Below are 115343 nucleotides of genomic sequence, written 5' to 3'. Positions count from 1 at the left end.
GCCTGGTACAGCGAAAGCGCTTCGACGCCGACCGGCAACGGCAGGCTTTGCCACAGCGGTATATAGGTGTACCCGGCTTCACCGAACGCAAAAAAATCTTCCAGACTCAACATCCCTGTGTCTCCTGAGCATCACCCGGCGCTTATTTGAGCGGGGTAGCAGCAAACGCCGGAAGTTTCTCGATCTGTTCGGAATACGCAGCGAGCGCGGCATATTTTTCGACATCGACCAGATGCGGCACACGAAACTGCGTGAAACGCCAGGCGGCGGCTACCGTCACGTCAGCTTGGGATATCTGTTCCGTTGCCAGCCAGAGAGCATCGCGTTTGTTCGCTGCTGCTTGGTCCAGAAGTTCCAGCGCGGCACTCAGTTGTTCGGTAATACGGGTTTGCCAGGGTTCATAGTGAAACGCCTTCGGCTTGTTGTATTCATATTCGAGCGTCACCGCTTTCTCACACACGGCCAGGCCTAGTCCGATGAGCGACAGCACCTTGCGATACTGTTTCGGGTCTTTTGGCAGCAAACTGAGTTCCGGGCCGACCAGCGACTCCAGATAATCAATCACCATCGAAGAGTCCGTGATCATTTCACCGTCATCGAGAATCAACGTCGGTGCCTTGATGACGGGATTGATGGCGCGAAACTCTTCAGTGTCGCGAAATACCGAGATCTGCTTGTGTTCATGGCTCAAGTCCATCAGGCGCATCGAAATGGCCACGCGCCGAACATAAGGTGATCCCATCATGCCAACCAGTTTCATATCTTTCTCCTGAGTTGTTAGAACTTACCTGTCAGATTTTCGAAAACTCGACCCTTGCTCCGTAGAACAAAGAGGCGCGCTCTGAAACTGTTTCAACATCGCCTGTAGTAAGGAACGAGTTGCTACCGGGTTTAGCGCTGGAAAAACGCGGATTGCTTTGCAGATACTCCGTCAGATTTTCAGCGCACGCACGGGACTGGGACAGAATCCGCACCGAGCCCGGCAACTCTGCCCGCCACAGTGGCTCAACGAGGGCGTAATGGGTGCAGCCCAATATGCAAATCTGTGGAACTTGCGGGGTACTCACCAAGAGCGCATCGACGTGTTTACGTATTTCGACCCGCAACCGCTCTGTCGGCGCGTCTTGCTCAATCAGCAAGGCGAGACCGTTACAGACTTGTTGATACACCGCTGTAGCTGGATTCCGTTTGTTAATTTCCGTGGCAAAAATATTGGAGTCCACCGTATGCTGAGTGGCAAAAACCGCCACACTCTCGACAGCGGCATCTGCCGCCTCTTCGGCTACCGGTGTGACGACTCCAATCACCTCTCGATCCGGATAAAACGCTGGCAGCCATGACTGCTTCAAATTGCGCAGACTGGTGGCCACGGCGGTATTACAGGCGATCACGACCAATGAACAACCGTATTCGAAAAGCCGGGCAACAGCGGCCAGGGTGAGATCGTAAATATCACCCGATGCGTTGTTGCCATAAGGCGGGTTGCCATGATCTCCCAGATAGACAAAGTGTTCGTGTGGCAATGCAAACTCAAGAGTACGCATCACCGTCAATCCACCACTGCCGAAATCAAATACGCCAATCACATCGAACCTCGCTTGAATGCTGGGTAATGCCGGGTACTCACATTTATTTAAATAGTCGTGGCAATTGCAGTGGCGACGCCGATGTACAAAACGCCCGTCACCACACTCATCTGGCGCTTTGTCTTGAATATCTTCGCTGCGTGCCGGGCCAGGAGCATGTACATGGCGTACACCGATGTGGAAATGACAATGGCGGTCGCAATCAAGGCGATGCACTGCGGGACATAAGGCAAGTCTTTATTGACGAAGGTCGGGAACAAGATGATGTTCGTCAGAATGCCCTTGGGATTGGTAAATGAAACGATCACAGCTCCGGTGAACATTTGTAGCGGCGTGCGCTTGCTGGAAGTGGCCACGGCAACCTGTGTATGCGAGCGCAACGACTTCAGCGCCAGATAGAGTAAATAGACCACACCGATCCATTTGAGCCAGAACAGGATTCCGGGGTTTTTGCTGACCAGCAAACCCAGCCCCGACAGCACGATAAGGGCATGTCCCCCGCTCGCCAGGCCGAAACCGATGGCCCCAGGAAATGACTCCTTGAAACCGTGATCCAACGCCTGCGCCATGGAGAACGCGACATTCGGCCCCGGGAGGATTGCCGCTGAAAGAAAGACCACGCAAAACAAAATCCAGAGCTGAAAATCCATGTTGCACTCTCTCCGTGAGATCACCCTGACTGAAGGCGTTCGTCGGGGTCTTGATGCCCGTTTATCGGTGGATCAGACGGGGGTCCCTATCCACTTCGGCAGAAACGCCTTGATCCACGCTTCAACCGCTGAGTCATGCCGATGCCAGCCCGCGGTATGTTCGTGGGCTGGCTTGGAACCCGGGGCCTTGAGCCGTTCGGTGCCAAGGGACGACCAGCGATCGATCGTTTCGTAAGTGACTTCCGGGTGAAATTGCAGCGCGTAGGCGTTGTCGGCATAGCGGTAGGCCTGAACCGGAAAAGTCGTCCCCGCCGCCAGTTGCACGGCGCCCGTCGGCAAGTCGAAGCCTTCGCTATGCCACTGATAGACATGATCCGGAAAAGGAGCGCTGGCATCGGCGGTGATTTCGTGCGCCGCGGCGAGCGGAGTGATCGGGTAATAACCGGCTTCGATGCCGCCGTTGTCCAGGCCGTAGACCCGCGACCCCAAGTGGCGGGTCAGCATCTGCGCCCCCAGACAAAGCCCAAGAAACGGTTTGTCTTCTTTCAGGGGATGGGCCAGCCAGTCGATCTCTTCGCGGATGTAGGCATCGCTGTCATTGGCACTCATGGGACCGCCGAAAACCACCGCCCCGGCGTGTTCGCGCATGTCCTGCGGAAGCGGCTCGCCGAATCGCGGCTTGCGGATGTCAAGCTCGAATCCCAGTTGCTCCAACAGCTGGCCGACGCGGCCCGCCGTAGAATGTTCCTGATGCAAGATGATCAGGATCTTCCTTGATTGATCCATTGCACAATTCCATGTTGCGAAGGGTAGCCTGGTGGCTGTCCGGTTCAGATCCCAATTCAGATCGACGCTTCGAAAGGAGGACTGCCGACCCACAGTTCTGCGAAACTCTGCGCCGCCGGACCAGGTCCGAGAATGCGATCGAGTTCGGCCGTCTGAAGTCGCCGATGAAAATCGGCGTTGTGGTCGAAACGATGAAACAACATGACCATCGCGTGGGAAAACTGCACATCCTTCCACACCTGCTTCAGGGCAATGTCGGAATAGGACAGCAGCAGGTCATCCTTGTCGTGTGCATAAAACCGCTCGAAAGCGCGAGCAAGAATGTTGGCATCGGACACCGCGAGATTAAGCCCCTTGGCGGCAGACGGCGGCACGATATGTGCGGCATCTCCGGCCAGAAACAGTCTGCCTTTCTGCATCTTTTCGGCAACGAAACTCCTCAGGTGGACAATGCTCTTCTCGATAACGGCGCCGCCGTTGACTTTCTCGGGTCGGCCTTCGATACGAGCTTGCAAGAGATCCCACATTTGCGCGCCAGACCAATTGTCGGCCTGTGCGTCAGGCGAACATTGCAGGTAGATTCTTGAAACGCTGGGCGAGCGCATGGTGAACAACGCGAGCCCGGACTCGTGGCTGGCGAAGATGACGTCTCTGGAAATGGGCGACATTTCAGCCAGCACCGCCAGCCAGGCGAACGGATAAGCGTGCGAGAAAAACTTGAGGGAATCAGCGATATGTGGGCGACAAATACCGTGGAAACCGTCACAACCGACGATGAAGTCGCAATCGAGCACCTGTTGTACGCCGTTGAGTTTGAACGTCACTGAAGGTGTATGGGCGTCGGCATCATGAATCTGCACATCGGCAGCGTCGAATAATAGTGGATAGTCTGTTTTCAACCGCGCAGCAATCAGATCCTTGATGATTTCCTGTTGGCCGTAGATGGTGACAGTACGACCGGTGAGTGCTTCAAAATTCAGTTCGCGTGTCGCGCCCTCATAATGAAACTGCAATGTAGAATGCACCATGCCTTCAGACGCAATTCTCGAACCGACACCACTCTCAGTCAGAATCCTCACCGTTGCTGGCGTGATCTGACCTGCGCGACTACGGCCTTCTACATACTCTTTGGGACGACTCTCGACGATGACATTGTCGATACTCATAAGAGAAAGAAGTTGCCCCAACATCAATCCGGCCGGGCCTGCTCCTACGATTGCAACCTTTGTCCGCATGGGTTTGTCCCTCTGTGTAATAAGGTTTAAGACGACTCGTTAGTTGTTAGTTGTTTTGATGACTGCCAGTTTGCGCGCAGGCTTTCTTTCTGCTCATCTTTTCCGGGTAATGAGTTCACTCATGTATTGATTCAAGTCACGCAGATCGTTGATGCTCCAGGCGTGCGGAGCAATTTTCACGTTGTTTTCTCGCAAGGTTTTTGGAATCAGACTTCCACTCGGGCGAAGAATGACCGATGAAACAATCACACCGGGATAATCATTGAGCCGCTTCTTGAAGGCGGACGTGGTCAGGTCAGGCGTCGGCGGATTGCTTTTTTTCGCCAACGGCCCTGTTCCTTTGATATCGGCGCCATGGCACACGGCGCATCGCTGTGTATAAAGATTCTTTCCATTGGCATTATCCGCATAGGATAACGACGACTGAAAAACAGATAAAAAACCAAGCAGAACAACAGGTAATATCTTCATTTGCATTTATTTTATTCAGACGAACAAACCTATCCGCTCTTTTCGAAAGTCATGAGCGGCGCACAGTTGCTCACGACAAAGACATGCCGTGGACAATTAATCAGTTCAGTTTGTTATCAGTTGGAAACGCGCAGGTCCACACTCGGAATGTGATTGCACCCGGACAGAGCAGAAATTGAAAGTGCGCGAGATTGCCCTGTAAAAAAGGCGCACGCAGGAGAGGATGAATGAAAGGCCGTGATATGAAACATGTCATTCCCTTGAATTGGTTTTCTTATTCCAATGAGTACTATCCTTAGTCACGGATGCTAATCTCCCATTTGTTACAAGACATGTCAAGATTCAAAAACCACAATTTCATGTTGGTACGCCCTTTTTCTCGCAACCTTATGCAACGACAAGGTTGGTCATTGAACCAGGCGAAAGCCTGGACGATACGTCGAGGTACAGCGGTTGGAAAGCTCGCCGCTAGTGAATGTACCTCTCCAGACCAACCCACTGTCTCATCACCCCCATCGCCACACAGGCTCGCTTAAATGCTCGGCAAAAAAGTCCGACAGCGCCTTGATTTTTACCGGCCGGGTGCGGGCCGAGGGGGTGACGAAATACAGGCTGCCACGCGCCATGCTCCATTCCGGCAGCACCACGACCAAGCGTCCATCGGCCAGGTATTCGCTGGCTATGAATTCCGGCAGTTCGGCAATGGCCAATCCTTCAAGCAACACTGGCAATAACGCATCGGAGTTGGTCACTCTTAACGGGCCGCTGGGCACCACGTCTTCTTCGGTGCCGTCTTTATGGGTGAACCGCCACACTTGGCTGCGGGCTCGATAGGCATAACTCAGGCATGTACGGGTCGCCAGTTCACGGGGGTGGCTGGGGTGGCCGTGGGCAGCTAGATACGCCGGTGAGGCAACCAGGTATTGGGTGACCGCGCACAGATGCCGCGCAACCAGGGACGAGTCGCCGTATCGAAGCCCTCGGCGATCAGCTCTACCGAAGCGTCTGAAAGGTGTAGGTCAATCGACAGCTCGGGATTCAGAGTGTTCTCACTGATGCGCTTGCTCATGTCGCTTCGATACGCAAATAAGTAGCGTTGCGCTGGGACAACCTGGTCGAGTAAGTGACGCACTATTTCCAGGGCTTGAACCGATAGCGGGACAATGTAAGGCGGTACATTTTGGTTCTGCTTACCTGGCTTTCGCATCGCTAACTGAAGTTGCTTTACGACCTCCGCTGGTATGACCCATAGCTACCTAGAGACATGCGCTTCTGCACGCCCACCCAGTAGTATCTGAAACGCCAGATTTTCCCGCCGCGGGCGGTCACGTTGAGCGCAAGCCCATCCGTGTCGCCTATTGTGTAGTCATTGCCAGTGATTCGGGCTTGCCGAACGCTCGTATCCGAGAGTGCCATAGCGAGCTCCTGAACAGAGTCAGGTCCGGATGCTCGTCTCGCTATCCAAGCTGCTCCAGCAAAAAACCGATTCAGTGTCCATCCAAATCCAAGATCCTCATTCGGGACTTAAATCGGGACTTAAAAGCACTGGATGGAGCTGGATTTCAGTGGTTTCCGCCAGAACGAAAAAAGGGCCTTTCGGCCCTTATTTCAATCACTTACAGAATTCAATGGAACTCTGTAGCGCTATATCTGGAGCGGGAAACGAGACTCGAACTCGCGACCCCGACCTTGGCAAGGTCGTGCTCTACCAACTGAGCTATTCCCGCGTCTTGGTGTGGCGCATTCTATAGATTCAGATTACGCCGTCAACCCTTTGATTCAAAAAAGTTTTATTTCGAGTCCACGTCGGTCCGCAGATGCGGCCAGGCGGCGCGCAGGTACTGGACCATCGACCACAGGGTCAAGCCCGCGGAAATCAGCAGCAGTGCATAGCCCAGCAACACCCAGAAACTGAAATCGGACGGGTTCGCCAGCAGGATCACCAGGGCCAGCATCTGGGCGGCGGTTTTCCATTTTCCGAGGTTCGATACCGCCACCTGGGCGCGGGCGCCCAGTTCGGCCATCCACTCCCGAAGTGCCGAAACGACGATCTCACGACCGATGATCACCGCCGCCGGCAAGGTCAGCCAGAGGTTGCCGTGTTCCTGCACCAGCAGCACCAGGGCCACCGCCACCATCAGCTTGTCGGCCACCGGGTCGAGGAAAGCACCGAACGGCGTGCTCTGCTGAAGCCGGCGTGCCAGGTAGCCATCCAGCCAGTCGGTGGCGGCGGCGATGGCGAATACCGAGGCGGACGCCACATAACTCCAGTGGTACGGCAAGTAGAACAGCAATATGAAGATCGGAATGAGCAGGACGCGTAGAACGGTAAGCAGGTTTGGGATATTCATCGGCACAACTGGCTGCGAGGTTGACGGGCATTCTACTCGCTATGCAGGTTTGCATAAATCGACTCAGCGAGCTTTTTACTGATACCGGGTGCTTTGGCTATCTCTTCGATGCTGGCACGAGACAGCTCCTGCAATCCACCGAAATGTTTCAACAGGTCGCGCCGCCGTGTCGGACCCACCCCTGCCACCCCCTCCAGGGTCGAGGTACGACGGGTCTTGCCACGCCGGGCACGATGACCGGTGATGGCGAAACGGTGGGCCTCGTCGCGAATCTGCTGGATCAGGTGCAGCGCCGGGGAATCCCCTTTCAGGGTGAACTCGTGGGCCGCATCGTTCAGGTACAGGGTCTCGAAACCGGCCTTGCGCGTAGCGCCCTTGGCCACGCCCAGCAGGATCAGGTCGGGCACCATGAGTTCATTGAGCACATCGCGGGCCATGGACAGCTGGCCCTTGCCACCATCCACCAGCAGGATGTCCGGAAGCTTGCCCTCCCCGTCCTTGAGCTTGCCGAAGCGGCGCATCAGCGCCTGGTGCATTGCCGCGTAGTCGTCGCCCGGTGTGACGCCCTCGATGTTGTAGCGCCGGTAATCGGACTTGATCGGGCCTTCCGGACCGAACACCACGCAAGACGCCACGGTGGCCTCGCCACTGGAATGGCTGATGTCATAGCACTCCAGCCGTTGCGGCGGCTCGTCTAGGTTGAGCACCTCGGCCAGGGCATCGAACCGCGCCGCAACGTGCTGGCGGTTGGCCAGGCGCGCCCCCAGGGCCTGCTCGGCGTTGGTCACGGCCAGTTGCTGCCAGCGCGCGCGAGTACCGCGCACGCGATGACTGATGGTCAGTTCGCGACCGCGCAGCGTATGGATGGCCTCGACCAGGGCCGGGAAATCCTCATGGACCACGTTGACGATCAATTCGCTGGGCAGGTCGCGTTCCGGACTGCTGACGTAATACTGGCCAAGAAAGGCCGACATGACCTCGGCCACGTCTTCCTCGATACCTACCTGGGGGAAGAAGTTCTTGCTGCCCAGTACCCGGCCGCCCCGCACGCTGATCAGATGGACGCACGCGCCGCCCGGGTTGATGAACGCAGCGATCACATCGACGTCGCCGCTGCCGCCCTCCATGCTCTGCTGGTCCTGTACACGGCGCAGCAGGCCGATCTGGTCCCGCAGTTCGGCGGCCTTTTCGAATTCCAGGTTGATCGCCGCCTCTTCCATCGCCGCCGACAACTCATCGGTCAGCGCATTGCTGCGCCCCTCCAGGAACATCACCGAGTGGCGCACGTCCTCGGCATAGACCTGGGGCTCCACGAGCCCGACACACGGTGCCTTGCAGCGCTTGATCTGGTATTGCAGGCAAGGCCGGGTACGGTTCTTGTAATAGCTGTCTTCACACTGGCGGACGAAAAACGTCTTCTGCAACAGGCTCAGGCTTTCACGGATCGCCCCGGCGCTGGGGTAAGGACCGAAATACCGGCCTTTGGCTTTCTTTGCGCCACGGTGAATGCTCAGCCGCGGAAACGCCCCATCGGACAGAAACACGTAGGGATAGGATTTATCGTCCCGCAGCAGAATATTGTAGGGCGGCCGCCATTCCTTGATCAGCGTCTGCTCGAGCAGCAACGCTTCGGTTTCGTTGGCAGTGATGGTGGTTTCGATTTGCGCGATGCGCCCCACCAGCGCGGAGGTCTTGGGGGCCAGGCCGGTCTTGCGGAAATAGCTGGCCAGGCGCTTCTTGAGATTCTTGGCCTTGCCGACATAAAGCAGGCGCGCATCGCTGTCGAACATGCGGTACACGCCTGGGCGGCCACTGCAGGTAGACAGGAAAGCGCTTGGATCAAACAGGTCGGTCATTATCAGGCGCTGGCATCGACCATGCCGTGGCGCACCGCCAGCAGCGTCAGCTCGACGTCGCTGCTGATCGAAAGCTTCTCGAAGATGCGGTAACGGTAAGTGTTGACGGTTTTAGGCGACAGACACAGTTTATCGGAGATGATCTGCACTTTCTGGCAGCCGACAATCATCAGGGCGATCTGGATCTCCCGCTCCGACAGTGCATCGAAGGGCGACTCATTGGTCGGTTGGAAAGACTTGATGGCCAATTGCTGAGCAATCTGCGGGCTGATGTAACGCTGACCGGCGAAGACCAGGCGGATGGCCTGGACCATCTCGTTCAGGCCGGCGCCCTTGGTGAGATAACCGGCCGCCCCTGCCTGCAGCAGGCGGGTCGGAAACGGATCCTCCTCGCACACGGTCACCGCGACGACCTTGATGTCCGGGTGGCTGCGCAGCAGTTTACGCGTGGCTTCGAGACCGCCGATGCCTGGCATCTTCACGTCCATCAGTACCACATCGGGCTTCAATTCACGTGCCTTGATCAGGGACTCTTCCCCGGATTCGGCCTGGCCGACCACCTGCAGACCGTCGATGTCAGCCAGCATTCGTGTAATGCCCGTACGAACGAGATCATGGTCATCGACCACTAACACCCTAATCAAGCAGACACCTCACGATTTGGTCTTATATGGGTTGCTTCACACCTTAGCAAAAAGCTTTCGGCAGACCTAGCGCAAATGGGGCATTTAAAAGTTACAACAGATCTTCAGGGACCCGGCGGCCGAAGCGTCAAGCATCGGCGTCTCGCTGCATCCTCAGGAAACATTCGTCTTCGCCCACGACGCTCAGACCCAGGCGCTCATAAAGCCGGCGGGCTGGATTGTCCTTGAAAACCGTCAGGCGCAACGCCGGCCGACGCTCCACCCCCACCATGTCCCAAACCTGTCCGATCGCCCAGGTACCGGCGCCCTGTCCCCGAAATGCCTTGTCTATCTGCAACTCCCGGATATACAGCGCCCGGGCGTCGCGGCTCAGGCTGACAAAACCCAGCGCCTGCTCATCGCGACAGATGATCCAGTTCTGACGAATGATCCAGGCCAGGTCGAACGCCTCATCCTGCCAAAGGAGGTCATGGCGCAGATAGTAAGGCAGCATGTTCACGCAGGTCAGCTGCCGGGCGAAGCCGATATCCCCGGCGCTAGCCGCACGCCACTGGAAACTCATGGGCACCTCATTCACAAAACCCTATTCAAGCACATCGACAGTAACGTGGAGCGGGTTAAAAAAGCTGTCTGACTCTACCCAACCCGAGCGATTCCATGCACCCGATAGAATTATCTTATTGAACGTGCGCACCACCCTCTAGTAAGCTCGGGACCATTCATCGGAGACAGACCATGCGCAACGCCCTCGTACCGCTTCAAACCGCCAGCGCCCCGCGCTCGGTTGCGGCTGCCCGGGTAGATGGCAGCCCTGCTCCGGTCAACTTCTATTTTGGGTATTGGTTTAGCCACTGGCGCGCCTGATACCCCTCCGGCGCCCACTTCAAACGGGTCGCCTTCCAGAGTTCATGAACCCCCGGTCGGCCTCCCGACCGGGGGTTTTGTTTTTCTGGGCCGAACATTTTTGCAACACCGACAACTTGAGGATTCAGCCATGAACTACGCCACTTATTACCGTTACGACACGTTTGCCGCCTGGCGATTTACCAGCCACCGCTCGGGACAGCCTGCCGCCTCCGATCGGTCACCTATCGGTGGCATGCCTGCATTGCCGGCCAATACGGCCAATTGTCGAACACCTCAATAGGACCGACGCGCGGGAACACGCCCGCTGCTGGTCCAGGAAGCCTTATCATGAATTCGTCCGTCTCCGCTCTGCCGCTGTCCACGCTCACCCCCGACAACGAAGCCCTGACCCTGCGGTTGCCAAGCTCGTTGCAGCTCAAGCACCAACTGCCCCTCAGCCACGCGTTGAGCCAACAGGTCAACGACCACCGCCAGGCCATCCGCGCGATCCTGAACGGTGAGGATGCCCGGCTGCTGGTCATTGTCGGCCCATGCTCCATCCACGATCCGAAATCCGCCCTCGAATACGCCGCGAACCTGGCCCACCTCGCCCAGGAGGTACGCGACAGCATGCTGCTGGTAATGCGCGCCTACGTGGAAAAGCCCCGCACGACGGTGGGATGGAAAGGCCTGGCGTACGACCCGCATCTGGACGGCAGCGATGACATGGCGGCGGGCCTGACCCTGTCCCGCCAATTGATGCGCGAAGTGCTGCGACTCGGCCTGCCCGTCGCCACGGAACTGTTGCAACCCATGGCCGCCAGCTACTTCGACGACTTGCTCAGCTGGGTCGCCATCGGCGCTCGCACCACCGAATCCCAGATCCATCGGGAAATGGCCAGCGGCCTCGGCATGCCAGTAGGCTTCAAGAACGGTACGGACGGCGGGGTTGGCATCGCCTGCGACGCCATGCGCTCCGCCGCCCATCCTCATCGGCACTTCGGCGTCGACAGCCAGGGGCACCCGGCGATCATCCAGACCCAGGGCAACCCCGACACCCACCTGGTGCTGCGCGGCGGCCACCGTGGCCCCAACTTCGATCGCCAGAGCGTCGCGCAGATCCACAATGACCTGGACCGCCTCCGGATACCGGCCCGGATCATGGTGGACTGCAGCCATGCCAACAGCGGCAAGGATCCGTTGCGCCAGCCACAGGTGTTCAACGATGTGCTGGAGCAGAGGCTGCAAGGCAACCGTGCCCTGATGGGCATGATGCTGGAGAGCCATCTGTTCGAAGGCTGCCAACCCATCGGCCCGTCGATGCGCTACGGCGTATCGGTGACCGACGGCTGCCTGGGCTGGGACGCTACCGCGCGACTGCTGCGCGAAGCCCATCGCCAGTTGATTTCAGCCCGCTGAATGCTCGAGGGCGCCCTCCTCCTGGAGGGCGCCGCTGGAACGGACATCCACCAGCACCCCGGGAAAATGTTGGCTCACGTCATCCAGCCGCTCGACCTGATAACGAATGCGCACGGACCGGCCGAGCTGGCCCTGCCAATAGGCGGCGGGTACGTGGAAGGCAACCGGTTGACCAACCATCGCCGCGACCACTTCGCGCTCCTCCACATGGCTGTAGTTCCCATCGCATTGCAGCCAGATCCATTCGCCCACCTCGAAGTCGACCGCCTCGATGACTACGGTGACCCCATCGTCCAATGTATCGACGTCCACATCACCCTCCTTCAAGCCCAGGATCCGCGGCGCCCTCAACGGTTGGCGAACCAGGGCGCCGATATGCAATGACAGGACCTCGGCGCGGCGCACCGAATGCCCACGCCTGACGACATAGGCCAGGTCCAGGTGATGCCCGGCATGGGGCGCGAACTGCGAGGCATCCAGCCAGAACGACACCTCTCGACCAACGGCATGGGCCTCGATATCCAGCACATCGCGCCAGAGTGCCGTGCCTCCCCGACGCCCCATCAGGATCAACCGGTCCCCGACCGCCATTCGCGGATAAGGCCGGATGACCACGCACGTACCCTCGGGCACACGGCCGGGGTCGAGACTGCCGCCCACCGCATCCACGGCGATGGGCGGCAAAAGCTGCAGGGGAGCGTCCCCGATCATCAGCTGCAAGGGTTCGGAATCCATGGGCGCGGGCAATCTCCTGCCGATGACCCGATAGGAAATCTCCAGGGAGCCGCTGTCCAGTTCAGCGATATGAGGGGCACGCACGACAAACGTGATGTCCCGATCGACCTGTCGCTCGGTGACGCAGCGGCGGACTTCGTGGCGATACGGCTCGCCATCGCAATCGAGACCGTGCCAGAGCAGCAGCACCTCGTCGCCGCACGTCATCATCGGATAGGGCTTGATGGTCACGACGGCCCTGCGCCAGGCAGGGTCGATCACTCCCGCCCTTGCAGCCGCCAGAATGGGGGCCCGCAATGTCCTGCGGGCACTGGGCCGGATTCGCCGGCCAGATAGATCAGTGGTCATGTGCAACTTCCAGTCCGTGGATAAAGGCGCTGCTCCTGCAAAGCGCCCGATGGGACCATTAAAGCGCGACCGCCCACGACGCACAGTCAGACGAGACGACAGGGAAAGTGGTCCCTTTGCACCCAAGACTGTAGCTGCTCGCGACCGAGCCTATCGGACGCATCCCGATACCAAACAGCCCGGCTCAACACGCTTCTGATCTTTCCCGCTTTATCTATTCCGTTTTCGACGGGCGATAACGGTTTCTTCCTACACCTCAGCGCAAGGGGCTGCATTAGAGTGGCGTCGTCAATTCAACATGAACCTCTTCGAAAAAGGTACGAACATGCAACGGAATGCAACCACACAATTTCCCATCCTGTTGGTCCATGGTTTGTTCGGGTTTGACAGGGTCGCAGGTGTTGAACTTTTCCATGGAGTCAAACAGACACTGCGCGCCGCCGGCGCACGGGTGTTCATTCCCTATCTATCGGCCACCCACGCCAACGAGGCACGCGGAGAAGAGCTGCTGGTCCAGATCGACCGCGTCCTGGCTGGCACCGGTGCCGCCAGAGTCAACCTGATCGGCCACGGCCAGGGTGCGCTGGCGGCCCGTTACGCCGCGGCTGTGGCCCCTGACAGGGTCGCTTCGGTGACATCGGTCAGTGGCCCCAATCATGGCTCCGAACTGGCCGATTTCCTGCGCAAGGCACTCACCCCTGGACGCTTGCCGGAACATGTGGCGAGCCGGGTCGCGACCCTGTTCGCCGATTTCATTTCGTTGCTCAGCGGCCAGGCGCAGCTTCCCCACGCCGCCATCGCGGCACTGGCGGCGCTCACCACCGAAGGCGTGGGCGCTTTCAACGACAAGTATCCCCAAGGTTTGCCAAAGAACTGGGGCAGCAAGGGACCGGACCTGGTCAATGGCGTGCGTTACTACTCCTGGAGCGGTACGTTGCAGGAGATTCCCAGCGACGGACACGACGCGACGGCCCCGCTCCAGGCGTTCTGCCGGGCCTTCTCCGAATACTTCATCACCGAAGCCGGGCAGAACGACGGCCTGGTCGGGCGTTTCAGCTCGCACCTGGGCAAGGTCATTCGCTCCGACTACCCCATGGACCATATGGAAGCCGTCCACCCCGGATCCGGGCGCGCGCGCAAGGGCGCGGACCCGACAGCTCTGTATGTGCAACATGCCGAACGCCTGCGCAAAGCCGGCCTTTGATCGTCAGGCCCAAGGTTTTGACGCAATTTTGACAACAACCCGCGAGTGAATCCGGTAGGCTCAACACCTTTGAAGACACCTGAAGGAATTTTCCAATGGCCAAAGCCACTGCCCGCCACATCCTGGTTTCCACCGAAGACAAGTGCAACGAACTGAAGGCCCAGATCGAAGCCGGCGCCGATTTCGCCGAAGTCGCCAAGGCCAACTCCTCCTGCCCTTCCAGCCGCCAGGGCGGCGACCTGGGTTCGTTCGGCCCGGGCCAGATGGTCAAGGAATTCGACACCGTGGTATTCAGTGCGCCGATCAACGTGGTGCAGGGTCCGGTCAAGACCCAGTTCGGCTACCACCTGCTGGAAGTCACCAGCCGCCAGGACTGATCCCGGTCCTTCGACGCAACGGCCCGCCCTATGTGGCAACGCCGCTCACTTGAAGAAGTGAGATGAGCCCTGTGGCGAGGGAGCATGCTCCCGCGCCACAGGACTGGCGATCAGTGCGCCGCTCGCGTACAAATCGTGCTCATCGATCACCCGGCTTTAAGGCTGACAATGCGACTGGCGTTCCCCTCACTGCTGTTGACTGCCGTATTCCTGCTCACAGGCGCCACCGGCGTGGATGCCGCACCACAACATGCCCTGACCGTCTATGGCGAGCCAGCCAGGTACCCCGAAGGCTTCAGTCACTTCGCCTACGTCAATCCCCAGGCTCCCAAGGGCGGTACCCTGCGCCGCTCGGCCATCGAGATCGGTCATTTCGACCACGTACTGCCGTATATCGACAAAGGCATCGGCGTCAGCCAGATTGACGGGATGCTGTATTCGCCGCTGGCCCAACGTTCGCTGGACGAGCCTTACACCGTCTATGGCCTGGTGGCGGAAAAAATGGAGCGCTCCGACGACGGGCTGTCACTGCGTTTCTATCTGAACCCCAAGGCCCGCTTCGCCGACGGCAAGCCCATCACCGCCCAGGACGTACGCTACAGCTTCGAACTGCTGACGACCCAGGGCAGCCTGCGCTACCGCACCCAGTTCGCGGCGGTCAAAGGCGTTGAGGTGGAAGCCGAACGTACCATTCGCTTCGACTTCAAGAACAACGAAAGCCGTACCCTGCCCCTGGACATCGCGACTCTGCCAGTCTTCCCGGAACATTGGTGGAAAACCCGCGATTTCGCGGGCGGTGGCGGCTACGAGGCACCGCTGGGCAGCGGCCCGTACCGGGTCGGCAAGATCGACTCGGGACGCAGCATCACCTTCGAGCGCAACGCCGACTGGTGGGGCAAGGACCTCCCGGTCAGCCGAGGCCTCTACAACTTCGATCATTTCAGCATCGAATATTTCGGCGACACCGATGTGGCCCGCCAGGTACTGCGCGGCGGCGCCTACGATTACAACCGGGAATTCTCCGCCACCGGTTTTTCCATCGGCTACGACAGCCCGGCGCTGCACGACGGACGCCTGCAGAAAGCCCACCTGGCCACCGAGGCTCCGCAGACGGCCCAGGGCTTCGTGTTCAACCTGCAAAAGCCGCAGTTCCAGGATCGCCGCGTGCGCCAGGCGCTGGCCATGCTCTGGGATTTCGAATGGAGCAACCGGCAGATGATGCGCAACCTGTACGTGCGCCAGCAGAGCTTCTTTTCCAATACCGATCTGGCCGCCCGGGAACTGCCCGACGCCGGCGAACGGGCGATCCTCGAGCCGTTGCGCGACAAAGTCCCCGACGAAGTCTTCACCCAGGTATTCCAGGCTCCCAGGACCGATGGCAGCGGCATCATCCGGGACAAGCAATTGCAAGCCCTGGCACTCCTGGAACAGGCCGGCTGGAAACCCGACGGCGACCGCCTTGTGAACGCCGAGGGCGAACCGCTGAGCTTCACCTTCCTGATCAGCCAGAACGGTATCGACCGCCTCCTGCTGCCCTATAAAAGAACCCTGGCGCAGATCGGCATCGACATGAACATCCGGCGCATCGACCCTTCCCAATACATCAATCGCCTGATGAGCCGCGACTACGACATGATCGTCACCGGCTATCCCGTCAGTGCCTCACCAGGCATGGAGCTCTACAACTATTTCGGCTCGGCGTCGGCCAACGACCCGGGCGCCAACAATTACATGGCCCTGCAGAATCCCGCTGTCGACAGGCTGATCGACGGCCTGGTCAAGGCCACCACCAAGGATGACATGCTCCGTCATGCCCACGCCCTGGACCGGGTGCTGCAATGGAATTACTACTGGATCCCCAACTACTACCCGCCGGGCAGTTCCACCGTGTGGTGGAATCGCTTCGGCATTCCGAAAGTCCAGGCCAGCAACGATGAAGCCATCGAAAGCTGGTGGGAAATCAGTACCACGCCGCTGACCAACGAACAGATGACCGCCGAACGCATCAAGCGCGGCTCCCCCGGAGGACGGCACTGATGTGGGCCTATGTCGCGCGGCGCCTGCTGCTGATCATTCCAACCCTGGTGATCATCCTGCTGGTGAATTTCGTCATCGTGCAGGCCGCACCGGGCGGGCCGGTGGAACAGGCCATCGCCCAGCTGCAAGGCATTGGCGGCAGCGGTGTCGGCAGCTCGGGCAACGCCATGACCGGCAGCTCCCGGGCCAGTCGCGGGCTCGATCCGCAATTGATCAAGGACATCGAGAAACAGTACGGTTTCGACAAACCGGCCCACGAGCGCCTGTGGCTGATGCTCGGCAGCTATGCCCGGCTGGACTTCGGCAAGAGTTTTTTCCGCGGTGCCACGGTCACCGACCTGATCCTGGAAAAGATGCCGGTGACCATTTCCCTCGGGCTCTGGGCCACGCTGATCACTTACCTGGTGTCGATTCCCCTGGGGATCCGCAAAGCCGTTCACCACGGGTCCGCGTTCGATGTGTGGAGCAGCACGGCGATCATCATCGGCTACGCCATGCCGGCCTTCCTGTTCGCCATGTTCCTGATCGTGGTGTTCGCCGGCGGCACGTCGCTGAACTGGTTTCCGGTGCGCGGACTGGTGTCGGACAACTTCGATTCGCTGTCGACCCTGGGCAAGATCGCCGATTACTTCTGGCACCTGGTGCTGCCGGTCACGTCCCTGGTGATCGGCGGCTTCGCCACCCTGACGATCCTGACCAAGAATTCGTTCCTCAATGAGATCACCCGTCAATACGTGGTCACTGCAAGGGCCAAGGGCATGAGCGAGCGCCGGGTGTTGTATGGCCATGTCTTTCGCAATGCGATGCTGCTGGTGGTGTCGGGGATCCCCCAGGCATTCATCAGCGTGTTCTTTGCCGGCTCGCTGTTGATCGAGGTGATCTTTTCCCTCGATGGCCTGGGACGCATGAGTTATGAGGCCGCCGTGTCCCGGGATTACCCGGTGGTGTTCGGCTCGCTGTTCATCTTCACGCTGTTCGGCCTGCTCATCAAACTCATCGGCGACCTATGCTACACCCTGGTGGACCCACGTATCGATTTCGCCGCGAGGAACGCCTGATGTTCAAGCTTTCCCCGTTGGGTCGTCGACGTTTCGAGCGCTTCAAGAAAAACCGACGCGGCTGGTGGTCGCTGTGGCTGTTCATCGGTCTGTTCATCCTGACCCTGGGCGGCGAACTCATCGCCAATGACAAGCCCCTGGTGGTGAGCTACCAGAACTCCCTGTATTTCCCGGTATTCAAGCGCTACACCGAGCGGGAATTCGGCGGGCAGCTGCCGTTCCAGGCCGATTATCGCAGCGGCTACGTGCAGGACCTGATCCGCAAGGACGGCGGCTGGCTGCTGTTCCCACCGATTCCGTTCAGCGACGACACGCCCAACTACGAACTCAACCAACCGTCTCCGAGCCCACCCTCCTTCGTCAACTGGCTGGGTACCGACGACCAGGCCCGGGACGTACTGGCCCGGGTGATCTTCGGCGCGCGGGTGTCGATCCTCTTCGCCCTGGCCCTGACGGCCATCAGCGCGCTGATCGGCATCACCGCCGGTGCGCTGCAGGGTTACTACGGCGGCTGGGTGGACCTGCTGGGCCAACGCCTGCTGGAAGTCTGGTCCGGGCTGCCGGTGCTCTACCTGCTGATCATCCTGTCCGGCTTCGTGGAACCCAATTTCTGGTGGCTGCTGGGGATCATGGCGTTGTTTTCCTGGCTGGCCCTGGTGGACGTGGTCCGCGCCGAATTCCTGCGCGGGCGCAACCTCGAATACGTGAAAGCCGCCAGGGCCCTGGGCCTGACCGACCGCAAGGTGATCGTGCGGCACATCCTGCCCAACGCGATGAACGCCACCCTGAGCTACCTGCCCTTTATCCTGACCGGGGCGATTTCCACCCTCACGGCCCTGGACTTCCTCGGTTTCGGCATGCCGGCCGGCAGTGCGTCCCTGGGGGAACTGATTGCCCAGGGCAAGCAGAACCTGCAGGCACCGTGGCTGGGGCTGACGGCCTTCTTCACCCTGGCGCTGATTCTTTCCCTGTTGGTATTCATCGGCGAGGCGTTGCGCGATGCATTCGATCCTCGATCCTGATCCGCGGTCATGAAGCGAAATTCCGAAATGAGCGACAACCTGATCGAAATCCGCGACCTGAGCGTGGCCTTCAATGACAACACCGTGGTGCGCAACCTGTGCCTGGATATCCGCCCGGGCGAGTGCCTGGCCCTGGTGGGCGAGTCAGGCTCCGGCAAATCGGTGACCGCTCATTCGATCCTGCAATTGCTGCCCCGGACCGGCACCCGCACCACCGGCAGCATCCGCTATCGCGGCCAGGAACTGGTGGGCGCCGAGGCCAGCACCCTGCGCGAGCTGCGCGGCAATCGGATCGCAATGATCTTCCAGGAACCGATGACCTCGTTGAACCCGTTGCACAGTGTCGAAAAGCAGATTGGCGAAACCCTGATGCTGCACAAGGGCCTGGGCGGCAAGGCGGCGCGACAGCGCATCCTTGAACTGCTGGCACTGGTGGGTATCCAGAACCCGCTCGAACGGCTCAAGGCCTACCCCCATCAACTGTCCGGCGGCCAGCGACAGCGGGTAATGATCGCCATGGCCCTGGCCTGCGAACCGGAGCTGTTGATCGCCGACGAACCGACCACCGCCCTGGACGTGACCGTACAGCGCAAGATCCTGCTGCTGCTCAAGTCCTTGCAGCAAAGGCTCGGCATGTCACTGCTGCTGATCAGCCACGACCTGAACCTGGTACGCAGCATTGCGCAACGTGTGTGTGTGATGAAGGCCGGGGAAATCGTCGAGCAGGCGCCCTGCGAAATCCTCTTTGACGCCCCGAAACATCCCTACAGTTGCGAGCTATTGCACGCCGAACCCGAAGGCGAGGCCCTGCCCCGCGACGAACGGGAAGATGTCTTGCAGGTCCGGGACCTGCGGGTGAGTTTCGCCCTGGGCGGTGGATTGTTCCGCCGCAGAGAATACTTGCGGGCCGTCGACGGCATCAGCCTGAATATCCAGCGGGGCAAGACCCTGGGCATCGTCGGGGAGTCCGGTTCCGGCAAGTCGACCCTCGGCCAGGCGATCCTGCGGCTGATCGAATCCAACGGCAGCATCCGCTTCCAGGGCCAGGCCCTCGACCAGCTGTCGCAGAAGGACCTGCGGCCATGGCGCAAACAGATGCAGGTGGTGTTCCAGGATCCGTTCGGCAGCCTCAGTCCGAGGATGTCGGTGCAACAGATCATCAGCGAAGGCCTGGAGGTCCACTGCCCCTCCAGTGCCCAGGAATGCGAAGCCCGGGTGATCCAGGCCCTTCAGGAAGTCGGCCTCGATCCCCAGAGCCGTCATCGTTACCCTCACGAGTTCTCCGGCGGCCAGCGCCAGCGTATCGCTATTGCCCGGGCATTGGTGCTCAAGCCCGCCTTGATCCTGCTGGACGAGCCCACCTCGGCCCTGGACCGCACGGTGCAGAAGCAGGTGGTCGCCCTGCTCCGTCAGCTCCAGGAACGGCACGGCCTGACCTACCTGTTCATCAGCCATGACCTGGCGGTGGTGCGGGCCCTGGCCCACGACATGATCGTGATCAAGGACGGAAAAGTGGTCGAGTGCGGCGCCAGCCATGAAGTGTTCGAGTCACCGCGCCACCCCTACACCCAGGAACTGCTGGCGGCCGCTCTTCCCAGGTAAGGGCGATGCGGCCGTAACACTCAGCTATCGCGGCGCTGATCCAGTGCCTGGGCAAATTCGCCAATCGCCTCCACCACCTGCTGCGCCCCTTGGTGGATGTCGAGAATGACGGTGCCTGCCTGGTTCGCCAGCTTCACGCCCTGCTCGGCCTTGAGGGTGCTGGACTGCATGCTGGTCACCGCTTGCCTGGCCAGATCGCGGTTCTTGCCGACGACCTCGGTGATGGCGACGGTGGCCTGGCTCGTGCGCCGTGCAAGGTTGCGCACCTCATCGGCAACCACCGCGAAGCCACGTCCCTGCTCCCCGGCGCGCGCGGCTTCGATGGCCGCGTTGAGCGCCAGCAGGTTGGTCTGCTCGGCAATGCCCCGGATGGCATCGACGATGTTGCCGATCTCCTCGGACTGAGCGCTCAATGCGCTGATGCCCGTGGCCACCCGCTGGAGTTCATCGGCGATGCTTTGCACCACGGTCACCGTCTCTTGTACGACCGCCGTGCCACGCTGGGTGTGCTCATCGGTCTGCCGGGACGTCTCGAAGGCCAGTCGCGCCGCGTTCGATTCGGTCTGGCGCTGCTCCACTTCACGGGTGTGATCGGTGGCGAACTTGACTACCCCATACAATCTTCCCTGGGCATCGTAGAGTGGGTTGTAAGTCGCCTGCAGCCAGACCGTGGCGCCTCGCTTGTCGATGCGCTGGAACAGGCCTGTCACGTATTCGCCGCGATTCAAACCCGCCCAGAACCCACGATACGCGTCACTCTGGACTTCCCCGGGCTGGCAGAACAGACGATGGTGCTGGCCGAGGACCTCTTCCAGTCGATAGCCCATCACCTTCAGGAAATTCCCATTGGCATTCACCACGTGGCCACCGAGGTCGAATTCGATAACCGCCATGGAACGGTCCATCGCCTGCCTGAAGCTGGACTCAGTCTGGCTTCGAAGGACACGCTCGTTGACGTCGCGCGTCACGCCAATGATGCGCTCCAGCGCGCCTTGCTGATCCAGCACCGGAATATAAGTGCCTTCCACCCACAGCCAATGCCCATCTCGGGCCAGATGCAAGGTTTGCACATCGACACGCTGGCCCTGCCCCAGTTGCCGCCACACGGCCGCGTATTCCTGGCTGCGCGCATAAGCGGGCTCGCAGAACATCCGGTGATGGCGGCCCTGGATATCCTCCAGGGCATAGCCCAGCATGCTCAGGAACAACGGGTTGGCGCCGAGCACCTGTCCCGCCGGGTCGAGCTCGATGATCGCCATGGCCTGGTGGAAAGCGGCCCGTTCGGCCTCGAGAGTGGCCTGCCTGGCCTGGATCGGACGCAAGGTTTCCTGATGCTTGCGAGTGCGAATGAACATGGCGGTACCACTCCGGAAACGTAAGTGCCTGGCCGTAGCCAATTGAGGCGCGATGCCTTCTTGCTGGGAGGCACTATTAAGCCACTATTTTCCGAAAACTTGTACAAGTTTATTTTCATGTACAAGATTTTATGAAACAGGAAAGCTTACTCCCGATTTCAATGCCAGCCGATCCGCCAGCGTTGCTCGTCGCGCAGTTCTATCCAGTCAAATACCTCGACGCGCCCACTGTGAACCGCCTGGATCTCGACCTGGAGGGGTACCCCCGCTTCATCGACGATCAGTTGGGTCACCAGAAAATGCTTCTCTCGATTGACGGGCTTGCAGGCCGTCCATTTGGAAAGCTTCAGCTTACGGGGATTGAATGTGTTCACGGACGCTCCAGAAAAATCAGGAAACCAGCACAAAAGCATGTACACAAATTTATATATGTACAAGTTATCCAAGAAAACACCGACGCAGCTTCGATCCTGGAATTTCCCCCGGCATAATGCGGCTCATGACGCCACCTCCGTGGACGCCGCCCATGCCTTCCCTCTGGAAATGCCCGATGAACCCCACCGAAAGCCTCAAGGATTACAAGCGCGTACGCACGCTGGCGATTCGTTCGCTATTCGAGATCATCGAGCAATCCAGCGAAGGCACGGTCATCGTCGACCGCGATGCGAACATCGTCTGGATGAACGAACGCTATGCCCGGCGCTTCGGCCTGAACTCGGCGCAGGAGGCCATCGGTCGGGCATGCGAGAGCGTGATCCCCGGCAGTCTGTTGCGGGAGGTGGTACGTACCGGGCGGCCGATCCTGCTGGACATGCAGGACACCCCCAAGGAACCCCTGGTGGTGATGCGCCTGCCAATCCACGACAGCGCGGGCGCGGTGATCGGGGCCATCGGCTTTGCCTTGTTCGACGAGCTGCGCAGCCTGTCGCCCATGCTCAAGCGCTACCTGAGCATGCAGCAAGAGCTGGCGTCCACCCGCTCACTCTTGCGGGCACGGCAGACCAAATACAACTTCGCCCATTTCATCGGCACCAGCAGCGCTGGCCTGGAGGTCAAGCGCCGCGCCCGACGCAGCGCCAGCACCGAATCGCCAGTGCTGTTGCTGGGTGAAACCGGCACCGGCAAGGAATTGTTGGCCCAGGCCATCCACAGCGCCTCGCCGCGGGCGCACAAGGCCTTCGTCAGCATCAACAGTGCAGCGATTCCCGAAGCGCTGCTGGAGGCGGAGTTCTTCGGCACCGCTCCTGGCGCCTTCACTGGCGCCGACCGCAAGGGTCGGGCCGGTAAACTGCAGATCGCCCAGGGCGGTACGTTGTTTCTGGATGAAATCGGCGACATGCCGTTGCCGCTGCAAAGCAAACTGCTGCGAGTGCTCCAGGAAAAGGAGTACGAGCCGGTGGGTTCCAACGAAGTACTGCAAAGCGATGTGCGGGTGATCGCCGCCACGTCCATGGACCTGGAAGCCGCCATCAAGCGCGGCGAATTCCGCGCCGACCTGTATTACCGTCTCAACGTGCTGCCGATCCAGGTCCCGCCACTGCGTGAACGCCTGGACGACCTGCCGGCCCTGAGCGAAGCGATCCTCGAAGAACTGCGCAGCCAGCACGAACTGGCCCCCGCCGCACTCGACCTGCTGGGGCAGCACGCCTGGCCGGGCAACATCCGGGAACTGCGTAACGTGCTGGAGCGGGCGGCGCTGCTCAGCGACAACCTGCTGCTCAGTGCCAGCGACATCCGCGCAGCCATCGGGACCTTCATCCCGGTAACGCGCCCAGCGGATATGGGCTTCGAACCCCTGCCCCAGGAAACCTTCAGCCAGGCCCGGGCACGCTTCGACCGGCATTTGATCGAAACCACCCTGGCGCAGTGCGGCGGCAAGGTGGCGGAAGCGGCCGAGCGGTTGGGCCTGGGGAGGTCGACGCTGTACAAGAAGATGGTGGCGTTGGGAATTGCAGAGTCTCAATAAAGAGACTCATATCTCTATAAATAGACAGCTCCTTGAGAAGCGCTTCGCGCGCATCGCGGGCAGGCTCGCCCCCACAGTGGACCGCACTTTTCCGACGAACACGGTCAACCTGTGGGAGCGAGCCTGCTCGCGATGAGGCCAACCCGGTTCACAAAAATCTCAAAATAGAGACAGAATTTGAAATCCGCTCAGCGCAATCTCATAATTTCCTTATATTTCAGTCAGTTACGCACCTGGCACAAAACTCGCTAAAGCCTCTCCCACAGTTTCATCACAACAATAACAATCCAGGAGACACACCATGAGTGTGATCATTGCCTTGGCAGCCCTCGCGCTGCTGATGGTTGCCGCCTACCGTGGCTACAGCGTTATCCTCTTTGCTCCCATCGCCGCCCTCGGTGCCGTCCTGCTCACCGATCCATCCGCCGTCGCCCCTGCGTTTACCGGGGTGTTCATGGAGAAAATGGTCGGCTTCATCAAACTGTATTTCCCCGTGTTCCTGCTCGGCGCCGTTTTCGGCAAGCTCATCGAGCTGTCGGGTTTCTCCCGTTCCATCGTGGCGGCGGCGATTCGATTGCTGGGCACGCGACAGGCAATGCTGGTGATCGTGCTGGTCTGCGCGCTGCTGACCTACGGTGGCGTGTCGCTGTTCGTGGTGGTTTTCGCGGTGTACCCGTTCGCCGCCGAGATGTTCCGCCAGAGCAATATTCCCAAGCGGCTGATCCCGGCCACCATCGCCTTGGGCGCGTTCTCCTTCACCATGGACGCACTGCCCGGCACGCCGCAGATCCAGAACATCATCCCCAGCACCTTCTTCAACACCACCGCCTGGGCCGCGCCATGGCTGGGGGTGATCGGTACGATCTTCGTGTTCAGCCTCGGCATGCTGTTCCTGCAGCGCCAGCGCAACAAGGCCCAGCGTGTGGGCGAAGGCTACGGGACCGAGCTGCGCAACGAGCCGGAAACCGCCGAGGACATCAAGCTGCCCAACCCGTGGATCGCCGTCTCGCCATTGCTGATGGTGGGCATCATGAACCTGCTGTTCACCCAGTGGATTCCCCAGTGGTACGGCAAGACCCACAGCCTGGCGCTGCCGGGCATGGCGGCACCGGTGACCAGCGACATCGCCAAGGTCACCGCGATCTGGGCGGTGCAGGCCGCGTTGCTGGTGGGCATCATCATGGTCTTGCTGTTCGGCTTCCACGCCATTCGCAGCAAGCTGGCCGAAGGCAGCAAGAGTGCCGTTGGCGGCGCATTGCTCGCGGCCATGAACACCGCCTCGGAATACGGTTTCGGCGCCGTCATCGCCTCGCTGCCCGGCTTCCTGGTGCTGGCCGACTGGCTCAAGAACATCCCCAACCCGCTGGTCAACGAAGCCGTGACCGTGACGCTGCTGGCGGGTATCACCGGTTCCGCGTCGGGTGGCATGAGCATCGCCCTGGCGGCCATGTCCGAGACCTTCATCAGCGCCGCCAATGCCGCCAACATTCCCCTGGAAGTGCTGCACCGGGTGGCATCCATGGCCAGCGGCGGCATGGACACCCTGCCCCACAATGGCGCGGTGATCACCCTGCTGGCGGTGACCGGCCTGACGCACCGTGAGGCCTACAAGGATATTTTCTGCATTACGCTGATCAAGACCCTCGCGGTGTTCTTCGTGATCGGCGTGTTCTACGCCACTGGTATTGTGTGAGGTCAACCATGACAACCCCTCTTTCGGGCAAGACCGCCCTGGTCACCGGCTCCACCAGCGGCATCGGCCTGGGCATTGCCTTGAGCCTGGCCAAGGCCGGCGCCAACCTCATCCTCAACGGTTTCGGCGATGCCTCGGCGGTGGTCGCTGAAGTCCGCAAGGCCGGCGTCAAGGTCGGCCATCATCCGGCGGATGTCAGCGACCCGGCCCAGATCGCCGACATGCTCGCCTACGCCGAGCGCGAGTTCGGCGGCGTGGACATCCTGGTGAACAACGCCGGTATCCAGCACGTGGCCGCCGTCGAAGATTTTCCCGTGGAACGCTGGGACTCGATCATCGCCATCAACCTCTCGTCGGTGTTCCATGCCACTCGCCTGAGCCTGCCCGGCATGCGCGCCAAGGGCTGGGGGCGGATCGTCAACATCGCCTCGGTCCATGGCCAGGTCGGCTCGGTGGGCAAGGCGGCGTATGTCGCGGCCAAGCATGGAGTGATCGGCCTGACCAAGGTGGTCGGCCTGGAAACCGCCACCAGCAACGTGACCTGCAACGCTATCTGCCCAGGCTGGGTGCTGACGCCCCTGGTGCAGAAGCAGATCGACGATCGCATTGCCTCGGGTATCGACCCGCAACAGGCCCAGCATGACTTGCTGGCCGAAAAGCAGCCGTCCCTGGAGTTCGTCACGCCGCCGCAACTGGGAGAACTGGTGCTGTTCCTCTGCAGCGAGGCCGGTAGCCAGGTGCGGGGGGCGGCGTGGAATATCGACGGTGGATGGTTGGCTCAGTAAGGTTATTTGCCCTTGTGTGGCGAGGCGATTATCCCCTCGCCGCAGAGCCGCCCTCTCACCACAGGATCGGTCGCTCTATAGTTTGTGTATGCATAAGAAAACAAGAGGCTCTCCCATGTCCGACATCCTCTGGCAACCCAGCCCCGAACGCATCGCCCAGTCGCGCATGAACGCCTTTCGTCTGTTCGTCAACGGACGGCATCACCTGCAACTCGACGATTATCCAGCCCTGCACGCCTGGAGCATCGATCAGCGCGAGGCCTTCTGGCAGGCCATCGTCGATTTCTTCGAGATCCACTTTCACCACCCGCCCACCGCCGTGCTGGTGGAAGGCCCGAAAATGCCCAGCGCCCGGTGGTTTCCTGGCGCGACGCTGAACTTCGCCGAACACCTGCTGCGCCGTCGGGACCCGAGCGTGGCCGTGGTGGCCATCGATGAGCGCGGCGACCAGGAGCGACTGACCTGGGCCGAACTCGCCGCTCACGTCGCCGGCCTGCAAAGAAGCCTGCAGGCTGCCGGTGTCTGCCAGGGAGACCGGGTCGCCGCCTGCATGCCCAACACCTGGCAGACCCTGGTGGGCATGCTCGCCACCACCAGCTTGGGGGCGATCTGGTCCTGCTCGTCACCGGACTTCGGTACCCAGGGCGTCATCGACCGCTTCGGCCAGATCGAGCCCAAGGTGCTCATCACCTGCGCCGGTTATCGCTACGCCGCAAAGACCATCGACCAGCGGCCCAAGGTCAACGAAATCCTCGAACGGCTGCCCTCGTTGCGGCAATTGATCGTGCTGCCCTATGCTACGCCGGACACCCGCGTCGCCGACTTCAGGACCCAGGCCAGCGTCGCGCTGTGGGACGATTTCTACCGGCCCGGCGGCGACCCGGTGTTCGTCAGCGTGCCGTTCGACCATCCGCTGTACATCCTCTACTCCAGCGGCACCACCGGCGTCCCCAAGTGCATCGTCCACGGCACCGGCGGCGTACTGTTGCAACACATGAAGGAGCATGGCCTGCATGTCGACCTCGGTCCCGAGGATCGCCTGTTCTACTACACCACCTGCGGCTGGATGATGTGGAACTGGCTGGTGTCCGCCCTCGCCGTCGGCAGCACGGTGGTGCTCTACGACGGCTCGCCGTTTCACCCCGGCCCCGAACGATTGCCGGACCTCATCGACCAGCAACGCATCAGCGTGTTCGGCACCAGCCCCAAGTTCCTGGCCGCGCTGGAGAACCAGGGCCTGGCCCCCCGGCGCAGCCACGACCTGGGCAGCCTGAAAACCATTCTCTCCACGGGCTCGGCACTGGCGCCTCACAGCTACGACTATGTGTACCGCGACTTCAAGACCGATGTCTGCCTGGCCTCGATGTCCGGCGGCACCGACATCGTGTCGTGCTTCGTCAATGGCAACCCGCTGGCACCGGTGCGCCGGGGCGAGATGCAGGGCAAGAGCCTGGGCATGGCGGTGCAGGTCTGGAACGAGACGGCAAGCCCCGTGATCGGAGAAAAAGGCGAGCTGGTGTGCACCCGGCATTTCCCGGCGATGCCCATCGGTCTGTGGAACGATCCCCGACAGGAAAAACTGCGGGCGTCCTACTTCGCCCAGTTTCCCGGCGTGTGGTCCCAGGGGGATTACGCCGAAGAACTGCCCCACGGTGGCTGGCTGATCCACGGGCGCTCGGACGCGGTGCTCAACCCTGGCGGCGTGCGCATCGGCACTGCGGAGATCTATCGGCAGGTGGAAAAAGTCGAGCAGGTACTGGACAGCGTTGCCATCGGCCAGCAATGGCAAGGCGACGTGCGGGTAGTGCTGTTCGTGCGCTTGCGCGACGGTGTCCAGCTCGATGAACCTCTGGAACAACGGATCCGCCAGGTCATCCGCGCCAACACCACGCCACGCCATGTCCCGGCGAAGATCCTGGCGGTCAGCGACATTCCCCGGACCATCAGCGGCAAGGTGGTCGAGCTGGCAGTGCGCAATGTGGTGCATGGCGAGGCGGTGAAGAACACCGATGCACTGGCCAATCCCGAGGCCCTTGAGCAGTTTCGTGACCGACCGGAGCTTGCGAGCTGATCGTCAGGGTCTCATCGCGAGCAAGCTCGCTTCCACAGGGGGGCTGCCAGTCACTGGAGATCCACTGTGGGAGCGAGCTTGCTCGCGACGAACGATAACCCGATCAATCCATAAGCCCCCATTCACCCGCCGCCGGATCAGCCGGTGGCGTGGAGCCCGACTCGGCATGCAATTTCAGACGCAACCGCAGATTGTTCGCCGAGTCGGCATTCTTCAAGGCTTCTTCCTCATCGATTGCCCCTTCGACCACCAGGTTGAACAGCGCCTGGTCGAACGTCTGCATCCCCAGTTCTTCCGACTTTTCCATGATGGCCTTGAGCTCCCCCAGTTCGTTGCGCCGGATCAGGTCGGCCACCGTGGGCGAACCCAGCATGACCTCCACCGCTGCCCGCCGTTGCCCGGCGCGGGTACGCACCAGGCGCTGGGAAACGAACGCCTGGAGGTTGTTGCCCAAGTCGTTCAATAACTGCGGCCGGCGCTCTTCCGGAAAGAAATTGATCACCCGGTCCAGGGCCTGGTTGGCGTTGTGGGCATGCAGCGTGGATATCACCAGGTGCCCGGTATCGGCGAAGGCCAGGGCATGTTCCATGGTTTCCCGGTCACGGATCTCGCCGATCAGCACCACGTCCGGTGCCTGGCGCAAGGTGTTCTTGAGGGCTGCGTGAAAGCTGCGGGTGTCGACACCGACTTCACGTTGATTGATGATCGACTTCTTGTGGCGATGGATATACTCCACCGGATCTTCGATCGTGATGATATGGCCGCTGCTGTTGCGATTGCGGTAATCGATCAAGGCCGCCAGGGACGTGGACTTGCCTGACCCCGTCGCACCGACGAACAGCATCAGGCCCTGCTTCTGCATGATGGTGTCCAGCAGCACACGGGGCAACTTCAGGTCTTCGAAGCGCGGGATATCCAGCTTGACGTTGCGTATCACCATCGACACGTCATTGCGCTGCTTGAAGATATTGACCCGGAACCGCCCGACACCGGCCAGGGAAATCGCCAGGTTCATTTCCAGTTCCCGATCGAACTCAAGGCGCTGTTCGGCGTCCATCAAAGACTCGGCGAGACTGGCGATATCGCCGACCTTGAATGGCTGGTTGCCTAATGGCTTGAGCACGCCCTCGAATTTGGCGCAAGGCGGCGCGCCGGTGGACAAGTAGAGATCGGAGCCATCCTGGCTCGCCAGGATTCGCAACAAGGGATCGATTTCCATGGACTGAAACTTCCGCGAGACATCAATGAGACAAGTTGACCCGAACCTGCAATCTTTCAGACCAACCCGCGCTTTCCTTTTTCAGAGAATAGTCGACGCGGCACCACACCCAGGGATTGCATGATGAACGCAACACCCGTCGGCAGCGGTACGCAGCATCTGCTCGCCCGGATGGACTGGGCCTCGACCCCGCTGGGCAGTACCCAGACCTGGCCCCGGAGCCTGTGCACCGCCGTGGACATCGTGCTCCACTCCCCCATGCCGATGAGCCTATTGTGGGGGCCGCAACGGGTGCAGATCTACAACGATGCATTTTCCCGGCTGGCCGGTGACAAGCATCCCCAGGCCTTCGGCCAGCCGACCCATGCGGCATGGCCTGAACTGCGAAGCGTGACCGAACCGATTTACCACGGCGTGTCGCAAGGCCGCACGCATACCTGCCGCGACCAGCATTGGCGCCTGCCCTTCGCCGGCCGCCTGTGCGACCTGTGGCTGGACATGACCTACAGCCCCGTACACGACGAAAGCGGCGCCGTGGCGGGAATCCTGGTGACTGCCATCGAGACCAGTGAGCGACGCCGCCTGGCCCTGGAATTCGAGCGGCGTTCGCAGGCCAGCCTCAAGGCCCAGCAGGAAAGCGAAGAGCGCCTGCAACTGGCGTTGGCCGCAGCCGACGCGCTGGGGACCTGGGACTGGGACATCAGCGAAGACCGCTTCATCGCCGACGCCCATTTTGCCCTGCTCCATGGTGTCGATCCGAACCTGGCGCGGCAGTTGCCCATCAGCGCCTACCTCGAAGGCGTGCATCCCGAAGACCGGGCCATGGTGGCCCGCAGTATCAAACACTGCATCACCCACGGCAGCGAATACGCCGAGGAGTACCGCCTGCTGCAGCCTGACGGCCAATTACGCTGGGTATTCGTGCGCGGCCGTTGCTACAAGGACCGTCACGGCCGACCCAAGCGCTTCCTCGGCGCGGCCCTGGACCTGACCGAACGCAAGCGCACCGAACAGGCCCTGCGCCAGAGCCAGACCGAGTTGCAGCTGATCATCAATGCCATGCCGGTGCTCATCAGCTATGTGGACCACGAAGAGCGTTTCCGCCTGAACAACAGCGCCTATCTGGATTGGTACGGCCTCACGCCCCAGGAGCTGTATGGCAAGACCATTCGCGAAGTACTCGGCGACGAGGCCTACGCCGCGCGTGCCGAACAGATTGCCGGCGCCCTGGCGGGCAAACCCTGCAGTTTCGCCGTGCAGACCTCCCACCGCGACGGCCGGCCGCGTCACGCGTTGATCAACTACCTGCCCCGTCATGGCGCGGACGGTGCGGTGAACGGGTTCTACATCTTTGTGATCGACGAGACCGAACGCAAGAAAACCGAGGAAGCCCTGCGGCACCTCAACGAAACGCTGGAAGAGCGGGTCATCGCCCGCACCCAGCAGCTGGCCGAAGCCAACCATCGCCTGCAAAACGAGATGTTCGAACGCGAACGTGCCGAAGAAGCCCTGCGCCACGCCCAGAAGATGGAAGCCGTGGGCCAGCTCACCGGCGGCATCGCCCATGATTTCAACAATATGCTGACCGGCATCCTGGGCAGCCTCGACCTGATGCAGCGCTACATCGCCAATGGTCGCGCCGCCGAGATCGGTCGCTTTACCGAAGCGGCCATGTCCTCGGCCAACCGCGCGGCCGCCCTGACCCATCGACTGCTGGCCTTTTCCCGGCGCCAGTCCCTGGACCGAAAGCCGCTGAACCCCAACGACCTGGTGCGCTCGCTCGAAGACCTGCTCAGCCGTACCACCGGCGACCACATCGTGCTGAAACTGCAACTGGCCGCCGAGCTGTGGCCGATCAGCACCGATGCCAGCCAACTGGAAAACGCCCTGCTCAACCTGGTGATCAACGCCCGTGACGCCATGCCCGATGGCGGCGAACTGACCATCGAAACCGCCAACATCTACCTCGACGGCAGCGATATCAGCACCCTGGAACCGGTCAAGGCCGGGGACTATGTGATGATCGCCGTCAGCGACAACGGCAGCGGCATGACCCCTTCCGTCATGGCCAAGGCCTTCGACCCGTTCTTCACCACCAAACCCATCGGCCAGGGCACCGGCCTGGGATTGTCGATGATCTACGGCTTTGCCCAACAGTCGGGCGGGCACCTGAGCCTGGACAGTGTGCCAGGGCAAGGCACGCGGGTGCAGTTGTACCTGCCGCGACTGCACATCGCTCACACCGAGCAACCCGCCCAGGCCGTGACCATCGACGCGCCCGCGGCGATGGCCGGGGAAACCGTGTTGCTGGTGGAAGACGAACCGGCGGTGAGAATGCTGGTGCTCGATCTGTTGAAAACCCTGGGTTACGCCGCGCTGGAAGCCGAGGATGCCAAGGTGGCCCTGCCACTGCTGGAATCGAACCAACGCATCGATCTGCTGGTCACCGACGTCGGCCTGCCTGGCATGAATGGTCGTCAGCTGGCGGAAATCGCCCGTCAGCACCGACCCGGGCTGAAAGTGCTGTTCATGACCGGTTATGCGCAGAAAGCCGCTGAACGCCAGGGGTTCCTGGATCAAGGCATGGACATGGTGGCCAAGCCCTTCACCCTTGACCTGCTGGCCAACAAGATTCGGACGATGATCAGCCGCAGCGGCTGACTTGAGGCATAATCGCCGCCCCACCAACCCTCAGGTCGCCGCTGCAATGAAAGCCCAAGCCCGCCATATCCTGGTGAAAACCGCCGAAGAGGCCGAACAGCTTAAGCAACGCATCGCCAAGGGCGAAGCCTTCGATGTGCTGGCCAAGAAGTATTCCACCTGCCCTTCGGGCAAACGCGGCGGCGACCTGGGTGAAGTGCGACCGGGACAGATGGTCGGGGTGATCGATGCGGTGATTTTCAAGAAGCCGCTGCGAGTGGTGCATGGGCCGATCAAGAGCAAGTTCGGCTATCACCTGGTGCAGGTTTTCTACCGGGATTGAAACTCGAACCTGCTCTTGTGGGAGCGAGCTTGCTCCCACAGGTACAGTGCGCCACTGGTTATTCTGGCATCAACGCCCCGGGCACCTGGATCACTCGGCTCGCCAACAGATGCCCCGCCTCCGCCGCCTCCGCCGCAGTCCCCCCCAGCAAGCGGCTCGCCAGGTAGGCGGCACTGAATGAGTCTCCCGCCGCCGTGGTGTCCACCACACGCTCGACCCGTTGAGCGGGAATCTCATAAGACTTGCCATCGCAACGAATCAGACACGCCTCGGCACCGCGCTTGAGCACCACTTCCGGCGTACCGAACTGCCCATAGGCGGCGAATACCGCGTCAGTGTCCGCATACCCGAACAGTGCCTGCTCGTCTTCCACCGTCAGCAGGGCCAGTTCCACATAGGGCAGGACGCTGCGATACGCCGCCCGCGCCGCCTCGATCGAAGCCCAGAGTCTTGGCCGGTAATTATTGTCGAACACTACCTGGGCCCCGCGTCGACGAGCTTCGACCAGGGTTTCGACGAGTTTGCCTCGCCCCCGTTCCCCGAGCACCGCCAGGGTGACGCCGCTGAAATACAGCACATCGTAATCCGGCAATGCCGCCAGGATCGGTGCGGCGGCCGGCGTGGTGAAGCAATCGCGCACCGCCGCTTCGTTGCGCCAGTAGAGGAATCGCCGCTCGCCCGCCGCATCGGTCTGGATGCAATACAGACCCGGCAGGCGTCCAGGCAAGCGCTGGACCCGTTGCAGGCCGATGTTTTCTTCGGCCCAGCGCTCACACATGGCATCGCTGAAACTGTCGTCGCCCAAGGCGGTGACGTAATCCACCGCGCCCCTGTCACCCATGGCGCGGGACAGGTACACCGCGGTGTTCAGAGTATCGCCGCCGAAGCTTTGCAGCAGGCTGCCGTCGGCGCGCTGTTGCAGTTCGATCATGCATTCGCCGATCAGGGCGATGCGGGGTCTGGGGTGGTTCATGGGTAATCCTGATGGTTCGGTGGTGTCTGCCAGGCCGCTATCGCGAGCAAGCTCGCTCCCACAATGGCTTGTTGTGAATACAAGCGCTGTGATCGCCTCGATCCCCTTGTTGGGAGCGAGCTTGCTCGCGACAGCCGCGACTCGATCTCAAGCCTTAGAAGCAAGTCTCCATGCTCTCGATCACCCGCAACTGGTCATCCACCAGGCACCCTACCCGCCATTTGTCGAACGTCAGGCACGGATGTGAAGTACCAAACGAAATGATGTCGCCCACACGCAGCTCAACCCCCGCCGCCACACTCATGAACGCATGTTGGTCCATCACCGCCGTCACCTTGCAACCGCTGACGTCGTCACCCGCCACCGCGTCCGACCCGGGCTTGTAGCGCTTGAGCGGCACCGGCAGCCCGGCATCGTAGGCCACGTCGCGCTTGCCCAGGGCAATCACCGCGAAACCCGGCTCCGGCAGCGATTGCACGTGGGCCCAGACCTCCAGGGCCGGACGCAGGCCTTCGTGCAGGTCGCTGCGCCGTTCCAGCACGCAACACTGCGCTTGCTTGTAGATGCCGTGGTCATGGGCCACATAGCTGCCGGGACGCAGCACACTGAGGAAACGGCCATGGGCATTGCGGGCTTCGAAGGATTCGGCGATCAGGTCGTACCAGGCCGACCCCGAAGCCGTGATGATGGGTTTGTCGATGGCGAACGCGCCGCTGTCCTGCAACTGCATCGCCAGGCCCACCAGGGACTCGGCGAATCCGCGGATGCCGCTGACGGCATGGTCGCCGTGAATCACGCCTTCGTAACCCTCGATACCGGTCAGCGCCAGCGCCGGTTGCGCCTGGATCGCCTCGGCCAGGGCCAGCACCTCGGCCTCGCTCCGGCAGCCGCAACGACCGCCCACGACGCCGTATTCGATCATCACGTTCAGCCGCGCACCGCGGGAAGCGAAGTACGCGCCCAGGTCCGCGACATTGTCGGGATGGTCCACCATGCAGTGGAATTCGAACGCCGGATCGGCCAGCAGGTCGGCAATCAGCGCCATGTTCGGCGTGCCCACCAACTGGTTCGCCATCAGCACCCGACGCACGCCATGGGCGTAGGCAGCACGGGTCTGTACGGCGGTGGCAAGCGTCATGCCCCAGGCACCGGCCTCGAGCTGGCGGCGAAACAGCCCGGGGGTCATGCTGGTCTTGCCGTGGGGCGCCAGTTCGGCACCGCTGCCGCTGACAAATGCCTGCATCCAGCGAATGTTGTGCTCCAGCGCCTCGCGATGCAGCACCAGTGCAGGCAGGCTGACATCACGCAGCAAGTGCTGGCCGACAGTGGCGGCACCTTTTTCGACGACAGCGTCATGGATGGCAGAAGACATGTTCGAACTCCTCACGCGGCCGCGATCAGCCGCGACGATCTATTCATTGATACGACGGGCCAGGTTGTTGGCGCTTTCGATCAGCACCCGGCGGTAGTCGGCGTAGTTGTTCCGGGCATCGGCCCGAGGGGCGACGATGCACAGGGTCGCGATGGCCACGCCGTCCGGGTCTTTGACCGGTGCGGCGAAGCAGTGGGTAAACGTGTCGGCGACACTGTCGAAGGAGAAGAAGCCATCGAGGCCGGCCTGGCGGATTTCCTTGAGGAACTGCTCCAGGGGCAGGCGCTCGCCATCCGGCAGGATGAAGTCGTCGGGATCGATCAGGTCGACGATCTGCTGGTCGCTCAGGTGCGCCAGCAGCAGACGGCCCGAGGCCGTCCAGGGAATGGGCGCGTTTTCGCCGATGTCCGATGAAATACGGAAATGCCGCTCGCCTTCCTTCATCAGCGCCACGGTGTATTTGCGCCCGTTGAGCAGGCACATCTGTGCGGTTTCCCGGGTCTGGCGGACGATCTCCTGCAAGGCGTGATCGGCCTCGCGGCTGAGATCGAAGTGCCGCAGGTGCGCCTGTCCGAGAAAATACAACTGGCGGCCCAGGTAAACGTGGCCTTCCTTGCCCACCGGTTCGAGGATGCGCCGCTCCAGCAGCGACGCCACCAGCTCGTAGACCGTGGACTTGGGGCTGCCGATGCCACTGGCAATGTCGTTGGGACGCAGCGGCTGGCCGATTTCCTTGAGGAAATCGAGGATATCGAACGCCCGATCCAGTCCTCGGGCCCGGCGCTTGATGGTGTCTTCGGTCATGTCTTCGGTTCCCAATCAGTTCGCCGCGAGTGTAACCAGACCACGGCCTGTCCACAGCTCTTGTGGCGAGGGGATTTATCCCCTCGCCACAAGGACCTCATTTTTTCCTGTAGGCGATGCAATCGATCTCGACCTTGCAGTCGACCATCATGCTCGCCTGCACGCACGCCCGGGCCGGGGCGTGCTCGGGGCTGAAGTATTCGCCGAACACCTTGTTGAAACTCCAGAAGTCACGCGGGTCATCCAGCCACACACCGCAGCGCACCACATCCTTGAGCTCGTAACCGGCCTCTTCGAGGATCGCGATCAGGTTCTTCATGGTCTGGTGCGTCTGCTCGACGATCCCGCCGGCGACGATCTCGCCGTTCACCGCTGGCACCTGTCCGGACACATGCAGCCAGCCGTCGGCCTCGACGGCGCGGGCGAATGGCCGTGGCTGCCCGCCACCCGCGGTGCTGCCGGTCCCGTAGCGCTTGATGCTCATCAGTGGTTCTCCTTGCTTGTCTGAATCAAAAGATCAATGGATTAAAAACGGGTGTTCTTCAGAAATTCCGCCAGGCGCGGTGATCGCGGACGCTCGAACAGCTCTTTCGGTGGGCCCTGTTCTTCGATGCGTCCCTGGTTCATGAATACGATCTTGTCGGAAACCTCGAAGGCGAAACGCATTTCGTGGGTCACCAGCAGCATGGTCATGCCGTCCTCGGCCAGGCCCTTGATCACGGTCAGCACTTCGCCCACCAGCTCCGGATCCAGTGCCGAGGTGACTTCGTCGAACAACATCAGGCTGGGGTTCATGGCGATCGCCCGAGCAATCGCCACACGCTGCTGCTGACCGCCGGACAACTGACCGGGAAAATGATTGCGCCGTTCCAGCAGGCCCACTCGGTCCAGCCACTTTTCGGCCAGGGCGACGGCTTCGTCCCTGGGCAGTTTTTTCACCTTGAGCAGACCCAGGGTGACGTTCTGCAATGCGCTCAGGTGAGGGAACAGATTGAACTGCTGGAACGCCATGCCGGTCATCGCGCGATGCCGGGCAATGACTTTCTCGGGGTGGCGCACCCGCTTGCCGTCGACTTCGTCATAGCCGATGGATTCGCCGTCGAGCACAATCTGCCCGCCCTGGAATTCTTCCAGCATGTTCACGCAGCGCAGCAGCGTGGTCTTGCCCGAACCGCTGGAGCCGATCAGCGTGACCACGTTGCCGCGCTGCATACTCAGGTCCACGCCCTTGAGCACTTCCAGCGGGCCGTATTGCTTGCGCAGGCCGCGAATATCCAGCAATGGCTGGGAATGGGATGAGGTCGAAACGTCAGTCATGGCAAGGCCACCCGCTTTTCAATATGCCGACCGAGCAGCTCGATGGCGTAATTGATGATGAAAAAGAGAAAACCGGCGAACAGGTAAAACTCCAGGGTCATGAAAGTCCGAGCGATGATCTGCTGGGTGCTGAGCAGCAGCTCGGCCACACCGATCACCGACAACAGGGTCGAAGCCTTGACGATCTCGGTGGAAGAATTGACCCAGGTCGGCAATATCTGCCGCAGCGCCTGGGGCAACAGCACATAAGCCAGGGCCTGGTAGAACGTCAGGCCAACGGCCTGGCTCGCCTCCATCTGCCCACGGGGCAAGGCCTGCAAGGCACCGCGCACGATCTCGGCCACGTGGGAGCCGCAAAACAGCGTCAGGCCCAGGACTCCCGCCTGGAACGCACCGATCTGCCAGCCCAGGGCCGGGGCCATGTAGAAGCAGGCCAGCACCAGCACGAATACCGGCGTGCCACGGATCAGGTCGACGTAGAAACGAAACGGCGCGCGCATCCAGGCCCGGCCATAGGTCAGCACCAGGCCGGCAACCAGGCCGATCAAGGTGCCCAGCAAAATCGCCAGCACCGAACACTGTACGCTGGTCAGGAAACCGCTCCACAGGGTGTCCCGGGCGACCCACAACTCATGCAACCAACTGGGGGATTCGTACATGGAACACTCCTAACGGCGGATCGCCAGGCGCTGCTCGAAATAGCGCAGCACCATGGCAATGAGGTAACAGGCCGCGACATACAGGGCCGTGGTCACCAGCCAGGTTTCGATCACCCGGTAGCTCTCCACGTTGATCTTGCGCGCGTAATAGGTCAGCTCCGGCACGGCGATCGCCGCCGCCAGGGAGGTGTCCTTGAACAGCGAGATGAAGTTGTTCGACAAGGCCGGCAACACGTTGCGCAGCATCACCGGCACCGTGACATAGGCCTTCACCTGCCATTCGCCCAGGCCGATGGCCAGTCCCGCTTCGCGCTGGCCCTTGTGAATGCTCAGCAGCCCGCCGCGAAACACCTCCGTCAGGTAGGCCCCGGCATACAGCGACAGGGTGATGACGAACGACGGCAGCTTGTCCAGGCGCACCCCCAGGCTCGGCAAGGCGAAGTAGATCAACAGGATCAGCACCAGGATGGGCGTGTTGCGGATCACCGTGACATACACCGATGCCAGCACCCGCAGGACACGATGTTTGCTCAGCAGCGCGAACGCCATGGCCAGGCCGATCACGCAACCGATGGCGATCGACACCAGCGCCAGGGAAAGCCCCAGCCCGAGCCCCGCCAGCAAGGTGTCGAAATCGCGCCAGACGGCGGCAAAGTTCAACTGATAATTCATGGTCGGCAGTACCTTCGACGGGGCGCCTGGAAGTGGCGCCCCGGGCTCACAGGGTCATTTGTATTCAACAGGGAAGCCGATGGCCGGCGACGGCAGTTCCACGCCGAACCACTGCTTGAACGACGCGGCATAGGTGGGGAACTCCACACCGGTCATGGCTTCATGCAAGGTGGTGTTGACGAAGTTCAGCCAGTCCTGGTCGCCACGCTTGACCGCGCAGGCATAGGTCTGCGGGCTCCAGGCGTAGGCCGGGCTGCGATAACGGCCGGGGTTCTGCACCATCAGGTACTTGACCGAAGACTGGTCGGTGGCGGCGGCATCGGCGCGGCCGGAGTTCACCGCCTGGTACATCAGGTCGACACTGTCGTACTGATCGACCCTGGCCTTGGGCAGCGCCTGGTGCACCAGTTCCTCGGCATACACGTTCTGCAGCACGGCCACGGTGACGTCGTCGCCGGCCGCCTTCAGGTCCTCGATTTCCTTGTACTTGCTGTTGGCCGGCAGCAGCAGGCCGACGCCTTCGCGATAGTACGGCAAGGTGAAGGCCACCTGCTGGGCGCGGCTGGCGGTGACGGTGATGAACTGGCAGCTCATGTCGACCTTGTCGGTCAGCAGGTTGGGAATCCGCGCATCGGACGACTGCACCACGAACTCGACTTTCTCCGGGTCATTGAACAGGCCCTTGGCGACCATTCGTGCGATATCGATATCGAAACCCTGCAACTTGCCATCCGCTCCCTGGAAGTGCCACGGCGCATTGGTACTGCCCGTGCCTACGATCAATTTCCCGCGTTGCAGCACGCTGTCCAGCTTGCTGTCAGCCGCCTGGGCGACACCCATGGCGGCCGTCGTGGCCGCGAAGAGAAAAACACACGCTTTGAACAAGGAAGGTCGGCATTGCATGGCAAGCACTCCAGGTGAGTTTATTCCGTTATAGCGGAACCAGGTATGTAACAACGGAATAGACAGCAGAAAGTGTGCCACAGGCTTGCAGCCACGCTTGATAAAAAATGGAAAGCGATTGAAATCAGGAGGTTGGAAGAACCGAGTGCCCGGGAACGCTCGCGGACCGCTGACACGCTTGCTACCGTTGGCTACGGCGTCCGGGTACCAAGGCCCCAAACAGAGTATTTGCGATCCGTTTCGCACTGAAACAGAGCAGGCCACCTGTCGACTCTGACAGTAGCGATACCCCGCCGGGTTCCTTATCGTTCCTGTCACCTCGGAGTAGAAAGGAGGCGGCCATGAGTTCGCTCATTACTCACGTAGCGTCACAACAGGACTACCGCAAGGCCCTCAGGACCTGGCGCCCGGTGATCTTCTATTTTGGCCATCCACACTGCTACGCCTGCGGCTGGGCCGAACCGGTGTTCTGCAAGGTGGCCGAGGCGTTCCAGGATCGAGCCATCATCTACAAATTGAGCACCCACGAGTCGCCCCGGCATCCGGAAGTCAGCGGAACACCGACCGTGCTTTTCTATAAGGATGGGAAGTTGTGCCTCAAACTCAAGGGCATCGGTGACCAGCCTTCGCTGATGCGCCACTTTGCCGAACACGTCGGCCGGACAAAACCGCGGCGCTCGTTTCCCCCGACGCGCCATGACGTGAATTGGCTGCGGCAGCGGTTTCAGAATTTGTGCACTGCAGGTCGAGGGCGAGCGCTGATGAAGATGCGGGTGACGTTTCGATAACGATAGGAGCGAGCCCGCGACGGCGGCGGGTCAGCCAATGGTGATGCCCACCGGCCTGACGCTATCGCGAACAAGCTCGCTCACACAATGGTTCGGCGGTGCGCCTGGTCTATTTGCGCTTGTAGCTCTTGCTGCCGCCCGGCGTAAGGCAATAAACCCCACCCCGAGGCCCGACGCAGTAGTGACCACTGCCGCACGGGCACCCGTCGGAGGACTTGAGCAGCGATTGCGGGCGAGCTTCGTTACGGATTCCCAGCATGGCAGAGCAAGACTTTTTCGAGGCGCTGATGGAGCCGTCGTTGCACAGGAAGGTATCGCCATCACACCCGGCGATACCACCCTTGCGTCCGGAACACGGCGTATTGGCGGCGAAGGCTGATGCAGACAGGGACACCAGGAGAATCGCGATAGCGATGCGAAGCGGGCCGGACGTTCCGTGACAAAGGTTCATGACAGCATTCCTGGCTGATCGATGGCCCGATGATATCACGCCATCAATACTGCGCTACCGCCCGCCGAATCTCACCCTGGACAACATCCGCAGGTCACCCTCGCGGTAATAGTCATCACTCCAACTGTCATCTACCGCCAACGGCTTGACCTGCTTGAGCGCAAGTTTCTTGGCGAAATAACGGAAGCGGTAATGCTCGTAGAAACGCAGCAGCTCCAGTCCGTAGCGGTCGGCCAGGTCGGTATCGCCCTGGATGATGAGGTAGTTCTCATCGTTGCCACTGCTGGCCGCGGCGCTCAGGTTGTGACTGCCGCTGATGATGGTGGGCGTGTCGCTGGTGAAGTCGGTGACGACGGCCTTGGTGTGCACCAGCAGGTTGCCTTTCTGACCTTTCTTGTTTTCCTTGAGCCAGCCCTCCAGGCCGGTATTGAGCAGTGCCGTGGCAGCGAACTCAGCGGTGCGGTCGGCATGGAAACCGGTGATACGGCTGGTGGTGTTCTGCAGGCCATAACGCAAGATGTCGTCGTTGGGCTGGCCGAGCAAGGCATCGAGGATCCGATCGGGCAGGACAAAGGCGGTGACGAACAGCAGGTCCTTGCGCGCCGCCTCGATGATGTCGACGAAACGATCAAGGTCGCCCCCTCCCGTCCGTGGAGAGAAGCCGACGAACAGCGGCTCCCCGGGCTTCATGGGGTTGTTGCGGTTCAGCCACTCACGCGTGGCATCGACATCATCGGGGGCCTCCCAGATCTGTTCGAACACCTGGCGGTAGCTGTCGCTGACCCGTGGGTCGTCCAGCACATGCACGACATTCGCCTGGCGATAAACGCCGTTGGCGGTGAAGTTGGTGCTGCCGCACAACACGGCCTCCGGCTGCAACGCCCCGCGGTCATCGATCTTGCTCAGCACGATGAACTTGTCATGGAAGATGTTGTGGGTGACTCGCCCGCGCTTGTTGGCCGGCGGCAATCGTTCCAGGTTGGCTTCGTTACGCAGTGTGGTGTCGTCGCCCGGTTCGGCGTGGTACAGCACCCGCACCCGCGCGCCACGGGCAAACGCGGCATTGACCGCATCGACGATCACGGGCAACTCGTATTCGTAGATGGCCACATCCAGCGCCCAGGTGGCGTCCAGCGCCCGGTCGATGAAGCCGGTCAAGCGTCCCAGCAGGCCGTTCTCCAGCCAGCGACGCGGCGCGTCGGGCCAATCGTCGATGGACAGGTGCTTGTTGGCATCGATCAAGGCGTCCAGCTCGGGGAACTTGCGCTGGAAAGCCTGGCTGGCGGCCACCGCACGATTGAAGATGACCCGCTGGTTGGCGGGCATTGCGTCGTCGCTGGTGATGGTGACTTCCAGCGACTCCCCCAGTTGCGGTGCCTTGTAACTGCCATAGGCCAGGTGCACCCGATAATGAAGCGTCACCCCAGGGTTGACGGCGTAGTCGGCCCAGCGAAATTTCTGCAACGGGGCCTTGTCGCTGGGCGTGGCGTGGAACTGGGGAAAGGTATGGGCCGTGTCGGGAAAGGTCAGGCTGTTGAACAGGAACAGCCAGGGTTTGTCACCCTGCTGCTTCTCGATGGCGAAACCCAGCAAACCCTTGCGCCGTGATTCGGCCAGGTCCATGGCCAGTAGCACACCGTTGGTCCCGGCATAGGCCTTGACCCGGAAATCGTCCTGGGCATTGGTGACGAGTACGCGCATGGTTCACTCCTGTGGGGGGCTGCTTGAGCATAGTGCAGTGAAACGGGTCAGGTGGGCAGGTCATGGGAACCGAGGGGATGCCATCGCGAGCAAGCTCGCTCCCACAAGGGCCCGGGGTGTTCATCATTCATGTGTTCACAACAAAACCCGTGTAGGAGCGAGCTTGCTCGCGATGGGGCCCTGACAGTCACAGAACCTTTCAATCAGCCTCATCGATATGCCGATACTCAGCCTGCAACTGCCCCGCCAACTGCCGGGCCCGGCCCAGGCGGATCGGGCCGCGCTCGATGTCGATCAACAGGCACGGACAATCCAGGGGCGACAGCGACAGCCCCTCCTTCACGCGCCCATCGGTCATCACCAGCACCCGCTGTCGCTCCGCAGGGAAGCGCTTGCGCCGGGCCGTCAACCAGCGTCCGGCCTCGCTCAACGCAGCCAGCAACGGCGTACCGCCACCGGCGCCCAGGCCATCGAGCCAGTGGCGCAGACCCGCCGAGGCCTTGAGCCCTTGCACCTGCCAGTTCGGCTGCGTGCCACTGGCCGTCAACAGCGCCAGGCGGGCCCGCTGCCGGTAGGCGTCGTCGAACAATTGCGCCAACAAGCCTTTGCCGTCGCTCAAGGCCCGATGACGACGGGTCGAGGCCGAGGCATCCACGATCACCAGCCAGAGTTCGTGAGGCGCACGGTGACGCTCGTGCCAACGCAGGTCCTGGCGCAAGCGTGGACGCCCCTCGAGCAGGGTCCTTGGCCAATTCACCGCGCCGCCAGACGCCGTTTTGCTGCGGCCCTGGCGCCCCTGCTCCAGGTGCCCTGCCCGGGGTCCGGCATCCGCCCCCGCGCTGGCACGAGGGCGGATGCCTAGGGCTTTTTTGGCCACCCCGGCACGTCGCGTCGGGTACCGGTCGGCAGTGCCCGGGGCGGCAGATCCCCCCACTGGCCTTGGCCTCCCCGGGGTTCGGTTGCGCGCTCGCCAGGCGCAGGCGGCGGGGAAGGCGCAGCGGCCGGATCCGTCCGTTCGCGCCGACGATGACGCAAGGCAAATTCAGCGACCGCGTCGATGTCGTCGACGGCGATGGCCTGCGCGCCGCGCCAAGCGGCATGGGCACGGGCGGCACGCAGCCAGACCAGGTCGGCGCGCAGGCCATCGACCCCAGCGGCAAAACAGCGCTCGGTAATCAGCGCCAGGGACGCATCGTCCAGGGCAATGGCCGGCAACAGGTCGCGGGCCTGCTGGCAACGATCGCGCAGGTGCTGCTGGGCCTGCGACCACTCGGCGCAGAACGCCACCGGATCGCTGTCGAAATCCAGCCGCCGTCGAATGATCTGCCCACGCTCCGCCGGTGCGGTATGCCCGTGGAGCGCCACGTTCAGGCCGAAGCGATCGAGCAGTTGCGGGCGCAGTTCGCCCTCTTCCGGGTTCATGGTGCCGATCAGCACGAAACGCGCCGGATGCCGATGGGAAATGCCGTCGCGCTCGATCACGTTGGTACCGCTGGCGGCCACATCCAGCAGCAGGTCCACCAGATGGTCGGGCAGCAGGTTCACCTCATCGACGTACAACACACCACCGTCGGCCTTGGCCAGCACGCCGGGGGAAAACTGCGCCCGACCCTCGCCCAGGGCCGCGTCCAGATCGAGGGTGCCCACCAGTCGCTCTTCCGTGGCGCCCAGGGGCAAGGTGACGAACTGACCGCTGGCCAACAGGTCCGCCAGGCCCCGGGCCAGGGTGGACTTGGCCATGCCCCGCGGCCCTTCGATCAGCACGCCGCCAATCCTGGGATCGATGGCGGCCAGGCACAGCGCCAGCTTCAGGTCATCGGCGCCGACCACGGCGCAGAGGGGGAAATGGGGTTGGGTCATATCTGATTCTCAAGGGTGGTCGATAACGTCAATACGAACAGAGTACCTGGCCGGCTGGCTGGACAATCAGCCATCCTCCTCGATGTCCAACAGCAAATTCTCCAACGCTTCGCGATACTCCCCCGGGTCCTGCCACATCCCTCGCTGCTGGGCTTCGAGCATGCGCTCGGTCATGTCCCGCAGGGCATCGGGGTTGTGCTGGCGAATGAATGCCTGGGTGTGCGGATCGAGCAGGTAGGCATCGGCCAGCAATGCGTACTGGTGATCATCGATCAACTGCGTAGTGGCGTCGAAGGCGAACAGGTTGTCCACCGTCGCCGCCAGTTCGAACGCACCTTTGTAGCCGTGGCGCTTGACTCCGTCGATCCACTTCGGGTTGACGGCCCGGGAACGGATGACGCGGTTGAGCTCTTCTTTCAGGGTGCGGATCCTTGGCAGGTCCGGCTGGCTGTGATCGCCATGATAGCTGGCTGCGGTTTCGCCGCTGAGGGTCTCCACCGCCGCCAACATGCCGCCCTGGAACTGGTAGTAATCGTTGGAATCGAGCAGGTCGTGCTCGCGGTTGTCCTGGTTCTGCAGCACCGCTTGCACCTGGCTCAGGCGTCGGGAGAACTGCTCCCGGGCGGCGGTGCCTTCATCGCTGCCGCCATAAGCGTAGCCGCCCCAGTTCAGGTAAACCTCGGCCAGGTCTTCGCGACTCTGCCACAGGCGACCGTCCACGGCGCCCTGCACGCCGGCGCCATAGGCCCCGGGCTTGGCCCCGAAGATCCGCCAGCCGGCCTGGCGCGCTGCCACTTCCGGATCCAGGCCCGACGCTGACAGGGCTTCGCGTTCTCCACGGACCTTGGCCGCCAGGGGGTTCATGTCATCCGGCTCGTCGAGGGCGGCGACAGCCTGGACCGCGGCATCGAACAGGCGGATCAGGTTGGCGAACGCGTCGCGGAAGAAGCCAGACACCCGCAACGTCACATCGACACGCGGCCGGTCCAGCAGGCTCAACGGCAGGATCTCGAAATCATCGACCCGCTGGCTGCCTGTGGCCCACACCGGCCGCACGCCCATCAGGGCCATGGCCTGGGCAATGTCGTCGCCGCCGGTGCGCATAGTGGCGGTGCCCCACACCGACAGGCCGAGCTGGCGCAGGTGATCACCGTGATCCTGCAGGTGCCGCTCGAGAATCAGGTTGGCCGATTGGAAGCCGATCCGCCACGCCGTGGTGGTGGGCAGGTTACGCACGTCCACCGAGAAGAAATTGCGCCCGGTGGGCAGCACGTCCAGGCGCCCGCGACTCGGCGCACCGCTTGGCCCGGCCGGCACGAAGCGCCCGCCGAGGGCATCGAGCAGACCGCGCATTTCCGCCGGACCGCAGGCATCCAGGCGCGGCGCCACGACCTCGCGCAGGTGCTCGACAATGCTGCTCACCGTCTCCCAGCCTGGCACGTCCAACCCCTCGACCGCGCCGTCCAGGGCCCGTTCGATCAACTGCGCTGCGAACAGCTCCAGGCGTTCGCGGGTATCGCCGACGGTACGCCAGGCCTGGTCGCTGACCTGACACAATGCCTGCGGACGACCGCCGCCCCAAGGCTCGGCCAAGGCGCAATCCAGGGGGTCGAAGCCCAGCTCGAACGCCCTGGCCAGGGCCCGCAGCAGACTGGACTGCGCACCCTTGCCGTCGCCACGGGGAATGCGCAACAACGCCAGCAACGTGTCGATGCGCAGCCGCCCGGCAGGGGATTGACCGAAGACATGCAGCCCGTCGCGGATCTGCGACTCCTTCAAGTCGCACAGGTAGGTGTCCAGGCGCGGCAGCCAGATCGCGGCGTCGGCGTCGCTGTCCAGGGCCGCGTCAAGTTGCAGCTCGCGATCGATGTGGGTCTCGCGCACCAGGCCGAGAATGTCCCGCTGCAGCTCCCGGGCCCGACGCGGATCCAGCAGTTGCGCCTCGTAGTACTCGTCGGCCAGCAACTCCAGGTTACGCAACGGCCCGTAGGTTTCGGCCCGGGTCAGGGGCGGCATCAAATGATCGATGATCACCGCCTGGGTACGGCGCTTGGCCTGGGCGCCCTCGCCCGGATCATTGACGATGAACGGATAGATGTTCGGCAACGGTCCCAGCAGCGCGTCCGGCCAGCAATTCGCCGACAGCCCGACGCCCTTGCCGGGCAGCCACTCGAGGTTGCCGTGCTTGCCGACATGAATGACCGCATGGGCGCCATAGGCGTGGCGCAGCCAGAAATAGAACGCCAGGTAACCATGGGGCGGCACCAGGTCCGGGTCGTGGTACACCGCGCTCGGATCGACCTGATACCCCCGGGCCGGCTGGATGCCGACGAACGTCAGGCCCAGGCGCAGGCCGGCGATCATCAGTCGCCCCTGGCGAAACATCGGATCCTTGTCGGGGGTGCCCCAGCGCTCCAGCACGGCCTGGCGGTTGGACTCGGGCAACGCATCGAACATCGCCCGATAGGCATCGAGGGACAGGCTCTGGTGACACGGACGCAGATCGAGGCTGTCCAGGTCGTTGCTGACCCCGCCGAGCAATTGCTGGATCAGCGCCGTGCCGCTGGCGGGCAATTGCGCTGGCAGCGGATAACCCTCGGCATGCAAGGCGCGCAGGATGTTCAGCGCCGCCGCTGGCGTGTCCAGGCCGACGCCGTTGCCGATGCGTCCATCCCGGGTCGGATAGTTGGCGAGAATCAGGGCTACACGTTTTTCCGCGTTGGGCAGACGCGCCAGGTCGGTCCAGCGCCGCGCCAGCTCGGCAACGAAATCCATGCGCTCGGGCACCGCCCGGTAGCAGACCACGTCGCTCTGGCTGAGCTCACTGCGCCAGGCCAGGTCCTTGAAACTGATGGGGCGACTGATGATCCGCCCGTCCAGCTCCGGCAAGGCAATGTGCATCGCCAGGTCCCGCGGGCCCAGGCCCTGCTCGCTGGCACGCCAGCCGGGCTCGTTGTCCTGGGCGCAGATCGCCTGGATCACCGGAACGTTGCGACGAAACGGGCGCAGGTGCGGTGCTTCGGGACTGGATTGGGCAAATCCCGTGGTGTTGAGGATCACCCCGGCCTCTGCCTCGTCGAGCCAGTCCTGCACCATGGCCAGGCAACCGGGCTCCTTGAGGCTCGCCACGGCCATCGGTAGCGGGTTGAGCCCCGCCGCTTGCAAACGCTGGCAGAACACATCGATGAACGCGGTATTCGCCGCTTGCAGGTGGGAGCGATAGAACAGCACCGCCGCCACCGGTTGTCCGGCCTGCCAGTCGGCTCGCCAGTCAGCGAGGCTGGCCTGGTTGTGCGTGGGGTGATAGATCGCCGTGCGTGGCAGGGCCTGCGGTTCGCCCCATGGATAATCGCGACCGAACCATTGGCTGGCGAGGTTATGGAAAAGGTCCAGGGCATTGCCCAGTCCGCCCTGGCGCAAGAACTGCCAGAGACGGTCGCGGTCCTCGACGGGGACGTTGCTCAGGTCGCTGAGTTCCGGATCAGGACGATCGTCCCCCGGCACCAGGATCAGCTTCACCCCGCGTCCGGCCAATGCCATCAGCCGTTCGATGCCGTAGCGCCAATAGCCGATACCGCCGTGCAGCGACAGCAGGATGACCTTGGCGTGGCGTAGCACGTCTTCGAAGTACAGGTCCACCGAGGCGTGGTTCTGCACTTGCATCGGGTTGGCGAGGCGAAACTCGGGATAATCGCCTGGCAACTGCTTCGCCGCTTCGGCCAGCAGCGCCAGGCTGGAGTCGCCACTGCACAGGATCACCAGCTCGGCGGGGGTCTGCCCCAGGTCGGCAATGTTGTCATCGGACACAAAACCGCCGGGCTGGGTCCTGAGCAGGTGCATGGGTCAGGCGCCGAGGGCGGCGCGCAACTGCGCTTCGAGCAGCCCGGCATCCAGGGCCTGGCCAATCAGGACCAGGCGAGTGACCCGCGCTTCATCCGCGCCCCACTGGCGATCGAAATGCTTGTCGAAGCGCGTACCGACGCCCTGGACCAACAGCCGCATCGGCTTGTTCGGAATCGCCGCGAAGCCTTTGACCCGCAGCACGCCGTGCTGGACCACCAGTTGGGTCAGGGCATCGAGCAACAGACTTTCGTCGGCCTGGGGCAGCTCGATGGAGATGGAGTCGAAGGCGTCATGATCGTGGTCGTCATCGTCGCCGTCGTGGTGATGGTCGTGATGGCTATGGCGGCCGTCGATGTGCTCTTCGGAACCTGCGCCGAGGCCGATCAGCACATCCAGGGGCAGGCGTCCGCTGCTGGCTTCGATGACCTTGACTGCCGGCGGCAGCTCTTCGGCCACCTCCAGGCGGACCTTCGCCAGGTCGCCTGGGCTGATCAGGTCGGCCTTGTTGAGAATCACCAGGTCGGCGCTGGCCAGTTGATCGGCGAACAGCTCATGCAGCGGTGACTCGTGGTCCAGGTTCGGATCGAGTTTGCGCTGGGCGTCCACCTGGTCGGGGAAGGCGGCGAAGGTACCGGCGGCCACGGCCGGGCTGTCGACCACGGTGATCACCGCATCGACAGTGCAGGCACTGCGGATTTCCGGCCATTGGAAGGCCTGGACCAACGGCTTGGGCAGGGCCAGGCCGGAGGTCTCGATCAGGATGTGATCGAGATCGCCACGCCGGGCCACCAGTTCGCGCATGACCGGGAAGAACTCTTCCTGGACCGTGCAGCACAGGCAACCGTTGGCCAGTTCGTAGACGCGGCCGTTGGCCTCTTCCTCGGTGCAACCGATGGAGCACTGCTTGAGGATCTCGCCGTCGATGCCCAGTTCGCCGAACTCGTTGACGATCACGGCGATACGACGCCCCTGGGCGTTGTCGAGCATGTGCCGCAGCAGGGTGGTCTTCCCCGAGCCGAGGAAACCGGTGACGATGGTGACGGGAAGCTTGGCCAGTGTTTTCATCGGATGCCCTTTGGCAAGGTGGCGGGCAAACGGGACGACAACCGCTGGCACAGGCGTGCGCGGAAGATTTCGCCACCGGATCACCCCGCCCGGTTTTAGTGAGAATCTGTGTCGAGGCAGGTCTCCTGGCTGACGGTGGGCCAGTCATCCGACTGGCAATTGCTGCGCCTTCCCGCGCACCCCGGATAAAGGGCATGCACAGTGGCCTTGCAGAAACATCACCGTTCACAGTTGCGGGGGCAGCCGCGGCTTGGACCGCGTTCCCTTCTTAGCTTCGGCGCAGGCCGAAGAACCTCGAAGGCGCAAGGCTACGCAGGGTGTGGGGACGGGTCAATCTCCGCAAGTAAGTTATGCGGTGTCCTTACCGCCGCCATCGCGAGCAGGCTCGCTCCCACATTGGATCCCGCAGCCCCCCCTGTGGGGGCGAGCTTGTTCGCGACGGGCTGCGCAGCGGCCCCCTGTGCATTGACGGCCCCGCCCCACCCATGCTCTCCTGTGCGCCTAGTTACGGGTGCCCTTCACAGGGTGAAACGGGAAACCGGTGAATCGTGTGCTTTACTCCAAAGCCACGTCAGTCCGGTGCTGCCCCCGCAACGGTAAGCGAGCGAAGCGTCTGAACCACTGTGTCCCCGGACATGGGAAGGTGACGCTTGCAGGCCAGGCACGAGCCCGGCACCTCGCGAGCCCGGAGACCGGCCCATGACTCAAGCATCAACAAACCCGCGGTGGGCGGGCGCTGTTCGAACCTCGGCGGTCTTTCGCCCGGGGTCTCATTGCGCTCGCATCCCCCACGGAACAAAAACAGAGGGAAGCGCCATGTCGACCATCAGCAGCACCGCCCGCACCGCCAGCAGCACCACCACCCTGAGCCAACGCCTGAGCGCCGCGATCCTGGCTTCGATCCTGGGTGCGGGGCTGGTCTATTTCGCCGGCTTCTCTCACATCGAAGCGGTGCACAACGCCGCCCACGATACCCGCCACAGCGCCGCCTTCCCCTGCCACTGAGAACTGACGACATGATCAAGCGTATCGCGCAGACCGCCGGTTTCAGCGGCTTGCTGGCCGCCCTGCTGCTGACCCTGTTGCAGAGCTTGTGGGTATCGCCACTGATTCTCCAGGCGGAAACCTTCGAGAAGGCTCCGGCGTCCGAGGTCCATGAGCACACCGACGGCGTTGCCCACACTCACGATGCCGAGGCGTGGGAGCCGGAAGACGGCTGGCAGCGCGTGCTGTCCACCACTGGCGGTAACCTGGTGGTCGCCGTGGGTTTTGCCCTGATGCTCGCGGGCCTGTACACCTTGCGCGCACCGACTCGCACCTCCCAGGGCCTGCTCTGGGGCCTGGCCGGTTACGCCACTTTCGTCCTGGCACCGACCCTTGGCCTGCCCCCGGAGTTGCCCGGCACCGCGGCGGCCGACCTGACCCAGCGGCAGATGTGGTGGATCGGCACTGCGGCGTCCACGGCGGTGGGCATCGCCCTGATCGCCTTCGGCAGGCATTGGCTGCTCAAGCTGTTGGGGGTCGCGACCTTGCTGGTGCCTCACCTCATCGGCGCGCCACAACCTGAAGTCCACTCGATGCTGGCGCCCGAAGCCCTGGAAAGCCAGTTCAAGATCGCCTCCCAGGTCACCAACATCGCCTTCTGGCTGGCCCTGGGCCTGATCAGCGCCTGGCTGTTTCGCCGTGACGGTCAAGCCCACCACGACACATGAGCACCGGGTCGATACTGGTGATCGGCCTGGGCTGTCAGCGCGGTTGCCCGGCCAGCACGCTGCGGGCCTTGCTCGAAGAGACGTTGTTGGCCCACGGCATCGAACTTCACCAAGTGCGGGCCCTGGCCAGCATCGACCTCAAGCGTGACGAGCCCGGGCTGCTGGAACTGGCCGGGCAACTGGCACTGCCGCTGACGTGCTTGAGTGCCGAACAGTTGGCCGGTTACGAGCAGCGGCTCAGTCATCGCTCCGAGATCGCCTTCGAGCGAACCGGTTGCTACGGCATCGCCGAAAGCGCCGCCCTGGCCTTGGCCGACCAATTGGGCACGAAACCCGCAACCCTGCTGATCCCTCGTCAAACAAGCCCCATGAGCACGTTGGCATTGGCGGTCGTGGCGTAAATCCCGATAATCGCCGTCCAGGATCATGAGCGATCTTCATATGGGCGACGCTCACCCCACCTTCCACAGGAGCCGGTCATGACCGTGTACTTCATCGGCGCCGGCCCCGGCGATCCGGAACTGATCACCGTCAAGGGCCAGCGCTTGATCCGCAGTTGCCCGGTGATCATCTACGCCGGCTCCCTGGTGCCGAGCGCCGTGCTCGATGGCCATTGCGCCGAACAAGTGGTCAACAGTGCCGAACTGCACCTGGAACAGATCGTCGGGCTGATGGAAACCGCCCACCGCAAAGGTCAGGACGTGGCCCGGGTGCACTCCGGCGACCCGAGCCTGTACGGCGCCATCGGTGAGCAGATTCGCTGCCTGCGGGCACTTGGCATTCCATTCGAGATCATCCCGGGCGTGACCGCGACCTCAGCCTGCGCAGCCCTGCTGGGCAGCGAACTGACCTTGCCGGATATCTCCCAGAGCGTGATCCTCACCCGTTACGCCGATAAATCCCCGATGCCTGCTGGGGAAGAACTGGGCAATCTGGCACAGCACCGGGCGACCATGGCGATTCACCTGGGGGTCAATCACCTGGAAAAGATCGTCGACGAACTGCTGCCCCACTACGGCGGCGACTGCCCGATTGCGGTGATCCACCGGGCGACGTGGCCGGATCAGGATTGGGTGGTGGGGACGTTGGCGGATATCGCCGGGAAGGTCCAGGCCAAGGGTTTGCGCCGAACGGCGTTGATCCTGGTGGGACGGGTGCTGGGCAATGATGTGTTCAGCGAATCGTCGCTGTACCGCGCCGGGCATGCGCATCTCTACAGGCCTTGACGTAGCCAACCCAGATCCCACAGGGACGGGGGTACAGGCTGACGGCAGAAACTATTGTGGCGAGGGAGCTTGCTCCCCCGCCACACACAATCCGCGGCGAACACGTATTCAGTAGTAGGCGTTTTCTTTCTGCGTATGGTCGGTCACGTCGCGCACGCCCTTGAGCTCCGGGATGCGCTCGAGCAAAGTGCGCTCGATGCCTTCCTTGAGGGTCACGTCGGCCTGGCCGCAGCCCTGGCAGCCGCCACCGAACTGGAGCACGGCGATGCCGTCTTCCACCACATCGATCAGCGACACCTGGCCGCCGTGGCTGGCCAGCCCTGGGTTGATCTCGGTTTGCAGGTAGTAGTTGATGCGCTCATTGATGGGACTGTCGGCGTTGACCATCGGAACCTTGGCGTTCGGCGCCTTGATGGTCAGCTGGCCACCCATGCGGTCGGTGGCATAGTCCACCACCGCGTCGTCCAGGAACGCTTCGCTGAAGGAATCGATGTAGGCGGTGAAGCTCTTGAGCCCCAGCGCGGTGTCTTCGGGCTTTTCTTCACCTGGCTTGCAATAGGCGATACACGTCTCTGCGTACTGGGTGCCAGGCTGGGTGATGAAGATGCGGATCCCGATTCCCGGGGTGTTCTGCTTGGACAGCAGGTCGGCCAGGTAATCGTGGGCGGCATCGGTAATGGTTATGGCGGTCATGGGAACTCCTCGCAGGCTTGCCGGCAGTTTACGCCAATCAGGGCGCCGGACAAAGTCCCAGTATTTTTGTCGGGAAAGCACCCGGCGCCGCAAGGTCTGCCGCCGGGCGCGCCCATCAGAGGTTCTGGTAGCGATTCATATCCAGCACCCCCTCCTCCAGGGGCTCCGTTTCCTGGATATAACGACTCAGATCGTGGAAGTAGTACCAGAATTGCGGGTGACTGCGACGAATGCCCCAGCGCTCGACAATCCGCTCGAAAGCCTGGGGATCCTCGGCATGCTCCATGGCCTCGACGAACGCCGGCACTTGCCCGGCCGGGATGTTGAACATGAAGTTGGGGTAGCTGCTGAGCACGCCGGGGTACACCGTCAGGGTGTCCAGCCCAGGCTGGTAACGCATCGCTTCACCCAGCAGGAACGCCACATTGCTGTGGGCGCGGTTGCGCAGCAGGCTGTAGACCTCCCGCCGGCCACCGGCGGTCTCGATGCGCAGCATGGTCGCCTCGGGCAAGTGGTGGATCACGCCAAGCCCCGCTGCCGGCCTTGAAACCAGGCGACTGAGGGCCTGTTCGGCGCTCTGCAGGTCCGGGTCGATGTTCGGACGCGAGCAATAGGCGCCGTCGCAACGATTGATCGGGTCGGGCCGCGCGTTCAGCTCTCCGTAACGGAGCAGCAATTGCCGGGCGAAATCCCGCTTGGGGTCACGCTCGTCAAGCTTGAGCGCGGTCGGCTTGTCGTTGTCGATGGCCTCGTAATCCAGCCACATCTTGAATTTGCCGCCGGACTGGTACCAGTCATCCAGGTAGCCTTCCCGCGAATCGGCAGGCATCAGGCGCAGGAAGTTCTGTTCCGCGCCGTTGCGGATCAGGTCGAAGTAGAGCCGGGTCTGGGCCTGGTGGGAAACATTGCCGAACACATCGAAATTGACCGCCAATTGATAATAGGTGCGCTCCAGCAACGGGAAATCGAACAGCCACAAGGTTTGCGGCACGTCGCCAATCAGGCCCTTGGTGACCGAGGCACTGTCGAAGTGGCGAAAAATGCTCAGCAAGGCGTTGTCATTGCCGGCCCACAGGCTCGACCAGCTCGGGGCCGGCACATCGGCGTAATTGTCCCGCCGCAACGCTTCGTACTCGTTGCGCTTGTCGCGGTAATCGAGCCACAGGCTGAGGACGCTGCCCACGTCATCGTTCTGCCCTGGCATCGCCAGCAACGGCGTGGCCTGGCCGCGGTAGTTCGGGTCGGTGATATAAAGGTCATGCTCTGGGGCCTGGAACAGGGCCCAGAAGTTGTCGCGAATCACATCCGTGGCGATCTGGCCCCGGCACACCGGGCCACGGATGAAGGTCCGGACGAAATACTCGGCGCTGTCAAGCATGAACTGGTAGCGAGCCTGGGCCGGGATCGCCTCGAAGGTGGAGAACGGATTGGAACGGCGCTCCGGCCCGTAGCCCGGCAATGCCGTGACCTGCCAGTCGCCCTTGTAGAACAGGCTCTTGATCCGCGCCATCCTGGCCGCGCTCAACCCATAGGTGATGTGCGTCTTGTGCACGATCACCCCCTGCACCGGCCAGAGGCGGTAATAGAACCGGGTGCCGGGGTCGTCGTTCGGGCGTCGGGTGTTGATCAGGTCGATCGGCTGGCCGGACGGTGTGCGCGAACGCACCCACTGGAAGAAATGCCCCCGCTCGCCATCCTTGAAGTAGATGTGGGCCAGGAACCAGTGCTCGAACAGCCAGCGGGCAACCAGGCTTTCACGGGCGCCGGGGGCGTTGAGCAGGTTCTCCCATTGCAACACTTGCAGGGCTTCGGCGGCGCTTGGAGCCAGGGCTTGCTGGTCGACAGGCGCGCCGGAGGCCAGCCAACGCTGCAAGGTCTGGTATTGCTGGTCGGTCAGGCCCGTGACGGCCAGGGGCATGCCTTCCCTGGGGTGCGCCGCAGCGTATTGATCGAATTGCCCCGGCATGGGGCAACTGTTGTCCCGGTCGAGCCCCAGCACGATGTCTTGCGGCAGCTTGGCGTTGGGTTGCAACGGCGCGCCGTGCCCCAGCGCCAGCATCCGCGCCATCAATGCCGCCTGGCTGCCCTGGGCATCGAGCACCGAATAGAAGCCCTTGCGCTGCCAGGCGTGCGGACCGGAAGCGTCATAGAACAAGCGAGTGGGTACAGCGGCCTGGCGCCGCTCGCCGTCGTATACCGATAGCTTGCTGGCGCCCCGGGTGGCGCCTTCGGCACTGCCCAGGTTCAGTTGGCAGGCGGAGTCATAGCAGGCGTGGCACGCCACGCATTTCTCGGTAAAGATCGGCTGGATGTCGCGCGTGTAGGAAAGCGCTGAAACGGAATCCTTGGCTACTGCGTGAAATGACAACAGCAGCAACAGACTGCCGAATAAGACGCGGTACGGCATGTCTCGGTCCCTGGGAAATGATCCGGCGATTCTACCGGGCCAGCACTCCGATGCAAACATGAGCGACATTCATGTAAAAGCCAGTCGAGATCAAATCCTGCACAGGTTTGATATCATCCCGGCCTTCGCAATGGCTTTTTTTCCAGGTAGTCCTATGTCCGATCGCAGCGCTCGCCTTTATCTTCTCCAGCAGGCCCTCAAGGAACGTATCCTGATCCTTGACGGTGGCATGGGCACGATGATCCAGAGCTACAAGCTGGAGGAACAGGACTACCGCGGCAAACGCTTCGCCGACTGGCCGAGCGACGTCAAGGGCAACAACGACCTGTTGGTGCTGACCCGCCCCGACGTCATCGGCTCCATCGAAAAAGCCTACCTGGATGCCGGCGCCGACATCCTGGAAACCAACACCTTCAACGCCACCCAGGTCTCCCAGGCCGACTACGGCATGCAGGGCCTGGCCTACGAGCTGAACCTGGAAGGTGCGCGCCTGGCCCGCCAGGTAGCCGATGCCAAGACCCTGGAAACCCCGGACAAGCCGCGCTTCGTTGCCGGCGTGCTGGGCCCCACCAGTCGTACCTGCTCGCTGTCGCCGGACGTGAACAACCCCGGTTACCGCAACGTGACCTTCGACGAACTGGTGGAGAACTACACCGAGGCCACCAAGGGCCTGATCGATGGCGGCGCCGACCTGATCCTGATCGAAACCATCTTCGACACGCTGAACGCCAAGGCTGCGATCTTCGCCGTGCAGGGCGTATTCGAGGAATTGGGCGTCGAACTGCCGATCATGATCTCCGGCACCATCACCGACGCCTCCGGCCGCACCCTCTCCGGCCAGACCACCGAAGCCTTCTGGAACTCCGTGGCCCACGCCAAGCCGATTTCCGTAGGCTTGAACTGTGCCCTGGGCGCCAGTGAACTGCGGCCGTACCTGGAAGAGCTGTCGAACAAGGCCAACACCCACGTCTCGGCTCACCCGAACGCCGGCCTGCCCAACGAGTTCGGCGAGTACGACGAACTGCCGGCCGAGACCGCCAAGGTCATCGAGGAGTTCGCCCAGAGCGGCTTCCTGAACATCGTCGGCGGTTGCTGCGGCACCACGCCGGCGCACATCGAAGCCATCGCCAAGGCCGTGGCCGGCTACGCGCCGCGGCAGATCCCGGAGATCCCCCGAGCGTGCCGCCTGTCGGGCCTGGAACCGTTCACCATCGATCGCAACTCGCTGTTCGTCAACGTCGGCGAGCGGACCAACATCACCGGTTCCGCCAAGTTCGCCCGGCTGATCCGCGAGGACAACTACACCGAAGCCCTGGAAGTGGCGCTGCAGCAGGTCGAGGCCGGCGCCCAGGTGATCGACATCAACATGGACGAGGGCATGCTCGATTCGAAGAAGGCCATGGTGACCTTCCTCAACCTGATCGCCGGTGAACCGGACATTTCCCGCGTGCCGATCATGATCGACTCCTCCAAATGGGAAGTGATCGAAGCCGGTCTCAAGTGCATCCAGGGCAAGGGCATCGTCAACTCCATCAGCATGAAGGAAGGCGTCGAGCAGTTCATTCATCACGCCAAGCTGTGCAAGCGCTACGGCGCCGCCGTGGTGGTGATGGCCTTCGACGAAGCCGGCCAGGCCGACACCGAGGCGCGCAAGAAGGAAATCTGCAAGCGCTCCTACGACATCCTGGTCAACGAAGTCGGCTTCCCGCCGGAAGACATCATCTTCGACCCGAACATCTTCGCCGTCGCCACCGGTATCGAAGAGCACAACAACTACGCCGTGGACTTCATCAATGCCTGCGCCTATGTCCGCGACGAACTGCCGTACGCGCTGACCTCCGGCGGGGTGTCCAACGTGTCGTTCTCGTTCCGGGGCAACAACCCGGTGCGCGAGGCGATCCACTCGGTGTTCCTGCTGTACGCGATCCGCGCGGGCCTGACCATGGGCATCGTCAACGCCGGCCAACTGGAAATCTACGACCAGATCCCGGTGGAACTGCGCGATGCGGTGGAAGACGTGATCCTCAACCGTACCCCGGAAGGCACCGACGCCCTGCTCGCCATCGCCGACAAGTACAAGGGCGACGGCAGCGTCAAGGAAGCGGAAACCGAGGAGTGGCGCAACTGGGACGTCAACAAGCGCCTGGAACACGCGCTGGTCAAGGGCATCACCACCCATATCGTCGAAGACACCGAAGAGTCACGCCTGTCCTTCGCCCGCCCGATCGAAGTGATCGAAGGTCCGTTGATGGCCGGCATGAACATCGTCGGCGACCTGTTCGGCGCCGGCAAGATGTTCCTGCCCCAGGTGGTCAAGTCCGCCCGGGTGATGAAACAGGCGGTGGCCCACCTGATCCCGTTCATCGAGGCGGAAAAAGGCGACAAGCCGGAAGCCAAGGGCAAGATCCTGATGGCGACGGTCAAGGGCGACGTCCATGATATCGGCAAGAACATCGTCGGCGTCGTGCTGGGTTGCAACGGCTATGACATCGTCGACCTGGGTGTGATGGTGCCTGCCGAGAAGATCCTGCAGGTGGCCCGGGACGAGAAATGCGACATCATCGGCCTGTCCGGCCTGATCACCCCTTCTCTGGATGAAATGGTGCATGTGGCGCGCGAGATGCAGCGCCAGGATTTCCACCTGCCGCTGATGATCGGTGGCGCAACGACCTCCAAGGCCCATACGGCCGTGAAGATCGAGCCCAAGTACAGCAACGATGCGGTGATCTACGTGACCGACGCGTCCCGCGCCGTGGGCGTGGCCACGCAGTTGCTGTCCAAGGAGCTCAAGCCCGCCTTCGTCGAGAAGGCCCGGCAGGATTACCAGGAGGTTCGCGAGCGCACCGCCAACCGCAGCGCCCGCACCGAACGCCTGAGCTATTCGGCGGCCGTGGCGAAGAAGCCACAGTTCGACTGGAGCAGCTACCAGCCGGTCAAGCCGACGTTCACCGGCACCCGGGTACTGGAGGATATCGACCTTGACGTGCTGGCCGAATACATCGACTGGACACCGTTCTTCATCTCCTGGGACCTGGCTGGCAAGTTCCCGCGCATCCTCACCGACGAAGTGGTCGGTGAAGCCGCCACCGCGCTGTACGCCGACGCCCAGGCGATGCTGCGCAAACTGATCGACGAAAAACTCATCAGCGCCCGCGCCGTGTTCGGCTTCTGGCCAGCCAACCAGGTGCATGACGACGACCTGGAGGTCTATGGCGAGGACGGCAAGCCGATGGCCCGCCTGCATCACCTGCGCCAGCAGATCATCAAGACCGACGGCAAGCCGAATTTTTCCCTGGCCGACTTCGTCGCCCCCAAGGACAGCGGCGTGACCGACTATGTCGGGGGCTTCATCACCACCGCCGGCATCGGCGCCGAGGAAGTGGCCAAGGCCTACCAGGATGCTGGCGACGACTACAACTCGATCATGGTCAAGGCCCTGGCCGACCGTCTGGCCGAGGCATGCGCCGAGTGGCTGCACCAACAGGTGCGCAAGGACTATTGGGGGTATGCCAAGGACGAGAACCTGGACAACGAAGCCCTCATCAAGGAGCAGTACACCGGCATCCGCCCCGCCCCTGGCTATCCGGCCTGCCCGGATCACACCGAGAAAGCCACCCTGTTCCGCCTGCTCGATCCCCAGGCCAGCGAAATGAAGGCCGGGCGCAGTGGTGTGTTCCTCACCGAACATTACGCCATGTTCCCGGCGGCCGCGGTCAGCGGTTGGTATTTCGCCCATCCCCAGGCGCAGTATTTTGCCGTGGGCAAGATCGACAAGGACCAGGTCCAGAGCTACACCGCCCGCAAGGGCCAGGAACTGAGCGTGACCGAGCGCTGGCTGGCGCCGAACCTGGGCTACGACAGCTAAGGCGGCGTAACTGACAGGATCGCGGCCTACGGCGCGGCAGGTCGCGATCTTTTGTCTATGCTTGTCCCAGACCCATGGCAGACGAGGGATTTATGGACGATCCAGTCGACAACAAGCCGCCCACCCTGTTGCAGATGGTACACAGCGTACTGGCTGCCGCTTTCGGGGTGCAGAGCGGCAAGAACCGCGCCCGGGATTTCACCCACGGCAAACCGAGCCACTTCGTGATCCTGGGCATCGCGTTCACGGTGGTCTTCGCGCTGACGCTGTTTGGCATCGTCAAGCTGGTGGTGCACCTGGCGGGGCTGTAGCGCTCTCCAACACAACACACGACCTTGTGGGAGCGAGCTTGCTCGCGATAGCGGTGGTTCAGTCGGATTGAGGTCGACTGGTACACCGTTATCGCGAGCAAGCTCGCTCCCACAGGTTTTTCATCGCCAGGGATCAACCGTTCACTGGTGACTGACCCAGAACACAGCGGTGCCCACCACCAGGATAATCAGGAACAGGATGGCCCAGGCATCAACGGTACTGTCGCTTTTCCTTGCTTTGGTCGGATTGCTCATTGCATCGCCTCTTGTCGGTTTTTTAGGTGATTGCATGGGGACTCGACCACAGTTAAGACGATGATTGCCCGCACGACAAATGTGGGTTAGCCAATAATCAATCTCATTAGTCGATTTGGTTCTTTACATATACTCAAACATCACTTTTGCGCATAACCCAAAACAGGTATCTTGCACCGGCTCCCCTAGGAGTGCGCGGCCGTGCGCGCAGAATTGCCGAGGCAGAACCCGATTCCAGCGAGCCAACACGCAGCTGTTTCTGATCGGCCCAAGCCTGAGACCGAGACTTATATGTACGTATATGACGAGTACGATCAGCGGATCATCGAGGACCGCGTCAAGCAGTTCCGTGATCAGACCCGACGCTATCTGGCAGGCGAGCTGAGCGAAGAAGAATTCCGCCCTCTGCGCTTGCAGAATGGCCTGTATATCCAGCGTTTCGCCCCCATGCTGCGCGTGGCGGTGCCTTATGGCCAACTGGCCTCGCGCCAGGTACGCAAACTGGCCCAGATCGCCCGTGACTACGACAAGGGCTACGCCCACATCAGCACCCGGCAGAACGTCCAATACAACTGGCCGGCCCTGGAAGACGTACCGGACATCCTGGCCGAGCTGGCGACCGTGCAGATGCATGCCATCCAGACCAGCGGCAACTGCCTGCGCAACGTCACCACCGACCAGTTCGCCGGCGTCGCGGCCGATGAGTTGATCGACCCGCGTCCGTGGTGCGAGATCGTGCGCCAGTGGACCACCTTCCACCCGGAATTCGCCTACCTGCCGCGCAAGTTCAAGATCGCCATCAACGGCTCGACCTCGGATCGCGCGGCCATCGAAGTCCACGACATCGGCCTGGAGGCGGTCTACAACGCCGAGGGCGAGCTGGGCTTCCGGGTACTGGTGGGCGGTGGGCTCGGCCGTACCCCGGTGGTGGGCTCGTTCATCAACGAGTTCCTTCCCTGGCAGGACCTGCTGAGCTATCTCGACGCCATCCTGCGGGTTTACAACCGCTACGGCCGTCGCGACAACAAATACAAGGCGCGGATCAAGATCCTGGTCAAGGCCCTTACCCCTGAAGTGTTCGCCGAGAAGGTCGAGGCCGAGATGGTCCACCTGCGCGGTGGCCAGACCACGCTGACCGAAGCCGAAGTCCATCGGGTCGCCCGGCATTTCGTCGACCCGCAGTACAAGACCCTGGCCAATCAGGACGCCGAACTGGCTGCGCTGGACAAGGAACACCCAGGCTTCGCCCGCTGGCGTACCCGCAACACCCTGGCCCACAAGAAGCCGGGTTACGTCGCGGTGACCTTGTCCCTGAAGCCGACCGGCGTCGCCCCCGGCGACATCACCGACAAGCAGCTCGATGCCGTGGCCGACCTGGCCGACCGCTACAGCTTCGGCCTGCTGCGCACCTCCCACGAGCAGAACATCATCCTGGCGGATGTCGAGCAAAGCCAGCTGTTCACCCTGTGGGGCGAATTGCGCGAGCAAGGTTTCGCCACGCCGAACATCGGCCTGCTGACCGACATGATCTGCTGCCCGGGGGGAGACTTCTGCTCCCTGGCCAACGCCAAGTCGATCCCTATCGCCGAATCGATCCAGCGTCGCTTCGACGACCTGGACTACCTGTTCGACATCGGCGAACTGGACCTGAACATTTCCGGCTGCATGAACGCCTGCGGTCACCACCACGTGGGCCATATCGGCATCCTGGGTGTGGACAAGAAAGGCGAGGAGTTCTATCAGGTCTCCCTGGGCGGCAGCGGTACCCGCGGGGCCAGCCTGGGCAAGATCCTCGGCCCGTCGTTTGCGCAGGATGACATGCCCGACGTGATCGAGAAGCTGATCGACGTGTACATCGAACAACGTACCGAAGACGAGCGGTTCATCGACACCTATCAACGTATCGGCATCGACCTCTTCAAGGAACGCGTCTATGCAGCGAATCATTAAGAACAACGAGGTCATCGACGAAACCTGGCACCTGTTGCCCAAGGACGCGACTCTCGATGGCATCTCCAACTGCGACGACCTGATCGTGCCCCTGGCCTTGTGGCGTGATCACGCTCGCGCCCTGCAGGCCCGTGACGGCGGCCTGGGTGTATGGCTGGACGCCGACGAGGAAGCGGAGGAAATCGGCGACGACGCCAATCAGTTCCAGGTCATCGCGCTGAATTTCCCTGCGTTCACCGATGGGCGCAGCTATTCCAACGCACGCCTGCTGCGCGACCGCTACGGCTTCAAGGGCGAGCTGCGAGCCATTGGCGACGTCCTGCGCGACCAGTTGTTCTACATGCGCCGCTGCGGTTTCGATGCCTTTGCCCTGCGGGCCGACAAAGACCCCTACGAAGCCCTAGAAAGCCTCAAGGACTTTTCGGTGACCTACCAGGCAGCGACTGACGAACCGTTGCCGCTGTTTCGTCGGCGCTGATAGCGCTCGATAAAAAAAGCCCTGACCCGGTACACCAGGTCAGGGCTTTTTCATTGTGGTCGCGATGAGCAGCAGCCCCGCGCAGGAGCGAGCCTGCTCCCACGACGGTCGGCGGTGAGGGGGTTACCAGAAACGCTGCTGGGTAAGGCGGCTCCACCAGTTCAGCAGTACCCGGTCCACCGAACCGCTGGCGGCCATGCCAATACGCTCCTGCAGGCTTTTGCGTTCGGCGTAGTGCAGATGATACAGCTCGGCGCTCTTGGCCCGTTCGGCCAGGTATTCGTCACTGGTCTTCAGTTCGTCCACCAGTTGCTTGTCCAACGCCGCGACACCCAGCCAGACCTCACCGGTAGCGACTTCATCGATGGCCAGTTGCGGGCGGTAGCTGGACACGAAGCGCTTGAACAGCTGGTGGGTGATGTCCAGGTCCTGCTGGAATTTTTCCCGGCCTTTCTCGGTGTTTTCGCCAAAGACCGTCAACGTGCGCTTGTATTCACCGGCGGTGAGGACCTCGAAGTCGATGTCATGTTTCTTCAGCAGGCGATTGACGTTCGGCAACTGGGCCACGACGCCAATGGAGCCAAGAATGGCGAAAGGCGCGCTGATGATCTTCTCGCCAATACAGGCCATCATGTAGCCGCCGCTGGCCGCGACCTTGTCGATGCACACCGTCAGCGGTATGCCGGCCTGGCGGATCCGGGCCAGTTGCGAAGAGGCCAGGCCGTAGCTGTGGACCATGCCGCCACCGCTCTCCAGGCGCAACACCACTTCGTCCTTGGGCGTCGCCAGGGTCAACAGCGCGGTGATCTCATGCCGCAGGCTCTCGGTGGCCGATGCCTTGATATCACCGTCGAAGTCCAGCACGAAGACCCGGGCCTTGGTGGCGGGCTTGTCCTTCTGTTTCTTCTTCGCCTTGTCAGCCTTGCCTTCGCTCTTGCGCAGGGCCTTGAGCTGATCCTTGTCCAGCAGCGTCTGCTCCAGGCGCTCACGCAACCCTTTGTAGAAATCGTTGAGTTTGCTCACCTGCAACTGACCGGCCGTCTTGCGCCGCCCCTTGCTGCGCAGGGCTGCAAAACTGGCCAATACCACCAGTATGGCGATCACCAGCGTCACAGTCTTGGCCAGGAAACCGGCGTATTCGATAAAAAACTCCACGATGACTCCTAATAGATTCAACCCACCGCTCGCAGGCGGATACCAGACGCTCCCAGCATACCCATGCACCCGCGTCGCTGCCAGCCGGGAAACCTATGGTTACCTTACACAAGACGAGGCTGGACAAGGCTGTAACGGGCATTTCAAACAAGCGTATGTTTTTTCATTGACAGCTCACCGCCATCCTCATAACCTCGCCAGACCTTCAACGTACCGGGATGACGCGGACGTGGGCAGCATCTACCTGATTCGACATGGCCAGGCCTCCTTTGGTGCGGACGACTACGACGTCCTCTCGCCCAATGGCGTACGCCAGGCCCAAGTGCTCGGCAGTCACCTGGCGGAACTCGGTGTCGTATTCGACCGTTGCCTCTCGGGCGACCTGCGTCGTCAGCAGGACACCGCCACGGGCGCGCTGGGCCGGATGTCCGCCGCGGGCTTGCCGGTTCCCGAGCTGGAAATCGACGCTGCGTTCAACGAGTTCGACGCCGACGCGGTGATTCGCGCCCTGCTGCCGGACATGCTCCCCCAGGAACCCGAAGCGCTCCACATCCTGCGCAACGCCCCACAGAACCGCGCCGAGTTCCAGCGCATCTTCGCTTTGATCGTCGAGCGCTGGCTCAGCGGCCGATACGACCCACCCGGGCTGGAAAGCTGGCTGGGGTTCGTGGAACGGGTCCAGGCCGGCCTGCACCGCCTCCTGGACCAGGCCGACAGCAGCCATAAGATCGCCGTGTTCACCTCCGGCGGCACCATCACCGCCCTGCTTCACCTGATCACCCGGATCCCTGCCCCGCAGGCCTTCGAATTGAATTGGCAAATCGTCAACACCTCGCTCAACCACCTGAAATTCAGGGGGCGCGAGGTCGCCCTGGCTTCCTTCAACAGTCACGCCCACCTGCAACTGTTGAGGACCCCGGACCTCATCACCTTTCGTTGAGGTCGAGTTACCGCAGACCCTTGCTGTATCCACCCGAATAAGGATCGAAACCATGACCTCCGTAGTCGACGCCGTACAAAAGATGAAAGCCAAGTTCAACGCCGAAGCCGCCAAAGGCCTGGACCTGGTGTTCGGTTTCAACATCACCGATGAAAACAAGCAGTACGCCCTCATCGTCAAGAACCAGACCTGTGAATTGCAGGAAGGTGAAAACGCCGATGCCAACTGCACACTGGTCATGGACAGCGAAACCCTCAAGGGCATCGTCAGCGGCGAAACCGACGGCATGCAGGCCTTCATGGGTGGCAAGCTGCGCGTCGAAGGCGACATGATGCTGTCGATGAAGCTGTCCGAACTGTTCCCGGCCTGAGACCAGGCGCCCTCGCGGGCGCTGCCCGGCTGCCAACGAATCCCGCCCCCAGGCGGGATTCGTGTTTCTGCCTTCCCGAGTCTCCCAAGGCACACAACCTTGATCCTCGTCAGTTCACCCTCGCCCCTCAGCCGCTAACTTGACGCCTCCATCAAGGCCAGGGACGGCTCATCGGGAGCCTGTGCCCGTTCATCTCAAGGAAAGAGACCCATGCCCGCACTGAAGATCATTGTGCTGTCGACCGCGTTCAACGGCCTGACCCAACGCGCCTGGCTGGACCTGCGCGAGGCCGGTCATCGCCCCAGCGTGGTGCTGTTCAGCGATGACGCCACGGTATGCCGGCAAATCGAAGAGAGCCGCGCCGACCTGGTGATCTGCCCGTTTCTCAAGGACCGGGTGCCGGAACGGCTGTGGCGCAACGCCCGCCGTCCGGTGGTGATCATCCACCCTGGCATTGTCGGCGATCGCGGTGCCAGCGCCCTGGACTGGGCCATCATGCGGCAAGCCGAACGCTGGGGCGTGACGGCATTGCAGGCGGTGGAGGAAATGGACGCCGGACCGATCTGGGCCACCAGCGAGTTCAAGTTGCCCGAAGGCCTGCGCAAGTCCGAACTGTACAACGGCCTGGTGAGCGATGCGGCCATCCGTTGTATCCGAGAGGTCGTGGAAAAGTTCGGCAATGGTTTCGTCCCGGTGCCCCTGGACTACAACCGCCGTGACGTGGTCGGCCGCCTGCAACCGAACATGACCCAGGACGACCGGACCTTCAGCTGGCATGACAGCACCGCATTCATCAAACGCTGCATCGATGCCGCCGACGGTCAGCCAGGCGTGCTGGCAAGCCTGGCCGGTGGCCAGTTCTATCTCTACGACGCCCATCCGGATGTCCGCCGAGGCCTGCCTGGCGCGCTGCTGGCCGTGCGTGACGATGCGGTGCTGGTAGCCACCGGTGATGCGAGCCTGTGGATCGGCTCCCTGCGCCGCAAACCGCAGCCCGGCGAACAGAATTTCAAGCGACCGGCGCGCCATGTGCTGGCCGGGCAGCTGGACGACGTCCCGGTGCTGGACGGCTCGCTGGCCCGGCGACCCTTCAGCGACGAGGCCTACCAACCCATCCGTTATCGCGAATGCGGCCACGTAGGCGAGCTGACGTTCGAGTTCTACAACGGCGCGATGAGCACCGAACAATGCCGGCGGCTGATAGACGCTCTGCGCTGGGCCAAGTCCCGGGATACCCGGGTGCTGTTGATCCGGGGCGGACGCGGCAGCTTTTCCAACGGTGTGCACCTGAACGTGATCCAGGCCGCCGCCGACCCCGGCCTGGAGGCCTGGTCCAACATCCAGGCCATCGATGATGTCTGCCTGGAGTTGCTGAGCGCCCGGCAACTGGTGGTCAGCGGCCTGACGGGCAATGCCGGGGCTGGCGGCGTGATGCTGGCCCTGGCGGCCGATATCGTGTTGGCGCGCAGCGACATCGTGCTCAATCCCCACTACGCGACCATGGGCCTCTACGGCTCCGAATACTGGACCTACAGCCTGCCCCGGGCGGTCGGCCCGGACATGGCCTGGAAGCTGACCCAGGAGTGCCTGCCCATCAGCGCCCGGCAGGCGTTGCGTTATGGCATGGTCCAGGAAATCGGTCCGCGCTGCCCCGACGAGTTCGGCCTGTGGCTGTTGCAACGGGCCAACGGCGCCTGGCTCGATCCGGCGTATGAGGCCATCCGGGTCCGCAAGGCCGAACGGAGCTTGCCGGCGATCCAGGCGTGTCGTGACGGCGAGTTGAAGGAAATGCACCGCGACATGGTGGGCAATCGCCGCGGCTTCGCCGAGAAATGCCGGCATTTCGTGTTCAAGCGCAAGGCCTGCGGTACGCCTGAGCGCCTGGTCGCGCCATGGGCCCGGGCGACAGAGGCCGAAGCCGCCCGGTGACTGCCGGTATCGGGGAAGCGGGCCAGCTCTTACAATGCCCGCTTCCCCTGCATCGGCTTGAACATGGACATCGACCTCGCCCGTACCTTCCTGGAAATCGTCCGTCACGGCAGCCTCGCCGCCGCGGCGGACAAGTTGCATGTCACCCAGACGGCGATCACCGCCCGGGTCCAGAAGCTCGAAAGCCAGTTCGGCTGCGCGCTGTTCGTGCGCAATCGCGCCGGCGCACGCCTGACCCCCGACGGCGAGGCGTTCGTCGTCTACGCCAATCAACTGGTGCAGACCTGGGAGGCGGCTCGCCGGGACCTGCCGTTGCCCGAGGGCTATCGCAATGTGCTGCACCTTGGCGGCGAGGTCAGCCTGTGCAATCCGTTGATGCTCGGTTGGGCCCGGGAACTGCGCCAGAAGATCCCCGGACATGCCTTGCGCATGGACATCCGCGACGGTGAAAAACTGTTGCAGCAACTGGAACTGGGCCTGCTGGACGCGGCAGTGGTGTATCAACCCGAGTACTGGCCACGGCTGCAGGTGGAACAGCTGCTGGAGGAAAAACTGATCCTGGTGCAATTGGCCAGTTGCCCCGAGCCCTACGTGTACATCGACTGGAGCAGCGACTTCCGACGCCAGCACGACACGGCCCTGCCGGACAAGGCCAAGGCCGCCGTCACCTTCAACCTCGGCCCCCTGGCCCTGCAATACATCCTGGAGAACGGCGGCAGCGGCTACTTCCGCACACGCGTGGTCCAGAGCTACCTGGACAGCGGCATCCTTGAGCGGGTCCCCAAGGCGCCGGAATTCAACTACCCCACCTACCTGGTCTATTCCCGGGATCGGGATTCGGCGGCGCTACAACAAGCGTTCGAAGTGCTGCGGGGCATCGTCAGGGCCGGCAGCGACTGGTCCCAGCGCTGGGATCCGCTGAGCTGAAGCATTGCGGTGCAGACGTGGAAAGGGCCGCTACGCGGCCCTATGGAGTAAAACCCTCGCCACCGGATTATGTCTTCAAGTGCCGCACGATTTCGTCCTTGATCATCAGTCGCTCCTTCTTGAGGATTTCCAGGTCTGTGTCAGGCATTCCCGCAGATGTCGGCTTCTCGGCCTCGACAACCTCGGCGTCGAGTCGGGAGTACTTTTCAATCAACGAATTCAACCTTGGATTCTCGCTGCGCTTCTGCTGGATCTCGTCTTTTGTGCAAGCAAGATCCTGGCACAAATCATGGGGCACCGGCATGGAACACCTCCTTTGGTGGTTCGGTGGCAAACGCCTTTGCGGCGCTCGTCGATTATCAGGATGGCCTCCACAAGCGGGTTCTGTCGACCGCCAATCCGACCGACGGTGACCGTTCGTCGTACCGTAGCGCTTTGCAATCAAACCTTTGGCCTCGCGTCGCTCTCCATTGAACAGTGACATCAAGATCACTTGTACAACCTGTTCGGAGACATACCTATGGACGGATTTACCCTGCGTCAACTCGGCCTGGCAGTTGCCCTGAGTACCAGCATGGGCATGGCATGGGCCGCGAGTTCCAATGACTTTGTCGACAACGCGGCGGCCGGTGGCATTGCGGAAATCGAGACCAGCAAGCTGGCACTGCAAAAAAGTGCCTCGGCGGACATCAAGGAGTTCGCCAACAAGATGATCGCCGACCACACCAAGGCCAACCAGGAGCTGATGTCGCTGGCCAAGAAACACGACATCGAGGTGCCGGACGAAACCACCCTCATGAAGAAGGCCAAGGCCAAGATCCTTGAAGTGCGCGATGAGTCCTTCGACGCCGCCTATGCCAACAACCAGGTCATGGCCCACGAAGAAACCATCGCCCTATTCAAGAAAGAAGCCGAGACCGTGACCGACGACAAGAAAGCCGGTAACACCGAACTCAAGGCGTTCGCCCAGAAGATGCTGCCGGACCTGCAGCACCACCTGGAAATGGCCAAGAAACTCCAGGCCGCACACCCCAGCAAGTAGGCTTCCTGGCCGTGAATAAAGAAGGGTCGTCCTCGCATTGAGGGCGACCCTTTTTTTGCGCGGCTCGATCAGCCGCCGTCGTTGTCGATATCGGCGTCGGTGCTGTCGCCGGGTTTCGGCCGGTCAGGATCGGGCTTGAAACCCGGGCTGAAGGTGTTGTCGTTATCCTGGTGGCGTTTTTTCTGATCGACCTCCTCCGCGGCGCTCTGGGCCTGGTCCGCTCCAGCCGGGCTGACCGGGCTGGCGCCGGGCACCTGGGGATCGATGGCCGGATCATTGCGCGGCGACGGAGTCTGCGTCTGACCTTGTTGCTGAGAGTTTGCGCGATCGTCGTTCATGGACACCTCTTCATGGCAGAGGCCGGGTCGATGACCGGCCTTGTTCATTCGAAGGGAACGCAACGGCTTCGGTTCCATTTGTTTGTGCGGGCAGCATCAGCCGCCTAGCAGCGACCGGACCATCCGGGTCAACGCATCCGGCCCGTAGGGTTTGCTCAGCAGATGGGTATCGGGGCTCAGTTGATGGTTGCGCGAGATGATGTCCCGCGTGTGGCCTGACGTGAACAGCACGGGCACCGGCGGGGTCTGCACCTTGGCCCAGGCCGCGAGGTCGGAACTCTTGATCAGGCCTGGCATGACCACGTCGGTGAAGATCAGGTCCACCTTGACCCCCTCGAGCAGCAACTTCATGGCGGCATCGGCATTGGCGGCCGTGAGGGTTCGATAGCCGGACTGTTCCAGCAACTCCACCGATGCACTGCGCACCGCGTCATTGTCTTCCACCACCAGGATCGTCTCCTGCCTGCCGGGCTGCAGCGAGTAGTGGTGCGTCTGCTCGCCGGCTTCAGGCTGATAGCTGCGAGGAAAATACATCTGCGCCCGCGTGCCCTTGCCCGGGTCGCTGGCGATCTCGATATGGCCACCGCTTTGCTTGACGAAGCCGAACACCATGCTCAGCCCCAACCCGGTGCCCTGGCCATCGGTCTTGGTGGTAAAGAACGGCTCGAATACCTGGCTGAGGATCTCCGGTGGCATGCCGATGCCACTGTCGATCACCGACAATCGCACATAGTCCCCCGCGCCGATGCCTTTGCCGGCACAGGACGATTCGTCGAGCACGATGTTCTCGCCCAGTATCCGGATGGTGCCCTCGCCGCCCATGGCATCGCGGGCGTTGATCGCCAGGTTCAGCAAGGCGTTTTCCAGCTGGTTGCGGTCCACGTGAATGCACCAGGGTTCGTCGGGCAGTGTCACTTCGATCCGGATGGTCTCGCCCAGGGCCCGTTGCAGCAATTCGCCCAGGTCGTCGTAGATGCGCCGGGGGTTGTAGACCGCCGGTGACAAGGGCTGGCGACGGGCGAAGGCCAGCAGTTGCGCAGACAGCTTGGCGCCCCGCTCCACCGCCTCGATGGAGGCGCTGATCCTGCGCTGCACATTGTGATTGTCCGGCTCGTGGCGAGCCAGCAGGTGCAGGTTGCCGGCGATCACTTGCAGCAGGTTGTTGAAGTCATGGGCTACACCGCCGGTGAGTCCGCCAATGGCCTCCAGCTTCTGGGACTGGCGCAACTGCTCTTCAGCCGCCAGTCGCGCCTGGACCTCGTCGGCCACCCGCTGCTCCAGGTCACGCGTGAACCTGAGCAGGGACGCCTCGGCGGTCTTGCGTTCGTTGATGTCGATCAGCACGCCGGGAAAACGCAGAGGGGCGCCCGAGGCATCGAACTCGCATCGACCGCTGGCCTGCACCCACAGGTCGTCGCCTCCAGGGCCTCGTACCCGGTATTCGGCATTGAAAGGCGCCCCGGTGCGCAACGTCAGTTCGACCCGCTGGTTAAGTTCATCGAGGTCATCCGGGTGGATACGCTGCCGGGCAATATCGATGGGCAATGCTTCCAACGGCGTGTCTGGCGGATAGTTGAACGTACGGGCAAAACGCTCGTCGCCGGACAGGGTGTCGGCCTGGACGTCCCATACAAACGAGCCCAGCAGCGGCCCGGCCGATAGGGCCAGCTGGATGCGTTCGTTGACCGCGCGGTAGCTGCGTTCCGCCTCCTGGCGGGCCCGCTCCGACAGGACCAGCTCGGTGGTTTCCACGACAATCGCCAGCACGCCGGCCGGGGCCTGGTCATCGTCCGGCACGGGGCTGTAGAACAGGTCCATCCACACGTCTTCGGGCTTGCCGTCACGCAGCAGGACCAGTTCCTTGCTGCGGTAGGACAGCGTGCCGCCGGCCAGGCAGACATCCAGTACGTGGCGATTGAACTCGGCCACTTCCGGCCAGCCCAGTTCCACCGCGCAGCCCAACAGGTAGGGATGACGCCCACCGGCGAATTCGGCATAGGCATCGTTGTAGATCATGAAGCCCTGGCGTCCCCATAGCATGACCATCGGCAAGGGCGACGCCAGCAATATCTGCACAGCGCTGCGCAGGCTGGCGGACCACTGTTCGATAGGGCCCAGCTCGGTCCGGCTCCAATCGAACGCCCGGATACGCCGGGCCATTTCACCGTCCCACCCGGGACATCCATGAGGCTGGGATAAGAACTGCATGGGTCGACTCTGAACCTCGAATAGCTGCTGGGAATCGGCGTATCGCGAGCCCCTTGTGCTCAGAGCTTCGAGCACGAGGATGGCGTTTGGTTTCATGCCGGGGTGCCATCGCCGATTGGGGTAGCGAGGGAACTCAGCGAAAATCGCGGCTACGCACGTTGATGCCTGCCAGCAGCCCGGTCAAGTCGCTCAGGCGCCCGGCGATGAGGTGGCGGACCTCGCCGACACTTTCCCAGCGCCCATCGACCTTGAGCAACTGCGACCCCACCAGCACTTTGCGCTGGCGCTCCGCCAGGTCGCGCCAGACCACCACGTTGAGATTGCCGAATTCATCTTCCAGGGTGACGAAGGTCACGCCACTGGCCGTGCCGGGACGCTGGCGGCCGGTCACCAGGCCGGCGACGCTGACGTTGCGCCCATGCTCCACCTCCTGCAACTCCCGGGAGCTGCGACAGCGGCGGGCACGCAGTTCGGGGCGCAATAAAGCCAACGGATGAGGCCCCAGCGTGGTGCCGAGGGTCGCGTAGTCGGCGAACAGATTTTCCCCCACCGATGGCTTGGGCAGACTCACCGGCGGCTCTTCCTGGTTGGGCAAACCGGCAAACAGACCCAGTTGTTTCTGCACTCCGGCCACTTCCCAGCGAGCGCGATGACGATCACCGGCCAGGCCGCGCAAGGCTCCGGCGTCGGCCAGTTGTTCGAGGGCCCGGGTATCGAGTTGCGCGCGCTCGCCCAGATCGGCCACGTCACCGAAAGCCCGCTGTCGGCGAGCCGCTTCGATACGCCGGGCGTCCTCCTCACGAAAGCCCTTGATCTGGCGCAAGCCCATGCGGATCGCCGGTTGCCGACCTTCCAGAGGTTCCAGGCTGCAATCCCAATCACTGGCTCGCACGTCCACCGGACGGATCTGCAATTGATGGCGGCGGGCATCCTGCAGGATCTGGTCCGGACTGTAGAAACCCATGGGCCAGCTGTTGATCAGGGCGCAAGCGAATGCCGCCGGTTCGTGGCATTTGAGCCAACTGCTGGCGTAAGTCAGCAACGCGAAACTGGCGGCATGGGATTCGGGAAAGCCGTAATTGCCGAAGCCTTTGATCTGCTCGAAAATCTGCGCAGCGAATTCAGCGGTGTAACCGTTTTTCTTCATCCCGGCAGCCAGGCGTTCCCGGTGGGGCTCCAGGCCGCCGTGACGTTTCCAGGCGGCCATGGAGCGGCGCAACTGGTCCGCTTCGCCGGGGGTGTAGTCGGCCGCGACGATGGCGATCTGCATGACCTGTTCCTGGAACAACGGAATGCCCAGGGTGCGCCCAAGGACCGTCTTCAGTTCCGGTGAAGGGTAAGTAACGGGCTCTTCATCATTGCGGCGTTTGAGGTACGGATGAACCATCCCGCCCTGGATCGGACCGGGGCGCACGATCGCCACTTCGATCACCAGGTCGTAGAAATCCTTGGGCTTGAGCCGAGGCAACATGGCCATCTGCGCCCGTGACTCGATCTGGAACACGCCGATGGTGTCGGCGCGGCTGATCATGTCGAATGTAGCCTTATCGTCATGAGGCAGGCTGGCCAGGGTGTAGCGTTGCCCCCGATACCCCTCGATCAAGTCGAAACACCGCCGGATCGCACTGAGCATGCCCAGGGCCAGGATATCCACCTTGAGCAGCCCGACCGCGTCCAGGTCATCCTTGTCCCACTGGATGATGGTGCGCTCGGCCATGGCGGCGTTTTCCACCGGTACAAGGGTATCCAGGGGCTGTTCGGAAATCACGAAGCCGCCGGGGTGCTGGGACAGATGCCGGGGAAATCCGATCAGTTGCCGGGTCAGCCCCAATACCCGCTGCAGCACCGGACTGTCCGGGTCGAAACCGCCCTCGCGCAAGCGCTCCAGCGGCGGCGCTTCGTCGCTCCAGCGCCCGCAACAGTCGGCCAGGGCGTTGATCTGGTCCGGCGGCAGGCCCAGGGCCTTGGCGACGTCCCGTACCGCCCCCGCACCGTGGTAGCTGCTGACCACTGCCGTCAACGCCGCACGATGGCGACCGTAACGGCGAAACACGTATTGCAGCACTTCTTCACGACGCTCGTGCTCGAAATCGACATCGATGTCCGGCGGCTCATTGCGCTCCCGGGACAGGAATCGCTCGAACAGCAGGTTGGTCCGGCCGGGGTCGATTTCGGTGATGCCCAAGGCATAGCACACCGCCGAGTTGGCCGCCGAACCGCGCCCCTGACAGAGAATGTGCCGCTCCCGAGCGAAGCTGACGATGTCCTGCACGGTGAGGAAGTAGCTGTCGTAGCCCAGCTCGGCGATCAGCTCCAGCTCCGTCTCGATCTGCCGCCGGACCTTGTCATTCACGCCGCCCCCCCAGCGCTTGCGCATGCCCCGCTCGGTCAGCTCGCGCAACCAGGATGTCGGGTCATGGCCCTCGGGAACCAGTTCATGCGGGTATTGATAACGCAGTTGACCGAGGTCGAACGTGCAACGCCGGGCGATGTGGAGGGTTTCATCGAGCAAGGCGCGGGGATAGAGCCCGGCCAGATCCTTGCGGCTGCGCAAGTGGCGCTCACCGTTAGGGTGCAGGCGCTGCCCGGCCTCGGCCACCGTGACGTGGTAACGAATGGCGGTCATGGTGTCCTGCAAGGCCCGACGGCCACGCACGTGCATGTGCACGTCGCCCGTGGCGACAGCGGCGAGCCCGAGGCGCCCGGCCAGGGCCAGCAAGTCCGCCAGGCGCTGGCGGTCGTCCTGCCCGCAGTGCAACTGCACCGATAGCCACAAGCGACCGGCAAAGATCGACTGGAGCCAGCGGCCCTGGGCTTCGGCATCGTTGCCATCGGGGACCCACAAGGCCAGCAGCCCGGGCAAGGGTTCGTCGAAATCCTCGCGCACGATGCGATAGCGCCCCTTCTCGCTGCGGCGCCGGGCGCGGGTGATCAACCGGCACAAGGCCTGGTAGCCCTCCAGGTTCTCCACCAGCAACACCAGTTTCGGACCATGCTCCACCTGGATTTCGCTGCCGACGATCAGGTGCAGGTCCAGCTCTCTGGCCGCCTGCCAGGCACGGACGATGCCGGCCAGTGTGCATTCGTCGGTGATCGCCAGGGCCCGATAGCCCTGCTCCTTGGCCCGCCGACACAGCTCCAGGGCGCTGGAGGCGCCGCGCTGGAAACTGAAGTTGGACAGGCAATGCAGCTCGGCGTATTCGACAGTCATGCGAACCAGCCCTGCAGCCACAGCGGCCCGCCCTCGCCCACTGGTCGATAGGCCCAGCCTCGTTGCCCGGCACGGGTTTCGACGAGGTAGTAGTCGCGACGCACATCGGCACCGTCCCACCAACCGGACTCGATGCGTTCCGGCCCCATGAGGATGCGGGCCTGGCTCTCCGACAGCATCTGGCATTCGTCCAGCAACCAGCCGGGACGCTGCGCGCCCACGGGGCAGGCCTCGACGCGGGGCTGAGGACTCATCTGCCAGGCGCACTCGGGTCGATGATCGTCACGAAACCCCAGGCCCAGCACCGCCTCATCGCCCAGCCGCGCCCGCAGCCGCTCACGCAGCTGTTCCCAGGGCAGTGACTGCTGCGGTCGCTCGTCGAACAGTTCCAGGCGCTGGGGGACGAATGACGGCAGATCTTCGGCGCACAAGCGAAAGCCGCGCACCGGGGCCTGGACCTGCACCTGTTCCAATCGGCCACGGGCCAGCTCGAAAAGCATCGAAGGGTCCCGCTCGGCGCTGAGCAGGCCGACCTTGATCACCGTGTCCGCCAGCCCGGCGTGCTCCAGATGCAGGTCGAACCGCTGCACGCCGCTGTCGCGGCCACAGAGGAAAGCCGACAGGTCACCGGTCAATCGACGCAAGGGGAACAGCAACGCCTGATGGGACTGGACGTCATAGTTGAGCTCGATGCGCACGTCGAAGCGGTCCGGCGGCAAGTAGAACGACAGCGCCAGGGTACGACTGCCCACCAGGGCGTCGAGGTGCTTGAGCACCTGGGCGTCAAAGCGACGCGCCAGGGTGTGCCGGGGCAAGGCCTGGACTTGGCTCAGGCGACGCAGGCCCATACGCGACAAGGCCGTGGCGACATCGGGCGCCAGGCTGATGCGGTCCACCGGCATCTGCCCCAGGTATGCCTGCAAGGTCTCGCCATCGGGTACCACCAGGGCGTCATAGGCATTGGCCAGAACCCGAGCCGCCACCGGGTTCGGAGCCGCGACGATGCGATGCCGAAAGCCCAGTTCGGTCAGCTCGGCCCGCAACCGGGCCTCGAATACCGGCCAGGTCCCGAACAGGCCCAGGCTCGACTCGATCTCGAACAGCACCGTGCGCGGATAGTGCACGCTGACCTGGGAACTGAAACGGTAGGCCCAGGCTGCCAGGAACTGTTGCCAGTGTTCGATCTGTGCCGCGTCGTATTCGGCGGTGGCAAAGCCTTTGCTCAGGGCCTGGGCGGCGGTCATGCTCTGGCCGGGACGCAGGCCCAGGGCCCGGGCGGGCTCGTTGACCGCGCGCAGCACACGTCGCTGGGCGGGACCGCTCAGCAGGGCCAGGGGCTCCTCGGGATCGGGGCGCTGACGCAGCGCGGCGTCCAGCGCCAATTGTGGAAACAGGATACAGACCCAGCGCATCGCAACCTCAATGCTCTGTTGGTGAGTACGGGGTAAAGGCTATCGGCGCCGGACGGGCCAGCCCGCCGCGACACTTGAGCACGCGCAATTGCCCGGGCCGGGCATCGATGGCAATGCGCAGGGCCGCCGGGGACGGATTGACGGCTTCCTGGATCGAGCGCCAGGCGAACGCCAGGGTCTGGCCGGTTTCCGCCGCCACCTGCAAACGGCGCAGGGCCCGGTCATCGGCCTGGCGGGGCCAGCACAGGACCGCGCCACAACAGCCTGAGCGCAGGCACTGTTCGGTGGCCCACAGGGCATCGCGCTCATCGGCCCGGATCACCGATAACTGGCGCAGGTCGACTCCGGCGTTCTGCCAGGCCTGGGGGTAAGGCACGAACGGCGGCGCCACCAGCACGATCCGCTCCCCTGCCGCCGACAGTCGGGCCAGGGTCGGCCATACCAGCTGCATCTCACCGACCCCCGGCGCGGCCAGGAGGATCTCCGTCAGCGCTGACTCCGGCCAGCCGCCACTGGGCAATGCCGCGTCCAGTTCGGCATGGCCGGTGGGCTGTGGACTGGCGGCCGGCGGCGCAGGCCGGCCCTTCCAGACCTGGCCGCCATTGAACAGCGTATCCAGCGCAACGACCGCGCCCATCAGCCTTGCCTCAAGAGGCCACAGAACACCCCTTCGATGGCCAGGTCCCGGTCGGCTTCGACAATGATCGGCTGATAGGCCGGGTTGCGTGGCAACAGACGCACCTGTTCGCCGACTCGCTCGAAGCGCTTGATGGTGACTTCACCGTCGAGCCGGGCTACCACGATTTGCCCGTTGGAGGCCTGGGGCGTGCGTTGTACCCCCACCAGGTCGCCGTCGAGAATGCCGTCCCCGATCATCGAGTCACCCTGGACCCGCAGCAGGTAATCGGGGGCCTTGGAAAATATCGCCGGGTCGAGCATCAGACGGTCATGGACTTCGGCATCGGCGCCGATGGGCAGGCCGGCAGCCACTCGTCCCAGCACCGGCACGTCCAGCAGTTCGGGACGCGGCGACTGGTTGAGCAACCGGATGCCCCGGGCCTGGTGTGGGTTGACTTCGATGAAACCGGCTTCGGTCAACGCCAGCACATGCTTGCGCGCCACGCTCCGGGAGGCGAAGCCGAAGGCCTCGCTGATTTCAGCGAGGCTGGGAGGCTGGCCCTGATCGGCGATACGGTCGCGGATGAACGTCAGGATGGCGGCGCGGCGAGGAGTGAGAGTCGTCATGGAGTACATTTGTACTCCTGCGGGATTTTCCTGACAAGCGCCGCCAGTCAGTTCACACCATCGACACCCGTGCCAACCTTCTGCGGGCCCCCTGCGAAAGCAGTGCCCCAGCGGCAGGACTCAAAGCCGGGCCTCGGCACCTTCGCTGCGAAACGCGCTGGGGCTCATGCCGGTCCAGCGCCGGAAGGCGCGGCGGAAGCTGCGCACATCGCTGTAACCGACTTCCTCGGTGATCCGCTCGATGGACAGTTCGGGATTGGCCAGCAGGTTCAGGGTCCGGCCGCGACGCACCTGTTCGAGCAAGGCCTCGAAGGTCAGGCTGTGTTCGGTCAGGCGCCGACGCAGGGTACGACTGCTCATGTTCAGGTCCCCAGCGATTTTCTCGATGTGACTGCCCCGGGTCAGGTCCCGGGCGATGGCCCGTTCCACGGCCTGGATCAGGTCGATCTTGCGGTGGACCTCGGTGGCCTCCTGCTCCAGCAAAGCCAGGGCCTGGCGCAAAGCCAACGGATGATGGTTGGGCAGGCGCACGTCCAGCCAGCGGACATCGATGAGCATGCGATTGTAGCGGCAACCGAAACGCACCTCCGGTCCCAGGATCCGCTGGTACTGCGTGGCATAGGACGGTGCGGCATGCATGAACTCCACGGCCTCGGGCTTGAAATCCGCTCCCGCCAGTGCCCGGCCATAGACCATCAGGCTGGCGAAGAACTCCTCGACCGCGAACACCTGGACCTCGGCGAAAGGCAACCGGCAGCTCGCCTCGACCATGATCCGGCCCGGGGCCTCTTCGACACTGGTCACCGCGATACCGCCGGTGGTGTGCTGGTAGCGCACCCCCAGGGCGAAGGCATCGCGCAGGGTTTCGCACAGCGACAGGACATGCCCCAGCAGGCCCAGGGTGCCCAACACATTGCGATCGCCGACCCAGAGGCCCAGCCCCTGGTCCGGCAATAGCTTGAGTGCCCGCTGGATCATGAGGGCGGCCTGGCGATAGGAAATACGCTGGGCAGGGTCCTGCAGATCGTCAAGGCCGAACCCCAGCCCGCGACACAGGCCGGCCGCATCGAAGCCTTTGTCCGTCACGACTTCGGCCAGGGTCTGCAACAGGAATGGCGATACCAGTGCCAATTCGTAGGTAGGGTCGATGACTTTCTGCATGGGCGGGGTCCGGAGCACGTTAGGAGGCGTTTTTGTAACCGGTTGTTTCATGAACGTTAGCATGAGCCGATGCAATGGGGGATACGAAATGTGGCCGCCCAAGTCCCCTGTGTGGCCGCCAATACCCTGCCCTCTCGATGACGAACGGCTTATTTCTATGGCTCGGACTTTCGGTGCACCCCAACAATAATAACGAGCTCGCCCATGAACCCGATCCGCACGCGATTCGCCTTGCAAATGACCCTGGGCCTGGCCTGCGCCAGCGCCCTCCCGGCCCAGGCCACTGAGACCGGCGTCGATAACATCGGCACCGGCACCGATGGTTTTTTCGTGTTGCCGCTGGACGTCGACAACCTTCCCGACCACATGTTCGCGTTCAACCTGTACTACAACCACTACAAGGCCCGGAAATTCAACATCAGCTCATTGGGCGGCGAAGTCCCCGATGTGGAGATCGAATCCACGGCGGTGGTGCCGCGTATCGACTACCTGAGCCCGCTACGGGTGGCAGGCGGACGGTTCGGGATCTATGTCGCCCAGCCCTGGCTCAAGCAGGAAGTCTCGGTGTTCGGCCTGCAGGACACCCGGGAAAGCATGGGCGATACCACCATTTCCCCCATCGTGCTGTGGGACATGGGCAAGAACCTGACCTTGGCCGCCGCGGTGGAAATCACTGTGCCGACCGGCGAATACAGCCCGGATCGCCTGGCCAACACCAGCACCAACTTCTACACCTACAAGCCGCTGTTCTCCTTCACCTGGCTGCCCACGGAGAGAACCGAGGTGTCGATGAAGACCACCTACAGCTTCAATCGTGAGAACAAGGACACCGACTACCGCTCGGGGCAGATCTTCCACTTCGATTATTCCGTCAGTTACCTTTTGACCGATAACCTGCGGTTAGGGCTCAACGGCTATTACCTCAAGCAGACCACCGACGACAAACAGTACGGGCGCACCGTGCAGTTCGCCGGACAGGACGTGGACGATGGGGTGCGCGGCCAGGTATTCGCCATCGGCCCGGCGCTGCACCTGACCTTTCTCAAGTACGCCAGCGCCGAGATCCGCTGGGCCAAGGAGTTCGACGTGCAAAACCGACCCGAAGGCGAGATGCTCTGGGCCAAGATCAGCATTCCGTTCGAGCTTTGATTGTCGTCGGTCACCGCCGCTGGGATCTGCCCGCTCGCCACAGCGAGTCGACCAGTGCGTGAACACAAGAATGTTCCGGGCTGGTCGCCAGCCGGCTCGCTTCACAACAAGCTGCGCTGTCAGGCATAGACCGGCCAGCTCTCGACGATCCGTCCCCCGCGCACCGCCAGCAGGTCGCCGAATTGCAGCAGCACCGACTCGGTCTGGGTCGGCCTGAGGAACACCTGGTCTTCCAGCCCCAACCCAACCGTTTCGGAACCGTTGACCATTTCCTGGTTCGAGCTGCGGCCATAGAGGCTGTTGCTCTTCAAGCCAGGTGGCGATTCGAGGTCGGCCATCCAGTTACCGCCGTAGATGAAAAACGTGGCGCGCTGGTTCACGTCCCACCAGGCAAGAATCCGCGACTTGTCATCCAGCGCCGGGATGTTCACCGCACCGGTGCGCTTGAGTACCGGCGTGGCGATATAGGCTGCCGGCACGTGATCGGTCAGTGACGGCAAATCGTAATGACTGGGCTTGAGCATGGCCGTGCCCACCGACACTTCGGTGCTCAGGTTCTCCCGTTCATGCAAGCGGTAGCTGGGGCTGCCGGCGGTGTTGAGTGTCAGGCGTGGATGCCAGAGGTCGGGATAGCGCAAACGAACGAAATCCACCCGTGCCTGGTAGATCGCCATGACCCGGGCCAACAGCGTCTGCGGGCTGGCCACCCACTCGGGCACGCCCATGCCCACGAACGGGTCGTAGCCCATGAACCCGGCGAACTCCAGCTGTTGCGGGTGGGCACGGATCAGCTTGAGCATCGCGTCCAGGGAGGCTTCATCCCTCACCCCGCCCCGATGCAGGCCCACGTCCAATTCAATATTGATGCGCATGCGCGTACCAAGCCCCTGGGCCAGGCCCCGGTATTGCTCGAGACGTTCGGGAGTGTCCAGCAACCATTGCAACTGGCGCGAAGGATCGAACGCGCCCTTGTGAAGCTGGTAGAACAACTCGACGGAACGCACCGGCAGGGGTTTGCCCAGAAGAATATCGGCCTCGGGGAACTGCTGCGCGTCGTGGTTGAGAAACGGCTGATGGAACGACATCAATCGTCGGGTTTCGGCGCGCCGACCGATGTATTCCAGCAACCCGGGGGCCGGCAGGGATTTCTCCACCAGCCGCAACTGCTTGCCGGCACGCCGGACCGACGCCTTGACCACATCGATGTTGTGATCGAGTCGATCCAGGTCGATCAGCATGACCGGCCGCATCGGGCCGCGGTCCTTGAGCTCGCGGTTCAACTGGCGGAAATAATCGCTGTAGGCGCCGCCACGATCCGTCGGCCGTAGCCAGGCCCCGACACCGGCCAGCAACACCCCGGTGCCCAGCGTACCCATGAGGAAACCACGGCGATTGAAGCTCATCAGCTCACCCCCAGAATCGATGAAAGATGCCCGTTGAGAAACTTCCCATCGGGGTCCAGGGCCTGGCGCACCTGAGCGAATTCATTCCAGCGCGGGTATAGCGCCTGGAGCGTCCTGGCGTTGAGAGAATGCAATTTTCCCCAGTGCGGACGCCCCTGGTATTTCCAGAAGATCGGCTCGATGGCGGCGAAGAAATTGTGGTGATCCATCTGGTAATGCTGATGCACCGAGATCGAACAACTGTCGCGGCCTTCGAACATGCTCAAGGCAATGTCGTCGGCCTTCACGTAACGGTATTCGATGGGAAACCAGGTGCGCAGGTCCTTGTCGCGAATCAGCGCGAGGATCTCCCGCAGACACGCCGGGCCGTGTTCGGCCGGCACCGAATATTCCATTTCGTTGAAGCGCACGGTACGGGCATTGGCATAGATGTCATAGGAATCGCCCACCCGGTCGTCGAAGTCGGCCACCAGCCGCAGGCTGTTGAGCAGGGTCCGGCGGGTGGCCGGAAAGTCGCTGCCATACTTGTCGAGCTTCTCGATCAGGGTAACGAACTCATTGCCGCCCTCCTCTTCGGGGCTGACGGGCGGCGTGGCCGGGTCGGTGGTTTCGTTCAGGGCAATCGACAGCGCATAGTCGGAATGAGTCACCACCTGCATTTCCCAGTGCTGGTTGTCGCGGGTATTGGTAGGCACGTCTTCCAACAACTCTTCGGTCCTGGCCACCCATTGGCGCTCGCGCAGCCGATACGCGGCACGATTCTGCAGGCGCACCCGGGTGACCAGCCCCAGTGCGCCAAGGGATACCCGGGCCGCCTGGAACACGTCGGGATGGCGCCTGGCATCGCAATCGAGCACCTCGCCACGGGCCGTCACCAGTTGCAGGCCCACCACCTGGGACGCATACGAGCCAAAGGCCTTGCCGGTGCCGTGGGTCGAGGTGGCAATCGCCCCTGCCAGGGTCTGGTAGTCCACGTCCGCCATGTTCAACAGCGCCTGGCCGACGGCCTTGAGTGCCGGCCCCATGCGGGACATGGGCGTACCGCCGCCGAACTCGGCCTGCAGGCTGGCGGCGTCATGATCCAGCAGGCCGCTGAAATGGCTCAGCGACAGCAGGGTCCCATCGGTGGGCACCAGCGCGCTGAAGGAGTGGCCGGAGCCCACCGGACGAATCCGCCCCTCGGCCCGTTTCACCAGCTGCACCAGCTCATCGAGGTCCTTGGGCGCCAGGCGCGCCGCCGGCAGGCAGCTCTGTGCCCCGGACCAGTTGCGCCAGGGGATCAGGCGCGGGGCCCGTATCAGGTCCGCCAGTGCGCCCTGGCTGCCCAGGGCCGTGAAGGCTGCGACGACGCCGGCCTGCTGCAGCAAGCGACGCCGTGAAAAATCCATCGTCATGCCGTGGCACCCGTTCTGGTCATTGGAATTGTTGGCCGGACATGAAGGCGATCAGGGCCAGGAACTGCTCTTCGGAACAGTGCATGCACAGCCCCATCGGCGGCATGCCGTTGTAGCCGTTGATCGCGTGATCCAGCAGGGTATCGGCGCCCTGGGCCACACGAGGGGCCCAGGCCTGGGTGTCACCGGTCAGGGGAGCTCCGGCGCCGGGATTGGCATGGCAGACCTTGCAACTGCTGTCGTAGATCTGCGCCAGCGTCGCGTCGGCGGGCATGGCCGAGAAGGTCGTGGGCGCGGGTGGCCGGGCTTCTTCGCCGCACCCGGCGAGCAGAGCGCCGAACAGCGCGATGGAGGCGACGTTGAGCAGCGATAAAGATGTTCTTGCCGACATAAGGCCCTCTTGCGGCGCAAGGATCGCGCCTTTCTTGTTGTGGGTCTGGCGGCTCCCACACTAAGGCAGGTCGGCGTGTCGGCTTGAGGTCATTGGGGGCCACAAAAGGGACTTGGGCGGCCAGCGCTGGAGACTCGATTACTGTGGCAAGGGTATTCATCTTCGTTGGGGCGCGTAGCGTCCCCGATGTGTCGCCTTGGCGTTGCAGGTAGACATTTTGAACTGCTGCGCAGCCCAGCGGGATCAATCCACTCGCCACAGGTACTGCCTGGTCAGGGCAGCAGCAGCCCTTGCTCGCGCTCGCACAGCTGCACCACGTAATCCCACAGCACCCGCAGGCGCACGGACTTGTGCAGTTCGCGACGGGTGCTGATCCAGTAGCTGCGGCGGATGGTTTCGTCGGGCAGCAAGGGCACCAGCATCGGATCGTCGCTGGCCATGTAGCACGGCAGCACCGCGATACCGAGCCCCGAACGCGCGGCCTGTTGCTGGGCGATGACGCTGGTGCTGTGGAACACCACCCGAGGGTTGCGGCAGAAGCTGTTGAGGAACATCAGCTCCTGGCTGAACAGCAGGTCGTCGACATAACCGATCCAGGCATGACGCCCCAGGTCTTCGCGACTGCGCAGCGGCGGCGAGCGATCCAGGTAGGCCTGGCTGGCGTACAGCGCCAGGCTGTAGTCGGTGAGCTTGCGGGTCACCAGCAGATCGGCCGCCGGCCGTTCGAGGTGGATACTGATTTCCGCTTCGCGGTTGAGAATGCTGACGAACCGCGGCACCGCCACCAGCTCCACCTCCAGCCCCGGGTACCGCTGGAACAGGCTGTCCATGCGACTGGCCAGGAACATGATGCCCAGCCCTTCGGTCACCCCCAGGCGGATCTTGCCCAGGGGCGCGCTGGACTGGGTGATGTCCTCCTGGGCCAGTAATGCCACGTTCTCCATGGCCTCGGCGTGCTTGAGCAACGTCTCGCCGGCCGGGGTCAGTTCATACCCCTGGGCGTGCTGGACGAACAGCGCGGTGCCCAGGCTCTTCTCGATGGCCTCGATATGCCGGGCCACCGTCGCGTGGGTGGTATTCAGGCGTCGCGCCGCCGTCAGCAGGCGGCCGCTGCGTTGCAGCTCCAGGAAGTAGCGCAGGTCATTCCAGTCGAACATGAACGCTCCAGGTCTCGATTGTGCGCAGCTGCTGTCTATAAACGCACAGCCACTGCTTAAAAACTAACATTCTTTTAACGAAAACTAACAACTAGGATGGGACCTACAAGAACAAAAAATGAGGTCGCGGATGCAACCTGTCGTCGATGAATACGATTACGTGATCGTGGGCGCCGGCCCCGCCGGATGCCTGCTGGCCAACCGACTCTCGGCCAACCCGCAACACCGTGTGCTGCTGCTCGAAGCCGGCGCGCGCGACAACTACCCCTGGATCCACATCCCCGTGGGTTATCTGTTCTGCATTGGCAACCCGCGCACCGACTGGTGCTTCAAGACCGAAGCCCAACCCGGCCTGCAAGGACGCGCCCTGAGCTATCCAAGAGGCAAGGTGCTGGGGGGCTGCTCCTCCATCAACGGCATGATCTACATGCGTGGCCAGGCGGCGGACTACGATGGCTGGGCCGCCGAAGGCAATAGCGGCTGGGCCTGGAAAGATGTGCTGCCGCTGTTTCGGCAGAGCGAAAACCACTTCGCCGGCGACTCCGAACTGCACGGCGCCGCCGGTGAGTGGCGGGTCGAACGCCAGCGCCTGTCCTGGCCGATCCTCGACGCCTTCCGCACCGCCGCCGAACAGAGCGGCATCCCCAACCTCGACGACTTCAATGGCGGCGACAATGAGGGCTGCGGTTATTTCCAGGTCAACCAGAAGGCCGGGGTCCGCTGGAACGCCGCCAAGGCCTTTCTCAAGCCAGTGCGTCAGCGCTCCAACCTCACGGTACTGACCGAAGTGGAAGTCGACCGCGTACTGCTTCGCGACGGGCGGGCCCATGCCGTCAGCGCCCGCTGGCAGGGCAAGGGCATGAATTACAAGGCGCGCCGGGAAATCGTGCTGTGCGCTGGCGCCGTGGGCTCTCCGGCGATTCTGCAACGCTCGGGGATCGGCCCGCGCAACCTGTTGCAGCGGCTGGGCATCGGCGTGGTCCATGAACTGCCCGGCGTGGGTGGCAACCTGCAGGATCACCTGCAACTGCGGTTGATCTATCAGCTGGAAAACGCCCGCACCCTGAACCAGATCGCCGGCACGTTGTGGGGCAAGATGGGCATGGGCCTGCGCTATCTCTATGACCGCAGCGGTCCCTTGTCCATGGCTCCCAGCCAATTGGGCGCGTTTGCCCGTTCAGGGCCGGAACAGACCTCGGCCAACCTCGAATACCACGTTCAACCGTTGTCCCTGGAGCGTTTCGGGGAGCCGCTGCACACGTTCCCGGCCTTCACCGCTTCGGTCTGCGACCTGCGCCCGCAAAGCCGTGGTCGGGTGGATATCCGTTCGGCCGACCCGCGCGAAGCCCCGGTGATCCAACCCAACTACCTGAGCCACCCGCAAGACCTGCGGGTCGCCGCCGACGCCATTCGCCTGACCCGCCGCATCGTCGCCGCCCCTGCCCTGCAAGGCTTCAAACCCAAGGAATATCTGCCGGGGCCCAACCTGCAGACGGAAGAAGAACTGCACCAGGCCGCCGCCCGTATCGGCACGACGATCTTCCATCCAGTGGGTACCTGCCGCATGGGCCATGACCAGGACGCGGTGGTGGATGCACAGCTGCAGGTTCATGGCATCGCCGGACTGCGCGTCGCCGACGCCTCGATCATGCCGCGCATCACCTCGGGCAACACCTGCTCGCCGACCCTGATGATCGCCGAGAAGGCGGCGCAGATGATGCTCAACCCGGCCACGAGGAACATCAGCACCCAAGAAGAACCTGTCACGGCCTGAAGAACAGGTCACTCTCCAACCAGCGGGGTGAGTCGATCCAAGAAGGTGTGTCAAAGCAGGAGACGCCAACCCGGCGTCGACAGTGGAACAACAAAAACAATCACTGTGAGGGATACCGATATGTCTGAGCATGTTCAGCCCCTGGAAGCCACGCGCAGCGTCGGCACCAGCCAGGAAACCCAGAAGGTCATCTTCGCCTCGTCCCTGGGGACGGTGTTCGAGTGGTACGACTTTTTCCTCTACGGCGCCCTCGCGGCGGTGATCAGCAAGCAGTTCTTCGCCGGCGTCAACGACACCACGGCATTCATCTTCGCCCTGATGGCATTCGCCGCCGGTTTCATCGTGCGGCCGTTCGGTGCCTTGGTGTTCGGGCGACTGGGGGACATGATCGGACGCAAGTACACCTTCCTGGCCACCATCGTCCTCATGGGCGTGGCGACCTTCTGTGTCGGCCTGTTGCCCAACTACGCCAGCATCGGCATCGCCGCGCCGATCATCCTGGTGGTGTTGCGCATGCTGCAGGGCCTGGCCCTGGGCGGTGAATATGGCGGGGCGGCCACTTATGTCGCCGAGCACGCCCCCATAGGCAAGCGCGGCTTCCACACCAGCTGGATCCAGTCCACGGCCACCCTCGGTCTGTTGCTTTCCTTGCTGGTGGTGCTGGTCTGCCGTTATTTCACTGGCGACCAGTTCGAGGTCTGGGGCTGGCGCATTCCGTTCCTGCTGTCGATCGTGCTGCTGGGCATTTCCACCTGGATCCGCCTGAGCCTGCATGAGTCGCCGGCATTCCTGAAAATGAAAGAGGAAGGCAAGTGCTGCAAGGCCCCCATCCGTGAGTCCTTCGGCAAATGGGAAAACCTCAAGGTGGTGCTGATCGCCCTGTTCAGCATCAACGCCGGGCAAGCAGTCACCTTCTACGCGGCGCAGTTCTACGTGCTGTTCTTCCTGACCCAGTTCCTGAAGATGGACCCGGCCCTGGCCAACAGCCTGCTGATCGTCAGCGTGGTGATCGGCGCACCATTCTTCATCTTCTTCGGCTGGCTGTCGGACAAGGTCGGGCGCAAGCCCGTGCTGATGGTCGGCCTGCTCCTGGCCACGGCACTGTATTTCCCGATTTTCAAGACCCTGGCCCACTACGCCAACCCGGCCATCGACCTGGCGAGCCGCCAGGCGCCGATCACGGTGGTGGCCGACCCGGCGACCTGTACCTTTCAATTCGACCCGGTGGGCAAGGCGCGCTTCGACAGCCCCTGCGACAAGGTCAAGACGTTCCTGGTCAAGCAGGGGCTGCCCTACAGCAGCGTGTCGGCGCCGGCCGGCAGCAACGTGCAGGTCAGCGTCGGCGACGTGAAACTCGAAGGCTTCGACGAGTCCGCGCTGCGGGCAGCGGTGACCCTGGCAGGCTACCCACAACAAGCCGATGCCCAGCAGATCAACCGGACCATGATCGTGGTGCTGATCGTGGCGCTGATCATCATTTCAGCGATGTGCTACGGCCCGTTGGCGGCGCTGATGGTCGAACTGTTTCCCACCCGTATCCGCTACACCTCCATGTCGCTGCCCTACCACATCGGCAACGGCTGGTTCGGCGGCTTCCTGCCCACCGTGTCGTTCGCCCTGGTGGTCTATACCGGCGATATCTTCTATGGGCTGTGGTACCCGGTGGTGATCACCGGGGTCAGCCTGGTGGTGGGCATGCTCTGCCTGCGGGAAACCAGAAACGTGGACCTGGATAAAAACTGAAGACAGCGTCCCGTGGCGGGGGGCCAGGCCCCTCGCCGTCCATCAGTGGACCTGGCGATTCTTCACCGTGCTTTCCACCAGGTCCAGCATCTGCCCCAGGGCCCAGGGCTTGGCGATGAAGGAGGCGTGGTGCTTGATCCCGGCACTTTCCGGCGTTTCGTAGCCCGACATGATCAGCAGCGGAATCTGCGGCCAGCGGTCCCCGGTCAGGTTGGCCAGGTCCGCGCCGTCGATCGTGCCGGGCATGGTGATATCGGTGAGCAGCAGGTCCACGTAGTCGGCACTCTGCTCAAGAAACGTCAACGCCGAATCGGCGCTTTCCCGAGGCTCCACCACAAACCCTTCGTCCTCCAGTATTTCGCACAGGAACTCCAGGATCGTCGGATCATCTTCAACAACAAGAATCAAACGTGTGGTCGCCTGTCCGTTGCCGTTTGGCATCGAATTCATGTGATTGACTCTCCCTGCCGTCGGTTTTTTTGCGGTTTTAACCGCTCTGCAAGTTATGAACTGCACCTTTCACATAAATTCATTCTGCTTGCGAATGGGCCGCTGAACGTCGTGCCAGACGCTCTTTTGCAACGCAGCGCAACGTTTTATCTGTATATGCATACAGATAAAACTTGCCCCCGGAGCAATCCCTGACCATGCTACAGCTCCCAGCAGAACTGTTCGGAAAAGGGCGACATGCAGCTGTACCTCTGTGAGAAACCATCCCAGGCCAAGGACATCGCCGCCGTGCTCGGCGCCAGGCGACGCGGCGATGGCTGCTGGCTGGGTACGGGCATCACCGTGACCTGGTGCATCGGCCACCTGCTGGAGACCGCCCCGCCCGATGCCTACGATGCCCGCTACAAGCGCTGGGTGCTGGCCGACCTGCCCATCGTGCCGGGGCAATGGAAAATGACCGTCAAGCCGAAGACCGCGAGCCAGTTCAAGGCGGTCAAGCGCTTGCTGGCTGAAGCCAGTGAACTGGTGATCGCCACCGACGCCGACCGGGAAGGCGAGATGATCGCCCGGGAACTGGTGGAGCATTGCCGCTATCGCGGGCCGATCAAGCGCCTGTGGCTATCGGCCCTGGACGAAGCCTCGATCCGCAAGGCCCTGGCTGCCCTCAAGCCGGGGGCCGAAACCTTCAACCTGTATCATTCGGCGCTGGGCCGCTCCCGGGCCGACTGGCTGATCGGCATGAACATGAGTCGCCTGTTCACCTTGCTGGGACGCCAGTCCGGCTATCAGGGCGTGTTGCCGGTGGGGCGCGTGCAGACGCCCACCCTGCGACTGGTGGTGGATCGCGACCGCAGCATCGCCGATTTCGTACCGGTGGCCTATTGGGCCATCGACGTGCAACTGCGTCATGCCGGCACCGTGTTCACCGCTCAGTGGCGCGCCGATGCGGCTGCCTGCGACGACCAGGAGCGATGCCTGAACCAGGCCATCGCCCGCGATGCCGCCCATGCCATGGACAATGCCGACACCGCCCTGGTGACCCAGGTGCGCACCGAACGCCTGCGCGAAGCGGCACCGCTGCCATTCGACCTGGGCACCCTCCAGGAAGTCTGTTCGAAGAAGCTCGGCCTCGGCGCCCAGGAAACCCTGGACATCGCCCAGGCCCTCTACGAAACCTACAAGCTCATCACCTATCCTCGCAGCGATTGCGGCTACCTGCCCTTGAGCCAGCACAGCGAAGCACCGGCCATCCTGGCCGCCCTCGCCCAGGCCGACCCGGGTCTCGCGCCACTGCGCGAGCACCTGCAACCGCAACGCAGGTCCCGGGCCTGGAACGATGCCAAGGTCAGCGCCCACCACGGCATCATTCCCACCGCTGCCGCGAAGAACCTCGACAAGCTCGCTGGCAAGCAGCGCGCCGTCTATACGCTGGTTCGCGCGCGCTACCTGGCGCAGTTCCTGCCCAACCATGAATACGACCGCACCCAGGCCGATTTCGATTGCGCCGGCCAGGCATTGCGCGCCGTGGGCAAGCAGATCGTCGAGCCCGGCTGGAAACGTGCCCTGCCCGAGGCCCTGGCTCCTGCACGAGGCCGGGAAGCCCCGGCACCGCAAACCCTGCCGGCCTTGATCGAAGGCCATGATTGCGCCGTGGAGCAAGTGACGCTCAAGGACCTGTGGACCCAGCCGCCCAAGCCGTTCACCGAGGGCGACCTGATCAAGGCCATGAAAAACGTCGCCAGGCTGGTGGACGATCCGCTGCTCAAGCAGAAACTCAAGGACACCACCGGCATCGGTACCGAAGCGACCCGGGCCTCGATCATCCAGGGCCTGCTCGACCGTGGCTACCTGGTCAAGAACGGCAAGGCATTGTCCGCCACCCCGGCGGCCTTCAGCCTGATCGACGCCGTGCCCCGCGCCATTGCCGACCCAGGCACCACCGCCATCTGGGAACAGGCACTGGACATGGTGCAGAGCGGGGAAATGAGCCTGGAAGAATTCGTCACCCGCCAGGCCGCCTGGATGAGCAAGCACATCGCTCGCTGCCAGGGCATGAGCCTGGCCATCAGCGGTCCGGCCAGCCCCGCCGGTCGTGGCGCAGCGCCATGGAAAAACAAACGCAAGACGGCCAAGCGCAAGGCCGCCGGCGCGGCGCGCAAAGCGACAAAAGCCAAGGCGACCTGAGCCTGTCGGAGTCAATCGGGTGCCCTGCCAGACACCGAACCTGCCACGAGGGGATCTATTCCCCGCCGGGTTGCAAAGCAACCCCAATCCAGCTGCCTGCGTGTATCAGATAACCTCACCCACCATTCGGGCCGCTTCGCGCCCCAGCGGGATGAATGCCCGCGCCACAGAAAACACAGCCGTGCTGCCAGTCATTTTTCATAGCCAAACCGTTTTGTCCGACAATATGTAGTGACCAAAAATAATCACTACAAAACCGTTGACGACGTCGATTTGCCCTTGCATGATGCAGACGTCTCCCCGATCGGGAGTACAGGTAACCGTTTGAGCAAGCTCGTCTGACCGCCGAGCTGTTTTTTGGATAAGGGACTGCCCACAAGGCAGATTGAAGGTGCTGACCTGGCATGACCGTCCGGAAACAAGGACGAGAAACGCTGGCGAAGATCCTCATGACGCGCGGGTCGACCCTCGAAAGTTGACGATGCCTGACAGGTTCTTCGCTGTTTCTCTTCGTTGTAGCGCATTTGCGTAGCAGCCCTTCGATAGCACTACACAGCCGTTCCGCGCCGCCGCCGAAGTTCGACGCAAGGACGCTGACGGCCTGGTTTCGGTACCTGAGTTACCGAATAGCGAAGTTTTTGCGAACCACCAGACAGATCAACCAAATGGTCAAGGGGCTTACACATGAATCTGAACAATCAACCATCTATTGATGAACTGGCTCGCATGTTCGCTGCACACAAGGACACCCTCGACAGCCATATCCTGTGGATCAGCAAGACTGGCCAGGTGCATATGGATTGCCTGTCGCCGTACACCCAGGAAGACGAGTTCGAAAAGAACACGCAAGACCTGTGTGCCCGGTTGAAGATGTACCGCCGCGGACAAGGCTACGTCGGCAAGAAGGCCGCAGCCGACAAGGACTACATCGGTCGCGTGCTGCAAACGCTGACCCAGGCCTGGCAGGCGGTGCAGAATACTTCGCAGGTCCAGGTCATCGACCGCCTCTACTGATCGCAGCTGAATAAAAAAGGGCCCGTTTCTATCTGAAACGGGCCCTTTTTCGTACAAACCCTAGAACACCGACCAGCCGATCCGCTGGCTGAGCAGCTCCAGCGCCGCCATGCCGGCCAGGGAGTTGCCGGCGACATTGAGTTCGGGGGACCAGACGCACACGGTGAAACGCCCTGGCACCACCGCCACGATCCCACCGCCCACCCCGCTCTTGCCCGGCAGACCGACGCGGTAGGCAAAATTCCCGGCTTCGTCGTACAGCCCGCTGGTGGCCATGATGGAGTTGACCTGCTGGGTCTGGCGGGCGCTGAGGATCTGCTCGCCACTGTGCTTGCAGAAGCCGTCATTGGCCAGGAAACAGAACGCCCGGGCCAGGTCGATGCAGTTCATCCGCAACGCACAATGACTGAAATAGCTGCGCAGCACTGCCTCCACGTCGTTATGGAAATTGCCGAACGATTGCATCAGGTAGGCCATCGCCGCGTTGCGGGCGCGATGCTGGTATTCCGATTCGGCGACCTTGCCATCCACCATCACATTGGGATTGCCTGACAGGCGCCGTACGAAGTCGCGCATCGACAAGGCCGGGGCGGCAAACCGCGACTGGTTGATGTCGCAGATCACCAGGGCACCGGCGTTGATGAACGGGTTGCGTGGGCGGCCCCGTTCGAACTCCAGCTGCACCAGGGAATTGAACGGCTGGCCGGACGGCTCATGACCCAGACGTTCCCAGATCGCTTCGCCGGAGTGCTGGATGGCCTGCACCAGGCTGAAAACCTTGGAAATACTCTGCACCGAAAACGGCGTTTCGGCGTCGCCTGCGCAATACATCTCGCCATCGTTGCCATACACGGCAATGCCCAATTGATTGGCAGGCACGGTGCCCAGGGCCGGAATGTAGTCGGCCACCTTGCCCTGACCGATCAGGGGGCGAACCGCATCGAGGATCTCGTTCAACAATGCTTGCATGGGTGCGGGGGTCCAGTCATTCCCCGTTCGAGTGCGGGGATACAGACCCTAGACGTCGACAAGCGGGATCAGAGCACACCGGCCTTGAATCGGCCGCTCGATCGGGCGGTCTATAGTGAAGGATCAACCTGCAGGAGTACACGATGCGTCAGATCATGCAGAAAGAACCCTGGTGGGCGTCGCCACCCAAGCCCGGCCAGGACGAAAGCGAGCTGGAATGGGGCTGGCTGGTGATCTATAGCGAAGGCGAACCGCGCTTCGAATTCATCAAGGAGCGGCCCACGGACGAACAGATACGCCACCGCAAGGGTTGCCGCGTCACCCTCGGGACGGACTGACCCCGCCGGTCATGGCTCGAGTTGCGGCAGCACCACCGGCCGGTTCGCCAGCTCCGCTTCCATCAGGCTGCCCCTGATTTCCTCATCCAGGTAATACACCGGCGCCAGCACCCCGCTGAGGGGATGCTTGAGTGATTTGAACCAGGCTTCGTCGAACGCGGCGCTCAGGCTCTTGCGGATATGCGCTTGCATTTCCGGCCGCTCGCCTTCGTGGATGATCGCGCGAATGCCGGCCACCCCTACGGAAATCAATGCCCCCGCCGCCTTTCCGGCCACGGCCGCGGCCGCACCGGTCGCCCCTCGAGTGGCGAACTGCGCTTCGATCTTTTCACTGGTGCGTTGTGCCACCGTAGCGATCACCGCGTCCGAGGGACCGTTTCCCGTGGCGGCGGCCTTATTGACGTGATCGATCAGGGCCGCGTAGGCCGGCAGGGTATTGAGCGGGTTGGTATGGACCATCTGGTACAGCGAAGCATTGCGCGCCGCCGGGGGGCCCAGGTTGACCGCGGGAATACCGTGCAGGCGCCGGTTCATCAGTTCCAGCGGGATCCGATGGCTCTGAGCGATCACCTGGACCTGCTGGTTGAGCAGGCTCACGTAATAACTCGTCGCGTTGGCCCGGATCGCTTCGGGATCGATCTCCACAGCGACGGGTTCCAGCACCCGTTCGCGATACTGCGTCTGCAGATAGACCGCCAGGCGCCTGGACGCGGAATCCTCCTCGTCTTGGGCGCTGGCGGCATACCAGCTGACCTTCACCGCCAACCATTCCTGGGTCCAGTAGCTGCTGAACCAGGGGATGAACTCGGCCTCGGTCCGCTCGTAGACCAGCATCCGCCAATGTTCCATCGATCCACGGGCATAGCGTTCGGCCTGTTCGATCGCGGTCCCGGAGGCGGCGACGATCTGTCGGTCCACCTGGCGCCAGGTGTCCTGGGCCACCGCCACCGAGTCCACCTGTTGACCGCGCTGCGGCGTGGCGCACCCCGCCAGAATGATCAACACGGCCAGCATCAGCGAATGCAGCACGATCGGCACCCCGGATTCAGGTCACCCTGGCATTGAGTATAGGAAAGCCCTGGATGCCTGGGGCAACGCGTCATCAGGGCCAGCTCCCCGATCCCGTCGCGGCTACAGGCACCCTGCCCGGTTTGCGATTACCCTTGTCGGATCGACTCGCACCACGACCGGCCGCCATGACATCGCCTTCAGCACGACTTCGCCAATGGGCCAGGGCCCTGAAGCGCCAGACCCTGACACTGTGGTTCTGCTATCGCCATGGACAGACGCCGTGGCTCCCCAGGACCATCGCAGTCATCGTGGTGGCCTACGCCCTGAGCCCCATCGACCTGATTCCGGACTTCATCCCTATCCTGGGTTATCTGGACGACGTGATCCTGCTGCCGCTGGGTATCTGGCTGGCCCTTCGCCTGATGCCGCCGGCTGTGCTGGCCGAATGTGCAGCCAGGGCCCGCCAATGGGAGAAAAACCAGGGCCAGCGCCCGGTGAACCGGATCGCCGCCGTGGTGATCGTGCTGTGCTGGATCGCCGCACTGGCAAGCGGCTGGTGGCTGGTGCGCGGCTCCCTCACAGGCGAGTGAAATGCTCGAACTGCCAAGCCTCCGCCGCCCCTTCTCCTGAAGCCTGGCAGGGAGTGCCGCTGGGCGTCCAGTCGGTGCGCTTGCCGACCAGGGTGCCCAGGTAGGGCCTGGCCACTTCCAGCACCCGTTCGTAATCCATCTGTTCCGGCTCGACGATGCCCCGCGCCGGATGCTCCACCGCCCAGACGACGCCCGCCAGGACCCCGGCGGCCACCTGCAGGGTGGTGGCGTTGTTGAAGGGCACCAGCGCCCTGGCTTCGTCGACGCTCAGCATCGAGCCGAACCAGTAGGCATTCAGCTCATGCCCCATGAGCAGCACGCCCAACGCATCGACGCCACCGCTCTCGATTTCACCGTTGAGAATGCGCTCCGAACCCTGGGTCTGCCACCCCCGCCCAATGAGCTCATGAATGGACAACAACGCATCGTTGCAGGGGTGGTAGGCGTAATGCAGGGTGGGCCGATAGACGAGGGTCTGGCGCTCTTTCACCGTCAGCAGGTCGGCGGTGGACGCGGTTTCGTGATGGGTGATCATCAGTCCCAGGCACGCTCCGCCCAAGGGGGTCCAGGTCTTGACCGGCACGCTGGCGCTGGGACGTTCAAGGTAAATGGCATTGCGCGCGCCGAAGCGATGACGCCTGGCGGACGCCGGCCAGGTTCGCTCGTGGGTGCCCCACCCCAGCTCCGCCGGTTGGCTGCCCTCACTGATGAACCCTTCCACCGACCAGGTGTTGACGAACTCATCGTCCTGCTTGATCCGGTGCGAACACTGGGTGTCGCGCTCGGCGAAATGGATGACCTTGATGCCCGTTTCCATGCACAACCGTGCCCAATCCACGCCGGCGCGGTTCTGCGACAGCGGGTGGTTCAATTGCAGCGCCAGTTCCACCAGCCCGGCCTTGAGCAGGTGCGTGATCAAGCCAGGATTGGCCCCATGGGCCACCACCGCCGTCGGACCCCGGCCCAGCTTCTTGCGCAACGTCAGCACCTCGTGCCGCAACGCGTAGTTGGTACGACGCGAAAGATCCAGGCGTGGATCGTTATAGCCGCCTGCCCAAGGTTCGACACAGGTATCGAGGTACATCGCACGCTTGTCGAAGGCATACGCGATCAGCGCCAGGGAGCTGACTTCCACGGACAGGTTGACGATGAAATCGCCGGGCCTGACGACACGGTCAAGGACCTGGGCAAAAGTGTGCTCGGTCAGTGCCTTGCGGACAAAGCGAATCCCCCGCTCCTTGAACCAGATGTTGTGGTCGATCACTGGCGCGACCACGGTGAAGCGCTTGATCGCAATGAGCTCCTGCCCCAACAACAATGGCAGGGTGGCCCGGGCGATCGTGCCGAAGCCGATGACAATCAGATGTCCGCTGAACGGGACCTGATGTTCCATGCGCTGCCCCCCGAAGATACGGATACAGAGGCCATGAAATACCGGTCATGGCGTCCTGGCTACTGTCAGTCTCGACAGTGGCCGGCGCAGGCACCGCAGAACCTGCGCCGTCCCGGCGTGCTGGGCTATGAAGTGCCCAACCCGCCGGACAAGTCCGTCGCGGAAGGTGCCTGAGTCCTGGGAGGTGTTTCCTGGTGATGCTCGGTGGTCTTGCTCACCGTATCGCGCACCGTCTCATAGCCCTGCCGCGCGGTCTGCCTGGCCTTGTCGGCGAGGTTGGCGCTGGTCTTGCCCATCACTCGCTGCTCCGTGGAGGTGGCGGGCAACGCGGCACCGAGCATGGCACCCAGGGCGACTCCCGCCGCAGCCATCATCAGGGGCTGTTCCTTGAGCAGCCGGTTGAACTGTTCCCCCAGGTCCTGCGTGCCATGGGCCAGGCGTTCTCCGGTCGCATGGACGCTGCGTCGCGCCTGGCGGGCATTGGCCCCGAGATCGTCGGCCAGGTGCGAGGCCTTGTCCTTGAGATGATGGAATCCCTCGCGCAGGGAATCGGTGGTGTCGTGCAGATGCTCCCGCGCACCGACGAGCCCTTCACTCCGGCCCGCGCAGTCCTGGTCCGGCCCGACCCGGTAACCCACCCGAGGCGGATGGTTCTGGCCAAGCATCAGCCAGCACAATCCGAGCGTGGTCAGTACGGTGGGCACCGGATTGTTACGTACCGTGGTGCCGAGGTTGCCGAAGAACTCCGAGCCATTGCCCTTCACCAGGGTCAAGGCCTGGTCGAGCATTTGCCCCGGAGTGAACTTGCTGCCCAGCGCGTCGACGATCTGGCTGATATGGGCCCGTTGCTCGTCGATCTCGCGCTCGAGGGCTTGCGGACTCTTCTCGGATTCGGTTTTGAATTCATCCTTCATGAGACTTTCCTCCGCAGGGCGTCCTGGTCTTTATTCAATGCCTCGAGGGTACGGTCCGGCTTGAAGTGGGACGGTTCGAATTGCTTCTTGCCCGATTGCACCATCACGAAACCGACGACCATGACCACGACGCCCACGATCAGTGCCGCCAGCCACGGCGCCATGACCGTGCTCAGGCCATAGACCACCGCCATCAGCAGGACGATGAAACCGGCCAGCAGCACAATAGCCCCGCCGGCCACAGCGGCAATGCCGGCCTTGAGGGTATTGAGGCTGGCCTGGAACTCAGCCTTGGCCAAGGCCAGCTCCTTGGTGAACAGCGACGGGACCTCGTGGGTCAGTTGCTTGAGCAACCCCATGACCGACGCATCGGTATCGGTGGCAGGGGCGCCTGCAGAACGTTGAAAATCCGGGTCAGGTCGATTCATTGCAGTTCTCCTCGGGTGCTGGCCGAATCCGAAAGCGAGCCGGTGCCGGCGCCTGGGCCGATGGGATCGACGCCAGGCTCGAAGGGCTCGTGTGCGGTGAAGCCGCCGGATGGTGGGGTGGAATGGCCGGCGGCCGGGTCGTCGATGTCCGCGGCGACCGGTGAGCTGCCAGCCTTGAGGAACCGCGACAGCCCGAAGCCCACCGCCACGCTGCCGGCCAGGAACAGGCCCGGGTTGTCCCGCGCCAGACGGGATCCTTCGTGCAGCAATTGTTCGGCGCTCATGTGGCGCAGTTTGCCGGCCAGGCCGGTCATCGAATCCGCCATGTCCGCCAGGTAGTGAGACAGGCCTAAGGTGTCGTTGGCTTCCAGCTCGGACATCGCCGACTTGGCGCCCCGCGCCAATGCATCGATCTGGTCCGCCGCCGTATCGCGGTAATGGCCGAAATGCGCATCGGCCTGTTCACGGGCGCTGCCAATGGTTTCGTTCAACTCATCCTTGATGGGGTTGGGTCGTGCCTGGCCCGAAGGGCCCTGTTGTCGCTCGGAGTGGTTGTCCGCATTAGTCATGTCTGTCCATCGCCTCCGTGATGAAAACAATTACGGGCAGCCACCGCGGTGATCGCCCGGCCATGGGTCTCTCAGAACAGATGACGAAGTGTCGCGGGGGGTAGTTCCAACGAGTTTCGATGTCGCGCGCCATGCGGTATCCCCCGTGGATCCAGGCAGAGCGCAGGCAAAAAAAACGGGCGCTGGCGCATCCGCCAGGCCCGATTCGTTCCCGTCATTTTCCAGCGATCAGGTGTTTTCCGAGCCGTTCAACCCAACGCCGTATCGAGGAACATCATCACCGCGAACCCCATCATCAAGCCCAGGGTCGCCGGGGTTTCATGGCCGTTGCGGTGGGTTTCGGGAATCACTTCGTGGGACACCACGAAAATCATCGCCCCGGCCGCCAGGCCCAGGCTGATGGGATAGGCCACGGCCACGCCCGAGGACATGCCCAGGCCGATCACCGCACCCAATGGCTCCATCAACCCCGAGCCCACCGCGATTAACGCCGCTCGCAGGGTGCTGATGCCGGTGACCCGCAGGGCCATGGCAATGGCAAGTCCCTCGGGGATGTCCTGGATGGCAATGGCAGTGGTGAGCGGCAGGCCTACCTTGAAATCCCCATCGGCAAAGCTGACGCCGATGGCCATGCCCTCCGGCAAGTTGTGCAAGGTAATCGCAAGCACGAACAACCAGACGCGATTGATGCGTTCGGCTTGCGGTCCGCGCCGACCGCTCAATTCATGCTCATGGGGCACGAAACGGTCGAGCCCGATCATCAGGGCAACGCCCAGGCCCAGGCCGAGCACGACGACAAACGCAGCGAGCAGTTGATTACCGCAAATGACCTCTGCGGCCTCGATGCCGGGCAAAATCAGCGAGAACGAACTGGCGGCCAGCATCATGCCTGCCGCGAACCCCAGCATGATGTCCTGGGTGCGCGAGGAGATATCGCGCAGCACCACCGCCATCATCGCACCCAGTGCCGTGGCGACGAATCCGGAGGTCCCCCCCAGCACCGCGTAGCCCAGGTGATGACGGTCGGCCCCCACCAGCGCGTTATAGCCGCTGTACAGCAACAACGCGGCGACCACGATCAAACCGAGCCAGAAGCTCGCGCCCAGCAGCGGGTTGTTTTGCAGCGGGTCCAGCCAGGTGCGCCAGGGCGATCGGATCCGGGAGGTGGACTGGTCCATCGAAAATATCCTTACAGGCTTAGCCAGCCCGATCGTTCGTGCCATAGGCGGCAGGAACGTTGCAATGGAAGGTTCGGGCGGGCAAGCCAGGCTTCCCCGCCCCGTCAGGCCTACAGTTTGTCACCTTGCATCCCTGAACCCAAGTCCGCGCCTGTGGTGGGGTCGCTTTCAGGGTTGGACATCGTCCGTGCCTTCATGTCCATCAACCGCGCCTCGTCTTCTTCGCTCAACTGGACACTGGCCATGCCATCGCCGCCATCCACCGCTGGCGTCGGGCTTTCGACGAACTCCCAGTCATCGCCCTGGTTCCATGGGCCACGTACGGTCGGCTCGCCCTGGGACATATTGAAGTAGACGTTGGCGAACTCCGGCATGCCCGGCAACTTGCCTTGCGGGAAGTTGGGCTGGATGGCGTGCAGTGCCTTCTCGAACGACAACTGATGGGCGATTTCCCGTGTCATCAGGAACCCCAGGGCTTCTTTAACCCCCGGATCGTCAGTGATGTTCATCAGCCGTTCATAGACGATTTTCGCCCGGGCCTCGGCGGCGATATTGGAGCGCATGTCCGCGGTGGGCTCGCCGATGGTGTCGACGTAGGCAGCGGTCCAGGGCACGCCGGCGGAGTTGATCAACGGCGCACCGGCACCGTAGAGCAGGCTGGTGACATGGGAATCGTTGCCAGCGCCGTTGATGTCGCGATAGAGCTGGCCCGCCTCGTCCACGCCTTCGGCCATCTTGCCTTTGGCGCCCTTGTTCAGCATCACGATGATCGAACCGATCACCTCCAGGTGGCTGAGCTCTTCAGTGGCGATATCCATCAGCAGGTCCTTGCGCCCCGGGTCATCCTCGGCCAAGGCCTGAGTGAAGTAACGCGACGCTGCCGCCAGTTCACCCTGGGGTCCCCCAAACTGTTCGAGCAACAGATTGGCGAGACCTGGATTGGGCTCGGCGACACGCACGGTGTACTGCAGTCGTTTGTTATGCATAAACATGATTGAACTCCTCGATCAGAACACAGGGCCGTGAGCACACCGCAATCGCCGGCGCGCCAATGCCAAAAAATAATTAAGAACTGGTGCTGTGCTTTTTATTCAACAAACAAAACGAACGGCAACTTATGGAGAATTGCACAAGTCGCCGCCCCTCAGAACCGATGAAACATTACCCAACCGGTACTATATGGATGTTCTTATATCGAAACCGGCACGGCCCCCAACCAGGCGGCTGGGGCCTGAAGTCTGGCGGTCTCAGGAATCACGACCGCCGCCATGGCTGTTTTCGCCACCTTTCCTGCCGGCCTCGGAGGCTTTCTCCCGGTCATTGGCAAAGTTGCCACCCGAAGCCTGGCCACCTTTGCGGCCGGCTTGCGAAGCGCGCTCGGGATCGTTGGCAAAATTGCCGCCCGATGCCTGGCCACCTTTACGGCCGGCCTCTGCGGCGCGCTCGGGGTCATTGGCGAAATTGCCGCCCGATGCCTGGCCACCTTTGCGTCCGGCCTCGGCTGCACGTTCCGGATCGTTGGCGAAGTTGCCACCCGACGCCTGTCCGCCTTTTTTCCCGGCTTGCGATGCCTTCTCACGATCGTTAGCGAAATTGCCAGGGTTGTTATTACCTGTATTAGCCATTTCATTCACCTCGTTAGTTGCTGTTAGCGAACCAGTTGGCTCGTCCTATTCGGAAAATCTGCCGGCGCCAAGGTTTAAATGAAGTTCATCAGACGACGACGAACGGTAAATAGTCATGAGTTCATTTAATTTGGCTCCGCAGCACTTGAAAAAACGCTATCGAACCCTCCTCTAACGATTAATCAAATTAAAACAAGCGTCATACCATTCACGAAGAAGCGCACCCATGCGAAACGTTAGTCACATGTACATATGCAACAGAACAAGTTCGGTACGAGTTCGCCTTGTCTTCGCAGCTAAAAAACAGTGCGTGTCTTTCCACGCTGTCTGCCAAAGGTCGGGCGACGCCGGCACCCTACTGCACCGGTCTCGTCGTCCCGGCCACGCGCCGTTCCAGGAAGCCAAAACTCGCGGGCTGCCGGTGTTATTCTGCACCACCGCACTGACCGGCTTGCGGTGTCCGGGCACCCTGTCGCCGGTGCCCGGATTAGGCTCTTTACCAAAAGCCTTGATACTGATGAGGTACTCCAGTAACTGCACTTGCTCGGCTGTTTCGCCTTGCCTGGGGGTCATCTCAAGACTTTTCGTACAGAGCCTGAAAACTCGGTGCTCAGGGAGAAATCGGGTCGCTGGCCGGAAAGGTTTCCTCCAGGGCGTCGTCCAATTGTCGGTTGGTGATGTCCCGCTCCTCCACCTTGCCGCTACGCTCGCAGTGACAATCGGGGGCCGGACACGGCTCGCCGTTGGGGTGCTGCTCTGCGCAAGCCTGGCTGCAATAGGCCTCGCCGTCGTGGTTGAACATCCGTTGCGGATCCACCTCGCACTGGCAATCAGGACAGCCGCATTTCATCTTCGATTCGCTCATGCTCATTCTCCTGGCTACGTTGCGGGTCGTTGTTCGACGACGTTTCAGGATCCCACCAGCAACTGAACCTCAAGGTTGGCGGCCGCGACACCGTGCTTGACCACGTACACCTCGGCGCTCCAGCCCTTGGTGCGATTGCGGTAGGACTGAGTGCCCAGGGCCTCGCCGCTGTCCCACTCGATAACGTCGCCGATGTCGATGTCATTGGCCGAACGCAGTTCCAGCACGGTGTGACCGTCCTCCTGTGGCACGTAGACACCGGCCATTGCGCTCTGGCGATTGATGGCTCGAACTTCACCCGTGGTCTGCTTCATACGCCTCCTCTTGCCGGCATCCGGAAGCGGCCGGACAGGCCGGCCGCTTTCCTTGACGCTCAGCGCTTGGCTTCGGTATTGGGGTTCGCCGAACGTTCGAGGAACGCCTGGGTGATCTCCGGCAGGTGATCGCGCAGCCAATCGGCCATGGCAATTTCCTGGGGCAGGATCTGTTCGCAGGCGCGCTGGGTTTCGACATCGCCGGCCGCTTTCGCCGCCTCGATCAGCACGGTGTAGGAGGCGATCTCCAGGTTTTCGAAGACATAGCCGCTCATGGCGCCCTTGACCACCTCATCGCTCATCGTCATGCCGCCCACCGCCTGGCCGAAAGCCATGAGCTTGCCGGCCATGTCCTTGAGCATCGACGTGCTGCCGCCCAGGCGCTGGATGCACTGTTCGACCAGTTTCTGCTGGCCGAGGGTTTCCTGCAGGTGTTCTTCGATCCGGGCCTTGAGGACGGGGTAATGCTCCAGGCGCTCGGCCTGGGCCTTGAGCATTTTTTCCGCTTGCTGCTCCATGGCATGAGCGTCGTTGAGCCAATCCAGCAGGTTGTCTTTGGGCGTTGCCATTTTTTTCTCCTTACCCGTGGTCGCTGCTGCATGGCAGCGCGACAGTTCTGAAATACCCTTCATGAAAATGGAGGTTCCAGACACGTCGAAAGTTTGAAGAAACCAGGATCCGGGGCGACGAAAGGCAATGGCAGCGGCAAAGGCCCGCGTTCAGTCTGGGCGCAGGCCTCGTTCCCAGAGGTGCTGATCCTTGAGGGTGTCGAACAGCGCCTGAGCCGCAGCCGACAATTCATGCCCCGGCTTGGTCAACACACCGATGGCCCGCTCCACCACGGGATCGCGAAGCGTGATGCACCGAGCCCCCAGCTCATGCATCTGCCTGACGCACAGCGCCGGCACCGCGCTGACCCCCAGGCCGCTGGCGACCATTCGACCCACCGTCGCCAACTGATGACTTTCGAATTCCACCGGCAACTTCATGCCCCGGGCCTGCAGGTGCTCCTCCAGCATCACCCGCACGGTGGAGGGCCGCTGCAAGGTGATGAACGGTTGCTCCAGCAAGGTTCGCCACTGGATTTCCCGGCAATCGGCCAGGGGCGAATCCAGCGGCACCACCGCGACGAACCGGTCCAGGTACAGCGGCGTGAACGCCAGGGAGGAACCCTGCGCCGGCTCGAAGGCGACGCCCAGCTCCACATGGCGATCACGCACCATTTCCAGCACTTGTTCGTTGATCACATCGTTGACCGTAACGTTGACATTCGGATAGCGGACGCGGAAGGTCTTGAGGATCGGTGGCAACAGGTTCCCGGCGAACGAGGGCATCGCAGCCAACGTCACGCGCCCCCGCTGCAAGGTGAAGCGCTGGCGCATTTCATCCTCGGCGTTATCCCAGTCGGCAACCAGCCTGCGGGCCAGCGGCAAGAGGGACTCGCCCTCGGGGGTCAGCGCCACATTACGGGTGTTGCGGCTGAACAGGCGTCCACCCAGGCCGTCCTCCAGTGCCTTGATGGTTAGGCTCAGGGCCGACTGGGACAGGTGCAGCCGTTCGCAGGCCACGGCAAAGCTCAGGCTCTGGGCGACGGCGAGGAAGGCACGGATCTGCTTGAGGGTCATGGTCGTGATGCTCCCAGCGGCAAGCGACTGGTTTCAAGCCGCAAGACAATTATTGAGTTTTACCAATCAATCTAACTCAAAAATCAACTTAACAAATATATGACTTGGCGCAACACTGCATTCCATTGCGACCCCATCAAGAATAAAAGAGGTGTCTATGGCTGGTTTCGACAAACGCGTGAGCTCCTATGAGGAAGCGCTGGAAGGCTTGAAGGACGGCATGACCGTGATCGCCGGCGGCTTCGGTTTGTGCGGCATTCCGGAAAACCTGATCGCCGAGATCAAGCGCAAGGGCATTCGCGATCTCACCGTGGTGTCCAACAACTGCGGCGTCGACGGTTTCGGCCTCGGCGTGCTGCTGGAAGACCGGCAGATTCGCAAGGTGATCGCGTCCTACGTGGGTGAAAACGCCCTCTTCGAACAGCAGTTGCTCAGTGGTGAAATCGAAGTCCAGCTCACTCCCCAAGGCACCCTCGCCGAAAAGATGCGCGCCGGTGGCGCGGGCATCCCGGCGTTCTTCACCGCCACCGGTGTCGGCACTCCGGTGGCCGAAGGCAAGGAAACCCGTGAATTCCACGGCCGGCAATACTTGATGGAAGAATCCATCACGGGGGACTTCGCCATCGTCAAAGGCTGGAAAGCCGACCATTTCGGCAACGTGGTCTACCGTCACACCGCCCAGAACTTCAATCCGCTGGCCGCCACGGCGGGCAGAATCACCGTGGTGGAAGTCGAGGAAATCGTCGAACCCGGCGAGCTGGACCCGACGCAGATCCATACCCCTGGCATCTACGTCGACCGGCTCATTTGCGGCACGTTCGAAAAGCGCATCGAACAGCGCACCGTACGCAAGTGATCCCCTGCCCCCGGCCCGAATGAAGGAATAACACCATGGCACTTTCCCGCGAACAAATGGCTCAACGCGTCGCCCGCGAAATGCAGGACGGCTACTACGTGAACCTGGGTATCGGCATTCCCACCCTGGTCGCCAACTACATTCCCGAAGGCATGGAAGTCATGCTGCAGTCCGAGAACGGCTTGCTCGGCATGGGGGCCTTCCCCACCGAAGACGAAGTCGATGCCGACATGATCAACGCCGGCAAGCAGACCGTCACCGCGCGCATCGGTGCGTCGATCTTTTCTTCGGCCGAATCGTTCGCCATGATCCGCGGCGGACACATCGACCTGACCGTGCTCGGCGCATTCGAAGTAGACGTCGAGGGCAATATCGCGTCCTGGATGATTCCCGGCAAGCTGGTCAAGGGCATGGGCGGTGCGATGGACCTGGTAGCCGGCGCCGAGAACATCATCGTGACCATGACCCATGCGTCCAAGGACGGCGAATCGAAACTGCTGCCCCGTTGCAGCCTGCCGCTCACCGGTGCCGGTTGCATCAAGCGAGTGCTGACGGACCTGGCCTACCTGGAAATCCAGGACGGTGCCTTCATCCTGAAAGAACGTGCCCCGGGCGTCAGCGTCGAGGAAATCGTCGCCAAGACTGCCGGCAAGCTGATCGTGCCGGACCACGTCCCTGAAATGCAGTTCGCTGCACCGTGAGGAGAGATTTTATGCAAGAAGTCGTGATTGTCGCCGCCACCCGTACCGCCATCGGCAGTTTCCAGGGTTCGCTGGCCTCCATTCCCGCGCCGGAGCTCGGTGCAGCGGTGATTCGTCGCCTGCTGGAACAGACCGGCTTGTCCGGCGAACAGGTCGATGAAGTGATTCTCGGCCAGGTACTGACCGCAGGCTCCGGGCAGAACCCGGCCCGCCAGGCGTCGATCCTCGCCGGCTTGCCCCATGCGGTGCCGGCGCTGACCCTGAACAAGGTCTGCGGCTCGGGCCTCAAGGCGTTGCACCTGGGCGCCCAGGCGATCCGCTGCGGCGACGCCGAGGTCATCATCGCCGGCGGCATGGAGAACATGAGCCTGGCCCCCTACGTCCTGCCGGCCGCCCGCACCGGCCTGCGCATGGGCCACGCGCAGATGATCGACAGCATGATCACCGATGGCCTGTGGGATGCGTTCAATGACTACCACATGGGCATCACCGCCGAGAACCTGGTGGACAAGTACGGCATCAGCCGCGAGGAACAGGATGCCTTTGCCGCCTCGTCCCAGCAGAAGGCCGTTGCCGCCATCGAAGGCGGTCGCTTCGCCGATGAGATCACGCCAATCCTGATTCCCCAGCGCAAGGGCGATCCCGTGGCATTCGCCACGGATGAACAACCGCGCGCCGGTACCACCGCCGAGTCCCTGGCCAAGCTCAAGCCGGCCTTCAAGAAGGACGGCAGCGTAACCGCCGGCAATGCGTCGTCCCTCAATGACGGCGCGGCGGCCGTCGTGCTGATGAGCGCGCAAAAGGCCAAGGCGCTGGGCTTGCCAGTGCTGGCGAAAATCAGCGCCTACGCCAACGCCGGCGTCGACCCGGCCATCATGGGCATCGGTCCGGTGTCGGCAACCCGTCGCTGCCTGGAGAAGGCCGGTTGGTCGCTGGACCAACTGGACCTGATCGAAGCCAACGAAGCCTTCGCTGCCCAATCGCTGGCCGTGGCCAGGGAGCTGAGGTGGGATATGGACAAGGTCAACGTCAACGGCGGCGCCATTGCCCTGGGTCACCCCATCGGCGCTTCGGGCTGCCGGGTGCTGGTGTCGCTGCTGCACGAGATGATCAAGCGCGATGCCAGCAAAGGCCTTGCAACCCTGTGCATCGGCGGCGGCCAGGGCGTGGCCCTGGCGCTGGAACGAGGCTGACCGACGACGCGTTCAACAGTGGCTGCGCGGACCCACGAACATCCGCCTGGTCACTGGCTCCACCACCGGCGCGACCTCGGTTGCGCCGTTTTTTTTACCTGGCGCTTTTGCCACGACCGCCTGGATCAGACTCTGCTGGCCCTTCATGTCGTAAATTTCGGTGTACCTGACAGACCGGTCTATTGTGGCGAGATGCTCGCCTGACCGGGGGAGATTGCCGAACTGCTTTTGCAGAAAACCCTTTGTCAGGAGCCCGCGCCAAAGCGATCGCGGCTGTTGGTCAGGTGCAGCCACATGGCGGCGCGGGCGGCATCGGGGTCCTGGCGCTTGATGGCGTTGAAGATCGCTTCATGCTCCAGATTGGCCACTTGCGCCAGTTTTCCCAGGTCGGCCTGGCCCCGTTCGGCCACATTCACCCGGGTCCTGGGGATCATCGCGCTGCCCAGGTGCTGCATGACTTCGACGAAACAGGTGTTTTGCGTGGCTTCGGCAATGAGCAGATGAAAACGCCGGTCGGCTTCCACGCAACTGTCGTTGTTGCTCAGCAGCCGCTGGTAGTCATCCAGGGCCTGGCGCATCTGCTGCAACTGCCGCTCATCGCGACGCTGGGCAGCCAGTGCCGCCGCCTGGGTCTCCAGGCCCAGGCGCAGTTCGAGGATTCCCCTCACGCCCGCCGCGGTATCGACATTGAGCCGCAAGCCCGGTTCTGCGGTCTGCTCCAGCACGAAGGTACCGATGCCATGACGGGTCTCCACCAGTCCCGAGGCCTGCAGCTTGGAAATCGCTTCGCGCACCACCGTACGACTGACGCCATGCTCCTGCACGATGGCGCCTTCCGATGGCAGCTTCTGGCCCGGTTTTAACTGGCCCAGCAGGATGCTCTGGCTGAGTTTCGCCACCAGGTCATGGGCCAGGTTGTGGGTGCGCTTGCGCAGCGGGACTTCGGTGTCTTGCATCGCCAGGGATCCTCGAAAACAGGCTAGGCGATCCTATCATCAGCGGGCCAGAGCGTGAGCACTTTGATCGCTCAACTTGTATGACAACATTCAATGTTTGCCTGAAAACCCTGAGAACCTTTAAACGATTTTCCGCTGCTCATCCGCCGATAAAAACCGAAACATCCTCCTATTAACCAATAAATACGGCATAAGACAGCCCTTCACCCCGCGCATTCGTGATTAAAAAGCGCTTGTCACTCAAAAAAATCAAGTTGTATGATGTCTATCAACATCGACGCGTGCTCGATGCCCCGCATAAAAATAATCAGTGGGAGAAAAAACCAGTGAACACCTCCAGCCCCAAGGCGAATGCCGGCGCGGACCCTGTGCTGCTCTCGGCCATATCCAAGGTCAAGCGTCACATCCTGCCGCTGTTCGTCCTCATGTTTATCGTCAACTACATCGACCGCGTGAACATCGGCTTCGTGCGTGCCCACATGGAACACGACCTGGGCATCGGCGCGGCCGCCTACGGCTTCGGTGCCGGTCTGTTCTTCATCGGCTATGCGCTGTTCGAAGTCCCTTCCAACATCCTGCTGCAACGAATCGGCGCCCGGATCTGGCTGACTCGCATCATGCTCACCTGGGGCCTGGTGGCATCGGCCATGGCGTTCATCCAGAACGAAACCCACTTCTACATCCTGCGCTTTCTGCTGGGCGTGGCCGAAGCCGGCTTCTTTCCCGGGGTGATCTATTACTTCACTCGCTGGTTGCCAGGTGTCGAACGCGGCAAGGCCATCGCCATTTTCCTCAGCGGCTCGGCCATTGCCTCGCTGATCTCCGGCCCGCTGTCGGGGCTGTTGCTGCAGATCAACGGCCTGGGCATGCACGGCTGGCAGTGGATGTACTTCATCGAAGGGATGTTCTCCGTCTGCCTGTGCGTCTTCGTCTGGTTCTGGCTGGACTCCAAGCCCCACGATGCCAAGTGGCTGCAACGCGATGAACAGGACGCGCTGGTAAAAGTCATTGATGACGAACAACGGGCCCGTGAAGCCGCTACGCCGGTCAAGCTGTCCATCGGCCAGTTGCTCAAGGATCGCCAGATCATCCTGTTCTGCCTGATCTATTTCTTCATCCAGTTGACGATCTATGCCGCGACGTTCTGGTTGCCGAGCATCATCAAGAAGATGGGTGAGCTCAGCGACCTGCAGGTCGGCATGTTCAACTCGATCCCATGGCTGCTGTCGATCGTCGGCATGTACGCCTTCGCCTCGCTGTCGGCCAAGTGGAAATTCCAGCAGGCCTGGGTCGCGGCGGCCCTGTTGATCGCGGCGGCCGGGATGTTCATGTCCACCACGGGCGGACCGATCTTCGCCTTCGTCGCCATCTGCTTCGCGGCCCTGGGCTTCAAATCCGCGTCCTCGCTGTTCTGGCCGATTCCCCAGGCCTACCTGGACGCCCGGATCGCCGCCGGGGTCATCGCCCTGATCAACTCGGTGGGCAACCTTGGCGGGTTCGTCGCACCGACCACCTTCGGCCTGCTGGAGCAGCACACCGGCTCCATCCAGGGTGGCCTCTATGGCCTGGCGGCCACATCCATCATCGCCGCGATCATCGTGTTCGCCGCGCGCAACACGCCCAAGCCGAAATCCGCCACGACGCCGGCCAATCCCGCCGCCAGCCACGTTTGATATCCGATTCGTTCAAGGACAAATGCACATGACTCCACAAGAAGCCAACAAAGCGCCGATCATCACCAGCATGCAGGTCGTGCCCGTCGCCGGCCATGACGGCATGCTGCTGAACCTCAGCGGCGCCCACGGGCCGTTCTTCACGCGCAACATCGTCATCCTCAAGGACAACGCCGGCCACACCGGCGTAGGCGAAGTACCTGGCGGCGAGCGCATCCGTCAGACGCTGGAAGACGCCCGGGCCCTGGTGGTGGGCAATCCCATCGGGACCTACCAGAAGATTCTGAACAATGTCCGCCAGGCATTCGCCGACCGCGATGCCGCAGGCCGGGGTCTGCAGACGTTCGACCTGCGCATCACCATCCATGCGGTCACCGGCCTGGAAGCGGCATTGCTGGACCTGCTGGGCCAGCACCTGGACGTGCCGGTGGCGGCCTTGCTGGGCCAGGGCCAGCAACGCGATGAAGTGAAGATGCTCGGTTATCTGTTCTATGTTGGTGATCGCCAGCAGACCGACCTGCCCTACCGCAGCGAACCGGACGCCGACAACGACTGGTTCCGGGTACGCCATGAAAAAGCCCTGGATGCCGCCGCCGTGGTGCGCCTGGCCGAAGCAGCCCATGCGCGCTACGGCTTCCAGGACTTCAAGCTCAAGGGCGGCGTGCTCCGGGGCGACGAGGAAATCGAGGCAGTGACGGCCTTGGCCGAGCGTTTCCCCCAGGCCCGCATCACCCTGGACCCGAACGGCGCCTGGTCACTCAAGGAAGCCATCCGCCTATGCCGTGACCAGCATCGGGTGCTGGCCTACGCGGAGGACCCTTGCGGGGCCGAGAATGGCTATTCGGGCCGCGAGGTCATGGCTGAGTTCCGCCGCGCCACGGGCCTGAAAACCGCCACCAACATGATCGCCACCGACTGGCGGGAAATGGGCCACGCCATCAGCCTGCAATCGGTGGACATTCCATTGGCCGACCCGCACTTCTGGACCATGCAGGGCTCCGTGCGAGTGGCACAGATGTGCAATGAGTGGGGGCTGACCTGGGGTTCCCATTCCAACAACCACTTCGACATCTCTCTGGCGATGTTCACCCACGTGGCCGCCGCCGCACCGGGGGACATCACCGCCATCGACACGCACTGGATCTGGCAGGACGGCCAGCGGCTGACCAAGGCGCCGCTGCAGATCAAGGGGGGCTGCGTGCAGGTTCCACAAAAACCGGGGTTGGGGATCGAGCTGGACACCGACCAACTGGCCAAGGCCCATGAGCTGTACAAAGGCATGGGCCTGGGCGCACGTGACGACTCGGTGGCGATGCAGTTCCTGATTCCGGGCTGGTCGTTCAACAACAAGCAGCCGTGCCTGGTGCGCTGAAAAGGCCCCCGTCACCACTGCACCTGTAGGAGCGAGCCTGCTCGCAATGACGCCAGATCAGCCAGCATGAGTGTTGACTGAACTACCGCATCGCGAGCAGGCTCGCTCCCCCATTGAATTGACAGTGGCCGTAGGATTACACCAAACCTTCCGGCCGCAGGATCAACACCGCCAGCGGCGGCAGGTTGAGTTCCAGCGACAAGGCCTGGCCGTGGCTGGGTACTTCCTCGGCGCAGGCTCCGCCGCCGTTGCCATAGTTGGAGCCGGCATAGGTGTCGGCGTCGCTGTTGAGCAGTTCCACCCAGCGCCCTCCGAACGGTACACCGACCCGATAGCTCGCACGCGGCACCGGCGTGAAGTTGGCGACCACCAGCACCGGCCTCCCCTCCTTGCTCCAGCGCAGCCACGCATAGACGCTGTTGAGCGCATCGTCGCCGATCAACCACTGGAACCCTTGGGGCGCGTCATCCTGATCATGCAGCGCAGGTTCTTCGCGGTAAAGGCGGTTCAGGTCGCTCACCAGCTTCTGCACCCCACGGTGCTCGGCGTATTGCGTCAGGTACCAGTCCAGTTGCTGGTCGTGGTTCCACTCGCGCCACTGGCCGAATTCGCAACCCATGAACAGCAGCTTCTTGCCCGGATGGCCCCACATGAAGCTGAGGTAGGCCCGCAGGTTGGCGAATTTCTGCCAGCGGTCGCCGGGCATCTTGTCGATCAGCGACCGTTTGCCGTGGACCACTTCGTCATGAGAGATCGGCAGCACGAAGCGTTCGGACCAGGCGTACACCAGGCCGAAGCTCAATTCGTTGTGGTGATGGGCGCGGTACACCGGATCCTGCTGGATGTAGTGCAGCGAATCGTGCATCCAGCCCATGTTCCACTTGTAGGCGAAGCCCAGGCCACCCTGTTGCGTGCTCTGGCTGACACCGGGCCACGCGGTGGATTCTTCGGCGATGACCAAGGCGCCGGGCGTTTCCAGGGCCACTACATCGTTGAGGTGCCGCAGGAAATCGATGGCTTCGAGGTTTTCCCGGCCGCCGTGACGGTTGGGCACCCATTCGCCGGCCTTGCGCGAGTAGTCGCGATACAGCATCGAGGCCACCGCATCCACCCGCAGGCCATCGATATGGAAATGCTTGAGCCAGTGCAGGGCCGAGGCCAGCATGAACCCGTGCACCTCGGTACGCCCCAGGTTGTAGATCAGGGTGTCCCAGTCCTGGTGGAAGCCCTCCAGGGGGTTGCCGTATTCGTACAGCGCAGTGCCATCGAACTGGGCCAGCCCATGGGTATCGGTGGGGAAATGCGCCGGTACCCAGTCGAGGATCACCCCGATGCCGGCCTGGTGACAGGCGTTGACGAACGCGGCGAAATCGTCCGGCGACCCATAGCGCGCCGTCGGGGCGAACTGCGACAAGGGTTGATAACCCCAGGAGCCACCGAACGGGTGCTCCATGATCGGCATCAACTCGATGTGGGTGAAGCCCATCTCCTTGACGTAGGGGATCAGCCGCTCGGCCAGTTCATGCCAGTTGTACTGGCGAGACACCTCCCCTGCCTCATCGATCTCGCATTGCCAGGAGCCGGCGTGCAACTCGTAGATCGACAATGGTGCGGCCGGTAGCTGCCGCTCGCGACGCTGCTGCATCCATTCGTCGTCCTGCCATTGGATCTTCAACGGCGCGGCGACCTTCGAGGCAGTGTCGGGCGGCATCTGGCTGGCCAGGGCCACCGGATCGGCCTTGAGGGGCAGGATGCCGTGGGCGCCGAGAATTTCGTATTTGTAGGCTTCACCGGCCCCCAAGCGGGGTATGAAAAGCTCCCATACGCCCGACGGGTAGCGGATGCGCATCGGATGGCGGCGACCGTCCCAGACGTTGAAATCTCCCACTACCGACACCCGGCGGGCATTGGGCGCCCACACGGCGAAGCGCACGCCATCGATGCCATCGACGGTGGTCAATTGCGCACCGAGGCAGGAACTGAGGTCGCGATGATTGCCTTCGGCGAACAGGTAGAGGTCCATCTCCCCCAGTAGTGGCCCGAAACTGTAGGGGTCTTCGGCCAGCTGTTCGCCCCCGGCCCAGCGGGTACGCAGCAGGTACGCCTGGGCGCGGTCGAAATGGCCGACGAACAGCCCCGGCGTTTCGGTCTGTTGCAACTCACCCAGTTCTTCGCCGCCATCGCGGGCGACCACCTGGACGCTCAGCGCACCAGGCAGGTAGGCCCGGATGAACTGTCCGCCCGCGCCGTCGCCGTGGGGGCCGAGGATGGAAAACGGGTCGTGGTGTTCGGCGCGCACCAGCGCGTCGATGTCACGGAGGGGCGGCAGCAGCGACTCTTTCGCCTGCCCCTGTGGATCCTTGTTCGAGACACTCATGATTCTCTCCACTAAATCGGTCCGGCTAAGTCGGAAAAGGGTTCCAGCCCCCTCAAGAGCCCGTACAGACCGTGCAACGGCACGGGCAGCCAGGCGGGGCGATTCTCGGCTTCATAGGCCACTTCATAGGCCGCCTTCTCCAGGCCAAACAACGCCAGCGCAGCGTCTTCGCCTTCAGCATCCTTCCACTCATGGGCAAGACTAGCTGCCGCCAGTCGATATGCCTGGACAAATGCCTGGCGGGCCTCACGCAGATAACGATCGGCGACCCGTTGCCGTGCGGCGTCGGCATCGGCCGTGCTGTCGACAGTGTTCAAATGAATCGCCATGGCCGCCGCATAATCGAAGGAACGCAATACACCGCTGACATCCTTGTACGGGCTGTGCTTGCCGCGGCGCTCAGGCAGCGGACGGGCAGGCTCGCCTTCGAAGTCGATCAGGTAGGCATCGCCCTTGATCACCAGCACCTGCCCCAGGTGCAAGTCGCCGTGTACACGGATACGCAGGCCACCGGCAGCCTTGCCGGCCAGGTCCTGCACATGGGCCAGCACGGTTTTGCGGTGTTCCAGCAAACGTGCGACCATGGCCTGGTCCGCCGGGTTCAATTGGTCCTGGTTCTGCTTGAGCAGGCGCAGGGCGTTTTCCACCTGGGCGGCCACGTCCTTGCCGATGGCCTGGGCGTCCTTGGCGCTGGTTTTCACCGCAGCGAAATCGGGGTTGTCGGTGGCCTGGGCGAGCACCTTGTGCATTTCCCCCAGGCGCTGGCCGAGCATGCCGGCGAAATCCTTCAGCTCACCCAGGGCGTTGTAATGCTGCTCCTGCTCGGAAACCGCATCGGCCAACTCGTCGCGCAGGGCACGTTCGAGGTTGTTCTGGGTCCACTCCCAGGCGTCGCCCTGATTGCTCAGGTAACCCTGGGCAATCATCAGCAGCGCATCCTCGCCCTGGGCATCACGACGAATCACCGAACCCAGCAACGGAGAAATGTTGCTGAATCCGGCGGCGGTCAGGTAGGCGCTCATCTCCAGTTCCGGATGGATACCCGAAGCGACCTTGCGGATCAGCTTGAGCACCAGGCTGCCGCCCACCACCACTGAACTGTTGGATTGCTCGGCGGACAGATACCGCACTTGCGGTTCGCTCCCCAGATTCAATGCCGCCAGGCCCTCGGTGGGCTCGAAGCGCAACTCGCCCTCGCCGCACGGCAGCACCGTGCCGACCTGCATGCCGTGCAGCACGGCGCGCACGAAGCTTTCCAGGGTAAACGCATCGGTGATCAACCCCACCTGACGGCCTCGACGAACCCGGGACAGCGCCAGTTGCTGCGGCAAGGCCGCGCCGACCTGATCCTCGGCCAGCAGGCCGAACGGCAGTTGATAGCGCAGGGTCTGCCCGGCGCTGGTGACATCGATTTCACTGAGCAGCACCGGATGCTGGGGATCGCCGAAGCGCACCCCGTAGACGAGGTCGACCTTCTCGATGGCGCTGTCCTTGCCAGCGAACCAGCGGCGGTTCTGCAGCCAGCTCGGCAGGATGGTTTGCTCCAGCGTGGTGCGCGAGGGGGCTTCGAGCAACTCTTCCAGGCGTTTTTTCAGCACCAGGGTGGTGAAATCCGGCAGGCTCTGGGCCGGTTCGACATGCCAGCTCGGCATCTGGTTTTCCGCCGCCAGGGCAAACCAGTAGAAGCCGTACGGCGCCAGGGTCAGCAGGAAATTCAACTGGCCGATGGGCGGGAAGGCGTTGCCCCCCAGCATCTCCACCGGAACCATGCCGGCATAGGCCGAAAGATCCAGCTCGGCGGCCTGGGCGCTGCGGGACACGTTGGCCACGCACAGGATGATTTCATGCTTGCCGTCGGGGCCAGTGTATTCGCGGGTATAGGCCAGGATCCGGCGATTGCTCGGCGACAGCATCTTCAAGGTGCCACGGCCAAACGCCTTGGACTGCTTGCGCACCGCCAGCATCCGCCGGGTCCAGTTGAGCAGCGAGTGCGGGTCGCCGGCCTGGGTCTCGACGTTGACCGACTGATAGCCGTACAGCGGATCCATGATGGGCGGCAGTACCAGGCTGGCGGGGTCGGCCCGGGAGAAACCGCCATTGCGGTCGATGGACCACTGCATCGGCGTGCGCACGCCATCGCGGTCCCCCAGATAGATGTTATCGCCCATGCCGATCTCGTCGCCGTAGTACAGGGTCGGCGTGCCCGGCATGGACAGCAACAGGCTGTTGAGCAGCTCCACGCGGCGGCGATCGCGCTCCATCAACGGCGCCAGGCGTCGGCGGATCCCCAGGTTGATACGCGCCCGACGGTCGGCCGCGTAGTAATTCCACAGGTAGTCGCGTTCCTTGTCGGTGACCATCTCCAGGGTCAGCTCATCGTGGTTGCGCAGGAAGATCGCCCATTGGCAATTGGTGGGGATCTCCGGGGTCTGACGCAGGATGTCGGTGATGGGGAAACGGTCTTCCTGGGCCAGCGCCATGTACATGCGCGGCATCAGCGGAAAGTGGAACGCCATATGGCATTCGTCGCCGTTGAGGCCCTGGGCGTCGACATCGCCGAAATACAGCTGGGTGTCTTCCGGCCACTGGTTGGCTTCGGCAAGCAACATGCGGTCCGGATAGTTGGCGTCGATTTCGGCGCGGATCAACTTGAGGACGTCATGGGTCTCGGGCAGGTTCTCGTTATTGGTGCCGTCGCGCTCGATCAGATAGGGGATCGCGTCCAGGCGCAGGCCGTCGATGCCCATGTCCAGCCAGTAGCGCATCACCGACAGCACGGCCTTGATGACCTGCGGGTTGTCGAAATTGAGGTCCGGCTGGTGGGAATAGAAGCGGTGCCAGAAGTATTGGCCCGCCACCGGATCCCAGGTCCAGTTGGATTTTTCGGTGTCGAGGAAAATGATCCGCGTGCCGTCATACTTGTGGTCGTCATCGGACCAGACGTAGAAGTCCCGTGCCTTCGAACCTTTCTTGGCCTTGCGGGCGCGCTGGAACCAGGGATGCTGGTCCGAGGTGTGGTTGATGACCAGCTCGGTGATGACCCTCAGGTTGCGCTTGTGGGCTTCGGCAATGAAGCGCCGCGCGTCGGCCATGGTGCCGTAGTCAGGGCTGACGCCTCGGTACTCGGCGATGTCATAGCCGTCGTCGCGCCGGGGCGAGGGATAGAATGGCAGCAACCAGATGGTATTGACGCCCAGGTCGGCAATGTAGTCGAGCTTCTCGATCAACCCGGGGAAGTCGCCGATGCCGTCGTTGTTGGAATCGAAATACGATTTGACATGGACCTGATAGATCACCGCATCCTTGTACCAGAGCGGATCCTTGATGAACGTGGCGGACCGCGGTTTTTTCGCCATTTGCAACTCCTGATGAATTCAATAAGGCCGTTGGGGCACAAGGGCTCATGTGTGGCGAGGGGATAAATCCCCTCCCCACAAAGGCCCCCGCTGGCATCTCTCGTTGCACAGCCTTACGCCGCGCTGATCCGCCAGATCCCGAACGGCTGGTAGGCCGGGTCGATGCGCATGAACTGGTATTTGCCGTACCAAATCCAGCGGTGTCCATTCATCAAATCCTCGCCCTGGGTCTGGGCGTCGTCCGGCAACCCCATCTCCCAGAGCGGCAGTTCGAAGCTGGCTTCCTGGGGGTTATGGGGATCCAGGCTCACCGCCACCAGGATGAAATTGCTGCCATCGGGTGTGCGCTTGCCGAAATACAGGATGTTGTCGTTCCAGGCGTTGTAGATCGTCAGGCCCAGGTGCGTATGCAGCGCCGGGTTCTGGCGACGGATACGGTTGAGCTGGGCGATCTCGGCGATGATGTTGCCGGGGGCGGTGAAATCCCGAGGGCGGATTTCGTACTTCTCCGAATCGAGGTATTCCTCCTTGCCCGGTACCGGCGCCGACTCGCACAGCTCAAAGCCGGAGTACATGCCCCACAGGCCCGATCCCATGGTGGCCAGGGCAGCGCGGATCAGGAACCCCGCACGGCCCGACTCATGGAGAAACGCCGGATTGATGTCCGGGGTGTTGACGAAGAAGTTCGGTCGGTAGCACTCGCGCCACGGCGACTGATTGAGCTCCGTGAAATAGGTCGCCAGCTCGGCCTTGGTATTGCGCCAGGTGAAGTACGTATAGCTCTGGGAATAACCGACCTTGCCCAGCCGCGCCATCATCGCCGGCGTAGTGAAGGCTTC

The 115343-nt window shown here is 62.5% G+C and carries 101 protein-coding genes, 1 tRNA gene, 3 pseudogenes and 2 riboswitches (2 of these 107 only partly in view); of the genes and pseudogenes, 39 read left to right on the top strand and 66 right to left on the bottom strand.

The window, feature by feature from the left end; all coding sequences use genetic code 11:
- From AC1M7R_RS22005 to AC1M7R_RS21945, 13 genes and pseudogenes are all read right to left on the bottom strand, one after another.
- A protein-coding gene (locus AC1M7R_RS22005) for an anthranilate synthase component I family protein (protein ID WP_072394500.1) crosses the window boundary here: on the bottom strand, nt 1-113 show its start. The gene continues 1411 nt to the left of window position 1, outside the view; 113 of the gene's 1524 nt are visible here — the first part of the coding sequence; it begins with the start codon at nt 111-113; the stop codon falls past the left edge of the window.
- Nucleotides 114-142: 29 nt separating this feature from the next.
- The gene (locus AC1M7R_RS22000; RefSeq protein WP_053144506.1) at nt 143-760 is read right to left on the bottom strand and encodes a glutathione S-transferase family protein; all 618 of its coding nucleotides are present in this window, start codon (nt 758-760) and stop codon (nt 143-145) included.
- Nucleotides 761-791: 31 nt separating this feature from the next.
- Nucleotides 792-1586, bottom strand: coding sequence for a glutamate racemase (locus AC1M7R_RS21995; RefSeq protein WP_072430465.1), 795 nt, complete (start codon nt 1584-1586; stop codon nt 792-794).
- A gap of 47 nt (nt 1587-1633) precedes the next feature.
- On the bottom strand, nt 1634-2236 hold the full coding sequence (locus AC1M7R_RS21990; protein ID WP_072394494.1) for a LysE family translocator: 603 nt from the start codon (nt 2234-2236) through the stop codon (nt 1634-1636).
- A 72-nt stretch (nt 2237-2308) separates the two neighbouring features.
- Nucleotides 2309-3022, bottom strand: a complete 714-nt coding sequence (locus tag AC1M7R_RS21985; protein ID WP_072394491.1) for a glutamine amidotransferase — start codon at nt 3020-3022, stop codon at nt 2309-2311.
- Between the two features lie 56 nt (nt 3023-3078).
- Complete coding sequence (locus AC1M7R_RS21980) at nt 3079-4257, bottom strand: 4-hydroxybenzoate 3-monooxygenase (protein ID WP_072394487.1); 1179 nt, start codon at nt 4255-4257, stop codon at nt 3079-3081.
- Between the two features lie 93 nt (nt 4258-4350).
- The gene (locus AC1M7R_RS21975) at nt 4351-4728 is read right to left on the bottom strand and encodes a c-type cytochrome (RefSeq protein WP_072394801.1); all 378 of its coding nucleotides are present in this window, start codon (nt 4726-4728) and stop codon (nt 4351-4353) included.
- A 509-nt stretch (nt 4729-5237) separates the two neighbouring features.
- Nucleotides 5238-6144: pseudogene (locus AC1M7R_RS21970) on the bottom strand (Arm DNA-binding domain-containing protein); the annotation flags it as partial.
- A gap of 235 nt (nt 6145-6379) precedes the next feature.
- Nucleotides 6380-6455, bottom strand: a tRNA-Gly gene (locus AC1M7R_RS21965).
- A gap of 63 nt (nt 6456-6518) precedes the next feature.
- Entirely contained in the window at nt 6519-7079 is a 561-nt protein-coding gene (gene pgsA / locus AC1M7R_RS21960) for a CDP-diacylglycerol--glycerol-3-phosphate 3-phosphatidyltransferase (protein ID WP_072394481.1), read from the bottom strand.
- Between the two features lie 32 nt (nt 7080-7111).
- On the bottom strand, nt 7112-8935 hold the full coding sequence (uvrC, locus tag AC1M7R_RS21955) for an excinuclease ABC subunit UvrC (RefSeq protein WP_072394477.1): 1824 nt from the start codon (nt 8933-8935) through the stop codon (nt 7112-7114).
- 2 nt (nt 8936-8937) lie between these two features.
- On the bottom strand, nt 8938-9579 hold the full coding sequence (gene gacA / locus AC1M7R_RS21950; protein WP_024781217.1) for a response regulator transcription factor GacA: 642 nt from the start codon (nt 9577-9579) through the stop codon (nt 8938-8940).
- A gap of 127 nt (nt 9580-9706) precedes the next feature.
- A complete protein-coding gene (locus AC1M7R_RS21945; RefSeq protein ID WP_072394474.1) occupies nt 9707-10141 on the bottom strand; it encodes a GNAT family N-acetyltransferase in 435 nt (144 codons plus the stop codon).
- Nucleotides 10142-10773: 632 nt separating this feature from the next.
- Between AC1M7R_RS21945 and AC1M7R_RS21940 the strand changes: the two genes are divergently transcribed.
- Complete coding sequence (locus tag AC1M7R_RS21940; protein WP_490609916.1) at nt 10774-11844, top strand: 3-deoxy-7-phosphoheptulonate synthase; 1071 nt, start codon at nt 10774-10776, stop codon at nt 11842-11844.
- On the opposite strand, the gene AC1M7R_RS21935 is transcribed toward AC1M7R_RS21940, so the two are convergent.
- Nucleotides 11833-12927, bottom strand: a complete 1095-nt coding sequence (locus AC1M7R_RS21935; protein WP_243750400.1) for a hypothetical protein — start codon at nt 12925-12927, stop codon at nt 11833-11835. The genes AC1M7R_RS21940 and AC1M7R_RS21935 overlap by 12 nt on opposite strands.
- Before the next feature lie 325 nt (nt 12928-13252).
- Here AC1M7R_RS21935 and AC1M7R_RS21930 point away from each other — a divergent pair, with 325 nt between their 5' ends.
- The 6 genes from AC1M7R_RS21930 (at nt 13253) to AC1M7R_RS21905 (ending at nt 20227) form a co-directional block, all read left to right on the top strand.
- The gene (locus AC1M7R_RS21930) at nt 13253-14131 is read left to right on the top strand and encodes an esterase/lipase family protein (RefSeq protein ID WP_072394799.1); all 879 of its coding nucleotides are present in this window, start codon (nt 13253-13255) and stop codon (nt 14129-14131) included.
- 95 nt (nt 14132-14226) lie between these two features.
- Complete coding sequence (locus AC1M7R_RS21925; protein ID WP_003200262.1) at nt 14227-14508, top strand: peptidylprolyl isomerase; 282 nt, start codon at nt 14227-14229, stop codon at nt 14506-14508.
- A 168-nt stretch (nt 14509-14676) separates the two neighbouring features.
- Nucleotides 14677-16545 (top strand): extracellular solute-binding protein, encoded by a 1869-nt coding sequence (locus tag AC1M7R_RS21920; RefSeq protein WP_490609915.1) that lies wholly within the window; start codon nt 14677-14679, stop codon nt 16543-16545.
- Nucleotides 16545-17603: a microcin C ABC transporter permease YejB gene (locus tag AC1M7R_RS21915; RefSeq protein ID WP_072394460.1), complete on the top strand. Its 1059-nt coding sequence runs from the start codon at nt 16545-16547 to the stop codon at nt 17601-17603. Before AC1M7R_RS21920 ends, AC1M7R_RS21915 begins: the two co-directional genes overlap by 1 nt.
- Nucleotides 17603-18625 (top strand): ABC transporter permease, encoded by a 1023-nt coding sequence (locus AC1M7R_RS21910; RefSeq protein ID WP_072394457.1) that lies wholly within the window; start codon nt 17603-17605, stop codon nt 18623-18625. Before AC1M7R_RS21915 ends, AC1M7R_RS21910 begins: the two co-directional genes overlap by 1 nt.
- A gap of 27 nt (nt 18626-18652) precedes the next feature.
- Nucleotides 18653-20227 carry an ABC transporter ATP-binding protein gene (locus AC1M7R_RS21905; protein WP_490610494.1) on the top strand — a complete coding sequence of 525 codons (1575 nt, stop codon included), beginning with the start codon at nt 18653-18655 and terminating at the stop codon, nt 20225-20227.
- 20 nt (nt 20228-20247) lie between these two features.
- Here the strand turns inward: AC1M7R_RS21905 and AC1M7R_RS21900 are convergent.
- The 3 genes and pseudogenes from AC1M7R_RS21900 to AC1M7R_RS21890 all read right to left on the bottom strand — a co-directional run.
- Nucleotides 20248-20697 (bottom strand): annotated as a pseudogene (locus AC1M7R_RS21900) (methyl-accepting chemotaxis protein); the annotation flags it as partial.
- 153 nt (nt 20698-20850) lie between these two features.
- Nucleotides 20851-21486, bottom strand: a pseudogene (locus AC1M7R_RS21895) (PAS domain-containing protein); the annotation flags it as partial.
- A gap of 254 nt (nt 21487-21740) precedes the next feature.
- On the bottom strand, nt 21741-21956 hold the full coding sequence (locus AC1M7R_RS21890; RefSeq protein WP_072394449.1) for a TIGR02450 family Trp-rich protein: 216 nt from the start codon (nt 21954-21956) through the stop codon (nt 21741-21743).
- Between the two features lie 176 nt (nt 21957-22132).
- Here AC1M7R_RS21890 and AC1M7R_RS21885 point away from each other — a divergent pair, with 176 nt between their 5' ends.
- From AC1M7R_RS21885 to AC1M7R_RS21870, 4 genes are all read left to right on the top strand, one after another.
- Nucleotides 22133-23548, top strand: a complete 1416-nt coding sequence (locus AC1M7R_RS21885; RefSeq protein ID WP_490609914.1) for a sigma-54 interaction domain-containing protein — start codon at nt 22133-22135, stop codon at nt 23546-23548.
- A 301-nt stretch (nt 23549-23849) separates the two neighbouring features.
- Nucleotides 23850-25241, top strand: a complete 1392-nt coding sequence (locus tag AC1M7R_RS21880) for a GntP family permease (protein ID WP_072394443.1) — start codon at nt 23850-23852, stop codon at nt 25239-25241.
- An 8-nt stretch (nt 25242-25249) separates the two neighbouring features.
- A complete protein-coding gene (hbdH, locus tag AC1M7R_RS21875; RefSeq protein ID WP_072394440.1) occupies nt 25250-26026 on the top strand; it encodes a 3-hydroxybutyrate dehydrogenase in 777 nt (258 codons plus the stop codon).
- A 115-nt stretch (nt 26027-26141) separates the two neighbouring features.
- Nucleotides 26142-28097 carry an acetoacetate--CoA ligase gene (locus AC1M7R_RS21870; protein ID WP_076407184.1) on the top strand — a complete coding sequence of 652 codons (1956 nt, stop codon included), beginning with the start codon at nt 26142-26144 and terminating at the stop codon, nt 28095-28097.
- A 103-nt stretch (nt 28098-28200) separates the two neighbouring features.
- On the opposite strand, the gene AC1M7R_RS21865 is transcribed toward AC1M7R_RS21870, so the two are convergent.
- Complete coding sequence (locus AC1M7R_RS21865) at nt 28201-29316, bottom strand: PilT/PilU family type 4a pilus ATPase (RefSeq protein ID WP_076407185.1); 1116 nt, start codon at nt 29314-29316, stop codon at nt 28201-28203.
- 123 nt (nt 29317-29439) lie between these two features.
- Here AC1M7R_RS21865 and AC1M7R_RS21860 point away from each other — a divergent pair, with 123 nt between their 5' ends.
- Both AC1M7R_RS21860 and AC1M7R_RS21855 read left to right on the top strand, forming a co-directional pair.
- Nucleotides 29440-31977, top strand: a complete 2538-nt coding sequence (locus tag AC1M7R_RS21860) for a hybrid sensor histidine kinase/response regulator (protein WP_123595828.1) — start codon at nt 29440-29442, stop codon at nt 31975-31977.
- A gap of 46 nt (nt 31978-32023) precedes the next feature.
- On the top strand, nt 32024-32299 hold the full coding sequence (locus AC1M7R_RS21855) for a peptidylprolyl isomerase (RefSeq protein WP_003182808.1): 276 nt from the start codon (nt 32024-32026) through the stop codon (nt 32297-32299).
- Nucleotides 32300-32357: 58 nt separating this feature from the next.
- On the opposite strand, the gene AC1M7R_RS21850 is transcribed toward AC1M7R_RS21855, so the two are convergent.
- The 8 genes from AC1M7R_RS21850 to AC1M7R_RS21815 form a co-directional block, all read right to left on the bottom strand.
- Nucleotides 32358-33272 (bottom strand): sugar kinase, encoded by a 915-nt coding sequence (locus AC1M7R_RS21850; RefSeq protein WP_490609913.1) that lies wholly within the window; start codon nt 33270-33272, stop codon nt 32358-32360.
- 154 nt (nt 33273-33426) lie between these two features.
- Nucleotides 33427-34644: an amino acid deaminase gene (locus AC1M7R_RS21845; RefSeq protein ID WP_076407187.1), complete on the bottom strand. Its 1218-nt coding sequence runs from the start codon at nt 34642-34644 to the stop codon at nt 33427-33429.
- 39 nt (nt 34645-34683) lie between these two features.
- Nucleotides 34684-35448: an IclR family transcriptional regulator gene (locus tag AC1M7R_RS21840; RefSeq protein WP_072394421.1), complete on the bottom strand. Its 765-nt coding sequence runs from the start codon at nt 35446-35448 to the stop codon at nt 34684-34686.
- Nucleotides 35449-35545: 97 nt separating this feature from the next.
- On the bottom strand, nt 35546-35932 hold the full coding sequence (locus tag AC1M7R_RS21835; RefSeq protein ID WP_072394418.1) for a RidA family protein: 387 nt from the start codon (nt 35930-35932) through the stop codon (nt 35546-35548).
- Between the two features lie 41 nt (nt 35933-35973).
- Complete coding sequence (locus AC1M7R_RS21830) at nt 35974-36765, bottom strand: amino acid ABC transporter ATP-binding protein (RefSeq protein WP_490609912.1); 792 nt, start codon at nt 36763-36765, stop codon at nt 35974-35976.
- On the bottom strand, nt 36762-37424 hold the full coding sequence (locus AC1M7R_RS21825; protein ID WP_072394412.1) for an amino acid ABC transporter permease: 663 nt from the start codon (nt 37422-37424) through the stop codon (nt 36762-36764). The genes AC1M7R_RS21830 and AC1M7R_RS21825 overlap by 4 nt, the downstream gene beginning before the upstream one ends.
- Before the next feature lie 9 nt (nt 37425-37433).
- Complete coding sequence (locus AC1M7R_RS21820) at nt 37434-38096, bottom strand: amino acid ABC transporter permease (protein ID WP_072394409.1); 663 nt, start codon at nt 38094-38096, stop codon at nt 37434-37436.
- 54 nt (nt 38097-38150) lie between these two features.
- Nucleotides 38151-38999 carry a transporter substrate-binding protein gene (locus AC1M7R_RS21815; RefSeq protein ID WP_072394406.1) on the bottom strand — a complete coding sequence of 283 codons (849 nt, stop codon included), beginning with the start codon at nt 38997-38999 and terminating at the stop codon, nt 38151-38153.
- A 341-nt stretch (nt 39000-39340) separates the two neighbouring features.
- Here AC1M7R_RS21815 and AC1M7R_RS21810 point away from each other — a divergent pair, with 341 nt between their 5' ends.
- The gene (locus AC1M7R_RS21810; RefSeq protein ID WP_490609911.1) at nt 39341-39787 is read left to right on the top strand and encodes a thioredoxin family protein; all 447 of its coding nucleotides are present in this window, start codon (nt 39341-39343) and stop codon (nt 39785-39787) included.
- Nucleotides 39788-39896: 109 nt separating this feature from the next.
- Here AC1M7R_RS21810 and AC1M7R_RS21805 read toward each other — a convergent pair whose 3' ends face one another.
- From AC1M7R_RS21805 to cobW, 6 genes are all read right to left on the bottom strand, one after another.
- Complete coding sequence (locus AC1M7R_RS21805) at nt 39897-40238, bottom strand: YdcA family protein (RefSeq protein ID WP_123595824.1); 342 nt, start codon at nt 40236-40238, stop codon at nt 39897-39899.
- Nucleotides 40239-40292: 54 nt separating this feature from the next.
- Nucleotides 40293-41939 carry a phospholipase D-like domain-containing protein gene (locus AC1M7R_RS21800; protein ID WP_072458481.1) on the bottom strand — a complete coding sequence of 549 codons (1647 nt, stop codon included), beginning with the start codon at nt 41937-41939 and terminating at the stop codon, nt 40293-40295.
- A gap of 199 nt (nt 41940-42138) precedes the next feature.
- Nucleotides 42139-42696 (bottom strand): vWA domain-containing protein, encoded by a 558-nt coding sequence (locus tag AC1M7R_RS21795; protein ID WP_072394394.1) that lies wholly within the window; start codon nt 42694-42696, stop codon nt 42139-42141.
- 101 nt (nt 42697-42797) lie between these two features.
- A complete protein-coding gene (locus AC1M7R_RS21790; protein WP_072430448.1) occupies nt 42798-43799 on the bottom strand; it encodes a magnesium chelatase ATPase subunit I in 1002 nt (333 codons plus the stop codon).
- 66 nt (nt 43800-43865) lie between these two features.
- Nucleotides 43866-47639: a cobaltochelatase subunit CobN gene (gene cobN, locus AC1M7R_RS21785; RefSeq protein ID WP_490609910.1), complete on the bottom strand. Its 3774-nt coding sequence runs from the start codon at nt 47637-47639 to the stop codon at nt 43866-43868.
- A gap of 3 nt (nt 47640-47642) precedes the next feature.
- Nucleotides 47643-48707: a cobalamin biosynthesis protein CobW gene (gene cobW / locus AC1M7R_RS21780; protein ID WP_490609909.1), complete on the bottom strand. Its 1065-nt coding sequence runs from the start codon at nt 48705-48707 to the stop codon at nt 47643-47645.
- A 98-nt stretch (nt 48708-48805) separates the two neighbouring features.
- A riboswitch (cobalamin riboswitch) is annotated at nt 48806-49019 on the bottom strand.
- A 180-nt stretch (nt 49020-49199) separates the two neighbouring features.
- A riboswitch (cobalamin riboswitch) is annotated at nt 49200-49422 on the top strand.
- 101 nt (nt 49423-49523) lie between these two features.
- Between cobW and AC1M7R_RS21775 the strand changes: the two genes are divergently transcribed.
- The 4 genes from AC1M7R_RS21775 (at nt 49524) to cobM (ending at nt 51645) form a co-directional block, all read left to right on the top strand.
- Nucleotides 49524-49712, top strand: a complete 189-nt coding sequence (locus tag AC1M7R_RS21775; protein WP_014338677.1) for a CbtB domain-containing protein — start codon at nt 49524-49526, stop codon at nt 49710-49712.
- 11 nt (nt 49713-49723) lie between these two features.
- Nucleotides 49724-50419, top strand: a complete 696-nt coding sequence (locus AC1M7R_RS21770) for a CbtA family protein (protein ID WP_072458484.1) — start codon at nt 49724-49726, stop codon at nt 50417-50419.
- Entirely contained in the window at nt 50416-50820 is a 405-nt protein-coding gene (locus AC1M7R_RS21765) for a cobalamin biosynthesis protein (protein WP_490609908.1), read from the top strand. Before AC1M7R_RS21770 ends, AC1M7R_RS21765 begins: the two co-directional genes overlap by 4 nt.
- A 78-nt stretch (nt 50821-50898) precedes the next feature.
- Entirely contained in the window at nt 50899-51645 is a 747-nt protein-coding gene (gene cobM / locus AC1M7R_RS21760; protein ID WP_072394375.1) for a precorrin-4 C(11)-methyltransferase, read from the top strand.
- A gap of 108 nt (nt 51646-51753) precedes the next feature.
- On the opposite strand, the gene nfuA is transcribed toward cobM, so the two are convergent.
- Together nfuA and AC1M7R_RS21750 are read right to left on the bottom strand one after the other, a co-directional pair.
- Nucleotides 51754-52338 (bottom strand): Fe-S biogenesis protein NfuA, encoded by a 585-nt coding sequence (gene nfuA / locus AC1M7R_RS21755; RefSeq protein ID WP_024781251.1) that lies wholly within the window; start codon nt 52336-52338, stop codon nt 51754-51756.
- A 115-nt stretch (nt 52339-52453) separates the two neighbouring features.
- Nucleotides 52454-54745, bottom strand: a complete 2292-nt coding sequence (locus AC1M7R_RS21750) for a fatty acid cis/trans isomerase (protein ID WP_072458485.1) — start codon at nt 54743-54745, stop codon at nt 52454-52456.
- 154 nt (nt 54746-54899) lie between these two features.
- Between AC1M7R_RS21750 and metH the strand changes: the two genes are divergently transcribed.
- From metH to AC1M7R_RS21730, 4 genes are all read left to right on the top strand, one after another.
- Nucleotides 54900-58610: a methionine synthase gene (metH, locus tag AC1M7R_RS21745; protein WP_072394369.1), complete on the top strand. Its 3711-nt coding sequence runs from the start codon at nt 54900-54902 to the stop codon at nt 58608-58610.
- A gap of 92 nt (nt 58611-58702) precedes the next feature.
- Nucleotides 58703-58921 (top strand): DUF2970 domain-containing protein, encoded by a 219-nt coding sequence (locus AC1M7R_RS21740; protein ID WP_072394366.1) that lies wholly within the window; start codon nt 58703-58705, stop codon nt 58919-58921.
- 546 nt (nt 58922-59467) lie between these two features.
- Complete coding sequence (locus tag AC1M7R_RS21735; RefSeq protein ID WP_072394363.1) at nt 59468-61126, top strand: nitrite/sulfite reductase; 1659 nt, start codon at nt 59468-59470, stop codon at nt 61124-61126.
- Nucleotides 61110-61604, top strand: a complete 495-nt coding sequence (locus AC1M7R_RS21730) for a DUF934 domain-containing protein (RefSeq protein ID WP_053154313.1) — start codon at nt 61110-61112, stop codon at nt 61602-61604. Before AC1M7R_RS21735 ends, AC1M7R_RS21730 begins: the two co-directional genes overlap by 17 nt.
- Before the next feature lie 123 nt (nt 61605-61727).
- On the opposite strand, the gene sohB is transcribed toward AC1M7R_RS21730, so the two are convergent.
- Nucleotides 61728-62759: a protease SohB gene (gene sohB / locus AC1M7R_RS21725; protein ID WP_072394361.1), complete on the bottom strand. Its 1032-nt coding sequence runs from the start codon at nt 62757-62759 to the stop codon at nt 61728-61730.
- Between the two features lie 229 nt (nt 62760-62988).
- On the opposite strand from sohB, the gene AC1M7R_RS21720 reads away from it, so the two are divergent.
- The 4 genes from AC1M7R_RS21720 to AC1M7R_RS21705 all read left to right on the top strand — a co-directional run bounded on the left by AC1M7R_RS21720 (nt 62989) and on the right by AC1M7R_RS21705 (nt 66925).
- The gene (locus AC1M7R_RS21720; RefSeq protein WP_072394357.1) at nt 62989-63699 is read left to right on the top strand and encodes a histidine phosphatase family protein; all 711 of its coding nucleotides are present in this window, start codon (nt 62989-62991) and stop codon (nt 63697-63699) included.
- Nucleotides 63700-63751: 52 nt separating this feature from the next.
- The gene (locus AC1M7R_RS21715; RefSeq protein WP_072394353.1) at nt 63752-64069 is read left to right on the top strand and encodes an SCP2 sterol-binding domain-containing protein; all 318 of its coding nucleotides are present in this window, start codon (nt 63752-63754) and stop codon (nt 64067-64069) included.
- 210 nt (nt 64070-64279) lie between these two features.
- Nucleotides 64280-65998: a hydrogenase maturation protein gene (locus tag AC1M7R_RS21710; RefSeq protein ID WP_490609907.1), complete on the top strand. Its 1719-nt coding sequence runs from the start codon at nt 64280-64282 to the stop codon at nt 65996-65998.
- A 63-nt stretch (nt 65999-66061) separates the two neighbouring features.
- Entirely contained in the window at nt 66062-66925 is an 864-nt protein-coding gene (locus AC1M7R_RS21705; RefSeq protein WP_092179625.1) for a LysR family transcriptional regulator, read from the top strand.
- 67 nt (nt 66926-66992) lie between these two features.
- On the opposite strand, the gene AC1M7R_RS21700 is transcribed toward AC1M7R_RS21705, so the two are convergent.
- Nucleotides 66993-67229: an HP1242/YdcH family protein gene (locus AC1M7R_RS21700; RefSeq protein ID WP_072394344.1), complete on the bottom strand. Its 237-nt coding sequence runs from the start codon at nt 67227-67229 to the stop codon at nt 66993-66995.
- Between the two features lie 216 nt (nt 67230-67445).
- On the opposite strand from AC1M7R_RS21700, the gene AC1M7R_RS21695 reads away from it, so the two are divergent.
- On the top strand, nt 67446-67967 hold the full coding sequence (locus AC1M7R_RS21695) for a DUF4142 domain-containing protein (protein ID WP_072394341.1): 522 nt from the start codon (nt 67446-67448) through the stop codon (nt 67965-67967).
- 68 nt (nt 67968-68035) lie between these two features.
- On the opposite strand, the gene AC1M7R_RS21690 is transcribed toward AC1M7R_RS21695, so the two are convergent.
- From AC1M7R_RS21690 to AC1M7R_RS21660, 7 genes are all read right to left on the bottom strand, one after another.
- The gene (locus AC1M7R_RS21690; protein WP_490609906.1) at nt 68036-68305 is read right to left on the bottom strand and encodes a hypothetical protein; all 270 of its coding nucleotides are present in this window, start codon (nt 68303-68305) and stop codon (nt 68036-68038) included.
- 96 nt (nt 68306-68401) lie between these two features.
- Complete coding sequence (locus tag AC1M7R_RS21685; protein ID WP_092179623.1) at nt 68402-70513, bottom strand: ATP-binding protein; 2112 nt, start codon at nt 70511-70513, stop codon at nt 68402-68404.
- 133 nt (nt 70514-70646) lie between these two features.
- The gene (locus tag AC1M7R_RS21680; RefSeq protein ID WP_165887607.1) at nt 70647-73745 is read right to left on the bottom strand and encodes an error-prone DNA polymerase; all 3099 of its coding nucleotides are present in this window, start codon (nt 73743-73745) and stop codon (nt 70647-70649) included.
- Entirely contained in the window at nt 73721-75136 is a 1416-nt protein-coding gene (locus tag AC1M7R_RS21675) for a Y-family DNA polymerase (protein ID WP_072394331.1), read from the bottom strand. Before AC1M7R_RS21675 ends, AC1M7R_RS21680 begins: the two co-directional genes overlap by 25 nt.
- A gap of 7 nt (nt 75137-75143) precedes the next feature.
- Nucleotides 75144-75773 (bottom strand): translesion DNA synthesis-associated protein ImuA, encoded by a 630-nt coding sequence (gene imuA, locus AC1M7R_RS21670; RefSeq protein ID WP_072394329.1) that lies wholly within the window; start codon nt 75771-75773, stop codon nt 75144-75146.
- Nucleotides 75773-76390, bottom strand: a complete 618-nt coding sequence (gene lexA / locus AC1M7R_RS21665) for a transcriptional repressor LexA (RefSeq protein WP_072394326.1) — start codon at nt 76388-76390, stop codon at nt 75773-75775. The genes imuA and lexA overlap by 1 nt, the downstream gene beginning before the upstream one ends.
- 111 nt (nt 76391-76501) lie before the next feature.
- Nucleotides 76502-77542, bottom strand: a complete 1041-nt coding sequence (locus AC1M7R_RS21660; RefSeq protein ID WP_072394323.1) for an AraC family transcriptional regulator — start codon at nt 77540-77542, stop codon at nt 76502-76504.
- 204 nt (nt 77543-77746) lie between these two features.
- On the opposite strand from AC1M7R_RS21660, the gene AC1M7R_RS21655 reads away from it, so the two are divergent.
- On the top strand, nt 77747-78691 hold the full coding sequence (locus AC1M7R_RS21655) for a SphA family protein (RefSeq protein WP_072394320.1): 945 nt from the start codon (nt 77747-77749) through the stop codon (nt 78689-78691).
- 119 nt (nt 78692-78810) lie between these two features.
- Here AC1M7R_RS21655 and AC1M7R_RS21650 read toward each other — a convergent pair whose 3' ends face one another.
- The 5 genes from AC1M7R_RS21650 to AC1M7R_RS21630 all read right to left on the bottom strand — a co-directional run bounded on the left by AC1M7R_RS21650 (nt 78811) and on the right by AC1M7R_RS21630 (nt 83036).
- Entirely contained in the window at nt 78811-80067 is a 1257-nt protein-coding gene (locus tag AC1M7R_RS21650; RefSeq protein ID WP_231991148.1) for a DSD1 family PLP-dependent enzyme, read from the bottom strand.
- A gap of 26 nt (nt 80068-80093) precedes the next feature.
- On the bottom strand, nt 80094-81488 hold the full coding sequence (locus AC1M7R_RS21645; RefSeq protein ID WP_072430439.1) for a D-arabinono-1,4-lactone oxidase: 1395 nt from the start codon (nt 81486-81488) through the stop codon (nt 80094-80096).
- A gap of 19 nt (nt 81489-81507) precedes the next feature.
- The gene (locus tag AC1M7R_RS21640; protein WP_072430438.1) at nt 81508-81879 is read right to left on the bottom strand and encodes a c-type cytochrome; all 372 of its coding nucleotides are present in this window, start codon (nt 81877-81879) and stop codon (nt 81508-81510) included.
- Between the two features lie 156 nt (nt 81880-82035).
- Entirely contained in the window at nt 82036-82095 is a 60-nt protein-coding gene (locus AC1M7R_RS21635) for a hypothetical protein (protein ID WP_442961967.1), read from the bottom strand.
- A gap of 56 nt (nt 82096-82151) precedes the next feature.
- Nucleotides 82152-83036, bottom strand: a complete 885-nt coding sequence (locus tag AC1M7R_RS21630; RefSeq protein ID WP_072430437.1) for a LysR family transcriptional regulator — start codon at nt 83034-83036, stop codon at nt 82152-82154.
- A gap of 130 nt (nt 83037-83166) precedes the next feature.
- Between AC1M7R_RS21630 and AC1M7R_RS21625 the strand changes: the two genes are divergently transcribed.
- Together AC1M7R_RS21625 and AC1M7R_RS21620 are read left to right on the top strand one after the other, a co-directional pair.
- A complete protein-coding gene (locus AC1M7R_RS21625; protein WP_072394306.1) occupies nt 83167-84810 on the top strand; it encodes a GMC family oxidoreductase in 1644 nt (547 codons plus the stop codon).
- Nucleotides 84811-84930: 120 nt separating this feature from the next.
- Nucleotides 84931-86553 (top strand): MFS transporter, encoded by a 1623-nt coding sequence (locus AC1M7R_RS21620; RefSeq protein WP_490609905.1) that lies wholly within the window; start codon nt 84931-84933, stop codon nt 86551-86553.
- Nucleotides 86554-86595: 42 nt separating this feature from the next.
- Here AC1M7R_RS21620 and AC1M7R_RS21615 read toward each other — a convergent pair whose 3' ends face one another.
- Complete coding sequence (locus AC1M7R_RS21615; RefSeq protein WP_072394301.1) at nt 86596-87003, bottom strand: response regulator; 408 nt, start codon at nt 87001-87003, stop codon at nt 86596-86598.
- Nucleotides 87004-87240: 237 nt separating this feature from the next.
- Between AC1M7R_RS21615 and AC1M7R_RS21610 the strand changes: the two genes are divergently transcribed.
- Both AC1M7R_RS21610 and AC1M7R_RS21605 read left to right on the top strand, forming a co-directional pair.
- On the top strand, nt 87241-89187 hold the full coding sequence (locus tag AC1M7R_RS21610; protein WP_123595814.1) for a DNA topoisomerase III: 1947 nt from the start codon (nt 87241-87243) through the stop codon (nt 89185-89187).
- A 684-nt stretch (nt 89188-89871) separates the two neighbouring features.
- Nucleotides 89872-90201 (top strand): hypothetical protein, encoded by a 330-nt coding sequence (locus AC1M7R_RS21605; protein WP_072394295.1) that lies wholly within the window; start codon nt 89872-89874, stop codon nt 90199-90201.
- Between the two features lie 60 nt (nt 90202-90261).
- Here the strand turns inward: AC1M7R_RS21605 and glsB are convergent, their stop codons facing one another.
- The gene (gene glsB / locus AC1M7R_RS21600; protein ID WP_072394292.1) at nt 90262-91170 is read right to left on the bottom strand and encodes a glutaminase B; all 909 of its coding nucleotides are present in this window, start codon (nt 91168-91170) and stop codon (nt 90262-90264) included.
- A gap of 143 nt (nt 91171-91313) precedes the next feature.
- Here glsB and AC1M7R_RS21595 point away from each other — a divergent pair, with 143 nt between their 5' ends.
- A complete protein-coding gene (locus tag AC1M7R_RS21595; protein WP_072430434.1) occupies nt 91314-91508 on the top strand; it encodes a hypothetical protein in 195 nt (64 codons plus the stop codon).
- A gap of 9 nt (nt 91509-91517) precedes the next feature.
- Here the strand turns inward: AC1M7R_RS21595 and AC1M7R_RS21590 are convergent, their stop codons facing one another.
- A complete protein-coding gene (locus tag AC1M7R_RS21590; protein ID WP_072394795.1) occupies nt 91518-92537 on the bottom strand; it encodes a hypothetical protein in 1020 nt (339 codons plus the stop codon).
- Between the two features lie 167 nt (nt 92538-92704).
- On the opposite strand from AC1M7R_RS21590, the gene AC1M7R_RS21585 reads away from it, so the two are divergent.
- Nucleotides 92705-93109, top strand: a complete 405-nt coding sequence (locus tag AC1M7R_RS21585) for a YkvA family protein (RefSeq protein WP_072394285.1) — start codon at nt 92705-92707, stop codon at nt 93107-93109.
- Here the strand turns inward: AC1M7R_RS21585 and AC1M7R_RS21580 are convergent.
- The 11 genes from AC1M7R_RS21580 to AC1M7R_RS21530 all read right to left on the bottom strand — a co-directional run bounded on the left by AC1M7R_RS21580 (nt 93096) and on the right by AC1M7R_RS21530 (nt 102020).
- Complete coding sequence (locus AC1M7R_RS21580) at nt 93096-94502, bottom strand: saccharopine dehydrogenase C-terminal domain-containing protein (RefSeq protein ID WP_072430432.1); 1407 nt, start codon at nt 94500-94502, stop codon at nt 93096-93098. The genes AC1M7R_RS21585 and AC1M7R_RS21580 overlap by 14 nt on opposite strands.
- A gap of 125 nt (nt 94503-94627) precedes the next feature.
- Nucleotides 94628-95416: a DUF3618 domain-containing protein gene (locus tag AC1M7R_RS21575; RefSeq protein WP_072458496.1), complete on the bottom strand. Its 789-nt coding sequence runs from the start codon at nt 95414-95416 to the stop codon at nt 94628-94630.
- Nucleotides 95413-95844, bottom strand: coding sequence for a phage holin family protein (locus AC1M7R_RS21570; protein WP_072394275.1), 432 nt, complete (start codon nt 95842-95844; stop codon nt 95413-95415). The genes AC1M7R_RS21575 and AC1M7R_RS21570 overlap by 4 nt, the downstream gene beginning before the upstream one ends.
- Complete coding sequence (locus AC1M7R_RS21565; protein WP_103894199.1) at nt 95841-96413, bottom strand: hypothetical protein; 573 nt, start codon at nt 96411-96413, stop codon at nt 95841-95843. Before AC1M7R_RS21565 ends, AC1M7R_RS21570 begins: the two co-directional genes overlap by 4 nt.
- A gap of 248 nt (nt 96414-96661) precedes the next feature.
- Nucleotides 96662-97591, bottom strand: a complete 930-nt coding sequence (locus tag AC1M7R_RS21560) for a ZIP family metal transporter (RefSeq protein ID WP_072394272.1) — start codon at nt 97589-97591, stop codon at nt 96662-96664.
- 110 nt (nt 97592-97701) lie between these two features.
- Nucleotides 97702-98583 carry a manganese catalase family protein gene (locus AC1M7R_RS21555; protein WP_072394268.1) on the bottom strand — a complete coding sequence of 294 codons (882 nt, stop codon included), beginning with the start codon at nt 98581-98583 and terminating at the stop codon, nt 97702-97704.
- Between the two features lie 255 nt (nt 98584-98838).
- Nucleotides 98839-99216, bottom strand: a complete 378-nt coding sequence (locus AC1M7R_RS21550; protein WP_072394265.1) for a con-10 family general stress protein — start codon at nt 99214-99216, stop codon at nt 98839-98841.
- Between the two features lie 610 nt (nt 99217-99826).
- Nucleotides 99827-100087 carry a metallothionein gene (locus AC1M7R_RS21545; RefSeq protein ID WP_371128574.1) on the bottom strand — a complete coding sequence of 87 codons (261 nt, stop codon included), beginning with the start codon at nt 100085-100087 and terminating at the stop codon, nt 99827-99829.
- 38 nt (nt 100088-100125) lie between these two features.
- The gene (locus tag AC1M7R_RS21540) at nt 100126-100395 is read right to left on the bottom strand and encodes a hypothetical protein (RefSeq protein ID WP_072394262.1); all 270 of its coding nucleotides are present in this window, start codon (nt 100393-100395) and stop codon (nt 100126-100128) included.
- Between the two features lie 59 nt (nt 100396-100454).
- Nucleotides 100455-100964 (bottom strand): ferritin-like domain-containing protein, encoded by a 510-nt coding sequence (locus tag AC1M7R_RS21535; protein WP_072394257.1) that lies wholly within the window; start codon nt 100962-100964, stop codon nt 100455-100457.
- A 150-nt stretch (nt 100965-101114) separates the two neighbouring features.
- On the bottom strand, nt 101115-102020 hold the full coding sequence (locus tag AC1M7R_RS21530) for a LysR family transcriptional regulator (protein WP_072394254.1): 906 nt from the start codon (nt 102018-102020) through the stop codon (nt 101115-101117).
- A gap of 157 nt (nt 102021-102177) precedes the next feature.
- Here AC1M7R_RS21530 and AC1M7R_RS21525 point away from each other — a divergent pair, with 157 nt between their 5' ends.
- From AC1M7R_RS21525 to AC1M7R_RS21515, 3 genes are read left to right on the top strand one after another with little or no spacing between them, the layout of a single operon-like run.
- Complete coding sequence (locus tag AC1M7R_RS21525; RefSeq protein WP_072394251.1) at nt 102178-102876, top strand: CoA transferase subunit A; 699 nt, start codon at nt 102178-102180, stop codon at nt 102874-102876.
- A 35-nt stretch (nt 102877-102911) separates the two neighbouring features.
- Nucleotides 102912-103577 carry a CoA transferase subunit B gene (locus AC1M7R_RS21520; RefSeq protein WP_072394248.1) on the top strand — a complete coding sequence of 222 codons (666 nt, stop codon included), beginning with the start codon at nt 102912-102914 and terminating at the stop codon, nt 103575-103577.
- 11 nt (nt 103578-103588) lie between these two features.
- Nucleotides 103589-104770 (top strand): acetyl-CoA C-acetyltransferase, encoded by a 1182-nt coding sequence (locus AC1M7R_RS21515; protein ID WP_072430428.1) that lies wholly within the window; start codon nt 103589-103591, stop codon nt 104768-104770.
- Nucleotides 104771-105015: 245 nt separating this feature from the next.
- On the opposite strand, the gene AC1M7R_RS21510 is transcribed toward AC1M7R_RS21515, so the two are convergent.
- Nucleotides 105016-105726: a FadR/GntR family transcriptional regulator gene (locus AC1M7R_RS21510; RefSeq protein ID WP_072394242.1), complete on the bottom strand. Its 711-nt coding sequence runs from the start codon at nt 105724-105726 to the stop codon at nt 105016-105018.
- A gap of 326 nt (nt 105727-106052) precedes the next feature.
- Here AC1M7R_RS21510 and AC1M7R_RS21505 point away from each other — a divergent pair, with 326 nt between their 5' ends.
- Both AC1M7R_RS21505 and gudD read left to right on the top strand, forming a co-directional pair.
- Nucleotides 106053-107399: an MFS transporter gene (locus tag AC1M7R_RS21505; RefSeq protein WP_072394239.1), complete on the top strand. Its 1347-nt coding sequence runs from the start codon at nt 106053-106055 to the stop codon at nt 107397-107399.
- A 28-nt stretch (nt 107400-107427) separates the two neighbouring features.
- Nucleotides 107428-108771: a glucarate dehydratase gene (gene gudD, locus AC1M7R_RS21500; RefSeq protein WP_072394236.1), complete on the top strand. Its 1344-nt coding sequence runs from the start codon at nt 107428-107430 to the stop codon at nt 108769-108771.
- 136 nt (nt 108772-108907) lie between these two features.
- On the opposite strand, the gene glgB is transcribed toward gudD, so the two are convergent.
- From glgB to AC1M7R_RS21485, 3 genes are all read right to left on the bottom strand, one after another.
- Entirely contained in the window at nt 108908-111148 is a 2241-nt protein-coding gene (gene glgB / locus AC1M7R_RS21495; RefSeq protein WP_072394233.1) for a 1,4-alpha-glucan branching protein GlgB, read from the bottom strand.
- Nucleotides 111149-111159: 11 nt separating this feature from the next.
- Complete coding sequence (gene treS, locus AC1M7R_RS21490) at nt 111160-114504, bottom strand: maltose alpha-D-glucosyltransferase (RefSeq protein ID WP_072394230.1); 3345 nt, start codon at nt 114502-114504, stop codon at nt 111160-111162.
- 113 nt (nt 114505-114617) lie between these two features.
- Nucleotides 114618-115343: the final stretch of an alpha-1,4-glucan--maltose-1-phosphate maltosyltransferase gene (locus AC1M7R_RS21485; protein ID WP_072394228.1), read on the bottom strand. 1272 nt of this gene lie beyond the right edge of the window; the window shows 726 of its 1998 coding nt (coding positions 1273-1998); its start codon lies beyond the right edge, outside the window; it ends in the stop codon at nt 114618-114620.

This window comes from Pseudomonas sp. MS01C9 (assembly GCF_058202755.1).
The sequence above is the reverse complement of the archived record's forward strand: the minus strand, read 5'-3'. Positions and strand labels throughout refer to the sequence as shown.

Bases quoted from the DNA above. Each gene is read 5' to 3' on its own strand.
- AC1M7R_RS21540 (WP_072394262.1), bottom strand. From the start codon at position 100,395: ATGAAGCAGACCACGGGTGAAGTTCGAGCCATCAATCGCCAGAGCGCA.
- AC1M7R_RS21915 (WP_072394460.1), top strand. From the start codon at position 16,545: ATGTGGGCCTATGTCGCGCGGCGCCTGCTGCTGATCATTCCAACCCTG.
- AC1M7R_RS21830 (WP_490609912.1), bottom strand. From the start codon at position 36,765: ATGACTGACGTTTCGACCTCATCCCATTCCCAGCCATTGCTGGATATT.
- gudD (WP_072394236.1), top strand. From the start codon at position 107,428: ATGACTCCACAAGAAGCCAACAAAGCGCCGATCATCACCAGCATGCAG.
- AC1M7R_RS21770 (WP_072458484.1), top strand. From the start codon at position 49,724: ATGATCAAGCGTATCGCGCAGACCGCCGGTTTCAGCGGCTTGCTGGCC.
- AC1M7R_RS21815 (WP_072394406.1), bottom strand. From the start codon at position 38,999: ATGCAATGCCGACCTTCCTTGTTCAAAGCGTGTGTTTTTCTCTTCGCG.
- AC1M7R_RS21705 (WP_092179625.1), top strand. From the start codon at position 66,062: ATGGACATCGACCTCGCCCGTACCTTCCTGGAAATCGTCCGTCACGGC.
- AC1M7R_RS21525 (WP_072394251.1), top strand. From the start codon at position 102,178: ATGGCTGGTTTCGACAAACGCGTGAGCTCCTATGAGGAAGCGCTGGAA.
- AC1M7R_RS21645 (WP_072430439.1), bottom strand. From the start codon at position 81,488: ATGACGATGGATTTTTCACGGCGTCGCTTGCTGCAGCAGGCCGGCGTC.
- AC1M7R_RS21985 (WP_072394491.1), bottom strand. From the start codon at position 3,022: ATGGATCAATCAAGGAAGATCCTGATCATCTTGCATCAGGAACATTCT.
- AC1M7R_RS21575 (WP_072458496.1), bottom strand. From the start codon at position 95,416: ATGAAGGATGAATTCAAAACCGAATCCGAGAAGAGTCCGCAAGCCCTC.
- uvrC (WP_072394477.1), bottom strand. From the start codon at position 8,935: ATGACCGACCTGTTTGATCCAAGCGCTTTCCTGTCTACCTGCAGTGGC.
- metH (WP_072394369.1), top strand. From the start codon at position 54,900: ATGTCCGATCGCAGCGCTCGCCTTTATCTTCTCCAGCAGGCCCTCAAG.
- AC1M7R_RS21750 (WP_072458485.1), bottom strand. From the start codon at position 54,745: ATGCCGTACCGCGTCTTATTCGGCAGTCTGTTGCTGCTGTTGTCATTT.
- AC1M7R_RS21630 (WP_072430437.1), bottom strand. From the start codon at position 83,036: ATGTTCGACTGGAATGACCTGCGCTACTTCCTGGAGCTGCAACGCAGC.
- AC1M7R_RS22000 (WP_053144506.1), bottom strand. From the start codon at position 760: ATGAAACTGGTTGGCATGATGGGATCACCTTATGTTCGGCGCGTGGCC.
- AC1M7R_RS21690 (WP_490609906.1), bottom strand. From the start codon at position 68,305: ATGAACGACGATCGCGCAAACTCTCAGCAACAAGGTCAGACGCAGACT.
- AC1M7R_RS21605 (WP_072394295.1), top strand. From the start codon at position 89,872: ATGAATCTGAACAATCAACCATCTATTGATGAACTGGCTCGCATGTTC.
- AC1M7R_RS21910 (WP_072394457.1), top strand. From the start codon at position 17,603: ATGTTCAAGCTTTCCCCGTTGGGTCGTCGACGTTTCGAGCGCTTCAAG.
- AC1M7R_RS21650 (WP_231991148.1), bottom strand. From the start codon at position 80,067: ATGGGTACGCTGGGCACCGGGGTGTTGCTGGCCGGTGTCGGGGCCTGG.
- AC1M7R_RS21715 (WP_072394353.1), top strand. From the start codon at position 63,752: ATGACCTCCGTAGTCGACGCCGTACAAAAGATGAAAGCCAAGTTCAAC.
- AC1M7R_RS21640 (WP_072430438.1), bottom strand. From the start codon at position 81,879: ATGTCGGCAAGAACATCTTTATCGCTGCTCAACGTCGCCTCCATCGCG.
- treS (WP_072394230.1), bottom strand. From the start codon at position 114,504: ATGGCGAAAAAACCGCGGTCCGCCACGTTCATCAAGGATCCGCTCTGG.
- AC1M7R_RS21765 (WP_490609908.1), top strand. From the start codon at position 50,416: ATGAGCACCGGGTCGATACTGGTGATCGGCCTGGGCTGTCAGCGCGGT.
- AC1M7R_RS21790 (WP_072430448.1), bottom strand. From the start codon at position 43,799: ATGACCCAACCCCATTTCCCCCTCTGCGCCGTGGTCGGCGCCGATGAC.
- pgsA (WP_072394481.1), bottom strand. From the start codon at position 7,079: ATGAATATCCCAAACCTGCTTACCGTTCTACGCGTCCTGCTCATTCCG.
- AC1M7R_RS21700 (WP_072394344.1), bottom strand. From the start codon at position 67,229: ATGCCGGTGCCCCATGATTTGTGCCAGGATCTTGCTTGCACAAAAGAC.
- AC1M7R_RS21515 (WP_072430428.1), top strand. From the start codon at position 103,589: ATGCAAGAAGTCGTGATTGTCGCCGCCACCCGTACCGCCATCGGCAGT.
- hbdH (WP_072394440.1), top strand. From the start codon at position 25,250: ATGACAACCCCTCTTTCGGGCAAGACCGCCCTGGTCACCGGCTCCACC.
- AC1M7R_RS21835 (WP_072394418.1), bottom strand. From the start codon at position 35,932: ATGAGCATCAAGCGCTACGGGACCGGCAGCACCGCGGGTGGCGGGCAG.
- AC1M7R_RS21685 (WP_092179623.1), bottom strand. From the start codon at position 70,513: ATGCAGTTCTTATCCCAGCCTCATGGATGTCCCGGGTGGGACGGTGAA.
- glgB (WP_072394233.1), bottom strand. From the start codon at position 111,148: ATGAGTGTCTCGAACAAGGATCCACAGGGGCAGGCGAAAGAGTCGCTG.
- AC1M7R_RS21730 (WP_053154313.1), top strand. From the start codon at position 61,110: ATGCAGCGAATCATTAAGAACAACGAGGTCATCGACGAAACCTGGCAC.
- AC1M7R_RS21585 (WP_072394285.1), top strand. From the start codon at position 92,705: ATGACATCGCCTTCAGCACGACTTCGCCAATGGGCCAGGGCCCTGAAG.
- AC1M7R_RS21980 (WP_072394487.1), bottom strand. From the start codon at position 4,257: ATGCGGACAAAGGTTGCAATCGTAGGAGCAGGCCCGGCCGGATTGATG.
- AC1M7R_RS21655 (WP_072394320.1), top strand. From the start codon at position 77,747: ATGAACCCGATCCGCACGCGATTCGCCTTGCAAATGACCCTGGGCCTG.
- nfuA (WP_024781251.1), bottom strand. From the start codon at position 52,338: ATGACCGCCATAACCATTACCGATGCCGCCCACGATTACCTGGCCGAC.
- AC1M7R_RS21555 (WP_072394268.1), bottom strand. From the start codon at position 98,583: ATGTTTATGCATAACAAACGACTGCAGTACACCGTGCGTGTCGCCGAG.
- AC1M7R_RS21845 (WP_076407187.1), bottom strand. From the start codon at position 34,644: ATGTCTTCTGCCATCCATGACGCTGTCGTCGAAAAAGGTGCCGCCACT.
- AC1M7R_RS21580 (WP_072430432.1), bottom strand. From the start codon at position 94,502: ATGGAACATCAGGTCCCGTTCAGCGGACATCTGATTGTCATCGGCTTC.
- lexA (WP_072394326.1), bottom strand. From the start codon at position 76,390: ATGTACTCCATGACGACTCTCACTCCTCGCCGCGCCGCCATCCTGACG.
- cobW (WP_490609909.1), bottom strand. From the start codon at position 48,707: ATGAAAACACTGGCCAAGCTTCCCGTCACCATCGTCACCGGTTTCCTC.
- AC1M7R_RS21510 (WP_072394242.1), bottom strand. From the start codon at position 105,726: ATGCAAGACACCGAAGTCCCGCTGCGCAAGCGCACCCACAACCTGGCC.
- AC1M7R_RS21735 (WP_072394363.1), top strand. From the start codon at position 59,468: ATGTACGTATATGACGAGTACGATCAGCGGATCATCGAGGACCGCGTC.
- AC1M7R_RS21940 (WP_490609916.1), top strand. From the start codon at position 10,774: ATGAATTCGTCCGTCTCCGCTCTGCCGCTGTCCACGCTCACCCCCGAC.
- AC1M7R_RS21610 (WP_123595814.1), top strand. From the start codon at position 87,241: ATGCAGCTGTACCTCTGTGAGAAACCATCCCAGGCCAAGGACATCGCC.
- AC1M7R_RS21800 (WP_072458481.1), bottom strand. From the start codon at position 41,939: ATGCGCGTACTCGTCACCAATGCCCAGGACGATTTCCGGGTCAAGGCC.
- AC1M7R_RS21740 (WP_072394366.1), top strand. From the start codon at position 58,703: ATGGACGATCCAGTCGACAACAAGCCGCCCACCCTGTTGCAGATGGTA.
- AC1M7R_RS21535 (WP_072394257.1), bottom strand. From the start codon at position 100,964: ATGGCAACGCCCAAAGACAACCTGCTGGATTGGCTCAACGACGCTCAT.
- AC1M7R_RS21905 (WP_490610494.1), top strand. From the start codon at position 18,653: ATGAGCGACAACCTGATCGAAATCCGCGACCTGAGCGTGGCCTTCAAT.
- AC1M7R_RS21695 (WP_072394341.1), top strand. From the start codon at position 67,446: ATGGACGGATTTACCCTGCGTCAACTCGGCCTGGCAGTTGCCCTGAGT.
- AC1M7R_RS21870 (WP_076407184.1), top strand. From the start codon at position 26,142: ATGTCCGACATCCTCTGGCAACCCAGCCCCGAACGCATCGCCCAGTCG.
- AC1M7R_RS21530 (WP_072394254.1), bottom strand. From the start codon at position 102,020: ATGACCCTCAAGCAGATCCGTGCCTTCCTCGCCGTCGCCCAGAGCCTG.
- AC1M7R_RS21860 (WP_123595828.1), top strand. From the start codon at position 29,440: ATGAACGCAACACCCGTCGGCAGCGGTACGCAGCATCTGCTCGCCCGG.
- AC1M7R_RS21820 (WP_072394409.1), bottom strand. From the start codon at position 38,096: ATGAATTATCAGTTGAACTTTGCCGCCGTCTGGCGCGATTTCGACACC.
- AC1M7R_RS21810 (WP_490609911.1), top strand. From the start codon at position 39,341: ATGAGTTCGCTCATTACTCACGTAGCGTCACAACAGGACTACCGCAAG.
- AC1M7R_RS21920 (WP_490609915.1), top strand. From the start codon at position 14,677: ATGCGACTGGCGTTCCCCTCACTGCTGTTGACTGCCGTATTCCTGCTC.
- AC1M7R_RS21925 (WP_003200262.1), top strand. From the start codon at position 14,227: ATGGCCAAAGCCACTGCCCGCCACATCCTGGTTTCCACCGAAGACAAG.
- imuA (WP_072394329.1), bottom strand. From the start codon at position 75,773: ATGGGCGCGGTCGTTGCGCTGGATACGCTGTTCAATGGCGGCCAGGTC.
- AC1M7R_RS21520 (WP_072394248.1), top strand. From the start codon at position 102,912: ATGGCACTTTCCCGCGAACAAATGGCTCAACGCGTCGCCCGCGAAATG.
- AC1M7R_RS21825 (WP_072394412.1), bottom strand. From the start codon at position 37,424: ATGTACGAATCCCCCAGTTGGTTGCATGAGTTGTGGGTCGCCCGGGAC.
- AC1M7R_RS21885 (WP_490609914.1), top strand. From the start codon at position 22,133: ATGAACCCCACCGAAAGCCTCAAGGATTACAAGCGCGTACGCACGCTG.
- AC1M7R_RS21615 (WP_072394301.1), bottom strand. From the start codon at position 87,003: ATGAATTCGATGCCAAACGGCAACGGACAGGCGACCACACGTTTGATT.
- AC1M7R_RS21560 (WP_072394272.1), bottom strand. From the start codon at position 97,591: ATGGACCAGTCCACCTCCCGGATCCGATCGCCCTGGCGCACCTGGCTG.
- AC1M7R_RS21710 (WP_490609907.1), top strand. From the start codon at position 64,280: ATGCCCGCACTGAAGATCATTGTGCTGTCGACCGCGTTCAACGGCCTG.
- AC1M7R_RS21865 (WP_076407185.1), bottom strand. From the start codon at position 29,316: ATGGAAATCGATCCCTTGTTGCGAATCCTGGCGAGCCAGGATGGCTCC.
- AC1M7R_RS21570 (WP_072394275.1), bottom strand. From the start codon at position 95,844: ATGAATCGACCTGACCCGGATTTTCAACGTTCTGCAGGCGCCCCTGCC.
- AC1M7R_RS21805 (WP_123595824.1), bottom strand. From the start codon at position 40,238: ATGAACCTTTGTCACGGAACGTCCGGCCCGCTTCGCATCGCTATCGCG.
- AC1M7R_RS21775 (WP_014338677.1), top strand. From the start codon at position 49,524: ATGTCGACCATCAGCAGCACCGCCCGCACCGCCAGCAGCACCACCACC.
- AC1M7R_RS21620 (WP_490609905.1), top strand. From the start codon at position 84,931: ATGTCTGAGCATGTTCAGCCCCTGGAAGCCACGCGCAGCGTCGGCACC.
- AC1M7R_RS21840 (WP_072394421.1), bottom strand. From the start codon at position 35,448: ATGACCGAAGACACCATCAAGCGCCGGGCCCGAGGACTGGATCGGGCG.
- AC1M7R_RS21930 (WP_072394799.1), top strand. From the start codon at position 13,253: ATGCAACGGAATGCAACCACACAATTTCCCATCCTGTTGGTCCATGGT.
- AC1M7R_RS21975 (WP_072394801.1), bottom strand. From the start codon at position 4,728: ATGAAGATATTACCTGTTGTTCTGCTTGGTTTTTTATCTGTTTTTCAG.
- AC1M7R_RS21935 (WP_243750400.1), bottom strand. From the start codon at position 12,927: ATGACCACTGATCTATCTGGCCGGCGAATCCGGCCCAGTGCCCGCAGG.
- glsB (WP_072394292.1), bottom strand. From the start codon at position 91,170: ATGCAAGCATTGTTGAACGAGATCCTCGATGCGGTTCGCCCCCTGATC.
- AC1M7R_RS21880 (WP_072394443.1), top strand. From the start codon at position 23,850: ATGAGTGTGATCATTGCCTTGGCAGCCCTCGCGCTGCTGATGGTTGCC.
- AC1M7R_RS21625 (WP_072394306.1), top strand. From the start codon at position 83,167: ATGCAACCTGTCGTCGATGAATACGATTACGTGATCGTGGGCGCCGGC.
- AC1M7R_RS21850 (WP_490609913.1), bottom strand. From the start codon at position 33,272: ATGAACCACCCCAGACCCCGCATCGCCCTGATCGGCGAATGCATGATC.
- AC1M7R_RS21660 (WP_072394323.1), bottom strand. From the start codon at position 77,542: ATGCAGAAAGTCATCGACCCTACCTACGAATTGGCACTGGTATCGCCA.
- AC1M7R_RS21675 (WP_072394331.1), bottom strand. From the start codon at position 75,136: ATGCGCTGGGTCTGTATCCTGTTTCCACAATTGGCGCTGGACGCCGCG.
- AC1M7R_RS21595 (WP_072430434.1), top strand. From the start codon at position 91,314: ATGCGTCAGATCATGCAGAAAGAACCCTGGTGGGCGTCGCCACCCAAG.
- AC1M7R_RS21545 (WP_371128574.1), bottom strand. From the start codon at position 100,087: ATGAGCATGAGCGAATCGAAGATGAAATGCGGCTGTCCTGATTGCCAG.
- AC1M7R_RS21550 (WP_072394265.1), bottom strand. From the start codon at position 99,216: ATGGCTAATACAGGTAATAACAACCCTGGCAATTTCGCTAACGATCGT.
- AC1M7R_RS21990 (WP_072394494.1), bottom strand. From the start codon at position 2,236: ATGGATTTTCAGCTCTGGATTTTGTTTTGCGTGGTCTTTCTTTCAGCG.
- AC1M7R_RS21945 (WP_072394474.1), bottom strand. From the start codon at position 10,141: ATGAGTTTCCAGTGGCGTGCGGCTAGCGCCGGGGATATCGGCTTCGCC.
- AC1M7R_RS21565 (WP_103894199.1), bottom strand. From the start codon at position 96,413: ATGACTAATGCGGACAACCACTCCGAGCGACAACAGGGCCCTTCGGGC.
- cobM (WP_072394375.1), top strand. From the start codon at position 50,899: ATGACCGTGTACTTCATCGGCGCCGGCCCCGGCGATCCGGAACTGATC.
- cobN (WP_490609910.1), bottom strand. From the start codon at position 47,639: ATGCACCTGCTCAGGACCCAGCCCGGCGGTTTTGTGTCCGATGACAAC.
- AC1M7R_RS21855 (WP_003182808.1), top strand. From the start codon at position 32,024: ATGAAAGCCCAAGCCCGCCATATCCTGGTGAAAACCGCCGAAGAGGCC.